Source organism: Streptomyces fulvoviolaceus, assembly GCF_000718165.1.
Classification (GTDB): Bacteria; Actinomycetota; Actinomycetes; order Streptomycetales; family Streptomycetaceae; genus Streptomyces; species Streptomyces fulvoviolaceus.
This window is the reverse complement of record NZ_JOEY01000008.1, coordinates 115,344-224,898: the sequence shown is the minus strand read 5'-3', so window position 1 is coordinate 224,898 and position 109,555 is coordinate 115,344. Positions and strand designations below refer to the sequence as shown.

Sequence of the window (109,555 nt, the reverse complement as noted above, 5' to 3'; positions counted from 1 at the left end):
ACCTCCAAGACCATCGTCGCCATCAACAAGGACGCCGAGGCCCCGATCTTCGACCTCGTCGACTACGGCGTCGTCGGCGACCTCTTCGACGTCGTCCCCCAGCTCACCGAGGACATCAATACCCGCAAGGGCTGATGAGAATCGGTGCCCAACCGAAATCGAAAATTAAACATAATCCAGCCCCGCCCCCCATCTCAAATTGGGAATGGGTTGCATGGATTCCCTACCGGTTTCGGCGAGTTATATCTCGGAAGCTGTGCGTTTCAACGGTTGTCCAAGTGTCCGGCCGAATTTCCTACACCTGACGAAGAGCGATACAGGCCGTTAGCCCTACGTTTTTCTCAACGGAGTGCACCTCACGTCGGCCCTCGCAATGACTTGCCATCCGACCCCTGCGGCGGATCGAATCAGTGATCGGAGAGACAGATGCGCAATTGCCTATGTCGCTACAGGGGGCACACGCAATGAACGCGACGGCAACTGAGCCGACGACCCCGCCTCGCGAACAGGATGAGATTCGCGTAGCACATCGTTCGCATCCGGCCTGGTGGCTGGTGGTGGCATTCGTCGCTCTCTGCGTCGCGGGGATCGTGAAGATGCTTTTCACCAATCCCAACCTGCAGTGGGACGTCGTGGGTGAGTACTTCTTCACCCAACGGATTCTCAAGGGTCTCCTGGTGACGCTCGAGCTGACAGTGCTCGCGATGGTCTCCGGGATCCTGCTCGGGGTCCTGACCGCTGTCATGCGGTTGTCGCCGATCAAGATCCTTTCCTCGACCGCCTGGGCGTACACCTGGTTCTTCCGCGGTACGCCGCTGCTGGTCCAGATCATTTTCTGGTACAACCTGGCGGCTCTGTTCCCCAAGATCGAGATCGGGATCCCTCTGCTCGGGCCCACGCTGTGGTCCGGTGACTCCAACGCCGTGATCACCCCCTTCGTGGCCGCGCTTCTGGGGCTGGCACTGAACGAAGGTGCCTACATGTCCGAGATCGTGCGCGGCGGCATCGTCTCGGTGGACCAGGGACAGCACGAGGCCGCCGTGGCGCTGGGGATGCGCAGCAGGCGCGTCATGCGTCGCATCGTCCTCCCGCAGGCGATGCGCGTGATCGTTCCGCCGACCGGCAACCAGGTCATCGGAATGCTCAAGTCGACGGCCCTGGTGAGCGTCACCTCCACATCGGAGCTGCTGTACACGTCGCAGCAGATTTACAACCAGACGTTCCAGACCATCCCGCTGTTGATCGTCGCCAGCATCTGGTACCTGATCGTCACGAGCGTGCTGAGCGTCATCCAGTACTACATCGAGCGCCACTACGCCCGCGGCGGGCGCCGGGAACTGCCCCTGACGCCATGGCAGCGAGTCAGGCGGAGCGTCGGCAGTCTGCAGGGTCGCCTCCAGGCAGTGGGCGAAGGGAGCAAGCGATGACCACGGTTGCCAAGGAAGAGAACACCCAGCAGGGCGAAGTGGTTCTCCGCGCCACCGGGATCCGCAAGCGGTTCGGAGCCCTGGAAGTGCTCTGCGGTGTCGATCTCACCGTCCTGCGAGGTGAGGTGATGTGCATCATCGGCCCCTCGGGCTCCGGCAAGAGCACCCTGCTGCGCAGCCTCAATCACCTTGAGGAGATCGACGGCGGGAGGGTGGAGCTGGACGGCGAGCTGGTCGGCTACCGGCAGCGCGGCCACAAGTACGTCACCCTGCCCGAGAAGGACCTCGCCAAGCAGCGCGCACGGATCGGCATGGTGTTCCAGTCCTTCAACCTGTTCCCGCACATGACCGTCCTGCAGAACATCGTGGAGTCCCCCGTGGGAGTCCTGAAAGTGCCGGCCTCCGAGGCCAGGGCCACCGCGATGCAGCTGCTGGAGCGGGTGGGTCTGGACAGCAAGGCCGACTGCTACCCGCGGCAGCTTTCGGGTGGTCAGCAGCAGCGCGTCGCGATCGCTCGTGCTCTGGCGATGAAGCCGCGTCTGATGTTGTTCGACGAGCCCACCTCCGCCCTGGACCCCGAACTCGTCGGTGAAGTGCTCGACGTGATGAAGGACCTCGCCCGTGACGGCCTCACGATGGTCGTGGTCACCCATGAGATGGGCTTCGCCAAGGAAGTCGCCGACTCGGTCCTGTTCATGGACGGCGGGGTCGTGGTCGAACGGGGACACCCGCAGGACGTCCTGGTCAATCCACAGATGCCGCGTACTCAGGACTTCCTGTCCAAGGTCCTGTGATGCTGCCGTCCGCCTTCGTCTCCCCATGCCCGCCGCGCAAGCCCGCGAGGCGCTCGAGAACCCCTCAGTCATCCGCAAGATCGTAGGAGAACCACTCATGGCTCGCATCAACAGCCGCCGCCGGCCGATCGCCCTGCTCGTGTTCAGCACCCTCGGTGCCCTGGTCGTCTCGGGTTGTGCCGACCCGACGCCCAGCACCGGAGACAAGGCGAGCGCGTCGGCGGGCGCGAAGGCCGAGTCGGCGATCACCACCTCCTGGGGCAACAAGCCCGTCGACTCCGTGGTCGCCCTGGTGCCGGCCCAGTTCAAGAACAAGCCGATCAAGAACGCCATCTACAACAACTTCCCGCCCCAGGAGTTCCTGGAGGGCAACACGCTCGTCGGCATCCAGCCGGACATCGCCCTCGCTGTCAGCGAGGTGATGGGCGTCAAGCTCCAGAACCTGTCGGTCGGTTCCTTCGACTCGTTGATCCCGGGAACCGTGAGTGGCCGGTACGACATGTCCAGCGCCGACTTCGGTGTGACGGCGGACCGTCTCAAGCAGGTCGACTTCGTGACCGAGTTCAAGATCGGTACGGCCTTCGCGGTGAAGAAGGGCAGCAGCATCAAGATCGACAAGGCCACCGACCTGTGCGGCCACTCGGTCGGTGTGCAGTCCGGCTCGTACTTCATCGACCAGATCAAGGGCGCGAACAAGGACTGCGCCAAGGCCGGTCTCAAGTCGATCGACCTGAAGACGTACCCGGACGACGGTGCCCGGATCCTGGCCATCACCAATGGACGCATCGAGATCACCGCGACGACCGAGGACGCGCTGGGCTACACCATCAAGAGCCAGAACGTCCCGCTCGAGCTCCAGAAGTTCGTCTACGCGCCGCTCGAGCAGGCCATCGTCATCCCGAACGACAGCAAGCTGGGCCCGGCCGTGGAGGCCGGGATGAAGGAGATCGTCGAGAACGGCACCTACGCGAAGATCTTGAAGAAGTGGGGCGCCGACAGCCTGGCCTACGACTCCGCGGATGACGTCCAGTACCTGACGGACCCGTCCCAGACGCCGAAGTCGTAGCGGATCGCGAGGAAGAATCGGGAGTGCCGGTCCTGTGGCGGCACTCCCGAAGCGTGGACGCTTCCTCTCGGGCCCCGGTCGGGGCGTCGGCGACGGACCTCCGCTGCGGGGGGCCTACGTGTCGTTGCGCTTGTTCCAGAAGGAGCCTGCCCGGGCGATGTGGCGCTCCATCAGTTCCTTCGCGGCTGCGGCATCACGGCGGCGCAGCAGATCCAGCAGGGTGAGGTGCTCGCGCGCGCTCTCGATCATCGCGTCATGGTTGTCGACCGACCACAGCCCGGCGAGCCGTGAGCGGGAGCGCAGTGTGCGGACCGACTCGGTGATCTCGTCGTTGCCCCACAGATCGAGCACCGCGAGGTGGAATCGCAGGTCGGCCGCGACATGGCCGACGATGTCGAGCTTCTCGGCGGTGCGCAACGTCTCCTCCGCGAGGGGGAGGAGGGCGGCGAGTTCCGCTTCGCGTACGCCCCGCTCGGCGAGGCGGCAGACGGTCGGGACCTCGAGAAGCAGCCGGACCTCGAGGATGTCGTGGAACGCCACGGGCGACGGTGCCAGTACCTCGAAGCCCTTGTTGCGTACGGTCCGAACGAGGCCCTCCTTGACGAGGTCGAGCATCGCCTCTCGCACAGGAGTGGCCGAGACACCGAACTGGGAGCCCAGACGGGGGGCCGAGTAGACCTGGCCCGGCTGGAGTTCGCCGGTGACGATCGCGGCCCGCAGCGCCTCGGTGACGCGAGCACGCTGGCTGGGAAGGCCCTGCAGCGCGTCCTTTGTCGAGCTCATTCACTGACCTGACTGTTCATGGGCAATCCCCCGTTGAGATCACTGCCGGCCGTCACTCTGCGTCGTGCCAGTGCAATGACACAGGGTGAGTCGACTGCTCGTCGACCACCGGGAAGCGCCACGCCGTGCCTGCACTGACATTGCAGTGTAGTGCGGTCCCGGTGGTGGCCAGGAGGGGAGGCGGCCTTGATCTCTCGGCGTGGGTTTCCTTGGTCGCGCCCGTCTCCGATGCCGGGGGAGGGCTCGCTCTCACCTCAGTGCCATTGCACTGCCAAATGATTAAGTGCAGGTATTGACCCGCATTCTTCTTGCTTCATAGACTCACGAAGCACAGTGCAATTGCACTGAGTGGAATCTCGCGAAGGGGAGAGCCGGTGCGCAGTTCCCGGTTGATCCAGGCCATCGACACTCACACCGAGGGCATGCCTACGCGGGTGGTGACCGGCGGAGTCCAGGTGGTCCCCGGTGCCACGATGGCCGAACGCCGGATCTGGGCGAAGGAGCATCTCGACGACCTCCGCGGTCTGCTCATGCGGGAGCCCCACGGCCACGCCTCGATGTCCGGGGCGATCCTCCAGCCACCCACCACGACCGAGGCGGACTGGGGTGTCCTCTACATCGAGACCACCGGTTTCCTGCCCATGTGCGGCCACGGAACCATCGGTGTGGCGACCGCCCTCGTGGAAGCCGGGCTGGTCGCGGTGAACGAGCCCGTGACCGAGATCCATCTGGACACCCCGGCCGGTCCGGTCACGGCGACGGTCGACGTCGAGGACGGCCGGGCGAAGTCCGTGTCGATCACGAACGTGCCGGCCTTCGTGCTGGAAGACGGTGCCGTGGTCGAGGTCGACGGGATCGGGAAGGTGGAGTACGCGATGGTCTACGGCGGGAACTTCTACCCCGTCATCGACGCCGCGCGGCTCGGCCTGGAACTCGACCTGCGGCACAAGGACGAACTGATCGCCGTCGGCCTGCGGATCATCGACGCCGTCAACGAGCAGCGTCCGCCGGTCCACCCCGAGGATCCCGGCATCCGGGGCATCCACCACGCCGAGTTCGTCCAACCCGGCACGGACGGCGCGGACACGCGCAACGCGGTCCTCAACGTGCCCGGCTACTTCGACCGTTCTCCCTGTGGCACCGGTACCTCCGCGATCATGGCGCTGAGGCACCACCGAGGTGAGCTCGCCGTCGGCGACCGCCACGTCAACGAGTCGATGCTCGGCACCCGGTTCACCGGCACGGTGCTCGACGAGGCCGAGGTCGCCGGCCGGCGCGGCATCGTCCCGCGGATCACCGGCCGGGCCTGGGTGACCGGTTTCAGCCAGCACCTCCTCGATCCCACCGACCCGTTCCCCGCCGGCTTCACCGTCTGAGCTCGCCGTTCCGCCGCTCCGCCGTTCCGCCGCTCACGCCCGGACGCCGGGCAGGCACCACTCGTACCGAAGGAAGGCCCAGCATGGACCGCAACTCCGTCAACTGGCGCGGCTACATCCCCGCCGCGCCCACCCCGTTCACCGCTGACGGGGCGATCGACGAGGACACACTCGTCGCGCTCATGGACCACTACGTCGCCGCGGGCGTCCACGGAGTGATGCTCAACGGAAGCGCCGGCGAATGGTGGACCGAGTCCGACGAAGAGCGTCGCCGCGTGGCCAAGGTGGCCATCGAGGCGGTGGCCGGACGCATCCCCGTGATCATCGGATGCACCTCGTTCACCGCGGCCGCCGCCATCGACCTGGCCCAGGACGCACAGGCCTCCGGGGCCGACGGCGTCATGTTCACCCCGCCGCCCTACGCCCACCCCACGCAGGAGGAGATCCTCAACCACTACCGGCTCATCGACGCCGAGGTCGAGCTGCCGATCCTGGCCTACAACTGGCCGCGCGGCACCGGCGTCGAGATCGAGATCGACACCGCCGAGGCGATCGCCGACCTGGAGCACGTGGTGGCTCTCAAGTGCAGCACCGCCAGCACCGACGTGGTCCTCGACTACATCGACCGGCTCTCCTCCCGGGTGCGCATCTTCGCCGCCCTGATCAGCCCGCGCGGCCTCGCGGTGCTCAACGGGCTGGGCGGCGACGGCTACATCGACGGCGGGGGCATCGGCGCCCCGTACGCGGTCCCGTTCTTCGAGAACTTCTGGGCTGGCGACCTCGACGCGGCCCGCGAGTACGGCCGACGCTGGTCCGAGCTGACCCGCGCCTGGGTCGAGCCCGACTTCGGCGGCCGCTTCGCGTCCCCGGCCTCGCAGCTCAAGGCCGCGATGCGCATCCTCGGCCACCCCGGCGGCGAGGTCCGCCAGCCGCAGCTGCCGCTCACCGACCCGGCCGAGCTGGCCGAGCTGGAGTCGGTGCTGCGGTCCGCCGGACTGCTGGTATGAGCACAGCACTGCCACCCGGCAGCAGCGTCCTGGTCGTCGGGGGCGGTGTGGTCGGAACCAGCGCGGCGTACGCCCTGGCGAGCGCCGGGTACGAGGTCGCCCTGGCGACGGCCGGACAGATCGGTGACGGGGCGAGCGCCGGCAACGCCGGACTGCTGGTTCCGGCCGACTCCGTGGTCTGGCCCGGCCCGGCCAACGCCCGCGCGGTGCCGGCGACGCTGCTCGGCCGCAGCGCCGGCATCCGCGTCGCGTGGGGCAACCCGAGCACCGTTCCCTGGGGGCTCCGCTTCCTCGCGAACTCGACGGCACGCAAGTACGCCGCGGCCTGCCGAGCCACGCACTCGCTGAGCACCCACAGCCTCCGGGTCGCCGAGAAGTGGGCCGCCGCCGGCGACGTCGGTACGGATCTCAAGCGCACCGGCATGCTGTTCCTGGTCGACTCCCCGGAGGCGGTCACGGAGGCCTGGCACGCACGTGCGGCCCTGAGCGCCGCGGGCGAGACCTACACGGAGCTGACGCGCGCCGAGCTCACGGAGCTGGACAAGGCCTATGCTGCCCTCCCCGCCGGACTGCGTGCCCTGTACGCCCCCGGCGCGGCCCGCGGCGACAGCCAGGCGTTCGCCCTGGCCCTCGCGGACCGGTTGCGAGGCCTTGGCGCGACCGTTCTGGAGCGACGACCGGTCACGCGGCTGGTCTTCGAGGACGGCAGGGTCACCGCGGCCGAGACCGCGGACGGCCGCCTCTTCGCGGACGCGGTCGTCCTCGCCGCGGGCGTCGCTACCCGCGGGCTCGCCCGCACCGCCGGGGTGCGCGCACCGGTGCTCCCGGTGAAGGGGTACGCCGCGACCGTGCCCCTCCTCGAACCCGACCGCGCTCCGCAGGTCGGCGGTGTTCTGGAGAGCCTGCATGTGGCGTTCTCCCGCATGGGCGACCAGCTGCGCCTGTCGACCGGCGCCGAGATCGGCCGCGGCGACCACGACGTCGCCGAGCCGGCCCGACACCTGCTGCAGCGCGCGGGCGAGCAGCTGTTTCCCGGTGCCCTCGACTGGACGTCCGCCGAGTATCGGGCCGAGCACCGCCCCATGACTCCCAACGGACTGCCGATGATCGGCCCGACCAGTGTTCCCGGTCTCTACCTCGACGCGGCGCACGGGTCGCTCGGCTGGACCCAGGCAGCCGGCTCCGCCGACCTTCTCACCCAGCTCGTCAAGGGCGCACGGCCGCCCATCGACCCCACGCCGTTCCTCCCATCCAGCCCACTGCCCTCCGCAGACACCGTAGGTCTGCGCCCGCCGATCTGAGGAAGACCCTGATCATGAGCAATTTCGTGCTGATGCTGACCCGTGACGACGTCACGGTCGCCGACGCCCACGCCGTCCTCGAACTCGCCCTCGCCGCCGGCACCGAGCACATCGGCTTCAAGGACGTCGGCCTGCCCCGCGAGGAGATGGCCGCACTCGTCGACACCATCCACGCGGCCGGCCGCCACGCCCACCTCGAGGTCGTCTCCCTCACCGAGGAGGATGAGCGCACCTCGCTGGAACTCGGCCGTGAACTCGGCTTCGACTACGTGCTCGGCGGCACCCGCTGGCAGCTCGGGGCGCAGATCCTGCGCGGCAGCGACATCCGGTACTTCCCCTACGCCGGCACCGTCATCGGCCACCCGGGCACGCTGGACGGGACCGCGGACGAGATCCTGGCCGAGATCGAGGCCATGCGGAACGATGTGACCGGCGTCAACCTGCTGGCCTACCGCCACATCAAACTGGACGGCGACGACCTGGTCCGTCAGGTGTGCGCCGCCTCCCCGATCCCGGTCCTCGTGGCGGGCTCGGTCGCGAGCGTGGAGCGGATCCGGTTCGTCAGTGACGCGGGCGCCTGGGGCTTCACCATCGGCGCGGCCGTCCTGGACCGCAAGGTCGTACCGGGCGCGAACGTCACCGCCCAGCTGACCACCGTCCTCGGCACCGCCCGTTCGGTGGTGGCCTGACATGAGCGACCAACAGACAACTCCGCAGGCCCAGGAGCAGCCGAGTGTCGTCCGCCGTCTGGACGCACTGTCCTTCATGGAGGGACCCGAGCACTGCCGCGAGTACCTGCGCAACGAACACCTCTGGTTCGGCACCTCGACGGTGCCGGTGGGTGCCACCGGCGCGGTCGACCCCGGGCACGACATGTCCTGGGAGGTCTTCTACTGCGCGGCCGGGTCGGCCGTGGTGACGACCGGTCAGACCGCCTTCGAACTCGAGGCCGGTGACGCCCTGCGGATCCCGCCGACCGTCCCCCACCAGATCAGCAACGTGGGCGAGGTCCCGGTCGTGATCGTCTGGGCCGGCGGCCCGGGGGAGGAGCCGCAGACATGACCCACCGCACCGTCCTCGCCATCGACCTGGGCACCACGTCCGTCAAATGCGCGCTCTACGCCACCACCGGAGTCGAAGTCGCCTCGGCGACCCTGGAGTACGAGCTGCAGACGCCGGCGCCCGGCTGCGTGGAGGTCGACGTCGAGGTCTACTGGACCTCGATCCGAGACTGCCTCGCCGAGGTCTGGCGCAAGGCCGGCGACCGTCGCGGCGAGGTCGCCGGCCTTGCGCTCTCCGCGCAGGGCGAGACCCTCGTACCGGTGGACGCCGCCGGAACCGCGCTGCGGCCGGCGATCGTCTGGCTCGACAACCGAGCCGCAGCCGAGTCCGCCGAACTCGCCGACCGTTTCCCGGCCGCGGAACTCTACGAACGGACCGGGCAGCCGGAGATGCTGGCCACCTGGCCGGCCGCGAAACTGCTGTGGCTCGGTCGCCATGAACCGGAGATCGCGGAGCGCACCGCCCGGTACCTGCTGATCGAGGACTACCTGCTCGCCCGTATGACCGGCGAGTACGTCACCGAGGGATCGCTGGCCACCTCGACCTGCTACTGGGACCTGGGCACCAAGACCTGGTGGCCGGCGATGCTCGACGCGCTGGGCGTCGACGCCGACCGGCTGCCCGCCGTCGTCGAGCCCGGCGCACCGGTCGGCCGGGTCCGGCCGGCGGTCGCGAAGGAACTCGGCCTGGACCCGACCACCATGGTCTGCGCCGGCGCCCTCGACCAGGCATGCGGTGCGATCGGCGGCGGGAGCATCGCCGCCGGCGGCTTCAGCGAGAACACCGGTGCCGCGGTCGCCATCTGCTCGACGCTGCCGGGGCCGGGACGCGACCCGGCGGGCGTCGTGCCCGTCCACTACCACGGCATCCCGGACACCTACATGTTCCACACCTTCAGCGGCGGCGGAATCGTGCTGAAGTGGCTGCGGGACGAGTTCTGCGAGCCGCAGATCCAGGCCGCGGCGCAGGCCGGCCGGAACGCGTACGACGTGCTCGGCGATCTCGCCGCGGGCGTCCCGGCGGGTGCGGACGGGCTCCTGATGCTGCCGCACTTCCAGGGTGCGATGGCACCGGAGAACAACGAGGACGCCCGCGGCGTGCTGATGGGTCTCACACTGCAGCACACCCGGGCACACCTGGTCCGCGCCCTCATGGAGGGCATCGGCTTCGTCGTACGCCGCAACGTCGAGGCGTTCGCGAAGGCCGGCGTGCAGAGCCAGGAGATCCGCGCGCTCGGCGGCGGATCCCGCAGCGCCGTCTGGAAGCAGATCGAGGCCGATATCACCGGGCTCCCGGTCGTGACCACGAAGCAGCCTGACGCCGGAGCACTTGGCGCGGCCATCTTGGCAGGCGTCGGCGTCGGCGAGTTCGGCTCGATCCACGAGGGCATCGAGGCCACGGTCGCCGTCGACCGGATCTACGAGCCGAACCCGGCGAACACCGGTCTCTACGACGAGCGTTTCGGCCGGTACGTAGCCCTGTACGAAGCGCTCGTCCCGAACTTCGCGGCAGAGGCCGCACGCCCATGAGAACCCGGTCCGTCGAGGCGATTCCGCCGCCGCGTCGGTGAGGACACCCTTCCGGCTCGGCAGCGACACTCAGAAATTCGTCACCGATCTGGTGGAGGAGCGGGTGACCCGGTCCTGGTCGGCCATGCCCCGGGCACTGCCTGCCCTCCTGCGGGTTCCGTCCCGCGTCTTGAAGTACGCACCCTTCACCACCGCCGACGAGGAGACGGCCCTGACCCTCAACCGAGCCTGCGCAGCGCGGCGTCCGCGACGACGGCGTCCTGCCAGGCCATGCCGGAGGCCTTGAACAGCACGGGCCGTGTGGCGTCGAGTTCGATCTCACCCCGCACGACGCGCGCCATGGGCAGCAGACGGGCGGCCGACAACACGCCCTCCGCGACGGGCAGGACGACGTCCCCGCACTCCCGCAACGCGGTGGCCGGATCCTCCACGACGACCTGGGCACGGACGGCCAGCGCCGAGTCCACCTCGCGGGCGCCCGGCTCGTGCGAACCCACTGCCAACACCACGACCTCGGGACCGAGCCGAGCCGAGTCGAAGAGCGGCACGGCCGAGGAGGTCGCGCAGACGACGAGGTCGACCCGTTGCAGCAACGCCTCACTGTCCGCGGCCGCGACCACCTTGTCGTCGCGCACCAGTGCGGGATCCGCCCGCGACGGGTCGCGTACGACGTAGGTCACCTCCGCGAGGTCGACGCCGACGTCCCGCAGCGTCCGTACGTGCCCCGCCCCCTGGGGCCCGGCGCCGAAGACCACGGCGTTCCAGCGCCGTCCGGGCCGGGTCAGCACAGGCAGCACGGCCGCGACCGACACCGCCGGAGTGCGCAGCGCGGTGAGTGCGGCGCCGTCGATGACGGCGACGGGCGCGTACGAGGGAGGGCGGAAGACGAGATGCACGCCCTGGATCCGGGGCAGACCGCGCTCGGCGTTGCCGGGAACGGAGGAGATCGCCTTCACCCCGACGCCGAACTCGGACGCGGATGGCATGGCCAGCAACTGGCCCCGGTTCCCGGGGAGTTCGAGGACAGTGCGCGGCCGGTCGGCCGCCGGGTCGAGCCCGCCGGCCAGTGCCTCCCGGATCGCGGCGACCGCGTCGCGGGGCGGCAGCAGCCCGGCCAGCTCCTCTGCGCCGATGTAGTCGATCTTCATGGCCTGTGCCACAGTGCGCACCCCGTTCCTGTGCTGATACATGTCAGCATCGCCGAATACCGCCCGACATCGTGCACGTGTGAGAGGCCGGTCCAGGGGGCCGCACCCTGGACCGGCCTCGGTCTCGACCCGGTCGCGCCGACCGGCTACCGGGCCGCCCACGCGTCGTTGCCCGGCGCGCGCGGCGGGCGCTCGTTGCGCTTGACGCTGCGCGGGCTGGCGAAGCGGATCAGGTTCCAGACCGTGCCGGCCTTGTCGTTGGTGCCGGAGGCGCGCGCGCCGCCGAACGGCTGCTGGCCGACGACGGCGCCGCTCGGCTTGTCGTTGACGTAGAAGTTGCCGGCCGTGTACCGAAGGGCGTCGGACGCCTGGGCGAGGGCGGCCTCGTCCTCGGCGAACACGGCCCCGGTCAGCCCGTACGCGGTGGACTCGTCGACCAGCCGCAGGGTCTGCTCCCAGTCGGCGTCCTCGTACACGTACGCGGCGAGGACGGGAGCGAAGAGCTCCTCGGTCATGAACGGCGAGTGGGGATCGGTCACTTCGAGCAGCGTCGGCTCGACGAACCAGCCGATCGCATCGTCCGTACCGCCGCCTGTCAGGACGATGCCCTCGGCGCGTGCCTTCGCCAGCGTCTCGGTGTGCTTGGCGTGCTGGCGGGCGTTGATGACGGCGCCGATGTGCGTGCCGGGCAGCGTCGGGTCGCCCATGACGACGGAGCGGGTCAGTTCGATCAACCGGTCCTTGAGCCTCGGCCACAGGCTGCGCGGCACGTAGAGCCGGGAGGGCGCGGCGCACTTCTGGCCCTGGTACTCGTACGCGCCCCGCACGCACGCCACCGCCAGCGCCTCCACGTCGGCCGACGAGTGGGCGACCACGAAGTCCTTGCCGCCGGTCTCGCCCACGACCCGCGGGAAGTCGCGGTAGCCGTCGATGTTGGCGCCCACGGTGCGCCAGATGTGCCGGAACGTCCCGGTGGAACCGGTGAAGTGGACGGCCGCCAACTCCCGGTGGGCCAGGGCGGCTTGACCGATCTCCGCACCGTCGCCGTGCACCAGGTTGACCACACCGTCGGGCAGCCCGGCCTCCCGCAGCAGCTGCATGGACAGGTGGGCCACCAGCGAGGAGCTCTCGTGCGGCTTCCACAGCACCGTGTTGCCGAGCAGGGCCGGGGCGAAGGCGAGGTTGTTGGTCGAGACGAAATTGAACGGCGAGACCGCGAAGACGAACCCCTCCAGCGGGCGGTACTCGACGTGGTTGCGCACCCCCTCGGGCGAGTACGGCTGGACATCGGCCATGGCCGCCATGTTGGCCACGTTGGCTCGGATGAGCTCGACCGTCTCGTCCGACGCGTCGCCCTCGGCCTGGTCCCGGGTCTTGGACAGCTCCAGCATGGCGGCCGCGTTCAGCCGCTCGCGCCAAGGACCGGACTCCAGCAGTTCGGCGGCGCGCAGGAACGGCTTCGCCCGTGCGGCCGCGTCGAGTCGCCCCCAGTCGTGGGCGGCTCCGCGGGCCGCGGCGATCGCCTGCTCCACCTCGGCCGCCCCGGCATGATGGGCGCGGCCGAGGCCAACCTCGTGGGCGTGTGGGGTGACGACCGGGACGGTGCGTCCCGTGCGGATCTCCCGGCCGCCGATCACGCTCGGGATGTCGTAGCCGGCGGCGCGGACCTCGGCGAGCCCGGCCGCGAGGGCCTGTGGGTGAGGCGCGGATGGTGAGGTCATGCGGGGCTCCGAGACGTTCGAGGGACGATACGGTGCGGTCGTCCCGACGTTAGGCGGTCGCGTGTCGGCGGCGCTTCGGAGCCCGCGTGGAAAGTTCGCCGGGCGTTCAGACACTTGTCGAATCCGCCCGGTCAGGGCAGTGTCAGGAGCGTGCGCGGATGCGTTCCGGGCAGTCGTCCGGGACGGCGCGCGACGTCAGGCACGAAGTACGGAGGCACGCATCCCGTGGTGGAACCGGTGGACATGCAGATGGTGATCGATCGCCTCGCCCAGGAGGTCGGTCTGTCCGTCCTGGTGGAGGACCGGGAGCAGCACCCGGTGTGGTGGAGCACCCGCGGCGCGGTGGACGGTACCCGGGCCAAGACCATCCTCGACCGGCATGTCGATCCGGTCGCGGCGGCCGTCGTCCAGCGGTTCCGACTCTCCCAGGCGACCGCCCCCGTCCGCGTTCCCGCCGTCCCCGAGGCCGACATGTGGGCGCGCTGGTGCATGCCGGTGCGCTGCGACGGCCGCATGCTCGGCCTGCTGTGGGTGCTCGACCCGGACGGGGTCCTCGACGAGGCCGCGCTGCCGAGTCTGGTGGAGTGCGCGGGACTCGCCGGCGAGGCCATGGCGGGCAGCGCGGAGTCCGCGGAGCGGCAGCGCCGTCGGCGCGACGCGCTCCTGGGCCGGCTCCTGTCCGGCCGGGACGAGGAGGCCGCACGTGAACTGGCCCGTCTGGAGAACCTGCCGCCTGACGCGCGGGTACAGGTCGAGGCGCCGCCCCGGCCCGGCGGCTGGGAACTGGCCGGAGGCATGAGCGTGCACGTGGTCCGCACCGGCGTGCGCGCGGCGGCCAGCGGCGCTCCGCTTCCCCTGCTCGAGTTGGCCGAGGCGGTGCGCCGCGCGACGGCCGTGCGCAGAGTGGCGGCCGCCGGAGCGCGCCCGACGCCGGCCACATGGGACGAACTCGGCGCCTGGCGTCTGATCGTCGAGGCCCCCGCATCCGTGACGCCCGCCGATCTGCATCCCGGCGCCGAGATCCTGGCTCAGGGGCAGCGCAACGAGCTGACGACGACGGCGCGGGTCGTCCTGGACCACGGCGGTGAAGTGGCCGCGGCGGCACGGGAGTTGCACGTCCACCGCACCACGCTCTACTACCGGCTGGACCGCATCACCGAACTCACCGGCGTGGACCTGCGTTCCGGGCTCACCCGCACCAACCTGCAACTGGCCCTGTGGCTGGCCGCCTATCGCAGCGCCGGCGAACCCGAAGCGACCCCCCTTCGACACCTGTCGAACGACAGTCCCGTCTCTCCTTCGCGGCGCTGATGTCCACTGCGGGTGGCCGCCCCTACGTTCGAGTCACCTGCGCACGTGGAACCGGCTGAAGGAGTAATCCGATGACCCAGAAATTCGACTACATCGTCGTCGGAGCCGGCTCGTCCGGATGCATCGTCGCCGCCCGGCTCACCGAGGACCCGAACGTGCGGGTCCTTCTAGTCGAGGCCGGTGGCACGGACCGCACCAACATGTTCATCGCCATGCCCGGTGGCTTGCCGTTCGTCTATCAGAACAAGAAGATCGGCTGGGGCATCCAGTCGGGCCCGGAACCGCACCTGCAGGGCAAGACCATCGACGAGAAGGCCGGCAAGATCCTCGGCGGCGGCTCGTCCATCAACGCGATGATCTACAACCGCGGCAACCCGATGGACTACGACGGCTGGGCCGCGGACGGCCTCAAGGACTGGGACTACGCCCACTGTCTGCCGTACTTCCGCAAGATGGAGACGTTCGAGGACGGTCCGGACGACTGGCGTGGCGGCGGCGGCCCACTGCGCATCAGCCGCGCCCGCGCCCAGCACAAGATGTACGAGACATTCCTGCGCGCCGGTGAGCAGGCGGGGTTCGAGACGACTCCGGACCACAACGGCCGGCGGCAGGAAGGCCTGCACATCGCGCAGTCCTTCATCCACGACGGAGTCCGTATGAGCGCCACCAGGGCGTATCTGCGCCCCGCTCTCGACCGGCCCAATCTGAAGGTGCTGCCCAAGACGCTCGTGACGCGCGTACTCGTCGAGGACGGGGCCGCGGTCGGCATCGAGGTGGCCGGTCCCGACGGTCCGCGCCGAGCGCTGTGCGAGCGCGAGGTGATCCTCGCCGCCGGCGCCATGAACACCCCCAAGCTGCTGATGCTGTCCGGCATCGGCCCGGGTGACGAGCTGCGCCGCCATGGCATCGATGTCGTCGCCGAGGCCCGCGAGGTGGGGCGCAACCTGCAGAACCACCCCGGTGTGGACCTGCAGTTCGGCACCCGCGCCGAGGACTCGCTCACGTCCGAGCTCGGCCTGATCGGGCGGGCGAAGCTCGGCGCGGACTGGATGCTGCGCCGCAAGGGCCTGGGCACCACCAACTTCTTCGAGGCCGGCGCCTTCCTGCGTACCCGCGACGACGTCGACTTCCCGAACATGCAGTGGGAGTTCCTGCCGCTCACCCGGCAGCTGAGGGGCGGCAGGCTGGTGCCGGTGCCCGGCTTCCAGTTCTGGATGGACCTCTCGCGCCCGCTGAGCCGCGGCGAGGTGACCCTGCGCTCGGCGAATCCGGCAGATGCGCCGTCCGTCGTCTTCAACACGTACGCCGAGCGCCAGGACCTCCAGGACATGATCGACGGCGTCCGGATGACGAGGGAGACGCTGGTGGGGCAGCCCGCCTGGCAGCGCTATCGCCCCCAGCTCCTGACCCCGGGCCCGGACGTCACCTCCGACGACGAGATCGAGGCGTTCGTCCGCCGGGCCACCGGCACCTCGTACCACCCGTCGGGCACCTGCCGGATGGGCGTGGACGCGGAGGCCGTCGTGGACGGTGAGGGCCGAGTGAACGCCGTGCGCGATCTGCGCATCGTCGACGCGTCGATCATGCCGAAGGTGATCACCGGCAACCTCAATGCGCCGGTGATGATGATGGCGGAGAAGATCGCCGACGGGATCCGCGGTTGTGAACCGCTGGCGCCGTCCGACGCGGTGTACTACCGCCGTGCCAGGGCAGGGAGGGAGCCCGAGGGTCCGGAGGCGGTCCGGGCGTGAGGCTCCCGGAAAGGGGCGGCATGCGGTACTTCGCCGTCGCGGAGGACGCGATCGCACGGGTCGCGAAGGAGGCCGTCGAGATCGCCGGCGCGTGACCATACGCGCGGGCGAGGGTGTGCCGGCGTTGTCGAACACCGCCAACCGCGACCCCGCGGCCTTCGACGCCCCGGACGAGTTCGACATCGCCGGCGGCCGCGGTGCCCGCAACCACCTGGGCTCTGGATGCGGCGCCCACCAGTGCCTGGGTCAGAATCTGGCTCGGCTCGAGTTGCGCATCGTGTTCGACACGCTGTTCCGCCGGGTGCCGCGCCTGCGTCCGGCCGAGCTCGTCGAGGAGCTGCCGTTCAAGTCCGACGGGCAGGTCTACGGCCTCTACGAGATGCCGGTGACCTGGTAGCCCCGAACCCGCGTCCGGACGAACTGTGGGGCGTGGAGTGGTCGGACGGAGTTCCCCCAGGGGTATCTGCGGGAGCTCGCGCGGCGCTGGCGACACGAGTACGACTGGCCGTGCGGCCGAGGCCCGCCTGAACGCATGGCCGCAGTTCACGACCACGATCGACGGGGCGACCGTACACTCCGCCCACGTCCGCTCCCCGGAGCCGGACGCCACCCCGCTGGTCATCACCCAAGGGCGGCCCGGCCTGATCGCCGGATCCACCGACGTGGTGAACATGACGCCACGAGCGAAGACGAATCCCGACACGGCGTTCACGGCGAGCGATCCGGCGAGGCTCGCGTTGGTCTGTTCCGCCTCGCCGCGCGTCAGATACGCCCGCACTCCGCACCGCTTCTGATGGAGATCTGGAACGTCGCGAGACCGTTGGTCATCGCGGTGAGGCCGTCGGCCTCCGCGATCCGTCGCTTGGCCTGCAGCAGACGCCCCTGGCGCTGAGCGAAATCGGCGCTCTCGACCAGGACGGCACCGCCGCGCACTGCAGACCAGGCTCTACACGCCTGCTGACTGGGGGGGAGGAGATGCCCTCAGCCACCAATCCGCCGCAGCGCCGGAAGTTCGGCGGCGACGGCGTCCAGCAGTGCCTCGTCCCCGCGGAAGGGCTGGTCCTTGCGCGGCCAGGCGATGGTGACGTCGGTGAAGCCCAACTCGGCGGCCCGGCCGAGCCGGTCGCGCAGGTGGTCGACCGAGGACAGGGAGGCGGTGCCGGACTCCATGTTCAGCATCCGTACGTGCGGCCAGGCGCCCTCCAGCGCCGCGTCCATCCGGCCGGCCGTACGGGCCACGTCCTTCCACCAGGCGGCCTCGTCGAGCCCGCGCTCTCTGGTCCCCATGGTCACCCAACCGTCACCGGGCCGACGGGCTGTGGACGCGGCGAGCCGCATGCCACGCGGACCGTCGGCGGCGATGAGGAACGGCGGGCGGGGCCGCTGCGCGGGGCCGGGGATCATGCGCGCGTCCACCGCGGAGTACCAGTCCCCGGACCAGTTCGTCACCGGCTCGGAGAGCAGCCGGTCGAGCAGGTCACGGAACTCGACGAACCGTGCGTGGCGGCCCGCGGGTGACAGTTCCTCGCCCCCGAGCACGGCCGCGTCGTACCCCGGGGCACCCGCACCGAGCGCAATGTTGACCCGCCCGTGGGACATCACGTCCAGGGTCATCAGGTCCTTGGCCAGCGGAACCGGGTGCCGGAAGTTCGGCGTGGTGACCAGGGTGCCCAGGCGGATCCGGCTGGTGGCGAGTGCGGCCGCGACCAGCGTGGGTACGGTCGCGTGCCACGGCCCGTCGGCCAGGGTCCGCCAGGCCAGGTGGTCGTAGGTCCACGCATGATCGAATCCGTAGGACTCGGCGCGTTCCCATCGTTTCCGGTCGGTGTCCCAGTCCTGCTCGGGGAGGATGATGACGCCAATACGGATCATCGAGTCTTCAGCTCCTTGTCGGGGTGCCCACCGACACCCGGCCGGTCGGTGGCCGGCACCACCTGCTGAACCGGCTCAGGGGTTGCTCCCCTGCATCAGCAACGTAGGCGTGGGCGGTCGACACGAGGTACGGCTGACTGTAGGACGTTGCGGTTCCTTCTTCGATAGATGTTGAAGAGAGGCGCTACTCGCTCCTGACCTGCACTCTTCAGCCGGTCGATTCCCCTTCGGCTCCGATCACGGTGGCCCGAACGGCCTCCGCCGCGGCAAACTGACTGCACACCACCTGACCGGTACGGCGGGTTCGTCGCGAGATCATCGACTGCCATCCTTGGCTCCGGTTCTTGAGGGCTTCCCGGGGCCGGAAGGTGCCCGGCCCCGGGAAAGGCGTGGCGTGGGTCAGGCGGTCGGTACGCGCAGGAGGAGTTCGGCGACGGCCTTGGGTTCGCTGAGCATCAGGTCATGGCCGGTGTCGATGTCCCAGACGCGGTCGGCCGCGAGTGCCTTCTCCCACCGGGCCGGGTCGCGGTGGGGCCTGGTGCTGGTGCAGGGAATGTGGGTCTGGGGGATCTCCCACAGAGCCGCCTCGTTGTGGAGCTGCAGGGGCTGGGTGAAGCACTTGACCGGGTGCGGGGTCACCTTGCCGTCCATCCAGGCGATGGTGTCCGGGTCGGTCACCCCGTAGTGCGGCATCGGCTCGTCCCCGGGGAAGAGCGTCAGCTCGATGCCGTCGACGACGCGGGACCCGTCGCGGGCGGCGGCCGCCAGCGTGGCGGAGATGTCGGCGAGGGACTCGCCGTTGACGGGGGTGGCGGCGTCGAGATAGACGATGTGGCCGATGCGGTCGGTGGCGCGGTCGGCGACGCCGGTGATGACCATGCCGCCGTAGCTGTGGCCCGCGATGATCACGTCGCGCAGGTCTTCGTAGTGGAGGAGCTGGACGACGTCGTTGATGTGGAAGCCGAGGTCGATGTCGGGGCGCAGCAGGTGGGCCCGCTCGCCGACGCCGGTGAGGGTCGGGGTGTAGACGTCGTGTCCGGCCTGCCGCAGGATCCGTGCGACGGGCTGGTAGCACCAGCCGCCGTGGGCGCCGCCGGGTACGAGGACGTAGGTGGCCATGTTCGTTCTCCTTGCTGATGGTGGGGGGTTCACTGGTACGGGGACGGTTGACTGCCTGCGTCGGTGAACGGAGCCGGCAGGACGAGGGATGCCTACGCCTTCTGGGCGGCGGGATCGGCGGCCAGTTCGGCGGGAGCCTCGTGCGCCGTGGCGCCCGCGCGGTGCCGGGGGAGGAACGAGGCCAGGAGCAGGGCCACGAGGGCGGCGCTGCAGCCGATGGCCATGATCACCTTGAAGGAGTTCTCCGAGGGCAGGGCGTGGCCGGCGAAGTCAGTGGTCATCTGGGCGAGGATGACGCCGGAGGCGGCGCTGGCGAAGGAGGTGCCGATCGACCGCATCAGGGTGTTGAAGGCGTTGGCGGCAGCCGTTTCGGAGGTCGGTACGGCGCCCATGATGAGCATGGGCAGGGCGCCGTAGGCGAGGCCGATGCCGGCGCCGATGACGCAGGAGACCAGGACCAGTTCCCAGATCTCGCTCATCATGACGATGTTCAGGGCGTAGCCGGCGGCGGTGACGACGGCGCCGATCATGAGTGCGACCCTGGGGCCCTTGGCCTTGGAGATGACGGCGGACAGCGGGGCCGCGATCATGACCACGATGCCCTGGGGCGCCAGGACCAGGCCCACGGTGAGGAGATCCTTGCCCAGGCCGTAGCCGGTCTGCTCGGGCAGCTGCAGGATCTGCGGGATGATCAGCTGGACCGCGAACAGGGAGAAGCCGAACGCCAGGCCGGCGAGGTTGGTGAACAGGACCTGGGGCTTGGCGGTGACGCGCAGGTCGACCAGCGGCTGGGTGGTGCGCAGTTCGAAGAATCCCCAGGCGACGAGGATCACGACGGAGGCGGCGAACAGACCGAGGGTGGTGCCGCTGCCCCAGCCCCAGTCGCCGCCCTTCGAGATTCCCAGCAGCAGGCAGACCAGGCCGGCCGCCAGGCCGATACCGCCGAGCAGGTCGAAGCGACCGCCGGTGCGCACTTTGGATTCGGGCACGAGCATCAGGACGAGCACGAGGGCGGCGGCGCCGAGGGCGGCCGAGGCCCAGAACAGGCTGTGCCAGTCGAAGTTGTCGGCGACGAAGGCGGCGATGGGCAGGCCGAGGGCGGCGCCGATGCCGAGGGAGGCGCTCATCAGGGCGGTGGAGGTGCCGAGCTTTTCGGCGGGCAGCTCGTCGCGCATGATGCTGATGCCGAGGGGGATGACGCCGGCCGACAGGCCCTGCAGGACGCGTCCGATGATCACCGGGGTGAGGGAGTCGCTGAGTGCGACGGTGGCCGAGCCGATCGCCAGTGTGCCCAGGCCGAGCAGGAGCATGCGGCGCTTGCCATACATGTCGCCGAGACGGCCTGCGATGGGGGTGGCGACGGCGGCGGCGAGCAGGGTCGCGGTGACGGCCCAGGCGGTGTCCGCCGCTGAGGCGTTCAGGTACTCGGGGAGTTTCGGCACGATCGGGATGACGAGGGTCTGCATCAGCGAGACCACGATCCCGGCGAAGGCCAGCACCGCCACGATGGCGTTCGGGTTCGGCGGGGCGGAGCCGGTGGTGTCGCCGGGTGAGGTGTGTACGTCGGACATGGTTGGTCTCCGTCTGAGCAGGCAGATGGGGTGCCCCGGTAGAATTAAAGCAACGGGTTGATTTAAAATGTACTCGGACGGATGGATGCGTTCAAGTCGGGCTGTCTGAATCCAGCGGGAACGCCGCGTGGAGAGGGTGGCCTGAACCGGCCGGGCTGTTGCGTACGCTTTCGTCGTTTGGCCTCACCGACCTGGTCGAGGGGCTGCGGTGGCCTGGGGGACGGGCCTCGTGGACCGGTGTGATGTCCCGAAGTGGTGGTGATGATGACCGGCAGGGCGAGGCGGGACGCGCAGGTCAGCGCGACGCGGGAGGCGCTCCTGGACGCGGCGGAACGGCTCTTCGCCGAACACGGGGTGCATGCGATCGCCAACCGTCAGATCAGCGAGGCCGCCGGACAGGGCAACAACGCCGCGGTCAGCTATCACTTCGGCACCAAGATCGACCTGGTGCGCGCGATCGTGCGCAAGCACGCCGAGGGAATAGAGGTCGTCCGTCTGCGCATGTTGGCCGACATCGGTGACTCCACCGACCTGCGCGACTGGGTGGCCTGCGCGGTTCGCCCGGTCACCGATCATCTGGAGGCTCTGGGTACCCCCAGCTGGTACGCCCGGTTCATCGCCCAGGTCACTGGAGACCCGGCGCTGCGCGCGGTCGCGACCGAGGAGTTCGCGGCCGCCTCATCGTCGATGCGAGAGTTGCAGGCCGGTATGGACCGTTGCCTGCCCGACCTGTCGGCCGAGGTGCACGCCGAACGCGCCGCCATGACTCGTCACTTGATCACGCAGATGACCGCCGAGCGTGAGCGCGCCCTCGTGGACAACATGCCGACTTCCCGGGCCAGTTGGCGGGATGCGGCGAACGGCCTCATCGACGCCATTGTCGCCCTGTGGCAGGCGCCGGTCACGCGCGATGGCTGATCGCCGGTCGACTTCGGTGGAGTTCGCGGGTCGTTGCATGGACGTGACGGGCTAGGTCAGCGGGTCGCCTTGATTTGTTGATCGCGGCGCGGCATGGCATTCAGGAGCCCGGTTTCAGCCGCGCGCGACCCGGCTGCCGATGGGCTGTGGCCAGTACATCCCCTCTCCGGACCCGTCCTGGCGGTGTCGGCGGAAGCTCGCTGTATGTCTTCAGATCGAGCACGCGCACCAAGCGGGGAGGTGGATGGAATCGCTTGGTGGCTGCGCTTACCCCCGCCGGGGTGTGTCCCCGCCTTTTCATGCAGCCACCACGGCGTCTCGCTCTCCTCCGTCACGGTGGATCGGTGTCTCTGCGCCGGTCAGTGGGACACCCGTACCGCCCCGCCGGGCTGCGACGATCTCTCTCGCGATGGACAGGGCGATTTCCTCGGGCGTACGGGCACCGCGGTCGAGGCCGATCGGCGACCTCAGCCGGGCCAACTCGCCGTGCGTCAGGCCGGCTTCCCGTAGCCTCCGGTCGCGGTCGGCGTGGGTGCGGCGCGATCCCATCGCGTCGACGTAAGCGACCGACAAGCACAACGCCTCGGTCAGCAGGGGGATGTCGAACTTGGCGTCGTGGGTGAGCACGCACAGGACCGTGCGCACGTCGGTCGCGGTGCGCCGTAGATAACGGTGTGGCCAGTCGGCCACGATGTCGTCGGCCTCGGGGAAGCGGGCAGGGGTGGCGAAGACGGGGCGGGCGTTGCACACGGTCACAGGCAATCGGGATGGTGGCCTGTCGAGCCATCCGGGTATCCACCAGTCGGCCCAGCCTCACTGCCGCCCCCTGCCCACTCAGTCGGCTTGGGGCCGGGCGAGTCCGAGGTCGTAGGAGAGGATCACGGCCTGGATGCGGTCGCGGGCTCCGATCTTGGCGAGCACCCGGCCGACGTGGGTCTTGACCGTGGACTCGGACAGGACGAGGCGGGCGGCGATCTCGCCGTTGGTCCAGCCCTTGCCGATGGCGACGAGGATCTCGCGCTCGCGGTTGGTGAGGGAGGTCAGCCGCGGGTCCTCGGCGGGGTCCTTGGGGCGACCGGGCAAGTGATGGGCGTATTCGTCCAGGAGGCGGCGGGTGAGAGCGGGGGCGACGACGGCGTCGCCGGCGGCTACGGCACGGATGCCGGCGAGCAGTTCCTCGGGGCGGGCGTCCTTGAGGAGGAAGCCGCTGGCGCCTGCGCGGAGGGCGGCGTGGGCGTATTCGTCCAGGTCGAAGGTGGTCAGGACGAGGACACGGGAGCGGCCGCCGGCGGCGACGATGCGGCGGGTGGCTTCGATGCCGTCCATGCCCGGCATGCGGATGTCCATGAGAACGACGTCAGGCCGCAGCTCGGCGGCCTTGCGCACGGCCTCGGCCCCGTGCGCGGCCTCGCCGACCACCTCGGTCTCGGGCACGGACTCCAGCAGGACGCGAAAGCCGAAGCGCTGGAGGTCCTGGTCGTCGACGATGAGCACCGTGGTCATGACGCGCCGCCTCGGGGGGTGAGGTCGAGAGTGGCCTCCACCGCCCATCCTCCGCCAGGGGCGGGTCCTGCGCTCAGGCTCCCACCGTAGAGAGCCACGCGTTCACGCATGCCCACCAGACCGTGTCCTTCCTCGTTCGAGGGCTGTGCCGTACGGCGGCCCGTGCCGGTGTCCTGGATGCTGACGTTCAGCCGCGTGCCCTCCACGATGATGGTGAGGTGGACCCGGGCGTCGGCACCGGCGTGCTTGAGGGTGTTGGTCAGGGCCTCCTGCACGATGCGGTGGACCGTCAGCTGCACGCCGTCGTCCAGGGCGCTCAGGTTCCCGCCGGTCCGGTAGACGACTTCCAGTCCGGCGGCGCGCACGCCGGCACACAGTGCGTCGATGTCCGTGATGCCGGGCTGCGGGCTGAGCTCGGGCTCGTGCGCGTGCCCCTCGGTGGCATCGCGCAGCAGGCCGAGCACACGCCGTAGCTCGCCCAGTGCCTGACGCCCGGTGCTGCCGATGAGCAGAAGCGCTTCCTTGCTCCGGTGGGGGGTGACGTCGGTGGCGTATGCTCCGGCGTCGGCCAGCGTGATCATGACGGACAGGTTGTGGCCGACGATGTCGTGCATCTCGCGGGCCACCCTGGCCCGCTCGGTGGCGACCGCCAGCCTGCTGCGCTGATCGCGTTCGATCTCCAGTCGCGCCGCACGCTCCCGCAACCCGGCGACCTGGGCCCGGCGGATCCGTACCGCCAGACCGAGCGCCAGGGCGGCGGTAGCGGCGCTGAGGAGGAAGAACAGTGCGACCCAGGCCGAGACGGCTGCCGACACCCGCACCGCGACCAGCACCATCGCACCCAGCACGGCCCCGCCGGCCCAGGGCAGCTGCCGAAGCCGCCCGTGCAGGGCCAGGCTGAACAGGGCCACGAGCAGGGCGACGTCCGCGCGGAGCGCCACTCCCAGGGCCCACTGGAGTACGAAGACCGTCACGACGGCGCCGAAGGCCGGCAAGGGCTTCCGGCGCCGCCACAGCAGCGGCAGCACGAGCCCCACCTGCAGCGCGAGCATCCCCGCCACGGGCAGCTGGGTGAGGGAGTCACGCAGCTCGCGGGGGACGTCCTCGTCGAAGGCCCCACCGTCCATCAGGTCCGGCAGGCAGAACAGCGCGAAGACCAGCACGACCACCGCGACATCCATCACCCATGGGTGCGCCCTGTCGGTCTGCCTCACCCGCTGGGCGTATTGGCCCAGGCGGGTGAGGAACGGGCCCATCCCGTGAATGTCGTCGGTGGTCATGGGTGTCACCTGTCCATGGTGCGGGCCATCAGACGTCCCTGCGTACCAGTCGATACGCCGCACCGGCCAGCGCGAGCAGCGTCCAGCCGAGGAAGACCAGCAACCCGGCCGTCGGCGACAAGGTCGTGGAGTCGTGCGTCATGGAGAACATCGCCTCGCCCGCGCTGCCGGGCAGGTACGGGCTGATGTTCTCCTCCCAGGAATTCGGCAGCAGCGACATCAGACCCGGAATCAGCATCAGGGCGGCCACCAGCACGGAGATTCCGCCCGCCACGGATCGCAGCAGTGCCCCCAGCGCCGCGCCGATCACCCCGACGAGGCCGAGGTAGAGCCCGGCGCCCAGCAGGCTGCGTACGACACCTGCGTCCGTGAGGCCCACGGCCGCGTCCGTACCGTCCACGATGCCGCTGGCGAACAGGAAGGTGCCGAACGCGCCGAGCATCCCGACTGCCAGCGCGACCAGCCCGAACACGGCCGCCTTGGACCACAGCACGGGCAGTCGGCGCGGCACCGCGGCCAGCGTGGAGCGGATCATGCCGGTCGAGTACTCCCCGGCCGTGCCCAGCACGCCCAGCACACCGAGCGCCAGCTGCGCGAAGGTCGTACCGAACAGGGCCAGGCTCACGGCCGTCGAGCTGGTGAAGTCGCCGTCCACGGGCTTTCCGGAGTCGAACTGCGATGCGTACTGCGTCGCGGCGATCACGCCGACCGCCACCAGGAACAGCAGGCCCAGGCCCAGCGTGATCCACGTCGAGCGCAGCGACCACAGCTTGGCCCACTCCGAGCGCAGCACGCGGAGACCGGTCACCCGGTAGGCGGGCCTCGGTGCGGGGGCGGTTTCGGGGGTCTCGGTCGTCAGGGTGAGGGTGCTCATGCCGCGCTCCCGGGGGTCTCGATGCCGGTGGTGGAACCGTGGTACTCCACGGCATCCCTGGTGAGATCCATGAACGCCTGCTCCAGCGACACCGTGTTCTGGCTCAGCTCGAACAGCGCGATCCCGTGCTCCGCCGCCTTGAGCCCGATCTCACGGGCGCTCACTCCACGCACCTGCAGTTCCTCGGAGCCGGGCCGACCTGTGATGTCGACGTCCGGTCCCGCCAGCACCTCGCGCAACCGCGCCGGCTCCTGCGTCGCCACGTTCACCGAGTCGCCGCCCGCCTCGCGGGTCAGATCCTGCACGGTGGTGTCCGCCAGCAGCCGCCCGCGGCCCACGATGATCAGGTGGTCCGCCACCAGCGCCATCTCGCTCATCAGGTGCGACGACACGAACACCGTGCGCCCCTCCGCCGCGAGCCCCGTCAGCAGGTTTCGGATCCAGAGCACGCCCTCGGGGTCCAGCCCGTTCACCGGCTCGTCCAGCATCACCGTCTGCGGATCGCCCAGCAGCGCCGCTGCGATGCCGAGCCGCTGGCCCATCCCGAGCGAGAACGCCCCGGCCCGCTTCTTCGCCACGCTGGTCAGGCCCGCGAGGTCGATGACCTCGTCCACCCGGCTGCGCGGTATCCCGTGGGTGAGCGCGAGCGCGTTGAGGTGCTGGAACGCCGAGCGTCCCGGGTGGATGGACCTGGCCTCCAGCAGCGCGCCCACTTCCTGCAGAGGCGCCCGGTGCCGGGCATAGGCGCGGCCGCCCACCGTCACGGAGCCGCTCGTCGGGGCGTCCAGCCCGACGATCATGCGCATGGTCGTGGACTTGCCGGCGCCGTTGGGCCCCAGAAAGCCGGTCACGGTGCCCGGCTGTACGACGAAGTCCAGCCCGTCGACGGCCGTCTTCTCTCCGTACCGCTTGGTCAGCTGCTGTGCCTCGATCATGGTGTTGCGTCCTCGGCTTCCGGCACCGGACGGTCCTGGTGCCCTCACCGCAAAGCTAGGCTCCGGGCCCTGCCGATCTTGTGGTACCGCGGGCTGAACCGGCGCGTGGGGGTGGTACCGCGGTACTACGGCCGAGCCGATCGAGATACACGGCGTGACCGTCACCCTGTGACCCGGGCGATGGTCTGCGGGCTGCGTCAGGACTGCGCTGGAGCCTTCGACCACTCCGCGGCCGCCTGGTCGAGCAGCGGCTGCCGGTCGGAGTCGAGGAGCAACCGTTGTGTCACCAGCCTGGCGGCCAGGGTGTCGTAGGCGGCGAGGTAGTGGTCGAGTGAGCCGTAGCGTTCGAGTAGTTCGTCGGCCGTGAAGGGATGCCATCCGCCGGAGTTGCCGCAGGTGGCCGTGATGCTCGCGGTGGACACCGGCGTCAGCGCCGGCGGCACCGGTGAGCCGAGCGGCAGGGCGGCCGCGGGGAAGCGCACTCCGCCGAGAGGGAAGCCATCCGTGTCGACCTGAGGGACCGAAACCTCGCGGCCGGGCAGGCCGTTGAGGAGCGCCGGGTCGGCGGGCTTCGCCCCGGCGGTGAACAGTCGCTCGCGCGGCATCGGCGCCGGCGGCCCGCCGATTCCGAGCCCGCGCTCCAGCGCGACGAGCAGAGCCCGCGCGTAGGGCCGGTTGTCGATCGCGTTGAGCGGGATGACCTCGCCGTCGTTGCACCCTTGGGCGAACGCGGAATCCGCCTGGGCCTTCGTCAGCGTCGGCCTGTGTGCGGCGGGCCAGTCGTAGCGGTGGTAGCCGTTCGTCGCGTCCTCCTGCCGGGAGACGCTCGCCCGAAGCCGGTAGTAGTCGGTGTACGCGGCCACATCCACGAACACGGGGTCGCTCTTCGGCCGCCGCAGTACCTGCCGCGGGGTGAGGGGGATCCCGTCGGGCCTGACATAGGCCGTCTGCGGTTCGCCGTCGGCGGCGGCGACGGCGTTGACGGCCAGTTGGTTGCCCACGCCGTCCTGGGCGTATGCGCCCTGAAAGACTTGGCCGCGCGCCTCGTTGAACCCTTCGGCGACGAAGCTGGTGACGAACCAGGCGGCCTGGCTCAGCCCGACGAGCAGCCGGTGCCGGTAGGAGCCGAGTGGCGAGTCCGCATCGCCGAGGCGGCCGTCGCGCAGGAGCCGGCCGAAGTCACGGACGATGACCTGGCCGACGCCCTGAGCGGCTTCCGGGACGCCCGGCGAGAAGCCGGTCTGCCACTGCACGCGCGCATAGGAACGCCCTCCCTCGAACAGGAAGCCGTTGCCAAGACCGGGTGAGTACGACACATCCTGCGGCGCGCCCCCTGGCACGTCGAAACCGTTGAAGTCGCGGAGCATCAGCGGATTTCCACGGTTTTCCGCCTCCACCACGACCTCGCCGCGGGCGTCTTGCCCGATCGGGCGGATCAGCTCGAAGCCGGAGGTGTAGGCGAAGACTCCGTCGTCACCGGTCACGATGTCGATGCCCGCCACGGGCTCGTCCTTTGCCACCGTCCCGGAAAGGGTCCCGGCCAGCCGTTCGTACGGAGTGCCGCCGAACATGCCCAGCGAATCCCTGCGGGTCACCTTGACAGCAGTGATGCCCGAGCGGCCGTCGTCGACCGACGCCACGGCTGGAGCGGTCGTCGGCAGGGCCACGGTCGTACCGAGCCCGAGCAGCAGAAGTGTGCGGCGTCGTATCACTGGGGGCTCCCAAAGACGTCCCGTCCGGCGTGGGCCGTGGCGGCGATGGTGAGGCTGGGCAGGGCGACCTTCCCTCGATCCAGGTGAAGGCAGGTTGCTCCTGGCTCGGGTGCAGTGGAGATCACAGGGCGCGGGTCGTGCCCGTGTCCAGAATCTCCACCCGCGTCTCGGGCGGGGCGAGGTTGGTCAGCAGCTGGTGGTGCAGATTGCGGTGCACGTCGGCGAGGCCGGCCTGGTGGATGGGCACGGCGACGCGTGGCGCCACCTGGCGGAGGTAGTCGACACCTTCGCTGATCTTCATCCAGGGCCCGGCCGCGGGGACGAGCAGGACGTCGATCGCCTGGCCGGGGGCGGTGAAGGCGTCGCCGGGGTGGAACAGCGCGTCGCCGACCAAGTAGGCGTTGTTGGGAGGGTGCGGCAATTGGGGATGAATGACGGCGTGCTCCCCGCCCAGGACCCGGACGGGGATTTCGTTGACGGTCAGGGTGTCACCGGGGCGGACTACCTCGTGCTCGACTCCGCAGTCCCGCAGTCGGTCGGCGGTGCCCGGGTCCGCGATGACCGTGGCTGCGGGGTTGGCCTTGACCAGTGGTCCGAGCCGGTCGGTGTCGAGGTGATCGGGGTGCTCGTGGGTGAACAGGATTGCGTCGAGGTCCCGCAGGCCCTCGAAGCCTGCTGAATAGGCGCCGGGATCGAAGAGCATGCGTACGGTACGGCCGTCCGTGTCCAACTCGGCGAGTACGCAGGCGTGTCCGAAGTGGGTGAGGTTCATGTCGCGCTCCCAGAAGGAGAGGTGTCACAGCCAGGCGGGAAGGTCGGGCAGGCTGCAGTTGTCGGTGAGGAGTTGTCCGTAGCCGCGGCCGGTGATCCAGACCAGCAGATCGGCCGGCCGGCCATACACCTCGATTGCTCTCTGTCCTCTTCCGTCGCTGGTGAGAGGCGTGCCGTGCGGTTGCGGGCGCAGAACGAGTGCGGGGCAGCCGGGACGGGTTGCCAGCGTCGCGAAAGCGTCGGGCAGAAGGGCGTCGACGAGGTTGTCGGGGAAGTCGTCGACGGTGACGCCCACACCCAGATCGATCAGGTGCAGCCACACTTCCCGGACACGCAGCCAGGGGATGAGGGCGGCTGTCACTGTGCGTCCCTGCGCGGTGCGCACCTGAACGGTCCACGCTTCCGGGGTCAGGGCGTCGAGTCGGCTCTGGAGCCGGTCGGCGCCGGCCAGGACGTCGTCGATGATCTGGGTCGGAGGGCGTGCCGCCCCGGTTTCGATGTCTGCGAGGCGCTGGTCGGGGCCGCCGGGATACATGGGTGTCTCGATGCCGGTGGCCGCCCAGTGGGCCAGGTTGCTCAGGGCGTCGGCATTGCGGGCCAGGTGAGTGAGGAGGTGGCCGACAGTCCATCCGTCCAGAACCGTGGGCGCGGTGATCCGCTCGTCGGTGAGTTTGGCGAGGTGGATCCGCAGCAGGTCGGTTCCCTGGGTGAGCCACGACAACAGTTGGGTGCGCGGAAGCGCCTCAGGCTTCACGGGGCTTCTCCGTGACGCAGTGGTTGCGGCACTCTCCGATGCCTTCGATGCGGGTGGTCAGTACGTTGCCGTCGGCGAGGTAACGGGCAGGGGTGCGCGCGTGTCCGACGCCCCCGGGGGTTCCTGTGGCGATGACATCGCCGGGTTCCATGGTGATGAACGTGGAGACGTAGGCCACCAGCGCCGCGGGGTCGAAGACGAGGTCGTCGATGCCGGCCTGCTGGACGGTCTCCGCGTCGACGAGCGTCGTCAGGGTGCGGGCGGTGATGTCGGCTTCGTCGCTGGTGACCAGGTGCGGGCCGAAGGGTGTGGTGGCTTCGAAGTTCTTGCCCTGCAACCACTCCCGGGTGCGGTTCTGCCAGTCGCGGGCGGTGACGTCGTTGAGGACGGAGTAGCCGGCGATGTGGGCGGCTGCTTCCTCAGGGGTCACGTTGCGGGCGCGGGCCCCGATGACCACGGCCAGTTCGCCTTCCCAGTCGACCTTGTCGGAGGCGTCGGGGAGGACCAGGTCGTCGTGGGCGCCGATGAGGACGGCGGGGAACTTGGCGAAGAGGGTGGGGTGCTGTGGAAGGTCCCGCCCCATCTCGGTGATGTGGGAACGGTAGTTGAGTCCGACGCAGAAGATCTTCTGCGGGCGGGGGACGACCGGCGCGTACTCCAGGTCGGCCGTGCGGTGCCGAGGACCTATGGCGTGTGCGGCGCGCTCGCGCCAGTTGCGGCGCGCGAGCAGGGCGCCGACGTCCGGATCTCCGGTTTCGATGGCCTCGTCGGCATCGACGCGGACGGCGGCAGTGGTGCCCCGCGTGCGGATGGTGGCGAGCCTCATGAGTACTCCTTACGGGCGAGGTTGAGCTGTTCGAAGACCGGAGCGTCGGAGAACCGGAACAGGTCGAGGCCGGTTTCGGCCTCCACGCTGACCTCGCACCAGGAGGGCACGGCGATCAGGTTGCCGCGGCGCAACGGCGTACGTACTCCGTCGAGATGGATGGTGCCGGTGCCGTCGAAGACCTCCCGGACGCTGGAGCCTGTCTCGCAGACGGCCGCCGTTCGGTGGCCGGCGGTGACGCGGTGCATCTCGGTGCGCAGCGTGGTCAGTACGTCCGCGCCGGTGGTCGGATTGGAGAAGCGGATCGCGGCGTGACCGGGGGCGACGGCGCCGGTGTGCCCCTCGGGCGTCGGCGTGCTCCCAACGGTAGGCGCTCAGAGGTGAGTTGGGGGCGTCCTGGTCGACGGTGGACACGGGCCGCGGCCCCGGGTGTGCCCACAGCCGTTCGGAGCGGGAGCGGCTGGGCGTGGAGCGGTCGGTGACACCGTCGTCGGCGAACTCGAAGAAGCCCGTGTCGGTGCCGGCGACGAAGGGAATGTCGAGGCCGTCGAGCCAGGCCATCGGCCGAGGGTGCGGGTTGTGGTGGCCGTGGAATCGCCGGCCGGGAGTCGACAGCAGGTCACCCCGGCGCATGGCCACCGGGTCGCCGTCGACCACGGTCCACATGCCCTTACCCTCCAGGACGAAGCGGAAGACGTTCCGGCGGTGGCGGTGGGCGGGGACGGTCTCTCCCGGGCCCAGGTACTGGATCGCGGCCCACAAGGTGGGTGTGGCGTAGGGGAGTCCCGGCAGGCCGGGATCGGATATGGCGATGGCGCGGCGCTCTCCGCCGCGGCCGACGGGTATCAGCTCCCCGGCGCGGGCGGCCGGCGAGTACAGGTCGTCCCACTGCCACACGTGCGGCCGTGCTTCCGGGGCCGGCCGCATCGGCATCAGGTTTTCGCGAGCTGTCCACAGCGGGATGAGGCCGTGTGCGTCGAAGTCCTTGTACAGCTGCTCTTCGGCGGTCGTGCGCTCGGTGGGGGGTGAGGCGGTCACGGTGTGATCCCTTCGGCGACGCGCCGCAGGTAGTGCCATCCGGCGTCGCGCTGGGCGGGGTTCCAGACCTGGTTGCGCTTGAACTCCGTCTCCTCCGGGCTCGACCACACGTGGGGGCCGCCGGCGGCCGCGGCCATCAGCTGGGTGCGGCAGGCGCGTTCAAGGAGTACGGCGTACATGACGGCGGTGGCCGCGTCCGGACCGACGGTGACCGCACCGTGCTGGGGCATGAGGCAGCCGTTGGCGTCGCCGAGGGTACGGGCGAGCGCCTGGCCCAGCTCCTGCGTGGCGATCAGGGCGCCGGTGTCGGTGAAGCGGGGGAGTTGGGGATCGGTGAAGGGCGTGGCGTCGTGGGAGATGGCCCTCAGCGGGGCATCCAGGGAGGCGAAGGCGGCCAGAGCCGGGGCATGCGTGTGCACGACGCAGCCCACGTCGGGGCGCAGTTCCATGATCTCGGTGTGGATCGGGTACTCGATATGACGTTTGCCCTGACCGTGAGCGACGTTGCCGCCGCGGTCGACGAGCACGACACGGTCGGCGTCGATCTCCTCGAAGCCCCAACCCGCGGCCTTCATCCAGACGCCGCAGCCGTCGCTGTCGCGGAGGGACGCGTGGCCCCAGACCATGTCGCTGAGCCCCGCCGCGGCAAGCGCCCGGCTGGCAGCGACGGTCTCTTCGATCTCCTCTTTCACAGAGTCTCCAGGTCAGCTCGCGACCGGCTGGTACAGCCAGTCCAGGTCCGTGTAGTCGTCGGAGGGGCGGCGGCTGAAGACCCGGTCCCGCAGCGCGGGCACCACGGCGTCGTCGGCATGCCAGACCTGCCCCCAGCCGCGGGCCACCCGCTGGATGCGTGACGTGCGCGGGATGCGCTCGGCCTGGTAGGCGGCGAACGCGCGGGGGATGTCGCCCGGGTGTGCGGTCAGTTGGCGGGCCAGACACTCCGCGTCCTCAATGGCCTGGCAGGCGCCTTGGGCCAGGTACTGCACCATCGGGTGCGCGGCGTCGCCGAGGAGGGTGATCCGTCCGCAGGTCCAGTTGTCGAGCGGCTCGCGGTCGTACATCACCCAGCGGCGTTCCCGGTTCACGAGCTCGACCGAGGCGCGCACCTGGTCGCAGGACGACGCGAACCGCTCGTCGAGCTCCGTGGGGCTGCCCCACTGGTCGCCGAACTCCACCTCCGGGCTGTAGGCCCGACTGCGGAAGACGGCGACCTGGTTGTAGAGCTCGCCCCCACGAATCGGGTACTGCACCAGGTGCTTGCCCGGTCCGATCCAGATGATCTCGTCCTCGGGTCCGGCCGAGACAGTGATCTCGTTCGTCGGCAGGACGCCGCGGTAGGCGACGTAGTGGTCGGCGACCGGCTGGTCGTCGGAGACGAGCAGCCGGGTGCGCGACCACAGACCGTCGGCGCCGATCAGCGCGTCCGTGCGGTAGACCTCGCCGTCGGCGAAGGTGACCTCGGCCGTCTCGACCCGATCGTGTACGTCCACCACTTGGCGGCTGGTCTCCAAGGTGACGCGGTCGTCGGCGAGGCATGCCTGAAGAAGCACGTCCAGCAGGTCGCCGCGGTGCATGACGGTGTAGGCGTGGCCGTACCGGGCCCTGAACGGGGCACCGAGATCGACCGTGGTCAGGTGCTGCCCGGTGTCGGCATGCATGAAGATCAGGTTGCGGGGCCGGACGGCGTGCTTGTCCAGCTGCGGGAGGACGCCGAGCTCGTTCAGGACACGCAGGGCGTTGGGGGCCAGTTGGAGGCCGGCGCCGATTTCCGCGAAGCGCGGGGCCTGCTCGACGATGTGAGCGTGGAGGCCGGCGCGGGCCAGGGCGAGACCTGCGGCCATTCCGCCGATTCCGCCTCCGATGACCAGAATCGGTACGTGCTGCATGATGGTTCTACACCTCCTTGTTCCCGCCTGCGACGAGCGGCGTGTCCGCTCCGACGGGCCCGGTCCCCATGGCTCCGCCCGGGCTGCCGAGGGCTTCGTCGCGCCCGGGCAACGGCAGTGCGAAGAAGGCCTTGTTGTCCTCGGCCCAGGTGGGGTCGGTGATGTCCTCCGGAGCCTGGATGGCACTGACCGGGCACTCGGCGAGACACGCTCCGCACCGGATGCATTCGGTGGGGTGGATGTAGCGCTTGGTCGCCCCCTCGTAGATGCAGTCCACAGGGCACACCTCGACACACGAGCCGTCCAGTTCGTCGATGCACTTCTCGTTGATCACGTACGCCATGTCGCGACCTCCTGATGGTCAAGGGGGGTGAGGGCCCGGTCGGAGGAGTGGCCGGGGAAGAGGTCCTCACCCGGGCGAAGCCGGACCGCGATGTTGTTGACCGCGGTGGCGGCCTCACCGAACCCGACCGCCATGAGCCGGACCTTGCCGGGGTAGGCGGTGATGTCACCGGCGGCCCAGACGCGGTCCAGACCGGTGGCCATGTCGGTGCTCACCTCGATCTGCTGGCCGGACAGGCGAAGGCCCCAGGTCTTCAACGGGCCGAGCGAGGCGATGTGCCCGAGTGCGGGGATGAGGACATCGGCCTCGACACGGGTCAGCGTCTGGCGCGTGCAGTCCCGTACAGTCACGGCCTCGATACCGCCGGTGCCGTGGACCTGAGCGATCTCACTGTCCGTCAGGACGTTGACGCCGGACGCCGTCAGCTGCGCCACGGAGTGCTCGTGAGCCCGCAGCCGCGTACGGCGGTGGACCAGGGTGACCCTGCGGGCGTGCGGGTGCAGGGTGTTGGCCCAGTCGACGGCGCTGTCCCCGCCCCCGACGATGATCACGTCGCGGTCCGTGTACTCCTCGGGAGCACCGACGAGGTGGTGCACTCCCGAGCCGCTGAAGTCGGTCAGTGCGGGCAGCGGCCGCGGTGTGAACCGACCGATCCCCGCCGTGACCAGCACGGCGCCCGCTTCGATGCGCCGTCCCTTGTCGGTGCGGACGGTGACGCCCTCGTCATGGTGTTCCAGGGGGCCGGCCGCCTCGTCCAGCAGGATGGTGGGTTCGGCCAGCCGCGCCTGTTCGATCAGTCGGTCCACGAGTTCACGGCCGGTCACCGCGGGGAAGCCCGCGACGTCGTAGATCTCCTTGTACGGGTAGAGGGCGGCGACCTGCCCGCCGAGGTGGGGCAGGCTGTCGAGCAGGGTGACGCGGAGCCCCCGCATGCCCGCGTAGAAGCAGGCGAAGAGCCCCGCGGGCCCGGCGCCGACGACGAGGAGTTCGGTCCGCAGGGCCTTCGGGATGGTGGAAGCGGGGGTGGACATGGATCAGCGCTTCCAGATCACCGTGTCGTCGTCTTCCGGGAGAGCGAGGTCGCCCACGTCCGCGTAGGCGCGCTCCGCTGCGGGATGCAGCGGCAGCGGGGTGCGGGCCATGGCGGCCGGGACGAGCGGGTAGGTGACGGGTGAGCGGTCGGCGGGGATGTGCGCGTACTGTCCCTCCAGCGCCTGCCGGGTGCGGATCATGCACCAGGTGGTCAGATAGGCGATGTCGTCGGCCAGATCCTCGCGGCACAGCAGCGCGAAGTCGGAGAACTCCAGTGTGGTGAGGTCGTTCTCCAGGCCCGGAAGGTAACCGGCGGGCACCACGCCCCGGCCCCATCCCTCGGCCTCGAACGCGTCCAGCACGGTGTCGCCCCAGGGCAGGTACTTCACCGGCCGGGTCCGGTCGATGCTCTGCCAGTGGGGGGTCATGATCGCCTCGTGGATGAGCACGTCGGCCTTGCCGGCCGCGAACCGGGCGATCGGGGGGAACGGCCGTTCGTGGTAGAAGAACGAGAACCGGTCCACGTCGAGTCCGGCCAGGCGCAGCCCTTTGTGAGCGGCGAAGCCGATCGTGTTGACCCCGTCGTCCGGAGAGGTGGCGATCGTCAAGGGGCGGTCCACGGAGGCCAGGTCGGCCACTGTGGACACCGGCAGCGCGGCGTCCACGGCGACCACCAGCTTGTCCCGCTGGGGTATGACGCCCAGCGCGGCGAGGCCCTTCAGCTCGCCGGCCTGGTGCAGCATGCTCAGCGCCGCCGTCGGCGTGACCACAGTGATGTCGCACTCCTCGGCGCGCAGCGCGGCGATCTGGTCGAACCCGCCCCGGCCGTTCCAGGTGGCGAAACGGGAGCCCTCCGGTGCCCGGTCGCCGATCTCCTGCGCCAGCCAGCCGCAGATCCGGTGGAAGTTCGCCTGCCCCCAGTCCGCGCGGAAGTGAAGGGTGACCGGGCGGCTCAGCCGGGGGGTGTCGCCCATGGCCGTCCCAGTGCTCAGGTTCTGGGGCATCGTGTTACTCCCTCGTACCAGCGATGTGTCGTCATGCGGAACACTGTCCCGCAGTTTGGTACCGAAAGGGACGCCCCGCAAGACTGGACTTTGCTGCGCTACGGTGCTCCTTGTGGATGAGACCAGCGGGCTCGATGAGGAAGTTTCGGCCGGTTCGCGGCGTCCGCCGGGGCTGATCGGTGCGGTGGACAACGTGCTGCGGCTGCTGAGCCTGTTCCAGAAGCACGAGATCCTGCGGGTCAACCAGGTGGCACGGGAGATGGAACTGTCCCGGTCGACGGTTCATCGCATGCTGGCGACGCTGGCTCACCACGGTTACGTCGAACAGGACGAGCTTTCCCGCGGCTATCGCCCCGGGCCGGCGCTCGTCGACCTGGGTCTGGCCGTGTTCCGGAGCATCGACATCCGCTCGGCTGCGCAGATCACGCTGATGCGCCTGCGCGACCTCACCAACGAGTCTGTCCACCTGGCCGTCCTGCGCGGCTCGCAGGCGCTGTTCCTGGACAGCGTCGAAAGTCGCCAGATGCTGCGTACAGGCAGCCGTATCGGCTGGACCCTGCCCGCGCATGCCACCGCGTCCGGCAAGGTGCTGCTCGCCGCCCTTCCCGAGGACGAACTCGCCGGCCTCTATCCCGCCGGCCGGCTGGAGGCCGTGACGGCGCACACCGTCACGACCCTGGAGGAGCTGCGCGCGCAACTGGCCGAGGTCCGCAAGGTGGGTTACGCGGTCAACAATGCCGAGAGCGAGGTCGACGTGAGTGCGGTGGCCCTGGCCGTGCGGCCGAGGACAGGCTCGCCCCGCGTGGCCATCGCGATCACCGCTCCGCTGTCGCGAGCGGGCGGCTCGTGGGCCGCGAGGACGGCGGAGGTCGCCAGACCGGTGATCGATGACCTCGAAAAGCAGATCGGCTGAGGATTTCCCCAGCTCAACGGCATCGGCCGCCCATGTGGGCGGCCGATGCCGTTTTTTTGGTTCAGTGATCGTCGCTTGTCAACGGCTTCGTTTGGTATCACAATGACGGCCACTGTTCCCCATCGTGCGACATCCTCGTCAGGAGGAGATGTGGTGAGCCAGCTCAACGACGAGTCGGTAAGGCTCCACGAAACCCATGAGATCCCGCCCCCGGATCCCGACTTCGAACCCCTCAAGGTCAACCTGTTCGAGCGGATGGCGCAGGGCGGAGCCCAGCTCATCCCCTTGTTCCCCTACGACCATCCCGGTGCCATCGTGCCCTGCGCCGCCGCTCTGATCGGCGGCCCCGGAAAGGCGTACGGACACTTCTTCCACTGGAACGAGGCGGACGAGGTCACCGTTTCCTACGGTGCGCGGGGGTCCGTGATCGGCGCAGGGACGATCATGGCCAATCAGAACCTGCACGGCGTCAACTCGTTTCTCCACGACGAGACGGACCCCGATGCCTTCACCGTGCTGACGATCACTCAGCATCAGGGGGAGGAGGGCGAGCAGAACGAGGCGATGATCGCCCGGTGCAAGAAGTGCAAGGCGGAGATCGTCCGGCACGAGTACGGCGCCACCCCGTACGGACTCGAAGGTTACGACGCCGAGCGTCACGGGGCGGCCGATGCCCGGGTGCGGCAGTTCGCCACCATCCTGGGATCGGCCGAGTTCGCCGAGATCCGCAACACCGAGGCCGGTCGCACCTGTGCGGCGTGCGGTCACGTCAACGACCTGTTCCCCACTGAGCCGTGGGGCTGGGAGCGGGTGGTCACGCAGACAACGGCAGTCAACGCCGCGCGCCTGGCGATGTTGGAGGCGGCGCAGGGCGAGAAGAAGCAGGAGATGGTGTCATGACGCGCCGCCGCATGATCAACGCACTTGCTTCCGCCGGCGAGTTCGGCGACTACGAGGACGCCGCCGTGCTGCCCGCCGACACCGACCCGCAGGTCTACCTGTCGCGCAATCGGCTGCCGCAGCCGTTCCATCTGCTGTGCGAGAAGGACACCGTGCTCAGCGCCCTGTCGGGATCGGCGTACGTGCACCTGCGCGACAGCTCCGTTCTGCGGTTCAGGATGGAGATCGGCGATCACGTCTACGTCCCCGCCGGCACCCCCCATCGGATCGTCCCCGTCGAGGAAGGCGTCACCCTCCGCTACCTCAGCCGCAATCCCGGCAGGCACGGAGCGGCCTGGTACTGCGCGGCCTGCGATGCCGAAGTGCACCGCTACGAGTGGCAGCACGACAACGACACTCCGCCCGTGCAGCAGTACGTGGCCGCCTGCGCCCGCTTCACCTCGGACGAAGCCGCCCGCACCTGCCCGAAGTGCGCCACCGTCCACCCCGGCATCGACCTGGCCGCGTACAACTGGCCCGCGCCTGCCACCGTGTGAACGGCCCTCAACCCACGCTGCCAGGCGCTGTACGAACGGTCACCTGGTGCCGGAAAACAACCATCGAGCCGCAAGGAAAAGAAACATGGGCCAGTTGCACATGGTGCGTCATGTCGAAATGAACCTGCCGAGGGATCAGGTATGGGAGCACATGACTGACATTCGAAGGGCGATGACCCTCGATCAGTTCCATGTCTCGATCGACTGTACCGAGACGGAGGCGACCAACCCGAAGACCGGAATGGTTGTGCCGATCCTGCATCGGATCCTGGGCTGGGACCACACCCGACTGGCCCGCATCACCAAGTACGGTGACTACGAAATCGCCTGGGGCGAAAGCACCCCTCCCGGGGAGTTCGACACCTTCCCGCACAGCGAAGGGTGGAAGATCGAGGAGATCGACTCGAAGACCTCTTCGGTGACCCTCTGGATGAAGGGGAACTGGCGGACCCCGGTTGGCGAGAAGCTCCAGCCGTTCATTTGGGACTCGGTCATCGCTCCGAATCTGGACCGCGATATGAGCGATTTGGCTCAGGCAGTCGGTGCGGACATGTCCCGGTCGCCGGACCCCGTTCCGGATATCGCGGGCGACCTGCTGTCGATGGCATTCATCGAGACGATCAACGGCATGCCGGCGAAAGAGTTCTTCGACCAGATCCCCCCGCTGTACCCCGACGACGCGAAGGAGACGGGGGCGAACTGACGCGGGGGCCGCCCCGGTTGCGCGGGTCCCGAACTCGCAGGGTAGGCAATATGCGCTCTCATACCTCGTCGTCCGCGGCCGACGCAGTCCGGCTCGACCGGGTGGTGATCCGGTTCACCTATGACGACGCCACCCGCGCGCAGGTGCGCCAGGCGCAGGAGGCGGAGCCCGCCGATCTCGAACGTCTGCTGACCGGCGCCGACGCGTGGACGGTGGACTGAAGGGCACCGGCCGCCGCATCACCGATGCCCCGGGGCCCGGCGGTCACCCGCCGGGCCCCGGGGCACGCGCTGGGCGTGGTCACGGCCATGCCTGGCGTCGACCTCGGCTTTCCGTTTGGTACCCGCACGAACCACCTTCCGGGAATCAACGGACCTGCATCACAAGGAGAAAGGAGAGCGTCATGCCGACACGACGTTTCAACGCACCCGGTGACGCCGCCCTGGACACTCTGTACGAGGACATCGCGCACAAGGATCTCCAGCCGCTGTGGGAGCTGAGCGGGCTGCTGACTCCGACCCCGTCCGTGAAGGCCGTGCCGTATCGCTGGAGCGGCAAGGAACTGCGTGACCTGGGCGAGAGGGCGGGGGAACTCGTTCCGATCGACCGGGGCGGGGACCGCAGGGTGTTGTCCCTGAGCAATCCCGGACTTGACGGAGCCCCCTACGCCACCGCCACCCTGTGGGGCGCCGTGCAGTACCTCGGCGCCGGGGAGACCGCCCCCGCCCACCGGCACACGCCCGCCGCGCTGCGGTTCGTCCTCGAGGGTGAGGGAGTGTGGACGCTGGTGGACGGCGACCCGCTGCACATGGCCGCCGGGGATCTGATCCTGACCCCGAGCTGGACCTGGCACGAGCACCACAACCCCGGCGACACTCCGGTGACGTGGTTCGACGCGCTGGACCTGCCGCTGGTCGAGGCACTGGACGCGGTGTTCTTCGAGCCGGGCGACGGCCGTACCGCACAGGGGGCGACCGCCGAACGCTCCGCCTCCGAGCGGCAGTTCGGCGGCGGGCCGGGACTGCTGCCCGGCGGAGCGTCCGCTCCCGCCCCCGCGCACTCTCCGTTGCTGCGCTACCGCTGGGCGGACACCGACCGGACCCTGGCCGGCCAGCTGACCGAGCCGAGCTCCGAGGCCGCCCGCACCGGGCATGCGCACATCCGGTTCGCGGATCCCACCAACGGTCGGGACGTCCTGCCCACCCTGCGCTGCGAGATGCACCGGTACCTGCCCGGCCACACTGCCCCGGAACAGCGGCACACGGGCTCCGTCCTCATCGCGGTGTTCCACGGCACGGGTGTGGTCGTCCTGGACGGCGTCCGGCACGACGTCGCCCCCGGCGACCTGATCGCAGTCCCGTCGTGGACCTCCCAGCGCGTGCTCGCGGACGGGCCGCTGGACCTGTTCACGGTCAGCGACACCCCGGTACTGGAGGCGTTGGGCCTCTACCGGACCGAGCAGGTCAGCGACCCCATACCGGCCCAGAACGCCTGACCGAACGCTCAGCAGGAGAACGCATGCGCGTCGCACGCTTCGACGACGACCGTATCGGCGTCGTTCTCAACGGCCGCGTCCTCGATGTCACCGATCAGCTCACCCGGCGCCTCGCCGCCGCCCCCTACAGCCTCGCCCGCCGCCTGATCGGCGAGTTCGCCGCGGTCCGCCCGCTGTTGGACGACATCGTCGCCGCCGCCGGGCCCTCCGCCGGGTTGCCGGTGGAGGAGGTGCGGCTGCTGGCGCCCGTACCCGACCCGACGAAGATCGTCGCGGCGCCGGTCAACTACCGCGACCACCAGTCCGAGATGAACGAAGCCTTCCACATCAGCGCGCTCGGCTTCTTCCTCAAGTCCCCCTCCTCGCTCCTCGACCCCGGCGGCACGATCCGGCTGCCCTACACCGACCGGCGCTTCGACCACGAGGCCGAGTTCGCGTTGATCGTGGGCCGCCGCGCCAGCCACATCACGCCCGAGCAGGCCCTGGAGCACGTCTTCGGCTACACGGGGCTGATGGACATCACCATGCGCGGCGGCGAGGACCGCTCCACCCGCAAGTCCTTCGACACCTTCACCCCGCTGGGCCCGTGGATCGTCACCCCGGACGAGCTCGGCTCGCCCGAGGACGTCGACCTGGAACTGACCGTCAACGGTGAGCCGCGGCAGAAGGCCAACACCCGGGACCTGATCTGGTCGGTGGCCCGCTTCCTTGCCTACGCCTCCACCGTCACCGTGCTGGAACCCGGTGACGTGGTCACTACCGGCACGCCCGCCGGTGTCGCCCCGGTCGAACACGGCGACACCGTCGAGCTGCGCGTGGACCGCATCGGCAGCCTGCGGGCCACCGTGACCGCCGACGGCGCCGTGCCCTGCCCGACCGGCGGAGCACGCCGAGGGCCCGTGCCGCCGCCCGCGCCCGAGCGCCCCAAGTGACCAGAATGCGAGGAGACATCAGGGCCACCACGCCGAGCGCACCGGGTTGCTCGTCATCGGCGGCATGGCCACCGCGCTGTCCGCCCCTCGCACCGGACAGCCGGCCGGTCTGCGCGCTGGATCAGCGGGCCACCATGCCGGCGGAGAGGTCGATGTCGGCGCCGCAGAGCCCCGGCATGTTGAGCATCGCGGTCACCGCGAGTGCGACCTCGTGCTCGGTCACCATGCGTTGCAGGGCGGCGCGGGAGACATACTCCCTCTCCGCGGCCTCGACGGTGGTGCCGGTGCGCTCGGCCTCCAGGGCGAAGTTACGTGTCATCCGTGGTCCGCCGACCGGCCCCGGTGACAGCGTGTTGACGGAGACGCCCAGCGGGCCGACCTCATGGGCCAGCGTCGTGGTGAGGCCGATGACGGCGAGCTTCGAGGCGGTGTAGGGCGTACGCCGGGCCAGTGGCCGCTTTCCGCTCACCGAGGCGAGGTTGATGACGTCCCCGCTGCCGCGCTCGATCATGGGAGGCAGGAACGCCCGGCACATGAGGAAGACCCCCCGGACGTTCACCGCGAAGACCTCGTCCCACTCCGCCACGGCGATGTCGGTCAGTGATGCCACCGGGCCCGCGATACCGGCGTTGTTGACCAGGATGGAGATCTCCTCGTCCGCCAGCTCATCGGCGAGTGCGGCAACGGACTCCTCGCCGGCGGTGTCGACGGTCGCGACGCGCACGTCCTTGCCGGCCTCCCGCCCCACGACGTCGAGCTTGTGGCGGTTGCGGCCGGTCAGGACGACCCGCGCGCCCTGGGCCGCGAGTTCGAGCGCGATCGCCCGGCCGAGGCCGTTTCCCGCTCCGGTGACCAGGGCGGTACGGCCGGCTATGACGCCGGCCGTACCCCCGACCTGACTGGTCACAGGCCCGCCGGTGCCCACGGGAGCACCGCCCCACCGAACTTGTGCGCCCGGACGTCCCCGGATCGGGCGTGACCCTCGAAGAACTCGAGGCGGGCGGCGCGACCGCACAACTCACCCAAGAGCGCGCTGGAGACCGGGTTGGTGACCTCCTGGTAGGTGACGGTCTTGAGGTACTTCCCGACCCAGAGCCCGCCCGTGTAGTTCGCCGCCCCGCGGGTCGGCAGCGTGTGGTTGGTGCCGATCACCTTGTCGCCGTAGGAGACGCAGGTGCCTTCGCCGAGGAACAGCGCGCCATAGTTGCGCATCTTCTCCATGGCCTGGCGCGGATGGTCGGTGAGGATCTGCACATGCTCGAAGGCGTACTGATCGGCGAGCGCGTAAGCCGCATCGAGGTCTTCGACCACCGCGACCTCGCCGTGGTCCCTCCATGCCGGACCCGCGAAGTCGGCGGTCGGCATATCGACCAGGAGTTCCTCGACCAGTTCGATGACACGGCGCGCCAGGGGCTCGGACGTCGTGATCAGCACCGCGGGGGAGTCGGGGCCGTGTTCGGCCTGGCTGAGCAGGTCGACCGCGACGACGAACGGGTCGGCGTGTTCATCGGCGATGACCAGGATCTCGGTCGGGCCGGCGAACAGATCGATTCCGACCTCACCGAACAGTTGCCGCTTGGCTTCGGCGACGTAGGCGTTTCCGGGCCCGGCGAGCATGTCGACCTTGGTGATGGTCTCGGTGCCGACCGCCATGGCCGCGACGGCCTGCACACCGCCGAGCAGGAAGATCTCGTCCGCGCCGGCCAGATGCATGGCTGCGACGGTCGCGGCGGGGATTTCACCGTGGATGGGCGGAGTGCACGCGGTGACTCGATCGATACCTGCGACCTTCGCGGTCACCACGGTCATGTGCGCCGACGCGACGAGCGGGTAACGCCCGCCTGGAATATAGGCACCGGCCGAGCCGACCGGGATGTTCCGCTGCCCGAGGAAGACACCCGGCTCGGTCTCGACCTCGAAATCGGCCAGCGAGTCCTTCTGGTGCTGGGCAAAGGTCCGGACGCGGCGCTGGACGGTCTTGATGTCGTCAAGTGCCTGCTCGGGGACGGTCGCGACGATCTTCTGGATCTGCTCCTGGTCCAGCCGGAAATTCGACGGCGACCATTTGTCGAACTTCTCGGAGTACTCGCGGACCGCGGCGTCGCCACGCTCCCGGATATCGGCGATGACGCCGACGACGGTCTCTCGGACTGCCCGCAGCCGCTCGGTGTCCTGCGCCATGGGCGGTGCTGACTTCAGATACTTCGCCATCTGGCGCTCCCTTGTCCGACTGTCCGGCGAGGGGAGCCACACTCGATTGCATACGTATACTTGTCAACGCACTCACGGTGGTCCGCAGTGAAGTGGGAAAGGGATGGCCGCGAAGTGAAGAAGGTGACCGGCTTCGACGTGGCCCGCCGTGCGGGTGTATCCCAGCCGACGGTTTCACGAGCCCTGCGCAATCTCCCCGGCACCTCACCCGAAACGCGAGAGAGAGTGCTCCGGGCTGCGGCCGAGCTCTCCTACATCGCCAGCGACTCAGCAAGATCGCTGTCCACGCAGAGCACGCGGCGCATCGCGGTGGTGTCCGAGGAACTCACCAACCCCTATTACCCCGAGCTCGTCGAGCCGCTGCGGCGCCGACTGGCCGAGCACGACCTGCGCACCGTGGTCATCACCGATTCCGAGCACCGAGCCGTGGGTATCGACGTCCTCGCGGACGGTTCGTATGACGGCGTGATCCTCACGACGTGTGAGCGGCGGTCGTCGCTGCCCAGGGACCTCACCGAGCGCGGCATCCCACACGTGCTCGTCAACCGCGTCCTGGACGTGGCCGAGTCACCCAGCTGCTCCGTCGACAACGTCGGTGGCACCGCGGCGATCGTCGAGCTGGTGGCCGATCTGGGCCATCGAACGGTGGGAGCCGTGCTGGGGCCGGTGACGACCTCGACCGGTCGCGAGCGGGCCGAGGCGCTGCGGGCCGGCCTGCGAGCACGCGGTATCCGCCTACGCCGTGACATGGTCCGGCGCACATCGTTCGGTCACGACCCGGGGCGGAACGCCGCTCATGACCTGCTCCGCCGCAGTGACCGGCCCACCGCGATCGTCTGCGGCAACGACGTCATCGCGCTCGGTGTGCTGTCCGCGGCCAGGGAGCGAGGGATCTCCGTGCCTGAACAGCTCACGGTCGTGGGCTTCGACGACATTCCGATGGCTTCCTGGCCCATCATCGATCTGACCACGGTGCGCTGCGACCTCGATGCCCTCGCGCGGACGGCCGTGGAACTCCTGCACGCGGAGCCGGCGAGGCCGGGGCTCGCTCCCGTGGAACGGCGGATCCCCGTTTCACTCGTGTTGCGCCGCACGCACGGTCCGGCCCCCGCCTGACTGCGGCTGCCGCTCCTGCGGTACGCCCTGGCGGCGCAGGGCCGTATACAGGAAGCCTGGACAAGATTCCGCATTTGACAACGCCGCCGGATTTATGTTCTCCGTGAGTTTCGCCTTCTCGTCACTTCGAGCATAAAACGGCGAGCGCCGTCAAGCGCGAAATCAATCACATCATGGAACGTGTCCGGCCAGTGACAGCCGAGTGTTACGGTCTTTTTCGCCGGGGCGGACTGGGTAACGGATCCTCCGCTCCCAGAACTTGATTTGACATTTCAGGTTCCTTTCCTGTCCGCATGGAATTCTCTTTCGCGTCTCCACGTCATCCCCTGGAGTTCTCCCTTGTCTGTCGACAGCACGACCACCGCTCCCGCGCAGCCGGGCACCGATGCGTCCGGGGCTCCCCCCGGCGGTGGGCGGCACCTCGGCGTCGCGCTCTTCGTGATCGCCGCTGCCCAGCTGATGGTGGTCCTCGACAACACCATCACCAACATCGCCCTGCCCGCCATCCAGACCGACCTCGGCGTCTCCGACGCGAACTTGGCCTGGATCGTCAACTCCTACGCGCTCGCCTTCGGCGGACTGATGCTGCTCGGCGGCAAGGCGGGCGATCTCTTCGGCCGTCGGCGTATGTTCCAGGCCGGGATCATCGTCTTCACCCTGGCCTCGCTGCTGGGCGGACTCGCCCCGAACGAAGGGCTGTTGATCGGTGCCCGCATTCTGCAGGGCGTCGGCGCGGCCTTCGCCGCGCCCAGTGCGCTGGCTCTGATCACCACCACCTTCCCGGCGGGCAAGCCGCGCAACACGGCGATGGGCGTGTACGCCGCCATGGCCGGCGTCGGCGCCACGGTCGGCCTGCTGCTGGGCGGCGTGTTGACCGACGCTCTCGACTGGCGCTGGGTGTTCTTCGTCAATATCCCCATCGGCCTGGCCGTTCTCGTCGGCACCAGGACCCTCGTCGAGGCCGAGCGTCACACCGGCCGCCTGGACGTCCCTGGTGCGATCACCGGCACCGGCGGCCTGATCGCCCTCGTCTACGGCATCACCCGCGGGGGTGAGCACGGCTGGACCAACGGTCTGACGCTCGCCTCCTTCGCGACGGCCGCCGTACTGCTGTCGGTGTTCCTGGTCCTCCAGGCGCGCGTCGCGGAGCCGATGATGCCGCTGCGCGTGTTCAAGGACCGCAGCCGCTCCGGAAGTTACGTCACGATGCTGTTCATCGGCGCGGGACTGTTCGCCACGTTCTACTTCCTGACGCTGTACCTGCAGTTGATCCTCGGCTACAGCGCAGTCAAGACCGGCTTCGCCTATCTGCCCTTCAGCGTCGGCATGGCGGCCGCTGCGGCCGTCAGCTCCAAGCTGGTCGCCTACCTGGCGCCCCGGCTGATTGCCGGACCGGGTCTGCTTGTCGGGGCCTGCGGCATGTTCTTGTTCGCCACGGTGGACACGGACTCCTCGTACGCCACGCACCTCGTGCCGGCGATGTTCGTCACCGCTCTCGGGCTGGGCATGAGCTTTGTCCCGCTGACGCTCGGTGCGGTGAACGGCGTCGCCCATCAGGACACGGGCATCGCCTCAGCGCTCTTGAACACGGCCCAGCAGATCGGCGGCGCGCTCGGTCTCGCCATCCTGACGACGGTCTCCACGTCGGCGGCCGACGACAAGCTGCCCCAGGCGGCCTCCGCTCTCTACCGGGGCCTTGCGACCAAGGACTTCCCCCTGGTGGCCAAGGCACAAGATGCAGTGACACACGGCTACACGATGGCCTTCGCCGCCGCGGGTGTCATGTTCCTGGCCGGCCTGGCCGTCACGTTCCTGGCCATCAACGCGGGTAAGCAGCAGCACTCCGAAGGCGCGGTGCACGTCCACATGGGCTGACCTCAGGCAGGGGGAGACGCCCTGCATGTGGGTCGTTCCCCCGGGGCGCAGCCCGACAGGCCGAGCCGACTCCGAGCATGGCCACCACGACGTACGGCGCGGGGCATCGCACCGCCACGCCCCGCGCCGTACGGAGAGCCCCATTGAGAAGGGAACAAGACCATGACCACCCCACGGCGCGCTCAGCTGGCTCACCGGCCCGAGTCCCCGCGACTGCCCGAGCCCCTCGTGGCCGCCACCCGAGCCTTCGCCCTGCTGGGCAAACGCTGGAACGGCCTGATCCTCGCGGCCCTGGCCAAGGGGCCGGCCGACTTCGTCCAGCTCCGCGAGCGCGTCCCCGGCATCAGCGACCGCATACTCGCCGACCGCGTCCAGGAACTGACCACGGTGGACCTCGTCACCCGAACCGTCCAGCCGGGCCCAACGCCCCGAACCCGCTACGCACTCTCCCCCCACGGCAATGCCTTCCTCATCCCCCTGGCCTCGCTGATCGTGTGGGCGGAGGACCACCTGCCGGCGAACGGTTCACCGGCATCGGACCGATCGTCCACGCCACACCGTTGACCCTGCGCCTGCGCGCCTGTCCCGGCTTTTGCCTCAACGAGATTCCACAGGAAACCGGCAGACCGCGAATTCACCGCAGAAAAGGGAAGTACTGCCATGCGTATCTCGACCTTCCTGCCCGCCGCCCTCGTTGCCCTGACACTCTCGATGACAGTCGGCTGCACTGCTGATGAGTCGGATCCGACGCCGGCCAAGAACGAACAGGCGGTCACCCAGAGCCCCGAAGCGGCGCAGGCCGATGGTGACACTGGTTCGCCCGCCGCTGCCGACTCGGCGGGTACCCCCGACGCACCCGCAGCCAATTCCGCCGACGTCGGCACCGCGTCACTCAAGATCAGCAGCAGCTACAGCATGCGGACCGCCGACTGCACCGGGCGCGACGTCTCCATCGAAGGCCAGGCGAACACCATCGAGCTCACGGGAACATGCGGAACGGTCGCCATCGGCGGCAAGTTCAACACGGTAGCCGTGGAAGCGGCCGACACCATCAAGATCACGGGCAACTCCAGCACGGTGAACGCGGAGACCGTGGGCGCCATCCGGTTGGACGGCGCCTATTTCGTCACGGTGAACTGGGTCAACGGCGCTGGTGGCAAAGAGCCCAGCGTCTCAGGCGATGGCAAGGGCTACACCGTGAACAGGGTCAGCCGACAGGCGTACGACAACCACGTCAGGCTCTGACACGGGGCGGGGCGCAGCGGGTGTTCCGCGGTCGTGGCGCATGCCTCGGCCCGAACCGGGCGAGGGGCTGACAGTCGAGAGACGGGCCGCGCCGCACTCGGCGAACGGGTGTCGACCGTTGCTCGCGGCAGCGTTGGCCGCGCCCGCCATGGGATGGCCCCTCGAATGCTGAGCCATCCCTGGTCGGCCCGTCTCCGGACGACGCCGTCGCTGGGCGGGACACCGAGTCTTCGCCGTGGGCGCTACTTCATTCCGCGCCAGCCGCCGTGGAAGCCGTAGGGCACCCTGGTCGGGAGTTCCACGCGGGCGACGGGGCCTGCGGAGATGTCGTCGGTGTCCAGGACCACGAAGTCGCTGAGGTTGCGCGCGGAGTCGTAGACGATCGTGAGCAGCCAGCCGTCGCCCTCCGGTGCGTCGGTGCCGCGCTCGACGAACACCGGTTCCATGACGAACCGGCCCGGCCCCGGCAGGTACTCGCGGCGGTCGCCGGTCACCATGTCGGCGTGCACGACCGAGTTGAAGGAGTCACCCGCGGCGACCGTCCCGTGGTGGGCGGCGTAGAAGGCGTGACGGTGGCGGCGCCCCATGACCCGGTCGTCAAGGCGGGGGAACTCGCCCGGCAGGTCGTTCAGGACTTCCTCGGTGTAGGTGTTGCTCGTGCCGTCCAGGTCGAAGGTCCAGCGCACCAGTTGGCCGCCGTCGACGAAGTTGGGCGGCGTGGAGCCGTCCAGGCTCGGGAAGAGCGGGATACGGGGGAACTTCATGGTCTCGGCGACGACCTTGGTGCGCCCGTTCTCGTGCACCGTGTAGGCGTTGACGTGGTGGTAGGCGTAGCAGGCCTCGCCGGTGAACCAGCGGACGGTGTCCGCCGAGGCGTCACGGCGCATGATCCCGATGTGTGTGCCCTGTGCCGGGTCAAAGGCGAGGGCGAGGCCACCCTTCTGGGCACGGAGGGGATCGATGGTGGCCGGGAAGAAGGGGAAGATCACGTGCTCGTCGGTGGTGATGAAGTCGTGCATCAGGGAGATGTAGGGGCCCTCGAAGTGGTCGTGCCGGGTGAGCTTGCCGGCCGCGTCGACCACGCTGTACGAGATCCGGGTGCTCCCCGGGCCCTCCGACTGGCAGCCGAAGGCCAGCATCTCACCGGTGTTGGGATCGAACCTCGGATGTGCGGTCATCGGACCCTGGTAGTCGTCGCCGATGTCCCACGCCCCGATGGTCTCCAGGGTGTCGGGGGTGAGCTCGACCGGCAGACTGATCTCGTCCAGCGACAGGAGCCTGTCGCCGTGCCAGATGACGTGGGTGTTGGAGGTGCCGACCGGGATGTTCTCGCCCGGCAGTTCCTCGGCCGGATCGTCGAAATTCAGAGGTACGACCCGACGCCCGAGCCTGCGCTGGGCCTGGTAGCGGGGGGTGTTCACCCAGCGGTTGCGGTATGACGCCCGGCCGTCCTCCACGTGCACGGCGTGGACCATGCCCTCACCCGCGAACCAGTGGAACTTCTGAGTGTCCCCCGAGAGCATGGCGTTGGGTCCGTTGCGATAGAGAGTCCCGGTCAGCCCCTCCGGGAGTTCCCCTTCGACGACCACCAGATCCGGCGCGTGGCTCTCCGCCGTGATGGGTGCGTAATTGCCGGTGAGCATGGGGTCTTTGAGGAACGGCTTCATGACCGCGTCTCCTTCGTGTCCGTGCTTGTGTGTGCCGTGTGTTCTTGTGCGGCGGGGTGGAAGACGGTCTTGGCGTAGCGATAGGCATCCATCGCCTCGAGGCCGTAGTCCCGGCCGAATCCGCTGGCCTTCACCCCTCCGAACGGGGCGCCGAAATCGGGGAGGTAGCCGTTGATGCCGAAGGTCCCGGTGTGCACCCGCTCGGCGATCCGTGCGCCCCGGCCCGGGTCCCGGGTCCACACCGAACCCGCCAGCCCGTACGCCGAGTCATTGGCGAGCGCGACCGCCTCGGCCTCCCCCGCACAGGGGATCAGGGCCACCACGGGGCCGAAGACCTCCTGCTGGGCGATCTCCCAGGAGTTGTCGATGTCCGCGAGGACGGTGGGTGCCACGAAGTAGCCGCGGTGCTGCGTACCGGGACGACCGCCGCCGGCCACCACCCGGGCGCCGTCGGTGACGGCCCGGCTCAGCATGCCCTCGATGCTGTCCCGCTGCCGGGCGCTGACCACCGGCCCGACGGTGGTCGCCTCGTCCAGCGGATCACCGAGCGTCTGTCCGTCCGCGAGCGCCGCCATCCGGTCCACCAGCTCGGCGTACCGCGAACGGTGCACCAGGATCCGGGACATCCCGAAGCAGGTCTGCCCGGCGTTGCCGAAGGAGAGGAAGGCGAGGGCCGCGACGACCTCGTCGAGATCTGCGTCGGGGAGCACGATCGCGGCAGACTTGCCCCCCAGTTCCAGACTGCAGGGGGTGAGCGACTCTCCGCAGATGGCCCCGATCCTGCGGCCGGTGGCCGTCGAACCGGTGAAGGCCACCGTGTCGACGTCCTGATGCCTGACCAGCAGTTCGCCGGTGGTGCCGCCTCCGGTCACGATGTTCACCGTCCCGGGAGGCAGCCCGGCCTCGTCCGCCAGTTCGCCCAGGAGCAGCCCGGACAGGGAGGTCTCGGGCGCGGGCTTCACCACGGCGGTGCATCCTGAGGCCAGTGCCGGGGCCAGCTTGTTGGCCGTGAGGACCAACGGGTAGTTCCACGGCGCGAGGAGCGCGGCGACCCCGTACGGACGGTGGTGCACCGCTACGGAGCCCGGGCCGAAGAGGCGCTCGCGGTGCTCCGGATCCCGGCTGTCGCGGGCCAGCCCGGCGTAGTAGCGGATCATGCTCGTCGCGTACTGGACGTTGGCCTGTCGGCACAGCGAGACGGGCATCCCCATCTCGCTGCTGATCAGCCGGGTGATCTCGTCGGTCCGGCGGTCGAGGACGTCCGCGAATCGGTCCAGACAGTCGGCGCGCTCATCCGGGGAGTCGGCCCAGCCGGTGTCGTCGAACGCCTCCCTGGCCGCCGCCACCGCCGCGTCGACGTCTTTCGCATCTGCCTCCGGCGCCGTCCCGAGCACCTGCTCCGTGTACGGATTCACCACTTCCACGGTGGTGCCGCTCTGGCTGGGTTGCCAGGAACCTGCCGCATAGAAATCAGTGTGGTCCTGCACTGGGTTGTCCCTTCACCTCGCGCAGTGGGCGGCGCAGGTCACGGCGCCCATTCGCACCGTAGAAGGCGAAGGGGACCGAATCGCTTCTCAATCTGAGACGGCGGGGAACGCCGGGGCCGAGCAGGTGTCCGCACGGCCGTTGTCATCTGATGGAAATTCGCATTACATGGGGATGTGGTTTCCCGCTGTTGACCGGCGGCATCTTGAAACAATCGCGCGGTGAGTGAGGTGTGCGGTGGTACGACAACTGCCACGCCGGGCAGAGCCCCCGATCTTCGGCCCCGAGGGGTGGCAGCGAACACGCGAGGCCAAGCGCCGCTTCCTGCGGAACGCCAGCGTCGACGGCTCCGGCGGGCAGGCGCTTCAGGTCCGGCCGGAGATCCTCCTGTCCTGGAAACGCAGCGTTCTCAGCGGCGTCGACATGACGACCAGCCAGGTGTCACGGCTTGATCCCGTCGACGGCGAGGGCGTGTTGCTGCGGGCTGCCCGGCCGGTACTGGACCGGCTCTCCGACCAACTGGACGGGGCCGGTTCCTGGGCCATGCTGTTCGACCGGGAGTGCCGCCTGCTGAGCGCGATCGGTGACCGGGACTACGTCCGCAGGAGCCAGGCACGTGGCGCCGTCCCGGGCGCCGTCTTCGGTGAGGCGGAGATGGGGACCAACGGGGCGGGCACGGCGTACGAGGTTCAGGACTCGTTCGTCGTGTCGGGAACCGAACACTTCAGGGAGGCCGAACGCGACATCACCTCCACCGGCGTTCTGCTCCGCGACCCCATGACCCGGCGGGAGTCGGGTCTGCTCTGTCTGATCAGCCGTTATGAGTTCGCCAGTCCGCTCCTGCTGTCCTTCACCGAGGAGTTGGGGCGGTCCATCGAGGAACGGATGGGTCTGGGCCGATCCCTCGCCGAACGCGCCCTGTTCGACGCGTTCCTCAGGGTGTCGCGGCGTGCCACCGGCCCGGTCCTCGCCCTGGGCGGCACGGTGTTCGTCGCGAACGCGGCCGCCCGCCGGATGTTCGCTCGGACCGACCAGGACCTGTTGCGGCACCGGCTCCTGGACGCGGTCGCCGATGGCCGGCAGTGGACGATCGAGCTGAGTCCCGGGCCGGGGGACGAAGAACTGCGTGCCGTATGCCACCCCGTGGCTTCGCCCGGCGGCGCGGCCGGGGGAGTCGTCGTGGAGGTGGTGACACGTCGTCCCGACCGTCCGCGGCGGAAACCCGCGCACCGGGAAACGAGTTCCACCACGGAGGACCGCCTGCATGCCCGTATCGAGCAGGCCGAGCGGAGCGGGCTGCCGGTCCTGCTCCGCGGCGAGCAGGGTTCCGGCAAGACCCGACTTGCCACCGGGCCGGAACGGTCGTCACCGGCCCGGAACTTCACGGTTCTCGATGCCGAACGCTCCGCGGCGGAGCCGTCACAGTGGGCGGGACGGCTGACGGCCGCGCTGGTGGACCCTGCCGCGACCGTGGTGGTTCGCCATCTCGACTCACTCGCACCCGAACTGGTGGCGACGTTCCGCCGAGCGCTGGACACGGCCGCCGCACACTGCCGGGTGACCGCCGGTGAAGGGATTCTCTCGCGCGAGGATCTCGCCCCGGTCGTCGGAATGCTGCCTGTGATCATCGACGTTCCACCGTTGCGCGACCGTGTCGAGGACATCCCCCGCCTGGTCGCGGACCTGATCGCCGAACTGACGTCGGAACCCGGGCTGCCGAGCTGTACGCCCGACGCCATGGCCGTGCTTCTGCGCAGCAGCTGGCCGGGCAATGTCCGCCAACTGCGGCAGGTGCTCGCGTCGGCCCTCGCCAACCGCGTGGATCCATACGCCGGGTCCGGCAAGGGCGCCGTACCCGCCCGCGCCGGGGACATCACCTTGGACGACCTGCCCGCGGAGCTGCTGGACGGCGACCCGCGCAGGCACCTGGGGCGCCTGGAGCGACTCGAGCGTCATGCCATCGTGACGGCGATACGGGAAGCCGCCGGGGACAAGGAAGCGGCCGCCGCCGTGCTCGGTCTGTCCCGGGCGACCATTTACCGCCGCATCAAACAGTTCGGCATCCACGAATAGCGGCCTTTCCGAAGCTTCGAATTCCCCGGCGTCCGGCGCGATCTCAGATTGAGACCCGAACACCCTTCTCCTGCGCCCTACTGTCCGAATCAGCGCAGCTCGCCGAGCGACAGCGCCAGGGCCGGAGAAGGGAAGCCGCAATGCAAATAGGCATCAGCCTGGGATTCGGGAACCTCCACGAGAACCTTTCGGACGCGGACATGTTCCGCGCCGAGGCGGATCTGGCGGTGCGGGCCGAGGAACTCGACTTCGACGCGGTCTGGTCGGTCGAGCACCACTTCGACAGCTACAGCATGTGCCCCGACAACACGCAGTTCCTGAGCTGGGTCGCCGCCAGGACCGAGCGGGTCCGGCTGGGCACGGGGGCGGTGATCCTGCCCTGGCATGACCCGCTGCGGGTCGCGGAGAAGATGATCGTGCTCGACATCCTGTCGAACGGCCGCGCGATGTTCGGCATGGGGCGGGGCCTGGCACGGACGGAGTACGAGGCCTTCCGCGTCGACATGGGCGAATCACGCGGCCGGTTCGACGAGGCGGCCGGCATGATCGTGACGGCTCTGGAGTCGGGTGTGGTCTCCGGGGACGGGCCCTTCTACCCTCAGCCCGAAGTGGAGTTGCGGCCCAGGCCCGAGGCGTCGTTCGCCGACCGGCTCTACTGTGTCGCCGGGTCGCCGGACTCGATGGCCTCCGCGGTGGCGGTCCGCGCCCGGCTGCTGGCCTTCCAGACCCGTCCGGTCGAGGACAGCATGGCCAACTTCACCGCGTACCGGGAGCAGTACAGCGCGGCCCACGGCGTCGACGCGCCTCCCATCGCGATCAACCTCAACCTGTACTGCCACGAGGACGGGGACCTGGCCCGGCAGCGCGCCAAGGAGTACATCACCCGCTTCTTCTACTCGAACGTCAAGCACTACGACATGGCCGGCGATCACTTCAACAACGTCTCCGGCTACCAGCGGCATGCCGAGCAGGCGAAGCAGCTGCGGGAGTTCGGACTGGACAACGCGGCAGCGCGATACGCGGCCGCGGCCCTGGTGGGTACCCCCGACGAGGTGCTCGAGAAGCTGCACCACATCCACGAGGTGATGGGGAGCTTCGAGCTTCAACTCGCTCCGTCCTATGGCGCGATGCCGCTGGACCAGGCCCGGGCGAGCCTCGAACTGTTCGCCAGGGAAGTCCTGCCGGTCGCCAAGAAGCTCGACTGACGAGGCGGCGATGGCGAAGCTCGACCGACGCCCCCGCACCTTCCGGTTCGACCACGACGAGCAGATCCCGATGCGTGACGGAACCGTGCTGCGGGCCGACGTCCAACGTCCGGACGGGGACGGTCCCGTCCCGGTTCTGCTCGTCCGCACCCCCTACGGCGAACCGTTCATGCGCCAGGTTCCCGTCACACCCCTGCTCGAGGCCGGAATCGCGGTGGTCGTGCAGCAGTGCCGCGGCACAGGCACCTCTGACGGGGACTTCGTGCCGTTCGCCCACGAGGCCGACGACGGCGCCGACACCGTCGCGTGGTGCGCGGCACAGCCGTGGTGTGACGGGCGGGTCGGGATGCTGGGTGCCTCGTACTCGGGAATGGCCCAGTTCGCCGCCGCGGCGGCGGGCGCGCCCGCGCTGCGTGCGCTCGTGCCCGTCGTCACCCCGGCCGACTACCACTGGGGTCTCGCGTACCGGCAGGGCGCCGTCCAACTGGGGCAAGTACACAACTGGTTCGTCCTGAAGTCCTGGCAGCAACTCGCCCGCGCGGCGGATGCCGGCGAGGACGTCAGGGCCGAAGCGGCGCGCCTGCGCACCGCCCTGTCCGCATCCGGCGCGACGCGCGCCGGCCTGCCGCTGCGGCAGCTGCCGATGGCGGAGGAACTGCGCCCGGCATGGCAGGACTGGCTCGACCACGAGCAACGCGACGCGTACTGGACCGAACTCGGCTACGCCGGGCGGCGTGAGCGCATCCGGCTGCCCGCTCTGCACATCGGCGGCTGGTTCGACATCTTCCTCGACGGGACGCTCGACAACTTCACCACCATGGCAGCGGCGGCGGACACCGAGCAGCATCTGATCGTGGGGCCCTGGTCGCACACCGACCGGACCGGAGCCCTCGGCGAGCTGTCGTTCGGGCGTGCCGCATCGGATGTCGCGACCGGCCTGGAGCGGACGCAGATCGACTTCCTCGCACGGCACCTGCTCGACCGCCCGGAGACGACGGCACGGCCCGCGGTCACCCTCTTCGTCATGGGCGACAACGTCTGGCGGCACGAGGACGAGTGGCCTCTCGCCCGCACCACGTGGACACCGTGGTACCTGCACCCGACCGGTGATCTCTCACCGGTCCCTCCGGTCGCCGGCGCGGCCCCCTCCGGATTCGCGCACGACCCTGCCGATCCCGTCCCGACGGTCGGAGGCGCCACCTTGATGACCGGAGGCAGCGACGGCGGGACCGGCTACCTGCCGGGCCCACGCGACCAGCGCGTACTCGACCACCGCTCGGACATCCTGCGGTTCACGGGCGCGCCACTCACCGAGGACGTCGAGGTGACCGGCCCGGTGCGGGTCGTCCTCCACGCCGCGACCTCCGCGGCGGACACCGACTTCACGGCGCGCCTGGTCGACGTCTGGCCCGACGGACGCGCGATGGGAGTCACCGACGGCATCGTGCGCGCCCGTTTCCGGGAAGGACCCGAAACAGCGGTCGACACACGGTCGGGGCGGCCGTACCGCTACGTGATCGACCTGATGCCCACCAGCCAGGTCTTCAAGGCGGGCCACCGCATCCGGCTCGACGTGGCGAGCTCGAACTTCCCCTGCTACGACGTCAATCCCGGCAACGGCGCCCCTGCGGGGACCGCCACCGCCGCGGACTTCGTCGTCGCCGAACAGACCGTCTTCCACGACGCGTCCCGTCCCTCGCACGTGATCCTGCCCGTCATCCCGCGTCATCCGGAAGGCGAAGCGACATGAAGGACCTGGAAGGCAAGGTCGCCGTGGTCACCGGGGCGGCCGACGGGATCGGCCTGGCCATCGCACGCCGGTGCGCCGCGGCCGGCATGAAGGTGGTCCTCGCCGACATCACGCAGGACGACCTCGAACGCGAGAGTGCGCGCCTGCGCGACAACGGCGCCGACACCGTGGGCGTGGTCACCGACGTGACCGATCCCGCATCGGTCGAGGCACTCGCGTCCCGCACGGTGGCGGCGTACGGCGGTGTGCATCTCGTGGTCAACAACGCGGGCGTCGCAGGCGCGCGTGGCCGGTTCCAGGAGCTGCCTCTCGACTCCTGGCGGCACACCTTCGACGTCAACGTGTTCGGCGTGATCCATGGAGTGCGCGCGTTCCTGCCCCTGCTGCTGGAACAGGAGTCCGCGCACATCGTCAACACGGCGTCGATGTCCTCCCTGAACGGCCATCCCCTTGGGCTCGCCCCCTACGCCGCTTCGAAGTACGCGGTCATGGGCCTGACCCAGAACCTGTTCCACGAACTCTCGGTACTGACCGAGGGCCGGGTGGGGGTCTCGGTGCTGGTGCCGGGCTTCACACGCACCGGCATGCTGGCCAGGGCACGGACCCGGCTTCAGGAGCCCGCGCACGACACCGCGGGCGGGGCCGGCCCCTTCGCCGTCGAAGCGATGGATCCGGACGAGGTCGCGGAGGTGGTCCTCGACGGAGTACGGGAGAGCCGGTTCTTTCTGCTGCCCGTGCCCGACGAGGCGATGGACATGGCACGACAGCAGGTCCGGTGGATGTCCACCGATGAGCCCCTGGAAGCCCACCCTGCACTACGTACCGGAAGGAAGGCGTTCCCATGAGCGCATGGAGCTTCGCCGACAAGGTGGCTGTGGTGACGGGCGGGGCGTCGGGGATCGGCCTGGGGATCGCCCGATGCCTGGCCGCCGAGGGCGCGTCCGTCGTGATCGCCGACATCGAGGAGAGCGCCGCGGCCAGGGCGGCTGCCGAGGTCGGGGGGGATCGCCGTGGCCACGGACGTCACCGACCTGGCATCGGTGCGACGGCTGGCGTCCGCGACGATGGAGCGGTTCGGCCGGGTCGACGTGGTTTGCAACAACGCCGGCGTGGGCCCGATGGCTCCGGTGGCCCGGCTGACGATGGACGACTGGCGCTGGATGATCGACGTCAACCTCTACGGAGTCGTCCACGGCGTCCACGTGTTCCTGCCCCTGCTGGAGGCCAACCCGGAGGGCGGGCGGCTGATGAACACCGCCTCGATGGCCGGCCTCGCCCCAGTTGCGGGTCTGGGCGCATACGCGCTCGCCAAAGCCGGGGTGATCGCGATGACCGAGGTGCTGGCCGACGAGCTCAGGGACGCCGGCTCCGGCGTGCGCGCGACGGTGCTGTGCCCCGGCGCGGTGCGCACGCGGATTCAGGAGAGCCGGCGCAACCGCCCACGTGTCGGCGACGAGGCTCTGGTCGACGTCGACATCACCGACCGGATGGCGGAGCGCGGCCTGCACTTCATCAGTCCCGATCAGGCAGGTGCAGCCGCCGTCGCCGCCCTGCGGACCGGCTCGCTGTACGCCATCACCCACCCGGAGTGGTACCCCCAGGTGCAGGCCCGCCAGGAACGCCTCGCCGCGGCCTTCGCGTCGTCGCCGGAGGCATCCCCGCCGCCCCACCACGTCGAAAACCTTCCCGATGCGGGCGGAGCGTGACACCCGAGTCGGACCACGATCCGGCGCGAGACACGGCATTGAGCCACCGTTACGTCAAGGAGTCTTCATGAACAGCAGTACGCGTCACAGTCTGGTCGATGAGTTCCGTGAGGTCATGGCAGGCGTGTGCACCCCGGTGTCGGTGGTCACCGCACTTGCCGCGGACGGCCGTCCGCACGGCACCACCGTCAGCGCGTTCGCATCCCTGTCGATGGCGCCGCCCATGGCACTGGTGTCCCTGGACCGCGGCTCCGACCTCCTCGCCCTCGTCCGCGAGACCGGGCGGTTCGGTATCAACGTGCTCGGCAGCGAGCAGTCCGCATGGGCACTGCGCTTCGCCGGCAAGGGCGCTGACAAGTTCACCGGAGTCCCGTGGGACCCGCACGTCGGCGTACCCCGCCTTCCGGGCTGCGGAGGATTCCTGGGGTGCACCGTTGCCGACCTGGTCGACGGCGGTGATCACGTCATTGTGCTGGGAGAGGTCGTGGCGGCCGAGGCGATACTGGGCCGACCCCTGACGTACCACAGCCGGATGTTCGGCACTCACGCCGCGCTCGAGGAGATGTGCCGGTGAACGTGGCGTTGTATCGGCCGCCGGCCAGCTGTCGGCGCCCCTGGCTATGAACGAATGTCCGAGCACTTCCTCGTGGAGATGAAGCACCAAATTGCCGACTCCCGTTCCCGGATCCAGTCCATGCGCCGCCGGCGTTCCAGTACCTGAGCTGATACGGCGTGGCGGTCCGCTACCCGTCGGAGGTGAGGGCTTGCTCGGCCCAGATCGTCTTGCCGGTCAGCGTCTGTCGAGTGCCCCAGCCCTGGGTGAGCTGGGCGACCAGCAGCAGGCCGCGCCCGCCCTCGTCGTAGGTCCGGGCCCGGCGCAGATGCGGGGCAGTGTTACTGGCGTCGGAGACCTCGCAAATGAGCGAGCGGTCCAGGATCAGACGCAGTTGGATCGGCGGCTGGGCGTGCCGGATGGCATTCGTGACCAGCTCACTGACGACCAGTTCCGTGACGAACTCTGGCTCGTGCAACCCCCAGACGGCCAGTTGCGCCGAGGACCACTTCCGGGCCTCGGCGACCATGGCGGGGTCGGCGGGCACCTCCCAGGTGGCCACATGGGCGGAGTCGAGGGCATGGGTACGAGCGACGAGCAGGGCGACGTCATCGGCAGGGCGGCCGGGGAGCAGGCTCTCCAGCACGGTGTCGCAGAGCGCGTCCAGGGAGGGGCTGGGGTGGCCCAGGGCCTCTCGGAACACCTGTAGCCCGGAGCCGATGTCCCGGTCGCGGGATTCGACCAGGCCATCGGTGTACAGGACGATGACGCTGCCCTCGGCCAGTTCCACCTCGGCGGCCTCGAATGGCAGGCCACCGAGTCCCAGCGGCGGCCCGGCGGGCAGGGGCAGGAACTCGGCGGCGCCCTCGGGAGTGATCACGGCCGGCAGCGGGTGGCCGGCCCGGGCCAGCGAGCAGCGCCGGGAGACCGGGTCGTAGACCGCGTAGAGGCAGGTCGCGCCGATCTCGCCGCCGGCTCCACCGTCGGTGTCCCCGGGGCTTTCGCTGTCCGCTTCGGCGCTGAGCCGGCTGACCAGGTCGTCGAGGTGGGTGAGAAGTTCGTCGGGGGCCAGGTCGACGTCGGAGAGGGTCTGTACGGCGGTGCGCAGCCGACCCATGGTGGCGGAGGCCTGGATGCCGTGGCCCACCACGTCGCCGACGACCAGGGCGACTCGAGCGCCGGACAGCGGGATCACGTCGAACCAGTCGCCCCCGACCCCGGCCCGGGCGCCGGCGGGCAGGTAGCGGGAGGCGACCTCGACCGCCGCCTGCCCGGGCAGCCTTTTGGGGAGGAGGCTGCGCTGGAGGGTGAGGGCGGTAACGCGCTCGCGGGTGTAACGGCGGGCGTTGTCGATGCAGACGGCTGCCCTGGTGGTGATCTCCTCGGCCAGCAGCACGTCGTCCTCCTCGAACGGCGCCGGGAGCTGGTGGCGGGTGAAGAGGGCGACGCCGAGGACGATACCTCGGGCGCGCAACGGCACGGCGAGCACCGAGTGGATGCCGTACTCCCGGATCCGGGAGGCCCAGGCCGGGTCGTCGGCCGCCCAGCGAGCCAGGTCGGCGGGCGTGATCTCCTGGACGACGGGGCGGTCGGTGCGCAGGCAGACGACCGGCGGGGTGAGCTCCTGGTAGATGGCTGTGGCGCCCAGCGTGACCACGGCCTCGGGGCAACCCTCGTTGACGGACTGTTGAGCGATGCGGCGCAGCACGACCGTGTCGGGCAGCGGGCCGGGCAGGGGCTCCGCGCCCTGGTCGAAGGAGGCCAGCAGATCGACGCTGACGAAGTCGGCAAGGTAGGGGATGGCGACGTCGGCCAGTTCCTGCGCGGTGCGCATGACGTCCAGGGTGCTGCCGATGCGGGTGCTGGCATTGTTGAGCAGGAGGAGCCGTTGGCGGGCCCAGTACTGCTCGGTCATGTCGTGGGCGGAGAGGACGGCACCACAGATCCGGCCATCGTCGTCGCGCACCGGCGCGAGCCGGAGCGACCAAGCGTGCTCGTGGGGCTCACCGGGGACACGCGCGTAGCTCTCCATCCGCTGCGTCTCGCCGGTCTCCATCGCCCGGCGCATGGATTTCTCGGCCTCGGGGGCCCCTGGATCGACGAGGATCTCCGTTACCCGCAATCCGCGCATCTCGTCCTCGGTGAGGGCCAAAGCGTGGACCATGTGGGCGTTGGCCCGGCGAAGTCGCAGCCGGCTGTCGTAGAACGCCATGGGGCACGGGGACTGGTCGAAGGACCAGTGGGTCAGCGGAGCGTCGTCGCGGGGCGGGGGCGATTCGCGGCTGCGGAGCGCCGAGACGACGAACCAGTCGTGCCTGTCGTAGCTGGGGCCGTGGGCGAGGAGGGGTATGTCGAGACGGCGGCCGTCGCGGTGCAGCAGCGGGAGCGTGCCCTTCCAGCGTGACATCCCGCTCAGCGAGCTCAGCATCTCCTCGGCCGGGGCCTCGGCGAGCAAGTCGAGGGCGCGGTGTCCGATGATCTCGGCGGGCAGATAGCCGAGCAGCCGCCGGGCCCCTTCGTTCCAGCCGGTCACAACGCCCCGTTTGCTAATCGTGACGCGGGCCGAGGCCGCCTCGTCGAAGAAGTCGCTTGCGCCGGTGCCGTCTGCCGTCATTGCCATTCATCTCACCCTCGCAGTCATCCTTCCCCAATCCTGCAGCGGAAATGACAAATCCGATCAACCTCTAGAAGTACTGATCAATTATCCCATAGCGGGGCATTCTGGCGTGCGGTCCTCCGTGACGGCCCAGGCGTTCGCCCAGGGGGACCGCTCAGCAGCTTGATGTCGCGACGACTGGGTGGGGACGCCGCTCGGCACGCCCGGCCGCTGGCCGACGCGGCTGGTTGAGAAGGCGATCACCGAACTCTTCGCGCCGGACGCCGCCCACTACGGATGTGTTCGCCTTCCGCGCCGTCACCTACGCCAACGGCCACCACAACACGGTGCGTTTCAACTGCGGTCCGCGTCGACGGCCACGCGCTCGGCCACGCCGCCGGCCTCCTCCTGGACGAGTCGGCGATCGGCGGGCCCTGGTTGGGAAGCGCCGGAGCGGGCGGCCGAGGAGCCGGCCGGGGGCCTCGTGCCGCTGCTCCTCGGTGGCGGTGGTTTCGGCCCTCGCTCGGGGTCCGCGTGGTCGTCCGCTAGCCCGACGACTTCGTCGTCACAGGCTCCTTTCCGAGAGGCGCTGCAGGTAGTTCCAGCCTGCGTCCCGCTGAGCGGGGTTCCAGACCTGGTTGCGTTTGAAGGCCGCTTCGGCATCGTCGGACCACGTCTTGGGGTCTCCGGCGGCCATGGCCATGAGCTGCGTACGGCACGCGCGTTCCAACAGAACGGCGTACATGACGGCAGTCGCGGCGTCCGGACCGACGGTGACGGCTCCGTGCCGCGGCATCAGGCATGCGGGGCCGTCACCGAGCGTCTCGGCGAGCGCCGCGCCGAGCTCGCGGGTCGCGATGAGTGCACCCGTCTCGGTGAAGCGCGGCACCTGCGGATCGCAGAACACGACGCCGTCGTGGGAGATGGGCAGCAGGGGTGTGTCGAGGGAGGCGAAGGCGCTCAGGGCGGGTGCGTGTGTGTGCACGACGCAGCCGACGTCCGGGCGCCTCGCCATGATCTCGGTGTGGATCGGGTACTCGATGTGCCGCTTGCCCTCGCCGTGGAGGACCACACCCTCGCGGCTGACCAACAGCACCCGCTCGGCGAAAATCTCCTCGAATCCCCAGCCGGAGGCCTTCATCCAGACGCCGTCGCCATCCGGGTCACGGACGGCGGCGTGCCCCCACACCATGTCGGTCAGACCGGCAGCGGCCAGGGCCCGGCTGGCACGTACGGTCTCGTCGATCTCTTCCTTCATCAGGGTCCATTTCAGTCGGTCGGGTGGCGTACGGCTGGTGGAGCCAGTCCGCGCCCGTGTCGTCGTCGGTGTCGTGGTGCCCCATGGCGCGGTAGCGCGGGGCCGGGGTCAGGCGGGCGTGGAGACGGCAGCTCCCACCTGAGGGGGAGGTGGCTGTTACCGCGTCCCTGGTGCGGACGGCTGGTGGAGCGGGTCGCGGGCCGTGACGCGGATGGTGAGCGGCGGTACGTGCGACACCTCCAGCGACACCTCGTCACCTGGGGTCAGCGGTCCGACCCCGTCCGGGGTGCCGCTCGCGATGATGTCTCCCGGCTCGAGGGTCATCGCCCGGGAATACACTTCGATGAGCTGCGGGACGTCGTAGATGAGGTCGGCGACCCTCCCCTTCTGGCGAAGACGACCGTTGACGCGCAGCTCGAGCTCGAGCACCGACGGGTCGGGGATCTCGTCCGCGGTGACGATGGCCGGCCCCAGCGGCGTGAAGGTGTCGAAGCTCTTGCGATACGAGCGGTCCTCGTCGCCTCGCATCGTCACGTCGATCAGGGCGAGATAACCGAAGACGTGGCTCAGCGCGTTCTCATGGGATACGTGGCGTGCCGGGGCACCGATGACGATGCCGAGTTCGGCTTCGTAGTCGATGCGACGCGTCGGATCAGGATGCTCGATCGATGCGTCCGGCCCGACGATCGATGAAGGCGCCTTGAGGAAAGCGACATACTTCTCGATCGTTCCCGGCACGTCCTTGAAAGCTCCCGCAGCAATCATCTCTTCACGATGCGGACCGTGATTGACCGGGGCGGCGAGGATCTTCGACGGTCTTGGCTGGGGCGCCCTGAACGTGACCTGTGAGCGGGGTGTTCCGGTGCTGCGTGCGGCGTCCCGGATCTCGGACTCGACTCTCGCCCAGTCCGCTATCAGCGCGCTCATGCGATCCGATGGACGGGCTGTCTCCGGCAGCACACTTGTCACGTCGACTATCGACTCGTCCCGGGCCCAGACGCCGAGCCGAAAATCGTCGAACATGCTCAGTTTCAACGTACTTTCCTCTCCATGAATACCGTCCGGAGCGTCCCGCGCCCCGGACTCTCACCTACGCAGGTCGCTGCTTGCGAGGTTCCTGGGCAGGAACAGTCCCGCCACGAGCGTGATCAGCGCGACGCCGGAGATGTAGAAGGCGGGAGACACGGCGCTGTCCGTCACGTCGATGAGCCAGGTGCAGATGATCGCGCCGAAGCCGCCGAAGACAGTCACAGCGGTTGCGGAGGCCATGGAGACCAGCGAGCCGCGGTGCTTGGCGCTGAAGAGCTCCGTGATCGTTGCGGAGCCGGTGCCGGCGATGGCCGCCGTGAACACTGCGAAGACCAGTTGCGCGATCACCAGCGACCCGAACGACCTGTTGTCGACCATGAGCAGGAAGAGCGGATACGGCAGCACCACGTAGCCCACGGCACTGAACACGATCAGGGCTTTACGCCCGAGCTTGTCGGAGATATGCCCCGCGACAGGCAGCAGGACAACCGTCACTATCGCGCCGATGAGCGTCGCCACCAGCGAGGTCTGCAGCTCGATGTCCAGGAACTCCGAGGCGTAGCTGGGCATGTACGTGAGCGCGACCATGGCCGTCACTCCCCAGAGAGCGTTTACTCCGACTGTCAGCAGGAATCCGACACTCGGCCGCGGGTTCGTTCCGTGGTCGGTCTCCGCGCCGGACTCCGTGGATGCCTGACCGCGGGAGGCGGTGAAGACGGGGGTCTCTTCTATGCGTCGCCGCAGGAACAGGGCGACCACGGCGAGTAGAGCGCCCAGGATGAAGGGGACACGCCAACCCCAGTCGCGCATCGCCGTCGAGCCCAGGGCGCCGGTCAGCCCGGCGGTGACCAGCACACCGAGCAGCAGGCCACCGTAGGTCGCGACCTGATGGAAGCTCCCGAAGAATCCCCGGCGCCCGCGGTGGGCCCACTCGATGAGGAAGACGGCCGAGCTCCCGAATTCGCCGCCGGCCGAGAACCCCTGCGCGAGGCGTCCGATGACGATGATGACGGCACCGAGCGATCCGGCGACGGCATACCCCGGTGCGAGACCGATGAGGAGTGAGCCGGACGCCATCAGCAGCATCGACAGCAGCATGACCGACTTGCGTCCCTTGCGGTCGATGAACGGACCGAGGACAAAAGCTCCCAGGGGCCGGGCGACGAACCCCGCCGCGAAGACCGCGAAGGTCGCGAGGATCGACGTGACGCCGTCCTGTTCGGGAAAGAAGGTGGCTCCGATATGAACGGCAAGGAAGCCGTAGACGGTGAAGTCGTACCACTCGAGGACGTTGCCGAGAGTGGCGAGGACCGTCACACGCTTGAGAGTGGACGGGTCCACGTGGGTGGGATCCGCAACCGAGATTTCTTTTGCAACAGCCATGGAATCGTCCTTTGCATGACCTGTCGGAGAGAGGAACGTGCCGTATCCGGGCAGCGGCCGGCCCTGAATGCTCGACCGCTGCCCAGGAGATGTTCCGCGTGGCTCAGGTGGTGCGGGACGCCAAGGAAGGCGTCACAGAATGTGCGTGGGGATCGGCTCCCAGGTGACCTGGCCCTGCTCGTCGCGGACGACACGGCCGAAGGGCTGGTCGCCGAAGTGGAAGGCGAAGGCGTAGGTGTCGGGCTTGAGCAGCTCCGACAGCACGCGGGCACGTGCTTCCTGCACGGACTCGGTGTGGCTGTCGGGTGCCGAGCCCCAGTCGGGGTGGGTCAGCTGCGCGGGCGAGTGGAACGCGTCGCCGAAGACCACCAGCCGCCTGCCGCTCGACGAGGTCATGATGTAGGTGGCGTGCCCGGGGGTGTGGCCGGGGGTGACGAGTGCCGTCACGCCCGGCACCACCTCTCCGCCGTCGTCGACGAGGGTGAGCTTCGGATGGTGCAGCAGCGGCTCGACCACGGCGGTCGGGTCCGGCATGTCGGCCGGCGGCACCCCTTGGGAGAGCGGCTCCCACTCCTGCCGCGATATCACGTACGACGCCGACGGGAAGGTTGCCTTCCGTCCGCCGTTCCCGTCCGGGACGAACGCCCATCCCGTGTGGTCGATGTGGATATGGGTCAGGGCGAGAACATCGATGTCCTCGGGCGCGTAGCCGACCGACGCAAGTGTCTCCAGCATCGCGCCGCCCTGGATGGGCCCGTAGAGCGAGTTGACGTTCATGACACCGAGTCCGGCGTCGACGAGCATGCGGTGGCCGTCCCGCTCGACGAGCAGTCCGCCTGCCGTCATCGGCACGCCGCCGTTCTCGTCCAGCGCCTCGGGGTGCTCGCGCCAGTAGGCGTCGGGGAACGACTTGAGGAAGCGGGTGGGGATGAGCGACATGGGTCCGTCGACGATGTAGGTGAAGGTGAACTCGTCCATCGTCCACCGGCGCACCGCGGACTGGGATCCCAGTTTTCCGATATTGGCCGTCATTCCACAATTCCTTTCACAGGTGGTGCTTTATTTCCGTCAGGAAGATTCGAGGGCTCTGGACTATGCGTCCGAGCGTGCTGCCAAGCGCGGGAAGAGAGTTGTCGCAGTGGTCGAGAACTGCGCCAGCTGATGGTCACTGAGGAGGGCGGTCCGACTCAGCACTTCCATGTGGGCTTCGATCAACTCGACATCCCCCGGCGGGTAGTCGGACCCGAACACGATGTGATCGGGGGACGTGACCTCCAGGAGCGGAAGAAGCGCGTTGGGTGATGTCGCGAGCGCGGTGTCATAGAACAGGCCGGCAATCTGCTGGCGCACCTCGTCCTTGGTCACGCCGCGGGAATTGCTCACCCACGGCAGCATGCCGGTCGACCCGATGCGTTCGGCAAGGACGGGAAGGACTCCGCCGGCATGCGAGATGACGAAGTTGATGTTTGGGAAGTCCAGAAAGACCCGCGCATAGACGGCATCGACAATGGTGCGCGCCGTGTCCATGGGGAATTCGATGACCGGCCCCGGACGTCCGCACGCAAGCCCGGGGAACCCGGCAGGTATCACCGGATGCAGGAAGACCGTGGCCCTCTTCTCGTCGAGCGCGGCGAAGACATCGGTGAACCGCGGGTCCCCCAGATAGGCACCCTCGTAGTTGGTGATGAGAACGAATCCGTCGGCGCCGAGATCCTCGATCGCGCGGTCGACTTCCGATACCGCCTTGACCGGATCGATCAGCGGAAGGTTGGCGAGCAGCCCGAACCGGTCGGGGTGTTCCCGCACCACCTTCGCGCCGAAGTCGTTGTACGACTTCGCCTCGTCGGGAGTGAGCCGGTTCGGGTTCGACAGCATCTGCACCGAGATGCCGTGACCGTCCATGAACTCCAGGGCGCTCTCGACCGACCAGGGGCCGGCCGGCGGTGCGGTGAAGTGGCCGGCGCGGAAGGAGGCCAGCAGACGGGCGAGCTCGGCTTCCGTGAGTGGCGGAGTGTAGTGGGCATGGACGTCGATCAGGTCGCCGCCGCTGCGTTGGCGCAGACGGGCGACGGCACTCGCCACGTCAATCTCCGGATTCACCATCGTCATCCTCTTTCGATCGTTGTCACGGCCGGCTCTCGGTCGCTGTCACTGCCGCAGGGTTGCCGGAGCGAAGCCGGCAACGCGTTGGTATGCGGTGGCGAGCGCCTCCCGTTCCCCGGGGGCGAAGACTTCGCCCACCTCGGTGAAGCCCTCGGGTGCACGTTCCTCGGCCAGGTCGAGAATGCGTGCGGCTCCCTGGCTGCGATTGGCTTCCACGACTCCGGCCGTGGCGGCGAGGCGTTCGCTTTCGTAGCGCTCCAGGGCGATGTCGGGATCGCACTCCTCCAGGAGGGCCTGGGTCAGCGCACGCGCGTCGAGGATCGCCTGGGAAGCTCCGTTGGAGCCCACGGGGAACATGGGATGCGCCGCGTCGCCCAAGAGGGTCGTCCGTCCCGCGGTCCACGTCGGCAGCGCGTCGCGGTCGACCATGGGAAAGACGTGGACGCTCTGCGCGCCGCGCATCAGCGCCGCGACATCGAGCCACGGGAACGACCACGAGTCGAACTGGTCGATGAAGTCCTCGATCTGTCCCGGCCTGTTCCAGGATTCGACGGGCGGGAGCCGGCGAGAATTCTTGTCCAGGACGGCAATCCAGTTGATCAGGACGTTGCCCTGGTCGTCAGGGAGGGAGAGCGGATAGGCCACGACCTTGTGCCCGCGCGTGCCGATCAGCGCCATGGACTTTCCGGTGAGGAACGGCGGCGCCATGGTGGTGCCACGCCACATCAGTTCCCCGCTCCATCGGGGGCTGCCGTCGCTCGGGTGGAGCTGCTTCCGGAGTGCCGAGTGAAGACCGTCGGCGCCCACCAGCACATCCGCAGACTCCTGGGAGGTGCGGCCGGTGACGCTGTCGATCAGCTGGAACTCGGCGCTCTTGCGGTTGTCCGGGTTGGAGCCGGTGACCTTCATTCCCGTGCGCACCGCGGATTCGCCGAGGCGCCGGCGGACGATGTCCAGGAGGGCCATCTGGAAGTTGCCTCGGTGGATCGAGAGCTGCGGCACCGGGTATCCCGCCGATATCCCGCGCGGCTCCCGCCACAGGAACTGGCCGTGCCGATTCACGTAGCACAGCTCTTCGGTGGCGACGGCCAGGGGGAGCAGCTCCTCCAGGACACCGATGCGGTCGAGTTCCCGGATGGCGTGGGGCAGTACGTTGATTCCCACGCCGAGCGGTCGCGGTTCGGGGACCGCCTCGTAAACGGTCACGTCAACGCCGACGTCATGGAGCATCAACGCGGTGGCGAGTCCGCCGATCCCGCCTCCGGAAATTGCGATTCTCACGGTTCCCTCCTTCCTTGGCCGACAGCGGGTACCGCTTCGTCGGATTCCGGCGCGGATGCCGGCTCGAAGATTCCTGTCACCTGCTGCTGGGCGGGCAGCTCGGCCTCGCGGTAGAGATGCAGAGCCTCGAGGGCTGCCCGGTCACTGCCCACAAAAAGGTCGGCGGTCTCTTCCGCTTCGTGCTCGACGGGAACCCAGGAGGGGACGACGAAGACGTCGCCCGGACCCCAGGTGAATTCCTTTCCGCCGATCACGGACCTGCCGCGGCCGCGGAACACGGTGTGGATCTGGCCGCCGGTCTGCCGTCGGGGGGCCGTGGGCTTTCCCGGACGAATCCTCGTCATCTGGCAGGTGAGGGTGGGCAGAGCAGGGCCGCCGGTGACCGGATTCTTGTACTCCACCGTCACGCTGGAGTCGTCACTCTGCTTCTGCAACGCTTCCAGCGCGGCATCGACCTGGGCATAGGGATAGCGCAACAGCGGCGAGTACGGCTTCGGCCAGGCGGCGCCGTCGGAATGCTGAAGTCCCGCATGACCGAACTTCTCCTCCGAGAGGGAGAAACCCGCGACGTCCTGCATCCCGGTCGGATGGTCCTCGAAGAAAATCGACTCCAAGGTGGCGACCATCACCACGTCGATCACATCGAGCCAGATCGCGGGCTCATCGCTCTGGTTGGTGTGATCGTGCCACGCCCAGCTGGGCGTGAGGACGAAGTCGCCGGGCTCCATCCAACAGGCGTCTCCGTCGACGGTGGTGTAGACACTCGAGCCGGTCATCATGAACCGGATCGCTGCCGGAGAATGCCGATGGGCCGGCGCCTTCTCACCCGGATCCAGATACTGGTAGGCACCGAACAGGGCTTCTGTCGTTCCGATGCGCAGTCCCGGGTTGCAGAACTGCAGTGCCCGCCGCTGAGCCGCTCCTTCGTCGACCCCCAGAACACTTCCCGCCTGCCGCGCCAGCGGGGCGACGGTGTCCCAGCGCCACAGATGCGCACGCGTCTGCGGCATCGGGTGAGCCGGCATCGGCGGCCTGCTCCACAGGCCCGCCATATCGCGCGATGCGAGCGCACCACAGAATTCGTCGATCGATACTTCCGCGGTGTCGACACCGCCGGGAAGCGTTGCGTCTTGCCTATTTCCTTCTTGCATCGTCAGTCCACCTGTTGCTTTTCTCATGGCTTGCCATGCGTTTTCAATGACTCGCCAGGTGTTTTCAACGGAATCGGGAGACTAGAACAGCGCGACCGGTTTGATCGTCGCCCCATCGTGCATATCGCGGGCAGCGGTGTTCAGGTCCCTGAATTTGTAGTGCTTGATCAGCTTTTCCAGCGGGAGCTTTCCCTGCCGATGCAGCATGGCCAGCCGGGGCAGCAGGGTCTCCGGCTCGCCGTCTCCCAGCGTCACGCCCAGCACGCGCCTGCCGAGCAGCAGATCGTGCATGTCCAGCGCCACGTCGACGCCGGGAGGGGCCACGCCGACGACCGCGCACGCTCCGCCGGTGCTGAGGGCGTCGACGGCGGTGCGGAGGAGGGCGGGGATTCCGGTGGTGTCCACTGCGTTGTCGACGCCGCGGCCACCGGTGATCTCTGCCAGCGCGGTCGCCGGATCCACTTCGGTGGTGTTGATGGTGTGCTGTGCGCCGAGTTCCAGGGCGAGCTCGAGCCGGGACGGCACACGGTCGATCGCGATGATGTCGCCCGAGGGCAGAGCAGCCGCGGCCATGATCGCCGACAGGCCCACCGCGCCGGCGCCGAAGACGGCCAGGCTCTCACCGGGTCTGGGCGCCAGGACGTTCCAGACGGTGCCGACTCCGGTCTGGACGCCGCAGCCCAGCGGCGCGAGCACCGTCAGGTCGGCTTCGGGATCCACCTTCACCACGCTGCGAGCGTCGACGACGGCCGCCTCGGCGAAGGAGGACTGGCCGAAGAAATGCCCACCGACCGGGACGCCGTCGCGCGTGATCGGGGAGCTCCCGTCGCTGCGCTTGCCTCCCGTCACATTGCGGGGCAGCCAGGTGTCGCAGTAGGCCGGGTGCCCATTGCGGCAGTTGGTGCAGTGTTCACACGATGTGAAACTCAACAGGACCTTGTCGCCGGGCCGGACTTTGGTGACGGAAGACCCGACCTGCTCGACAATTCCGGCTCCTTCGTGGCCGATGACCCCGGGCAGCGGGAAGGGCATCCGGCCCGCCTGTACGTTCAGATCGCTGTGACACAGGCCGGCGGCGACCATCCGTACCAGGACCTCGTCCTTGCGAGGTTCGTCGAGCACGACATCGGTAAAGGTGAACGGGGCGCCCGGGCCTTCGATTATGGCTGCTGTAGTGGAATGCATGATGCCTTTCCCTTTCTCGGTCGATTCCTACAGGGCCACGATGACCGACTTGGTCTGCAGGTATTCGTCCAGGCCCTCGGGGCCGTTTTCCCGCCCGTATCCGGACTGCTTGTAGCCACCTATCGGCATGGAGATGTCCATGGCAGCCCACGTGTTGACCCACACCGTTCCCGCGTCGAGGCGAGCTGCGACGCGATGCGCACGGGAGACGTCGCGGGTCTGCAGGCCCGCGGCGAGGCCGTAGGGAGTCCCGTTGGCCATCCGCACGGCCTCGTCCTCGGTGTCGAAGGGCTGGACGGTCAGGACCGGCCCGAAGATCTCTTCCTGGACATAGGCCGATTGCTGGTCGACGCCGGTGAGCACCGTCGGGGCGACGTAGAAGCCCGGCCCGTCCGGGCACTCGGCGCTGGTGACACCGATCCCATCGCGGCGGGCCCGTTCGAGGAACGAGACGACCTTTGCCTGGTGAGCGGGGCCCGCCAGAGGCCCGACCATGGTCTCCTCACTCAGCGGGTCGCCGACCTTGATCTGCGCACAGGCTGCGCTCAGCCGCTCGAGCACTTCCTCGTAGACGGGCCGCTCGACGAGAAGCCGGCTGCCCGCCATGCAGAACTGTCCCGTGTTGAAGGTGAACGCCTTGACTGCCGTGGGCACGGCGGCATCCAGATCGGCGTCGGCGAAGACGAGGTTCGCGCTCTTCCCGCCCAGTTCCAGGGTCGCCCGGGTGAGGGTGTCGGCCCCCTGGACCACGATTCTCTTCCCGACGACGGTCGAGCCGGTGAACGCGACCTTGGCGATCCTCGGATCGCACACCAGCGCCTGTCCGGCTTCCGCGTCCCCGGTGACCACGTTGTAGGCGCCGTCCGGCAGACCGGCTTCCTGGAGTACTTCCGCGAGCCGGAGAGCGGTGAGCGGGGTCTCCGCGGCCGGCTTGTGTACGACGGTGTTTCCCGCGGCAAGGGCCGCGGCGATCTTCTTGCTGGACAGTACGAGCGGGAAGTTGAACGGGGTGATCGCCGCGACCACGCCGATCGGCTCCCGCCGGGTGTACGCCAGAGCGGGGGCGGCAGGCGTCCGGACCGCGCCTTCGATGCCTGCTGCGAGATTGCCGTAGTACTCGAAGGTCTCGATCGCCATCGGGATGTCGACCCGCCGGGTGAGCGTGATGGGCTTTCCGACGTTGAAGCTCTCCAGGAGGGCGAACTCCTCGGCGTGCTGCCGCAGCAACTCGGCGGCGCGCAGCAGGATGCGCCCCCGCTCGCGCGGGCTCATCCGCGGCCAGGGACCTTCTTCGAAGGCCTTGAGCGCCACGGCGGCCGCACGTCGCGCGTCGCCGGCACCGGCTTCGGCGACGGTCGTCGCTCGCTGCCCGGTCGCAGGATCGACCAGTTCCCTGACGGCCTCTGCCTCTGCCGGCTCCCATCGACCGCCGATGAACAGCCTGCCTGGGGCGACCGCGGGCCGGGCTCCCACGTGCATCGTTGTCACGTTGGGTCCTCCTCACTTCGAACCGAGGGCCAATCTCAGCCCCGGCGAGGTTCAGGGGATACGGGTAGAACCACCCCTTCGCGAGGTCGCGCAGGTCTACCCCCGCCCTGCTCGGCCCCGACGCGGGCGGGGCGCTCGTACCGGCTCCGGCCGGCGCGCGCCGTGTCCGCATCCGCTTCGCCCGTGCCCGTGCGAGCCGCGCCGAAGCGCGCAGTATCTACGCTCCCGATGCTTGCGTGGACAGAAAACCACCTGTTAGCGTTTCAATGTTCGGGACACAAATCCGCATCATGCGGCATTGAGTCAGCTCGGCCTCACATCTCGCCTTTTACTCGGCACGGCATTAATGGAGGAAACCCGGGTGTCGGCACCCGGAGTGCGTCAGAGTCGCATGGAATTCGACGGGGTCACTCCGCCGAATTCGGGTAACGGCCGGGCTCTCAGAAGAGAATCTGGAATTCATGGTGGATGAGATACCTGACGGTGGTTCGGGAAACCTTCCCAACGCCGTCACGAGTTTTGTGGGACGCCACAGTGATCTGGCGGAGGTTCGCGGGCTGCTGGGATCGGCCCGCCTGGTGACGCTGACCGGAGCGGGTGGCGTCGGGAAGAGCCGGCTGGCGGTCGAGACGGGAATCGCGGCCCGTTCGGCGTTCCCCGACGGGGTCTGGCTGATCGACCTGGCGGCCGTCCGTGAGCCCGAACTCGTTGAGCACGCCGTGGCGACCGCTCTCGGGGTGGCGAATTCCTCGAACCGGCCGGCGGCGGACCGGCTGATCGAGTACCTGGGCCGCCGGCAGACGCTGCTGCTCTTCGACAACTGCGAGCATCTGGTCCAGGCCTGCGCCGTGCTCGTCGACCGGCTGCTGCGGGGCTGTCCACACGTCCGGATTCTCGCGACGAGCAGACAAGTCCTGGACATCATCGGCGGGGAGAACGTCTATCAGGTTCTGCCGTTGCCGGTCCCGGACCCCGACACCGAGTCCTCCGTGGAGGTGCTGTCCCGGTACGAGTCGGTGCGACTCCTCGTGGACCGCGCAAGGGCGATCACGCCCGGGTTCGTCGTGGACGACATCAACGGCCTGGCAGTGGCCCGGCTCTGCGCCCAGCTGGAGGGCATCCCCCTGGCGATAGAGCTGGCCGCCTCACGGCTGCGATCGCTGCACCTCGACGCATTGGTCGAACGGCTGGCAGACCGATTCGGGTTGCTCACCGGCGGGAGCCGTTCCGCACTGCCCCGTCAGCGCACACTCCGCGCGCTGATCGACTGGAGTTACGACCTGTGCACGCCCGAGGAACAATTGCTGTGGACTCGCCTCGCGGTGTTCTCCGGCGGATTCGACTTGCAGGCCGCTGAACACATATGCGCCGGCGACGGTCTGCCCCGCGAGCGGATTCTCGACCTCACGGATCATTTGGTTGCCCAGTCGATTATCCAGGCCGTCGAGGGAAGCGGGCTGTTGCGTTTCCGCATGCTGATGACCCTCCAGGAATATGCCGGAGAGCGCCTGAAGACGCACGAGAACGTGGAAACTGTGCGAGACCGGCACCAGGAATACTACGGAGCACTGGCCGTACAGGTGGCGGCGAATTGGAGCGGGCCAGGCCAGGAATCCGGGCTGGCCAGGCTACGCGCCGACCGCAGCAACGTGGAATCGGCCCTGGAAAGGTGCATCAGCACGCGCCGGACCCAGCACGCCCTGTCCATGGTGTCCGCGCTGCGCCATCACTGGTGTGCCGACGGAGCGCTGAGCGAGGGGCGGCGCTGGCTCGACCTGGCTCTCGCGCTCGACGCACCACGACTGCCCGAGCGGGCCACCGCACTCTGGGCGGCGGCATGGGTCTCACTGCTCCAGGGCGACGACTCCGCCGCCGAGGTACGACTGGCGGAGTGCGACGAGTTGGCCGGAGAGCTCGGCGATCAGGTCTCGCTCTGCATGACGCGCTCGCTCCGCGGCACCGTCGCCTTCTTCCGCGGGGACCTTCGTGCTGCCCTCGGTCACTTCGATGCCGCCTCCGCGCGGTTGGCGGAGGCGGGAGACGTCGACGGCGTCCTCTTCAACGGTTTCCAGACCGCCATCGCCCGGGCTCTGCTCCAGGACGACCAGGCCGAGCAGGCTGCCCGGCAGGTGATCGCGGTGAGTGAGCGCAATGGCGAGCATTGGGCCAGGGCGCGTGCACTGTACGCGCTGGGCCTGAACGCCTGGCTGAACGGCGACCCCGACCAGGCGAAGTCGGCGGCCCGCGCGGGTCTGCAGATCCAGCGTGGCTTCAACGACCATGTCGGAGCCGCGGTCATGATCGAACTCCTCGCATGGGTCGCCACGACGAACGCGGAGTACGACCACGCGGCTCGTCTGCTCGGTGCGATCCAGTCGATCTGGGGTGTGATCGGCACGTCACTCACTGCCTTCGGACCGCACCTGGCGGGCTACCACACCCAGTGCGAGGAGGAACTGCAACGCAGACTGGGTGGCGCCGAGGCCTTGCGGGCCAGGCTTGACGAGGGCGGTCGTATGGACCGACGGCAGGCCATCTCCTACGCGCTGAACGGCCCCGAAGCGGTGGCCACACCCGAACCCGCGACGACGGTCGAGGTGTTGACCCCACGACAACAACAGGTCGCCCGACTCGTCGCCGAGGGCCTCAGCAATCGCCAGATCGCCGAGCGGCTTGTGGTGTCCACCCGCACGGTGGACGGACACATCGAACGGATCCTGGCCAAGCTGGAGTTCTCCTCCCGGGCGCAGGTAGCCGCCTGGGTGGCGGGGGCGGCGTCCGGCGGGGGCGGCGTCCGGCGTGCCCGCTTCACTCTGAAGGAGCCGGCCGGCGAGTCGTCGTGGTGAAGCCGCGGGGCCACCGGCCGGTCAGGCGCCGTGCGTGTCGTCGCAGAGGACCGGTTCGGCCTCGCCGGCGTGGTGCAGCAGGTGTGCGCTCCAGCTGGTCCAGGACGGCTGGCGTCTCGGCGCTGGGCGTCACTGAGGCGCCGGCGGTGTACCCCTTCAGCCGCGCCCACAGGTCCTCGACCTGGCTGCACAGTCCTCGCGATCCTGCTGCCTGAGCCGTCGGCCGACGACGCGACCCTGCTCCGCGCGGCCGGCCGACCTCGTCCGAGAATTTCTGACCGGTGTGCTCTACCGCCCTCTCTCATGAATCTCGGCAGAGATCCTGTCCGCCGCCACGGCCAGAGCCGACACGATCTCCTTCACACGGTCGGGCGAGTACCGCACGCTCGGCATGGACACCGACACGGCGGCGATCGTGGCACCGCTCGTATCGGTGACTCCGCGCCCGATGGCGACGAGCCCTCGCTCGGATCGTTCGAGGTTGACGGCGACGCCACTGCTCCGGACGGCTCTGAGCTCGCCGCGCAGCTCTGCCAGATCCGGGCGCTCCTCGGACCCGTCGGTGGGGGTGTGCGCGTAGAGCGCGATCAGTTCGTCGTCGGCCAGAGCGGCGAGCATGACCAGACCCCCGCTCACCTGGTGTGCGGGGAAGACCATGCCCTCGCGGTTTCCGACCCGGAGGGCCTGCGTGCACTCGACCGAGGCGATGAACCTCGCGGTGCGGCCGGTGCGGATGGTGAGGTTCGCCGTCTCGTCGAGGGTGTCGACGAGGGTGCGCAGCGGGCCGAGGGCGGCGGTGCGGAGGGCTCCTACGTTCGACTGGGCCTTGGCGGCGATCTCCAGAACCGGTCCGGCCCGGTATCTGCGGTCGTCGTTCTGCACCGCGAAGTCGCGGTACACCAGTGTGGACAGCAGGCGATGGGCACTGGAACGGGCCACGCCGAGCCGCCGGGCGGCCTCGGAGACCGTGATGGGGCCCTCCACCTGCAGAATCACCGCCAGCTGCAGCGCGTGATCCACGCTCGTCACGCCGTACGCCGGCGGGTTCTTCATTGACTTGGCCACGACGACCGCCTCTCACCGTTTGTTCCGCAAGACAGAATCTACTGTTCCAGCCGAAGGTCTGCGGAGCACGGTGTGGTCATGACCGACCAGGACAACGCCGTCTCGCCCGTCTCGCTCACCGCCGAGGACCGGCCGGACCAGCCGCCCGTCACTCCTGAACTCGTAGAGCTCTACCGGGGCTTCGAGAAGGCCCTTCTCGTTCCGCTGTGGACTCAAATCGGCGATCTGATGCCCGAGCACCCCAGGTCGAAGGCGCAGCCGCACCTGTGGGAGTGGAAGACACTGCTCGACCTGGCCGGTCGCGCCGGCGACCTGGTGGCGGTCGGCCGCGGCGGCGAGCGGCGGGCCATAGCCCTGGCCAATCCCAGCCTGGGCGGCAGGCCCTACGCGACGCCGACCCTCTGGGCGGCCATTCAGTACCTGATGCCCGGCGAGAACGCGCCCGAGCACCGGCACACCCAGAACGCCTTCCGGTTCGTCGTCGAGGGCGAGGGCGTGTGGACCGTCGTGGAGCGCGATCCGGTGCCCATGCGCCGTGGTGACTTCCTGCCGCAGGCCGGTATGAACTGGCACGCCCACCACAACTCGGCCGACGAGCCCATGGCCTGGATCGACGGCCTCGACATCCCCCTCCAATACGACGTCGAGGCGCAGTTCTTCGACTTCGGCCGGGACGAGCTGTCCGGGGAGGAGCACGCGACGCCCGACCGGTCGCGCTCGGAGCGGCTGTGGGGCCACCCGGGGCTGGCGCCGGTCTCGCAACTCGGGCGCAGGGAGGGCACCCCCTTGCTGTGCTACCGCTGGGTGGACACCGACGCCGCTCTCACCGACCAGCTGGAGCTGGAACGCGCGGGCCACCCCGGCACCGTCGGGCCCGGCCACGCGCTGGTGCGCTACACCAACCCCACCACCGCCGGTGACGTGCTGCCGACCATCCGGGCCCAGTTCCACCGTCTGGTCCGCGGCGCCGAGATCGCTCCGCGCCGCGAGACGGGTTCTTCGGTCTACCAGGTCTTCGACGGCTCCGGCCGGGTGACCGTGGGCGACTTCTCCTGGTCGGTCCAGCGCGGCGACCTCTTCGTCGTCCCGTCCTGGCAGCCGCTGTCGATCCGGTCCGAGGCGTCCCCGTCCGACTCCGACTCCGGTGCGCTGGACCTGTTCCAGTTCAGCGACGCGCCCCTCTTCACCAAGCTCAACCTGTTCCGCACCCAGATCGAGGAGAACCTCGCGTGAAGCTCGCCACCATCCGTCTCGGTGACCGCACCGCCGCCGTCCGCGTCGACGGCGACACCTTCGTCGACCTCGGCCTGCCCGATGTGGGCGCTGTACTGGCCGCCCCCGGAGGTCTCGAAGCCGCGTCGGCGGCCGACGGCCGGCGATACGCGGCCGCCGACGCCGAGTTCGCCCCGCTCGTCCCCCGGCCCACCAAGGTGGTGTGCGTAGGCCTGAACTACCAGAAGCACATCAAGGAGATGGGCCGCGACCTGCCCGAATACCCCACACTCTTCTGCAAGTTCGCGGACACTCTCGTCGGCGCCCTCGACGACGTCCGACGCCCGGTCGAGACCCAGCAGTTCGACTGGGAGGCCGAACTCGCCGTGGTCGTCGGCCGCCAGGTCCGGCGGGCCGACGAGGCCGAGGCCGAGGCCGCGATCGCGGGGTTCACGGTCCTCAACGACGTCACCTGCCGCGACTGGCAGTTCCGCACCCGCGAGTGGCTGCAGGGCAAGAACTGGGACTCCACCACCCCGATCGGCCCGTTCCTCGTCACCACTGACGAGGTCGGCGGCCCGCGCCCCGCGCTCGACATCCGCTGCGAGGTCAACGGGCAGGTCATGCAGCAGGACAACACCGGCGACCTGCTCTTCGACCCGGTTCACCTGGTCCGCTACGTCTCCACGATGATCCGGCTCAACCCCGGGGACATCATCGCCACGGGCACCCCAGGCGGCGTCGGCCACGCCCGCAAGCCGCAGGTGTTCCTTCAGGAGGGCGACACCATCGTCACCGAGATCGAGGGCCTGGGCCGTCTCGAGAACCGCGTCGTCTCCGAGGGGACGCGATGAGAACCCTGCCGACGACACTGGCCTGGGTGGCCGAGGGCACCGACCTGTGCCGCAAGGCCGTCGCCGACCTCGACGAGGAATCGTACGGCGCGCCCTCGCTGCTCCCCGGCTGGACCCGCAAGCACGTCGTGGCCCACGTGGCCGCCAACGCCCGGGCCCTCAGGAACCTCATGCACTGGGCCCGCACCGGTGAACCCACTCCGATGTACAGCTCGCCGGAGCAGCGCCTGGCGGACATCGAGTCGGGCGCGCAGCTACCCGCCGCATGGCTCACCGCCTGGTTCGAGGAGTCGGCGCAGCTGCTGGCCTACGCCATGGCCGAACTGACCGAGGAGCAGTGGCGGGCGGAGGTACTGACCGCCCAGGGACGGACCGTGCCGGCGAGCGAGGTCCCGTGGATGCGCACGAGGGAGGTCATGGTGCATGCCGTCGACCTCGGCACCGGCATCCGATTCGCCGACCTGCCCGAGGAGTTCTGCGCCGAACTCCGCCACGAAATCGTCGGCAAGCGCGGCAGCGACACCGTCCCCACCGTCCAGGGCGGCAACGCCGACATCACCGCTTACCTGGCGGGCCGCCCGTACACCGGTGTGACGGCCGGGGACGGCTCCCCGGCCCAGCCCCTGACTCCGTGGCTGTGACCACGCGGGAGAGAGACATGAACAGCACAGACTCCCACCGCCCGGACGTCCTCGTCATCGGCGGCGGAATCGGCGGACTCTCGGCCGCGCTGGCCCTCACCCTCCAGGGCCTGCGGGTCCGCCTCTACGAGCAGGCCCCCGAGTTCGGCGAGGTCGGCGCGGGCCTGCAGCTCGCCCCGAACTGCACCCGGATCCTGCACGACTACGGGCTCCTGGACGAGGCCGTCCAACTCGGCGTGCTGCCCGAGCACATGATCATGAAGGACGCCCTCGACGCCAGCGAGCTGACCCGCGTGGACCTCAAGGACATGGAACGCCGTTACGGCTTCCCGTACTTGGTCATCCACCGTAGCGACCTGCACGGCGTCCTCCTGCGCGGCTGCGAGCGGGCGGGCGTGGAACTCGTGACCGGCACGCGCTGTGTGGAGTACGAGAACATCGAGGGCGGCGCGCGCGTCACCTTCGCCGACGGCAACAGCGACGAGGCCGAGGTCGTCCTCGCTGCCGACGGGCTCCACTCCATCGCGCGCACGCTGCTCGTCGACGACGAGCCCGTCAACTCGGCATACGTCGCCTACCGCGGAGCGGTCCCCTTCGAGCAGGTGCGCGCCAACGAGGTGCACGAGAAGGACGTCGTTCTGTACGTCGGACCGCACTGCCACTTCGTCCAGTACCCGCTACGCGGCGGCCAGATGTTCAACCAGGTGGCGGTGTTCCAGTCGCCGAAGGCCTTGGCCGGCGAGGACGACTGGGGTACCCCGGACGAACTCGACCGCGCCTTCGAGGGAACGTGCCAACAGGTACAGAAGGGCCTGCCGTTGATGTGGCGCGACCGCTGGTGGCGGATGTTCGACCGCGAGCCGCTGATGGAGTGGGTCACCGGACGCATCGCCCTGCTCGGCGACGCGGCCCACCCGCCGCTGCAGTACATGGCCCAGGGCGCCGTCATGGCCATCGAGGACGGCTGGGTGCTGGCCCAGCACGTGGGTGCGCAGGTCGCGAAGCGGTCCGAGGGCGGATCCGGCGTCGACTGGAAGGTGGCACTCGCCGCCTACGAGGCCGTACGCCCCGAACACTGCCGCCGAGTGGTGCTCACCGCACGGTCGTGGGGCGCGCTGTGGCACCACGTGGGGGTCCAACGGGAGCAGCGCAATGCGGTGATGCGCTCCCGCGACACCTACGACTACGCCTTCATGGACTGGGTCTACGGCCCCACGGCGCTGACGCCCGACCAGGAGCCTGAGATGTTCACGGCCGTCCCGCTGGACTCCGTCGAGGTCTGAGACGCACCTGATTCGTGCGCCGCGGGACACTTGCACGCAGTCCGCGGTCGCACGTGTTTGGAAGCGCACGTTCGACCGGGGTCGAACGGGTCTCGGCCGCTCGTTTCCGGCCTCCGGGCTGCGTCTCGTAGCGTGCTTCTCCAGCGGCGGCTCCAGCGTGCTTTTGCTCTATTCCGATCATTCGGCCAGGTGCGATGTCACGTTGGAGGCCGGGTTCATGCGTTCGCCGCGACGGCCGGCCCGGCAGACCATGCTGGCTGCCGATGCGCTGTGCGACACGCTCGAAGGCGGCCGCCGAGAGCCGGACGACGCCGGGATCGACGGTTTGATCGCAAAGCTCAGGTATCGGTTCGCACGCGACCTTCAGGGATAGGCCCTGTGTATGTCGGATTCCGTGGCCATGGCACTGAGCGAGGCCTGCCCCACAATGTCGACGACAGTGGTGAGCAGAGAGCGCTGGCAAGGCTTGCTGTCACTTTCCGAAGTCGCGTGCGCGACGGGAGCTTCCGGATGGCAGAGGGATCGGTGGCCGAGCTCGGGGTGCGGCTCGCGCCGACCCAGCTATGGGAGACCGCGGTGCGGCAGGCCGAGGTGATCGGGCGGCTCGCCGTGAAGGACACGGTGGGACTGGCTGATGCGGACGCAGCCGCGGAGCGACTACGGATCTCCCGGCGCCAGGTGTACGTGTTGCTCGGGGGTGGTGGGCCGGTGTGGGAGTGGTGTCGGACCTGCTGCCGGGTCGTTCCAGCGGGGGCGTGGCGGCGGACGGCTGCCTGACGATGTCGAGGCGATCGTCCAGGAAGTGCTGCGCACTTGGTACTTGGCGCGGCAGCGCCGGAATATGGCGGCAGTCTGCAAGGAGATCACACACCGGTGGCGGGTCGGGGCCTGCGGGTTCCGGCACGGGGGACGGTGGCCCGCCGGATCGCGCAGCTGGACCCGGTGTCCACCACCGGAGCGCGTGAAGGCAGCGAGGCGGTCCGTCCGCTGCAGTCGGTCGGCGGCGTGCCGCCGACGTGGCCAGCCGGTGCGTGGTGGGCCTGCTGGTGACGCTGGAGGCGCCGTCGGCGACCTCGGTCGGGTTGTGCCTGGCGGATGCGGCCGTGGCTGGAACGGCTGGACGTGGAGGCAGTGTGGCCGATGATCGGCAAGTCCCTCGAGCTGTACGTGGACAACGCCGCGGAGTTCAAGAGCGAGGCCCTGCGCCGCGGCTGCGACCAGCACAGCATCAAGCTGCGCTACCGGTCGCTCGGCCAGCCGCACTTCGGCGGGATCATCGAGCGGCTGATCGGAACGATGATGCAGTTGGTCCACGAGCTGCCGGGCACCACCTTCTCCAACACCGCCGAGCGCGGCGCCTACGACAGCGACGGGCAAGCCGCGCTGACCCTGCGGGAGTTGCAGCGCTGGCTGGCGTTGGCGACGGCCTGCTACCACGGCCAGGTCCACGAAGGGCTCGGCCGTACTCCGGCCGGGGTGTGGACCGAGAAGGCCGCCGGGGCCCGGCCCGTGACGGTGACCAACGAGACGGCCTTCCTGGTGGACCTCCTGCCGGTGGCCCGCAGGACCATGTCACGTTCGGGGTTCGTGATCGACCACGTGCAGTACTACAGCGACGCGCTCAAGCCGTGGATCGCGCGTCGCGAGCGGCTGGGCCGGTTCGTGTTGCGCCGTGATCCACGCGACATCAGCCGGATCTGGGCCCTGGACCCGGATGGAACCGCGTATGTGCAGGTACCCCATTCGGACAACTAGATCAGCGACGCCGCACGGTCAGGAGGTCTTGATGGTGCCGCCGTCGATCACGATGTCGGCACCGAGGATGTTGGTCGCGGCGTCGGAGACGAGGAAGGTGATGAGCGCGGCGACTTCCTCGGGCTCGGTGATCCGGGGAGAGGCCATCTGGAACTGTTGTGGGATCGCCGAGAGCAATTCGTCGTGCCCGAGTCCTTGGGCGGCGGCGACCTTGGCGCCGAGGCTGTTCGGGCCACGCCACAGTGAGCTGCCGACCACTCCGGGGGAGACGGTGTTGACACGTACCCCTTGGGGTCCGAATTCCTCGCTCAGCCGCTTGCCCAGGGTAGTGAGGGCTGCTTTGGCCTCGCTGTAGCCGACCGGGCCGGTTGCGGGCACGCGAGAGTTGATCGAGGAGATGTTCACGATGGCGCCGCGGCGCTCGACCAGGCTTGGCAGTGCTGCGCGGGTTGTCCAGACCGCGCTCAAGAGGTTGAGGTCCAACAGTCGGCGCCACTGGTCATCGTCGGCATCGAGGAAGCCGCCGAGACCGACGTGCTCGACATCACCGGCGCCGACGTTGTTCACCAGAATGTCGATGCCTCCCAGTTCCGTCATCGCCGCCGCGACGACCGCCTCGGCGCCCTCACGGGCGGACAGGTCGGCGGACACCGTCGCCGCCGCGACCTTGTCCAGCTCCGGCGTCACGGTGCGGGCCGCGCCGAGCACGCGCACGCCCTCCGCGGCGAGCGCTTCGGCGACCGCTAGGCCGATGCCGCGGCTGGCACCGGTGACGACGGCGGTTTTGTCAGCGAGGTGGAGATCCATGAGACACCTTTCTTGAACTACAGGTCTAAAACTGGGGTACAGCTTGGCCGCCCTCGGGATGCCTCTCGGGCATCCGGATCGGCGTCGATCAGGCTGAGTCGAGCACCGCCAGCGCGGTGTCGGCGATGCGGAACAGTGTCGCCGCGTCGTAGGTGCGGGCCATCACCCGCAGCCCGGCGAGCGTGTTCATCACGTACTCGGCGGTGGCACGCGGGGCGAGGTCGGGGCGCACGTCACCGTCCCGCACGCCTTGCGCGATCCGCCATTCCAGCGCGGCCATGGTCCGATCCACGCCACGGCGCACCGCGCGAGCGATCTCCGGGTCGTGGCCGGCCAGCTCGACAGCCGTGTTCACCGCCAGACAGCCGCGTCGAATCGGCTGGGCCAGGTCGGACTTCACGCTGTCGTAAAGGAATGCCCGGAGGCATTCGCGGGTGGTTCCGGGCCGCGCCAACAACTCCGCGGTGACCTCCGCACCGAGCCGGTCGTATCGCTCAAGCGCCCGCTCGAACAACTCGCGCTTGCTCCCGAACGCGTTGTACAGGCTCCCTTTTCCCACGCCAGTCGCCTCGGCCAGCGCCGCCGGCGAGGTGTTGGCGTACCCGAGCGTCCAGAACGCCTGCATCGCGCGCTCCACCACCACGTCGTCGTCGAAGTTTCGGGGGCGGGCCATGCGAGGACTGTAGCAGGTTTTTGACCTGGCAGTCTAGAACCTGCCAGGCGGCGGCTTCCGGTCTCCATGCGACCGGATTGACAGTCCGTGCACGGGGCTTCGGACAGTCACGCAGCCGCCTGCGGACATTGACAGCGCCGGTGGCAGACCGCTGCCGCGGAAACCTAAGTGCTGCTGCGCTTGTTCCAGAAGGAGCCCGCTCGAGTGATGTGGTGTTCCATCAGTTCTTTTGCGGCCGCAGCGTCACGCCGGCGCAGCAGATCCAGCAGGGTGAGGTGCTCGCGGGCACTCTCGATCATCGCGTCATGGTTGTCGGCCGACCACAGCCCGGCGAGCCGTGAGCGGGCGCGAAGCGCGCGGACGGCCTCGGTGATCTCGTCGTTGCCCCAGAGACCGAGCACGGCGAGGTGGAACCGCAGGTCGGCGGCGACGTGGCCGACGATGTCGAGCTTCTCGGCGGCGCGCACCGTCTGCTCTCCGAGGGGAAGGAGGGCAGCGAGTTCGGCTTCGCGCACGCCCCGCTCGGCGGGTTCGCGGGACTCGGCACCATCGACCGCAGGACGTCTCTGGTCTTCATGAGCGTGGCGATGCTGTGCATCGGCACCGGCATCGGCATGACCATGCAGAACTTCATCCTCGTCGTGCAGAATTCCGTCCCGCTGAAGGACATCGGCACGGCCAGCACCACGGTCACATTCTTCCGCTCCCTGGGCGGCACATTCGGCGTCAACGTTCTGGGCGCCGTTCTGGCTCGCCAGGTCACCGAGCGGATGTCGCAGCATTCGGCACCGCTGTCGCCGCCCTCGGCATCATCGCGGCGGTCTTGCTGAAGCCGGTGACGCTGCGGACCAGCCTCGACTCGTCCGAACCGGCTTCAGCAACCGCCGCCGAAGCGGCCGATCCGAAGCAGCGAGGCTCAGGCTTTGCCCAGCAGCCGCCAGATCTGGTTCTTCTTGGTGCCGAGGGCGCTCGCGGGGTCGCAGGTCCATTGGTGGATCAGGGCTTTGGCCGAGGTGGAGACGTTGGAGACGTCGACGCACTTGCCGCTGTGCACGGCGACGAGTTGGTAGTCGTGGCCGTTGCCGAGTGCGGTGACGGGGGTGAGGGTGAACATCTGGTTGGTGGCGCCGTTGCAGGTGTACTGGGTGACGGCGGCGCCGTCGGCCGTGGAGGCGCCGGCGATGTCGAGGCATTTGCCGCTGTGCTCGTTGACGACGGTGTAGGTGTTGGTCCTGCCGGAGACCGGCTTGAGGTCGAGCATCTGCTGGTAGCCGCCCTCGCAGTAGTACTGCTGGTACTGCGTGCCGTTGGCCGTGCTGAGGTCGGTGTCGTCCAGGCACTGGCCGCTGTTCTGGCTCACGGCGACCGTGGAGACGGTGGTGTTGGACGGCGGCAGCAGGGTGACGGTGTAGCCGTCCTTGGCGCTGGACCACGGGATGGACAGCGAGGCGGCGTTGTTGCTGACCGTCAGCGTGGTGTCGGAGATCGTCTCCGGGCCGGTCACCGCGGCTCCGTTGTTGTACGGGACGCGCTGGACGACCGCACGGACCCTGCTGTTCTCAACCACCGACGTCGTGTTCAGACCGGTGAGGTTGACGGTGACCGTCCCGGCGTTGCCGTTGCTGCCGAGCAGCACCTTGGCGTTCTTCGCGGTGTTGTCCTTGGTGGCGAGGCCGTCGGTGCCGGTGCCCGGGACCAGGTTGACGATGTTGCCGGTCTGCGAGCCGTAGTAGCGGTACATGAACCACTCACCGAGCGGCACGTACTGGCCGGCGCTGTTCTTGGTGAGCAGGTTGGCCTCGTAGTCGTGCAGGTTCGTGCCGCCGGCCCAGTTGCCGCGCAGGCCGTCCGCGCCGGCCCGCTCCAGGCGGCCCATGAACCAGGCGCCGCCGCCGGGAGACTGCATGGACAGCGTGGCGTACTCGTTGATCTGGTACGGCCGGGTGTTCGTCAACCCGGCTGCGGTGAGAGTCGAGTTGGCGCGGCCCACGTCCGTGACCGGATCACCCGGCTCGTCGTGCCAACTCCAGATGTCCGGGGCGACGTTGTTGGCCTTGACGTAGGAAAGGAACGTCGTCCACCAGGAATTGGAGGAGTTCGGCTGGCTCGCTGTGCTCGGGCCGACGATCAGCTGGTTCGGGAACGCGGTCCGGACCTTGGCGTAGAACCGTGACCACATCTGCAGGTACTGGCTCTGCGAGGCGCCCCAGAAGTTGCTGCCGTCGGGCTCGTTCCACAGGTCCCACTGGACGGTCATGTTGTTGGCCTTGACGTCGCCTATGAGCTGGGTGACGAAGTTGTCGAACAGTGTCCAGTCACCGTTGTCGCCGGGCCAGCCCTGGGTCGTGGTGGCGTCGGCGCCCCACAGGTCGTGGGGGAGCAGGACGAACGTGCCGCCCAGGGCGACCGTCCGCTTGTACTGGGCCAGCGTGGAGTTCCAGCGGGTCTGGTAGCCGGCGAGGCTGGTGCCGTAGCCGCCGTTGTTGAGCTGGGCGCCGCCGGCCCGCATGTAGTGCCACTTGATGTCCTTGAAGAAGTGGTCCTGCGGCAGCGAACCGTCCGGCGTCATCCCGTAGATCATCCCGGAAGCCCGGTAGTTGGGGGCTCCGCCGGCGGTGGCGAAGTCCACGGTGACGCTGGTGTCGGCGGCATGCGAGGCGGTGGCGGGCAGCAGGCTCGCCGCCACGGTCGCCAGCAGGACGGCAGTTCTGGTCAACAGGCGTGCTGAACGCAGGTGCATGAGCGGTTCTCCCGGGTGTCGGGGGTGTTCCCGGGCCTTCTGCGGCCCGGGCGAAAGGAGGGGCCCGGGCCGCAGCGGACCCGGGCCGTCCGCCGGGCTACTTCTCTGCGAGCGGTGTCACCGCGAGCTGGTCGATGACCGGCGCGTACGGGGATCGCTGGTCGTACTGGTTGTAGGTGTCGCCGTTGAAGTCGGGCAGCTCGTCCGCGGTGAAGGTGAGCTGGTTGGTGCCCTTCTTCAGCGTCACCGGGACGGTCAGTTCCCAGAAGTTGTTGAAGTGGAAGGTGGTCGGGAACAGCACCCTGCGAGCCGGTCCGCCATTGACCGACAGGTCGGCGTGGCGGGCGATCGGGTCGGGGTTGTAGTGGGTGGCGGGTGCCTGCTCGGCGTTGGAGTAGCGGATGGTCACCGCGTGCCGCCCGGCGTTCTTGGCGACGACATCGAGGGTGAGGGCGTTGGCCTTGCCGTCGCCGATGTCGGTGACCGCCTTGCCGCCTGAGGCGAACGTGTAGGCATCCGTCGCCTTGGCGGCGCCGGTCAGCTTGCCGTCCTCCGCCTGGTACCGCTTGGTCTGCAAGGTGCCGCTGGAGGGCGCGACCCGCAGCCGGTCGAGGGCCAGTTCGCCCGACGCACCGGTGACGGTGATCTTGTTGATGCCACCCGACAGGAACACCCGGGTACGGTCGGTGCCCTCCTTGCCGCCCCCGACCTTGAGTACGTCGAGCTTCTCGCCGTTCAGGGAAAGGCTCGCCCGGCCGCCGCCCAAGTGGTCGACGGACACGGTCGATTCACCGTCGGTGGGGGAGTAGACCCAGAAGGTCGCGGAGTCGCCCTTGCCCAGCGGGACCGCACCGGGACCCGAGGCACCGGCGTACGTGTAGCCGGGCCGGGCTCCGGAGAGGGTGGCGTACTCGGCCTCGTAGATCGCCGGCGCGGTCACCTGCGCGTCACGCAGGGACAGGTCGACCTTGTCGATGATGGCGTCGCCCTTCGTGACGCCCAGGTCCGGGTCCTGCGCGGCGAGCGTGACCCGGTGCTTGCCGGCGGTCAGCTTCACCGTGGTGTCGGTGTGTCCCCAGACCACCCACTTGTAGCCGAGCGGCAGTCGCAGTTCCTGGGGGTCCTTGCCGTCGACGCGCAGGAAGACGTTGGTGGGGCCCTGTTCCTTCACCCGGTCGTACAGGTTGTAGGAGTTGGCGAAGACGCTCAGGTCGTAGGTGCCGTCCTGCGGGACCTCGACGTCGAAGCCCAGCACCCCGTCGGAGCCGGTGCGCAGGCCGCCCACGTTGTAGCTGCCGGAGGTCGCGAAACCGCCGACGTTGGAGGGCGTGCCCTCGGGGCCGTTCTTCGAGTAACCGCCGCCGGTGTAGGTGGCGTTCTCCGCCTCGTACGTCTTGCGCCAGCTGACCGAGGGGTCGGCCGGAACTCCGCCGTGGCCGCCGGGGGAGAGGATGACCTGGTACGCCGACATCTCGTTCATGCCGGTCATGGGGAGGGTCACGGTGCCGTCCGCCCCGACCTGGAGCTCCTGGTCGGCCAGTCGCAGCGGCTGGGCCGAGTCGCCGACCTGCCCGGTCCAGGGGATCTCCTGCACGGTGGCGTGCACGGTCTTGCCGAACAGTTCGGGGTCGATGTTCTTGAAGACGACGTCCGCGTCACCGCTCTTGCCGCCGAAGATCGCCCGCGACTGCTTCTTGCTCTCGTCGAGCGTGGCGACGCCCTGGAGGGTGTACTGCTGGTTGGGGTGCGGGGCGGTCACCTCGACGGTGTGGCCGGACATCTGGCCGTAGGCGTTGAACAGCCACCACTGGCCGTTGCCCTTGTTGGCCTCGACGGCCGAGTCGTTGAGGTTGCCGTCGATGTTCCAGTACGCCAGGTCGGCGTCGATCTTGGACTCCTCGATGGCGGAGACCCACTGCACGACCTGGCCGGGTACGGACAGATGGAAGTTGTGGCCGTACTCGTTGACGTTGATCGGCAGCGGGCCGACGCCGACGTCCTTCTCCATCTGGCGGTACTTGGCCACGTTCGTGCGGACCGCGGCGGGACTGGACAGCTCGTGCCAGGTCATCACGTCCGGGACCACGTCGTTGGCCTTGGCGTACTGCAGGAAGCCCTTGACCTGGCTGTAGAGCACGCTGGTGTTGGGGCCGGCGATGCGGGCGTCCGGGTCGAGGCCCTTGATGAGCTGGTAGACCTCCTTCCAGGCTGCGAAGTAGTACTGCGGGTCGCTGAGCCAGGAGGTCTTGTTGTAGCTCCACTCGCCGGTGCCGAACATGTTCCCTTCGGGTTCGTTGAAGGGGACGTAGACGACGTGGTCCTGGTACGCGTCGTCCATGGTCAGGACCTGCTGGACCTGCTTCTTGATCTTCTCCTTGAAGTCGGCGAGCCGCGCCGGACCGTCCGCGCCCGGCCACTGGTAGGGGAAGCCGCGGTAGATGTCGGTCATGTAGACGTAGACGTCCTTGCCGCCGGAGTCCACGAACGGCGGCAGCATCTCAAGGGCGTCCGCGCCCGGGTGCTGCGGGCCGTCCTGTGCCTTGGTCGACACCGTGCGGACGTGCATGCCTTCGAGGACGTTGCGGCTGGGCACGCCGTCGCCGTAGACGCCGTACAGCGAGCCGGAGGCGCCGCCGTGGAAGGCGCCCGTGTCGGTGGCGAGGTCGATGGTGAGCTGCTCCGGCTCCGCCGCGCCGGCCGTGCCGGCGGCGGTTCCGGTGAGCAGGGCGGCGAGGCTTGCCACGGCTGTGGCCGCTGCGCCGGCTGTTCTTCTGAGGGGTCTGCGTCGCACTGAGGTCTCCGTGGGGTGATCCGTCCCGTGACGTGAAGCGAACCGGTTCGACCGATGTCCAGCTGGGCGGGCCTGGAACGGCACGGCCTGATTCGGGAGGACATGGCGGGTGCATACGGCTCTGTCGAACCGGTTCGCCGGAAGCTAGCACCGCAGGAAACGTGCCAGCAATACCTCCGACACGGATCGGACCCCGATTCTCAGAAGTGTGCGCAAGGCATTGACACGCGCCTCAGCCCCTCTTAACTTCCACTCATCGAACCGGTTCGACTGCTGGTTCGCCGTCGAACTGGTTCGATGTATTCGATGAAGGAGTGCCCGTGAACATCGGGGAGATCGCCAAGCGGGCCGGTGTCTCGCGGAGCACCGTGTCCTATGCCCTGAGCGGCAAGCGCTCGGTGTCGGAGGAGACCCGCCGCAAGATCCAGCAGGTCATCGACGAACTGGGCTACCGGCCCAACGCGAGTGCGCGGGCCTTGGCCAACGGCCGGACCAGCACCATCGGTCTGGTCTTCCCGCCGGCCGGCAACCACTACACCGGTATGCAGCTGGACTTCATCGGCAGTGTGGTGGAAGCCGCGGCGACCTATGACTACGACGTGCTGCTCTCCCCGAGCGGCGTCGACAGCGACCGTTCGTTCCAGCGGCTGCTGGCCGAGCGGCGGGTCGACGGCGCGATCCTCATGGAGATCAGGCTCCAGGACGATCGTGTCGACCACCTGGGCGAGGCGGGCTTCCCCGCCGTCTGCATCGGCCGCACCGCACACTCGGACGGTGACTGGTGGGTGGGCCTGGACCACACCGCGCTGGTGGAGGCGTGCGTCCACCACCTCGCCGACCTGGGCCACCGCAGGATCGCCTTCGTCAACCGGCCCGAGCGCCTGCTGCATGCCGGGTACGAGTCCGCGCACCGCGGGCTGGACGGCTTCACGAAGGCCGCGGCGGAACGCGGGCTCACCGTCCGGACGTACTGCTGCGGCGACGACGCTCCCTCGGGTCAGGTGTGCCTGGAGCAGATCCTCCACGACGACCCGGCCACCACGGCGCTGGTCACCCTGAACGAGGCCGCGCTCGGCGGCCTCTACCGGGGCCTGGCCGTGGCGGGCCGCCATGTGCCGCGCGACTTCTCCGTCACCGGAGTGGTGGCCGGCCGGTGGGCGGAGACGGTGACCCCGCAGCTCACCGCAGCGGACGTGCCGGCGGAGCAGATGGGGCGCCTCGCCGTCGACCTGCTGGTGGAACGGCTCGACCACCCCGACGCGGCACCGCGCCACCACCTGCTCGCGCCGCCCATCTCCCTGCGCACCAGCACCGGGCCCGCCCACACGGGTTCCGGCTCCACCGCCTGACCCTCACCCCCTCTCCTTTCGGCGGCCGTCGCTCTCGCAGAGCACCGTCGCTCCTTCACCGGTCGCCTCGGCCGGTCATCTCCCGACTGCTTCTTCGGCATGCCTTCCTTCGGCATGCCCTTGCCGACATCACAAAGGAACGCACCATGAACGGATCCACCGGACGACGGCTCACCGCCGTGGCCCTGACCGTCGCCGCCCTCGCCACCGGCACCACCGCCTGCTCGTCCGACGGCAGTTCGTCCGCGAAAGGGGACGACAGCGGCACCTACACCATCTGGGACCCCTACCCGCAGTTCGCCAAGAACTCGGACTGGGCGAAGCTGCTCGACGACTGCGGCAGCAAGGCGGGCGTCAAGATCAAGCGGACCGCGTTCGACACCAGCGACCTGACCAACAAGGCGCTCCTGGCAGCCCAGCAGGACAACGCGCCGGACGTCCTCATCGTCGACAACCCCGTGGTGTCGACCCTGGCGGAGGCCGGCGTCCTCACCACCACCGACGACACCAAGCTGGACACCTCCAAGGCCGACCCGAACCTGCTCGCGGCCGGCCAGTCGGACGGGAAGACGTACGGCACGCCGATCGGCGCCAACACCCTCGCGCTCTACTACAACAAGGACGTCCTCAAGGCCGCGGGCGTCGACGTCGCCTCGATCAAGGACTGGCCCTCGCTGACGACGGCACTGGAGAAGGTGAACAAGGCCGGCAAGAAGGGCATCACCTTCTCCGCGATCGGCACCGAGGAAGGCAGCTTCCAGTTCCTGCCGTGGTTCTGGGGCTCGGGCGCGAAGCTCACCGAACTCGACTCCACGCAGGGCGTCTCGGCGCTGTCCTTGTGGACCGACTGGCTGAAGAAGGGCTACGCCCCCAACTCGGTCATCAACAACACCCAGACCACCAGCTGGCAGGAGTTCGCGAGCGGCGACTACGCCTTCGCCGAGAACGGCACCTGGCAGCTCGCGAACGCCGAGAAGGCAGGCTTCGACTACGGCGTCCTGCCCATACCGGCCTCCGACGGGGGCAACGCCGCGGCCCCGACCGGCGGCGAGTTCGTCACCGTCCCGGTCCAGGGCGACACCGGCCGCTACACCACCGCGCAGAAGCTGGTGACCTGCCTGACCAGCACCGACAACCTCTACGCCACCGACACCACCCTGTCCTACGTGGCTCCCACCACCGAGGTCCAGGACAAGCAGATCGCGTCCAACGCCGAGTTGAAGCCCTGGGTCGAGGCGGTCAAGGCGGCCAAGGGTCGCACCAGCGATGACCTCGGCACCCAGTACCCCAAGATCTCCGAGCAGATGTGGAAGGCGGTCCAGTCCGCCCTGAGCGGGGCCAAGTCACCGAAGGACGCGCTCACTTCGGCGCAGAGCGCGGTCAAGTGACGTCGGCCCGATGAAGCAGACGACACACCCGCCCGAGCGCCGCCCTGTGCCCGACCGGAAGGGGGCGGCCGCCACCGCCCCGCTCCCGGCCCGCCCCGCACCAAGGCGCCGCCGCCCGACCTCCCAGCAGTGGGCCGCCTGGGCCTTCCTCGCCCCGGTCACCCTCTACCTCGTCCTCTTCTACGCCTATCCGCTCTACCGCAACCTCGACCTGAGCCTGCGCAACTACACCGTCCGCTCGTTCGTCCAGGGCAACGCGCCGTTCACGGGCCTCGCCAACTACCGGACGGTCTTCGACGACCCGACCTTCGGCCCGGCACTCACCCACACCGTGGTGTTCACCGCCGTCTGCCTGTTCTTCCAGTACGCCATCGGCCTGGCCCTCGCGGTCTTCTTCAACCAGAACTTCCGGCTGTCGGCAACCCTGCGCGCCTTGTTCCTCGTACCGTGGCTGCTGCCGCTGATCGTGTCGGCCTCCACCTGGTCGTGGATGCTCAACAGCGACTCCGGCATCGTCAACGCGGCCTTGAACGCCGTCGGTATCGGCCCGGTGAACTGGCTGACCTCACCGTCGTGGTCACTCACCTCGGTGATCATCGCCAACGTCTGGATCGGCGTCCCGTTCAACTTGGTCGTGCTCTACAGCGGTCTGCAGTCGATCCCCACGAGCCTGTACGAGGCGGCCGCCCTCGACGGCGCCGGTGCCTGGCGGCGCTTCTGGCACATCACCTTTCCCCTGCTGCGACCGGTCTCCGCCATCACCCTGCTGCTGGGCCTGGTCTACACGCTCAAGGTCTTCGACATCATCTGGATCATGACCAAGGGCGGCCCGGCCGACTCGTCCACCACCTTCGCCACCTGGTCCTACCGCCTCGGCTTCGGCAACCTCCTGCCCGCCTTCGGCCCAGGAGCGGCCGTCGGCAACCTGCTCGTCGTCGCCGCGCTCGTATTCGGCCTGGTGTATCTCAGGGTCCAGCGAAAGCAGTACGCCTCATGACGACCCTCACGACCGCACTCCGTCCGCGCCGGGCCCGCCGGATCACCTGGTGGAAGACGGCCACGGGCCTCGTACTCACCGCCGTCATGCTCTTCCCGGTCTACTGGATGCTCAACGTGTCCTTCACCCGCGACCAGGACATGCGCAAGAGCCCGCCGGACCTGTTCCCCGTCAACGGCACACTGGAGGGCTACCGGGCCGTTCTGGACCAGCAGTTGCCCTACCTCGGCACCAGCCTCGTCATCGGCCTGGGCACCGTCGTCCTCACCGTGACACTGGCCGCACCCGCCGGCTACGCACTCGCCAAACTCCGCCCGCGCGGAGGCGGCGTGCTCAGCTTCCTCTTCCTGGTCGCCCAGATGATCCCCGGCATCATCATGGCGATGGGCTTCTACGCCATCTACCTCAGCCTCGGTCTCCTCCAGTCGGTGCCCGGGCTGATCGTCGCGGACTCCACGCTGGCCGTCCCGTTCGCGGTACTCATCTTCACCGCGTTCATGTCCGGGATCCCGGAAGAACTGCTTCAGGCCGCGAAGACCGACGGAGCCGGGCCCCTGCGCACCTTCTGCTCGATCGTGCTCCCCATGAGCCGCAATGCCGTCGTCACGGTGTCGCTGTTCGCGTTCCTGTGGTCCTGGTCCGACTTCGTCTTCGCCAGCACCCTCGCGAACGGCGGCGCACACGAGCCGATAACCCTCGGCATCTACCAGTACATCGGCAACAACAACCAGGAGTGGAACGCCATCATGGCCACCGCCGTCGTGGCCTCGCTGCCCGCCACGGTGATCCTCGTCCTCGCCCAGCGCTACGTCGCCGCCGGCGTGACCGCCGGAGCCGTGAAGGACTGAGCCCCGCCCGGCAGACCGCCGGTTGGTCCCCCTGCTGAAGAAACGAGTAACACTGCATGACCGCCGCCCGGCCCGGCCCGGCCTTCTCCCTCCACGACATTCCGTTCAGCTCACACGGATCCTGGTTCGGCATCTCCCCAGTGCTGGCGGAGAAGACCTACGCCGAAGACCTCCACCTGGTCTCCCACCAGAACGGAATGCACGGCGTCCTGCGCTTCATACCTGTCGACCCCACGACGGGCGATCGGATCGAGACCTGCGTCGAGGCGACACCGAGCCTGCTCACCTGGATCCACGAGGACGGGCGGATCGACCTCGCCTACGAGACACCGGACACCGTACGAGTACGCGGGAAGGGACGAGGCCTGCGCATCACCGCGGCGGCACAGACCCTGACGCCCTTCACGGGCACGTACTTCTTCCGCGACCCGGCGGACGGGGCGTACGTGTTCACCTCGTACGAGACCGGGCGCCGCTATCGGGTCACCGTCCTGTCGGGCGTAGTGGGCGACACCTCGGGCACCCAGGCCTTGAGCAGTGCCGACCGCGGTCTCACGATCAGTGCGGAGGGCGGCGGAACCTGGGAGGCCGCCATCGAGGAGCTCGACAGCGCACGCCACCCCTATACGGCCCGGACGTCGTTCGGAGAAGTCGTGGATGTGGCGGAGCAGGCCTTCGCCGACTTCGCCGACGCGGTGGCCCCCTGGCGCTCGTCCGACACTCCGGCCGCCGAACTCGCCGCGTACGTCCTGTGGTCGGCGACGGTCGCCCCGGCGGGCCTCGTCACCCGGCCCGCGGTGTTGATGTCCAAGCACTGGATGGACAAGGTCTGGAGCTGGGACCACTGCTTCAACGCTCTCGCCCTGGCGCCCGGAGTACCCGCGCTGGCCTGGGACCAGTTCTCGCTGCCGTTCGACCACCAGGACGAGAGCGGTGCCCTGCCCGACTCGGTGACCCACTCGGAAGTCCTCCACAACTTCGTCAAGCCACCCATCCACGGTTGGTCTCTGGGTCACCTGCGCAAGCGCCTCCCCCATCCCGTCGATCGTGCCGAACTCGCCGAGATCTACGACAGGTTGCGGCACTGGACGGACTTCTGGCTCACCGCACGCCGCGCACCGGGTGCCGCCCTGCCCCACTACCAGCACGGCAACGACAGCGGCTGGGACAACGCCACGACCTTCGACCCCGAGCGCGTGGTCGTGACCGCCGACCTGGCCGCGTTCCTCGTCCTCCAACTGCACGAACTCGCCGCCCTGGCAACGGAACTCGGTCTCGCCCACGACGCGCGTGAATGGAGACGCAGCGGGGAGGAGATCCAGGCGGCCATGCTCGACGAACTGTGGACAGGGGAGCGGTTCGTCGCACGGGGCGCCGAAAGCGGCGACACCTGGCACAGCTCCAGCCTGCTCGACCTGATGCCGATCGCCCTGGGCGAGCACCTGCCCGAGAACGTCGCGAAAACCCTGGCCACCCGGATCGAGGCCCACCTCACCCCGTACGGACTGGCCACCGAACTGCCCACCTCACCGCACTACCGTCCCGACGGCTACTGGCGCGGCCCGATCTGGGCGCCCGCCACCGTCCTCGTCGAGGACGGCCTGCGTCGCAGCGGGCACCACCGGCTCGCCGACGAGATCAGCGCCCGCTTCCGGCGCCTGTGCGAAAGCCACGGCTTCGCGGAGAACTTCGACGCCCTTGCCGGCACCGGCCTGCGCGACCGCGCCTACACCTGGACAGCCGGCAGCTATCTCCTCCTCGCCGAAGCCCACGAACTCCGGCGCGTCCCTCGAGGGTGACTCACGACCATGTGAGCGTGTCCCGGCAGGCCTAGGCACATTTGTCGAGCTCGACTCGGACTGCGGTCGGGTCCCGGCCGCGGTCCGAGTCGTCAGCATCGACGCTCAGCCAGATCACACGTGCCGCTCCGGGCCGGCCATCGACCGCCCGATGCACCCCTGTGAACCGGATTCCGCACCGCCGGCGCCGAGGATGCATGCGTGGAGGGCGTTCCCGTGTCTCTCGTCGTGGCGGAGCAGGAGGTCTTCGCGATCCACGACGTGTGCTCGCACAGCGCCGTCTCACTGTCCGAGGGGGAGGTGGACGGTTGCACCGTCATGTGCTGGCTGCATGACTCCCGCTTCGACCTGTGCACCGGCGAGCCGCTCGACCGGACCACGTCACTGCTGAGCGGGCCGACGCTGCCCGCAACCGCGTCCGTTTGCTGGATACGGCCGCACAGCTGGTTGCCGAACGGGGCGCCGAGCAGGTGATGATGCAAGCCGTCGCGCAGCGCACACCTTCGGTCCTCCTCCGTTGGGACCGGGAGCACCGGCCTTGGATCGTCTGGTGGCGTTGGGTCGCGCCCTGTTCGAGCGCGTCGCCGCCGACGCGGACCTCGGAGCCGCGCTCCGACGCCAAGTGGTCTACGAACGCCGCCACACGTCCGACACCGGGCGAGCCTTCCATCGTCATGCCTTCACGAGAGACGAGCGCGAACGCGCTTCGTGGGACGTACGGGCTGCTGTGTGCCCTACGCCGGCCCGCGTAGGGCGTACGTCCTTTTCGTGATGGGCCCGCTCGTCAGTTCGGGCGCGGATCGACATGAATCTTGGGACCCGGACCGCTGCCGGCCGGGCGTTCGCCGGCGAGGACGGCTCCGACCTGCTCCAGGCCTACGGTCGCGGCGACGAGCGGCCTCGGGTCGACGGATCCGTCGGCGTACGCCCGGATGGTGGCGTCCAGACCGGGTGAGGCGGACAGGACGCCGACAACGGTCACGTCCTTGAGGGCGAGCGTGCGAGTATCGATCCTGCTGGGCTCGCCGGCCAGCCCGACAGAGACGACCCGGCCGGCCGGTTCGACCAGATCGAGGGCCAGAGCGGGCAGGTGGGCCGCGTTCGACGCGTCGATGACCGCGTCGAAGGGGAGTCCCGGGAGCGCGTTCTCCCGCCATACGTGGTCGAACCCCAGACTGTGGGCGAACGTGAGCGAGTTGTCGGTCTGGCCCATCAGGTGGACCTCCGCACCTTCCGCCCGGGCGAACATCGCGACCAGCAGGCCGATGGTCCCCGGACCGAGCACCAGGGCCCGGTCTCCGGGTCGCAAGTCGGCGGCCTGCGCGGCGCGCAGGGCATTGCCGCCAGGCTCCACCAGCGCACCCAGTTCGGCACCGACCGAGTCCGGTAGGACGTGCAACGAGGAGACCGGCACCGCGAGTTGCTCGGCGAGGGCTCCGGGACGGCCATCACGTACGCCGACCTCTTGCCGCTTCTCACATACGTGTTGATGGCCCCGCGAACAGCGGCGGCAGGCGCCGCAGCCGAGCATCGTGTCGCCCATGACTCGTCGGCCGATCCACGCGGGATCCACATCGTCGCCGACCGCTGCCACACGCCCGGCCCACTCATGGCCCAGACGCATGGGATAGGCGGAATGCCCTTGGTGGAGGTAGGCCATTTCACCGGTGAAGAACTCCACGTCGGTGCCGCATACGCCGGCCCGCTCGACATCGATGACGGCCTCGCCGGGCGCCGCCATCGGCGCCGGGATCTCCTGAACCGCGTACTCCCCGGGGGCTGTCAGCACGAACGCTCGCATGAGACGGCGGGTGTTCACCGTGGTCCGAGCACGTGCTGGCGCTGGGTGCCGAGGTGCGTGATGCCCAGTTCCATCACGTCACCGGGCTGGAGCCACACCGGCGGAGTGAAGCCCATGCCTACGCCGGGCGGTGTGCCGGTGTTGATCAGGTCGCCGGGCTCCAGGACGAGGAACTGGCTGAGGTAGTGCACGATGAAGTACGGGTCGAAGATCATCGTTTTCGTGGTGCCGGTCTGCCGGCGGACCCCGTTGACGTCCAGCCACATGTCCAGGGCGAGGACGTCGTCGATTTCGTCGGTGGTGGCCAGCCACGGGCCGGCTGGGTTGAACGTCTCGGCGGACTTGCCCTTGGCCCACTGCCCGCCCCGTTCGAGCTGGAAGGCGCGCTCGCTGACGTCGTTGACGACCACATACCCGGCGATGGCGTCGCGAGCCTCCTCGATCGAGTCCAGGTAGCTGGTGCGTCGGCCGATCACGATGCCGAGCTCCACCTCCCAGTCGGGCTTGGTGGAGCCACGCGGGATGCGTACCTCGTCGTTCGGGCCGATGAGCGTGTTGGGTGACTTGGTGAACAGGATCGGTTCGTCGGGAACGGGCATCCCGCTTTCGGCCGCGTGATCACGGTAGTTGAGCCCTATGCACAGGATCTGGTGCGGACGCGCGATCGGGGCACCGATCCGCTCCCCGGCGAAGCCGGACACCCTGCCGACTGCGGCGCGGTCGGCCACGACGGGACGAATGCGGTCGAGGCCGCCCGTGCCGAAGAAGGCCTCATCGAAGTCGGTGACGACGTCGGAGAGGTCGACGTACGTCTCTTCGTCGATGCGAGCGACGGGCTTCTCGGCGCCGGGAGCGCCGATGCGCATGAGGTACACGAGGGGGGTCTCCTCTGTTCTGTTCTGCTTCAGCTCTCATCGATGAGGCTTGCCCAGGGCGCCGAGGGCGGCGCGGATCTCGTCGACGGCGTCGACCAGCGTGTGCAGCGGTGTCCGGTACGTCAGGGCGCTGACGCTCAGCGCGCCGGAAGGAACCGCCGGTGAAGTGGCGTAGACCGGCACGGCGACGCAGTTGACGCCGGTCTCGTTCTCCTGGTCGTCGAGGGCATAGCCCCGTTCCAGAGTGGCCCGTAGGTCGCGATACAGGTCTTCGGTCGTGCACAGGGTCTGCGGCGTCCGGCGCTCGAGCGGGGTCTCGCCGATCCATGCCTCGACCATGTCGAGGGTGTCCAACTGGTGTGCGAGCAGGAGCTTTCCGACGCCGGTGGCGTGGGCGGGGTTGCGGCCGCCGATCGTGGAGGTCAGCCGGACGGCACCAGTGGGCGGATCGACCTTGGAGCGGTAGACGACTTCACGTCCATCCAGGACCGCGTAGTGCGCGGTCTCGCCGAACCGGTGTGCCAACGCTTCGAGCACCGGGCGGACACGGACATGTTCGGGGCGGGCCTCGTGATGGGCGAAGGCCATCCGCAGCAACTCGTCGCCGAGCATGTAGCGGCCGTGGGCGTCCTGATCGGCCAGGCCCGCCCGGCGGAGCGCGCCGAGCGCTCGGTGCACCGTCGACTTCGGGCTGCCGATCACCCGGGTCAGCTCGTCGAGCCCTACCCCGCCGGGATGCCGGGCGAGCTCCTTGAGGACCGCCAGGACCCGGTCCGACCCGACAAGCCGGTCGGCATCGGGGCTTGTCGCCTCGACTTCGCTCCGAGGGGCTGTTGATCCGTGGGACGTCTGCGTATGCTCCATGACGTTCCAGAGATTAGACCATCGTACCGATTATTGGAAAGCCCCGTTTGGGCGTGAAGGAGTCCGGCGTGAAGCTCCGCAGCGTGCAGTGGTACGGAGGTCAGGACCGCAACGCCTGCAACTACCGGGCGTGGATGCGACGGGGCGTGCCGGACGACGCCTTCACCAGCCGGCCGCAGATCGCCATCGCCAACACCGCCTCGGACGTGCCCCGCCTGCAACGCCCACCTGACCGAGGTAGCTGCCGCTGTGTGCAACGGCGCGTAGGAGGCAGGCGGCACGTTCCACTCAAACTGCCCGTGGTGTCGCTGGGGGAGACACAGCTGCGGACGACCCTCATGTTCTGGCGCAACATGGCTGACCGGGACCTTCCGCGGCACGCTGCTGGGCTGCGGCACCGACGTGTGGCGGCTGTCGGAGGGGGTCCGGGCCGGCACGCTCTGCCAGGAGCAGTTCACCCGCTCCGAGCCGGCGATGATCCGCAGCTGCGGACACTGCACCACCATGGGCACCGCCTCGACGATGGCGTTGGTGCTGATCGACAGCCGCCGTGGCTTGCGCCGGCATCTGCTCGAAGTCCTCGGCGACGTGACCCGACCGTCGACTGCCTGACCCTCACATCGACGTTCCTCACACCGACGTTCCTCACACCGACATTGAACAACCAACAGGAGACCGGATGACCACCAGGACAGCCCTTGTCACAGGCGGCGCCAGCGGACTGGGTGCAGCCGGCGCCGAGCGGCTGAGGGCCGACGGGCTGAAGGTGACGACACTGGACCTCAGCGGTGCCGATGTCTGTGCGGACGTCACCGACGAGGAGGCGCTGCGGCAGGTTGCCGACGCGATCGGGCATGTGGACGTGCTGGTGAACTCGGCCGGCATCGTCGGGCCGAACAAGCCGCTGCTGGAGACCACGCCAGAGGAATGGCGCCGCGTCCTCGACGTCAACGTCCTCGGGACCGCCAACACGATTCGCGTCTTCGCCCCGGGCATGCGGGCCCGCGGCTGGGGCCGGGTCGTCAACTTCGCCAGCATGGCCGGCAAGGACGGCAACCCCAACCTGTCGATCTACTCCGCCTCGAAGGCCGCCGTGATCGCTCTGACCAAGTCCGTGGGCAAGGAACTGGCCACCAGCGGCGTTCTGGTCAACGTCATCACCCCCGCAGTCATCGCCACCCCCATGAACGAGACCACGGCACCCGACGTGCTCGCCCGCCTCGCGGACCTCATCCCCATGCAGCGCATCGGCCGCCCCGAAGAGGTTGCCGAACTCGTCGCGTTCCTTGCCTCCGACCGTGTCAGCTTCTCCACCGGTGCGGTCTACGACATCAGCGGCGGACGCGCGACGTACTGAACCCAGGGTCATCAGGAACCGGCACTCGCGCCAGAGCTGCGGCCGGCGGTGCCGCTGGACGGGATCACATTCCGGAACGGCATGGGCGCCTACGGCGTCCACGAACTACCGGTCGCCTGGTAGCAGCACAAGGCTTCTCGGGCGGCTCGACCTGCTGTCGATGCTGCTGGAAGGCGAGGACAGCGGCCGCACAGGTGTTGGGTGCCCCGGACACTGCCCCGGGCCCATCCGTCGGAGCCTGCCGAGCCCACCCGAGCAGCAAGGTGTCTTCTAGCTGTGGGATCGACTGTCGGCAAGGGCGTCGGGGTTCAGTTCCTCGACCAAGCGGTACAGCAGACGGTGAATGGTGCTCTTGTCGTCCGGGGAGAGCGGTGAGGACATCTCGGATTCGATGCGCGTGCCGATCGACGCGGCGCGAGAGGCCGCGGAGTGTCCCTCGTCGGTGGCGAACAGGCGCATGCTGCGGCGGCTGGTCGGGTGGGGCTCGCGTCGTAGCAGTCCTCGTTCGACGAGTTGGTTCACCGCGGCTCCCATCGACTGGGCCGTAATTCCGGAGCGGCGCGCGATCTCCGCCGCGGACACCCCCGGAGTACGCACGGCGTGCTGCAGAGCGTTGTGCTGAGCCAACGTGAGATCCTCCGCGCGCAGTGCCCGCTCCAGTCGTCCGGCCATGATCTGCGAGAACTGCCAGGCGAGATATCCGGTGGTGGGGAACGGTGCGTCGGTCACAGACGCAGTCTACGAGAAGGCACCTTGCTGTTTGCGAGGGCGTTACCTGGCCGCTGGTACTGCGCCTTTGCCCCGTCGAGCCGCCAGAGCCTGGGCAGTTGCAGATGGGGAAGCGGGTGGCCCGGGACCACGGGGGGAGTGTGGTCCCGGGCCTTGCGTCGGCGCCGCTTCCCGTCCCCACGGACGGCGCCGCCACCGGTCAGGCCTGCCCCAGGCCGCGACCGGCAGATTTCCGTGCCTGTTCCTGGCCGGGGCTCGGCCAGGAACAGGGCGTCAGCCGGCGGCTCGGCGGCGTGCGTCGCGGGCGTCGCGCCAGTAGAGCGTCGCGGCGGAGGCCAGAGTCCATGCCGTCAGGACGACGATGCCCGAGGTGAGGCCGTCGTTGTTGAAGTGCGACAGGCCCCGGACGGCTCGTACGCCCACTCCCACCGGGAGGATCTCGGAGAGCGGATGCAGCCAGTCCGGCAGATAGGCGGTGGGCAGTGTGCCGCCGCTGGTGCTGTTGCCGAGTGTCAGCAGGACCACGGAGGCCAGCGACATGCCGGCCTTGCCGAACAGGCGCATGAACACCATGGTCGCGCTGCCGACGGCCGCGGCCATCAGCGCGATGACCCCCGCGATGCCCAGGAAGGAGCCGGGCAGTGCCGCGAAGCCGAGGCTGCCGGTGATCACTGCCACGACGACGCCGGCGAGGATGCTGAAGAGGGCCAGGCTGGCCATCCGCCACCGGTACTGCAGGCGGGGTGCCATCTGGTAGGTCATCATGCCGAAGAGGAAGCCGGCCAGAACGACGCCGAAGCCGGCGTAGAACACCGACATGCCCCGCGTGTCGCCCGCAGAGGCCGGAACGACATCCTGCTGGGTGAGCCGGTCACCGCTCGCCTTGGCGACACCTGAGAATGCGCCGCTGACGGTGGACGTCACAGAAGGGCCGTTGGCTCCGGCATACAGCAGTTCGGAAGAGTCCCCTCGGCCGACGAGATAGGCGGCGTAGGCCTTCCGGTCCTGCACCGCGCGCCGGGCCGAGTCCTCGTCCGGGTAGCGCTTCACCTCGAACCCGCCGGGCTGCCCGCGATCGAGGCCTTCAGTGACCTGCTTCAGCTGCGTGGTCGTGCCGACGACGGCGACGGGCAGGTCATGCGGCTTCGGGGCGTGAAAGGCCGCCAGGAACACGCTGACGAAGATGGAGCCGATGACCAGCACGATCGCGACCGGCAGCAGAACGCCCTTCAACCCGGTGGCACCCTGCGGCGCAGGCGAGGCGTCCACCACGGGGGGATGGTGCGCGTGGCGTGGCTCGGCGGTGACGGTGGGCGTGGGCATGAGAGGGAAGCCTCCGCGTTCTCTCGCTGTAAGGTACCTTCTAGTTGTATCATAAAAATATAAGGCACCTTATTGTGAGGGGTGTGACATGAGTCGCGCACACGCCGATCCGTCGGCACGCATGGGCTACCTGGCCTGGCAGGTGGCGCACGTGATGGGTGCGCGCCTTGAGAGAGCGCTGCGGCCGCTCGGCCTCACGGTCACCCAGCACAACGCTTTGCAGCAGGTCGTCCTGACGCCGGGGATCTCCGCGGCGGAGATCGCACGCCGGACCGGCATCACTCCTCAGTCCATGGGCGCTGCCGTCAACGCGTTGGTCGACCGAGGTCTGCTGGCTCGCCGCGAACGGCCTTCGAACCGCCGAACCGTTCAGCTGACCATCACCGAAAGCGGCGCGATCCTCGCCGGGCGGGCTCGGGAAGTGGTGACGCACATCGACAGGGAAGCGCTTTCGGTTCTCGCCCCCGACGAACGGGCATCCGTACGCGCCCTGCTACTGCGCCTGCTCACGGAGCTGAATCCCGATGCGTTGTCGTCGTCGGCCCTGCGCCGTGCGCCCGCGCGCTGTGACGATCAGCTGGTCCGACACGGTAGCCGGAAGGCGGGCTTCAGGACTGGACAGCCTGGGTGAGCTTCGCGCGGTGACGGCCGTGTCCCAAGCGGTTGCGCACCGAGTGCGTCTTGCGGTGGCCTCGCGCAGGCCCTTGGTGCGGAGGAAGCCCGTCGCGCGGGGGATTGGTGTGCGCCGGGCTGGAGGGCTTGTACGCCAGAGTTCCTGTCAGCCGGGGCCCGGCTGCCGCGGGAGCACCTTCCGGCCCGCCTCGGCGGTGGTCTCACTCGGCCCGACCCCGGCAGTGGACTGCGTACGGCACCGCCCGCGATCTACTGGCGTCGCAGGGGGCGATGGCCTGACCGGCCGGGATCAGCCTGCCTGGCAGATACGCAAGCATGGCGGAGCTGCCAGGCGGCGGCCCGTTCACTGGCGGCCGGGGAAAGCGTTCCCTCGACACCGTCGGCGTCCGACGCAGGTGTGACCCCGTGCGCGTCGTACGTCAGGTGGACTGCCGGTGTGTCACCTGCGCAGGCGGGAGCGCACTGCGCAACCTGGCGGCGGCATCGACCTGTTCCCCGGCCACGACCGCGTCGAGCCACTGTGCGGCGTGGTCGGCGTTGTCGGTGTCGGGGATCCAGGCCGTGGACAACTGGGGCGTGGCGAAGAGGGATTCGGGGCTGTTGTCGGCTCCGATGACCGCGAGGTCGACCGGAGCGGACCAGCCCAGATCCGTCATCGCCGCGAGGATCGCGAGTCCCATGCGGTCCTCGTGGGCGCAGACAGCGGTGACGCCCGAGTCCCGTATCGCGGGCAGTTCCCGGGCGATGGCGTCACGCCGCAGCGGAAGGTTCAGCACGACGGGCGTTTCGAGGCCCCGGCGCGCGCATTCGGCTACGGCCCCGGCCAGTCGGCTGCGGGCTACGGGCAGGCGGGGTGAGGGGCCTTCGAGCAGGACGTAGCCGATGCGCCTGTGCCCGCGCTCCTCGAGGTGGCGCACCTGGGCGGCTCCGATGCCCTGTTCCCAGAAGCGGTCGCCCTCGGCCTCGGTGTCGGGGAGCGGGTCGAGGCCGAGGATGTGCCGGGCGCCGAGGGGTTTCAGCCTGGCATGGGCGTCGGCGGACACGAAGGCGAGCAGGAAGACGGCGAACGGTTGCACCACCCGTACGACGTCGCAGAGTTGGGCCTCCGAGGTTTTGCTGTGGACCAGGACGGTGTAGCCGAGGTTGGTGACACCGTTGGTGATGTACTCGATCGTGCGGGCGCTCACCTCGCCTGTGTAGGTGGGATCGACCACGACGAGTACGACCTTGCTGTGCCCGCGGCGCAGCGCGACCGCCGCCGCATTGGGTACGTACCCGAGATCCGCGGCGGAGGCCAGGACGCGGGCCCGGGTGGCCGGGGAGGTGGACTTGTCCTGCCGGTCGTTGAGGACGTAACTGACCGTGGCGATCGATACTCCGCTGTGCCGGGCGACATCGCTGATGGTGATCCGCTTTCCTGCCCGCGCTGCCATGGCCTCCCTCTCCGACCACCCTTGGGCAGCCTCCTTGTCGCGCAGCTCCCATTGTGCCTATCCTCGGCCCGCGAGTGAAACGTTTAACTGGCTCAATCGCCATAAATGAGCACGATCCCGTGTTGGAGTCCCACATGCTGCGTGCCCCTGTCGACCTGCGGACCAACGCCCGGAAGACCCCCCTGAGCATCGACGACCGAAGGCCCGAGTTCGCCTGGCGGCCGTCGTCCGAGAGCGCTGCCCAGGCCGCATATCAGGTGCAGGTGTCCGCCGACGAGGGATTCGAGGTGGGTCAACTTGTGTGGGACAGCGGTCAGGTGGCCCTGGCGGAACCCTTCGGTGTCCGCTACGACGGGATGCCGCTGGTCGCCTGTCGCCGTTATCGCTGGCGGGTGCGTATCCGGGCGGAGGGCGAGGCCGAGCCCGGTGCGTGGAGCGAGCCGTCGTGGTTCGAGACCGGTGTTCTGGACCCGGCGCGCTTGCGGGCCCGCTGGGTCAGTGGCCCGGCCCCGGCGGAGAAGGCCGACTACCGCGTGCTGTACCTGCGCGGCACAGTCGATCTGCCTGCTGAAGTGGTGCGCGGTCGGGCCTACGTCTCGGCGCTCGGCTGGTACCGGTTTTTCGTCAACGGCTGCGATCTGACCGGCCCGGCGTTGGTACCGCGGTGGACGCCGTTCGACGAGTACGTCGAGTACCAGACCTACGACGTCACCGAGGCCTTCCGCACCGGAGACAACGTGCTGGGGCTGGCCGTCGGGGACGGCCGGTTCCGTGGCGCCGGCGGGCTCACCGGCCGTCGGGCGGTCTACGGCGACCGGACGGCCGGGTTCGTTCAGGTGGAGCTGGACCTGGCGGACGGGAGCAACGTCACGTTCGTGACCGATGGCTCCTGGCAGGCCGGGACCGGGCGCATCCTGACCGCCGACCCGAAGCTCGGCGAGCGCGTCGACCTGCGCGTACCGGACGATGACTGGCTGACCGGTGCGGCCGTACCGGCGCGGTTCCGCCATGCCGAGGTCCTGGACGAGCGGCGCACGCTGATCGCCGAGGAGGTCGCGCCGGTCCGCGAGATCGAGCGGCTGCCGGCCCGATCGGTCACCCGGGCGCCGTCGGGCAGGCAGATCGTCGACTTCGGGCAGAACTTCGCCGGGGTCGTGCGGATCCGCCTCTCCGGTCCGTCCGGGACCACCGTGCGGCTGACGCACAGCGAGGTGCTGCGCGAGGACGGCGAGCTGGACACCGACTACATCCACGCGCTCCCTGTGAAGCGCTGGTACCAGCGCGACGAGGTGATCCTCGACGGGGAAGAGGGCTGGTGGTCCCCGTGGTTCACCATCCACGGCTTCCGCTACGCGGAGGTCGACGGACTGCCCGGCGACCTGGACACCGGTGACGTCGAGGGGGTAGTCCTCTCCTCCGATCTGCCGGACACCGGCACGTTCGACTGCTCCGACGAGCGGCTCGTCCGCCTGCACCGCAATGTGTCCTGGTCGCTGCGCTCGAACTTCACCGACACCCCCACCGACTGCCCCACCCGGGAACGCTCCGGGTGGACCGGGGACATCCAGGTCTTCGGCCCGACCGCCACCACGTTCGTCGACGCCCAGGCGTACCTGCGCCGCTACCTGCGCAACGTCGCCGCCGAACAGCTGCCAGACGGCAAGGTACCGGTCTTCATCCCCGCCGAGGCCTCGCGCTTCTCCGGAGGGATGGGCAGGCCTCTGCGCCTGGTCTCGGGCTCGGTCGGCTGGGGAGACGTCACCGTGCTGCTGCCCTGGACGCTGTACCGGTACTACGGCGACCGGGCCGTCCTGGAGCAGCAGTACTCCAGCATGACGGCTTGGGTCGACCAACTTGCCCGCCGAGCCCGCGTGAAGCGCCGTGTGACCCGGCGGCTGGGCGGCAACGGCCGTTCCGACGTCGACCCCTACGTGCTGGACACCGGTTTCCACTTCGGTGAGTGGCTGCGCCCGGGCGAGAACTTCGTGGGCTCGATCCTCGACAGCATGCGACACAGCCCCGTGACGGCCACCGCCTACTTCGAGCATTCCGCGCGCACCCTGTCGGCGGTCGCCGCCGTGCTCGGCCGTGACGCCGACGCCGCCCGCTACCGCGAACTGGCGGACCGCACGCGTAGCGCATGGCGGGCGGTCTTCCTGCACGCCGACGGGCGCGTCGGCACCGACCGCCAGGAGGACTATGTCCGCGCGCTTGCCTTCGACCTGCTGGAACCCGAGGAGCGGAGTGCCGCTGTCGATCGGCTGGTCGCGCTCATAGAAGAAGCGGACGACCACTTGGCCACCGGATTCCTCTCCACGCCGCTGCTGCTGCCCGTCCTCGTCGACGGAGGCCGCGCGGACGTCGCCTGGCGTGTGCTGCTGCGGACCACAAGCCCGTCCTGGCTGTACCAGGTCGAGCGCGGTGCGACCACCGTGTGGGAGACCTGGGACGGCCACAACGACAAGGGGGAGGCCAAGGAGAGCCACAACCACTACGCCCTCGGGTCGGTCGCACGCTTCCTCACCGAGTACATCGCCGGACTGTCCCCGGCCGAACCCGGCTACCGCGTCATCGACGTCCGCCCTCTGGTGGGCGGCGGGCTGACCCGTGCCCGGGCGAGCGTGCAGACGCCCTACGGCACCGCCTCCAGCAGTTGGGCCGTCAAGGATGGTCAGGTGACCCTGGAGGTGACGGTTCCCGCAGGTGCCACCGCGCGCGTACACACCGGCACCGGTGAGCCAGAGGAGTTCGGTGTGGGCACGCACACCGTGGTCTGGCCGTGCGTCGACATGAAGTTGGACCGGGACCCCAGCCGTCCAGCGACCACCGCGGGCGGTGGACTGGTTCCCATGGGCAAGTCGCTGGCCGACAACCCGTTCGTCCGGCTCGGCGGCCACTTCTTCAAGCTTCTCCCGCGACTGCCCCGGCCGGTCCGCGACCGGGTGCTCGCGGCGGGACAGCGCGGCGTCCTCCCGCCGAAGAAGCTCGCCGCGACCGTCAACGTGACTACCGGCGAGCCCGGTGGTGTCCCCACCACGTGGCTGGCCCGGCAGAGCCGTGCTCATGGAACCGTTGTCTACCTGCACGGCGGCTCATACAACGTAGGACCGCTGGCCACCCAGTGGCGGTGGCTGGGCGAGATCCAGCAGCGGACCGGGGTGGCCGCCGCCACCGTGCTGTACCGCATGGCACCAGACCATCCGCACCCCACCCCGCTGAACGACGCCGTCGCCGCGATCACCGCCCTGCACGAGGCCGGTGACCTCTCGGACGGGCGTTGGGTGCTGGCCGGCGACAGCGCCGGCGGCGGCCTGGCCCTTGCCACCGCGCAGGCCCTGTGCGCCGCCGGCGGCCCGATGCCGGCCGGCATGATGCTCACCGCGCCCTGGGTCGACCTGGAGATGGCCAACCCCGAACTGAACGAGTCCGAGGCGACCGACACGTTGCTGAGCCGGTACTACCTCGGCTGGGCAGCCCGTCTCCACGCGGGCGGCTCCCCGCTGGACGATCCGGCTCTGTCCCCGATCAACGGCACCTTCGACGGCCTGCCGCCCGTCCACCTCGACGCCGGCACCCGCGACCTCTTCCTTCCCGATGTGCGGCGGCTGCGCGACGCCCTGGAGGCGGCCGGCGTATCCGTCACCTGGATCGAGCAGGAAGGTGGCATGCACACCTACCCTCTGCAGACCACTACGCGCGAGGCGCAGTGGACCATCCGCTCCCAGGCCGAATGGCTGACCAAGCTCATCGGTGGGTGACTGCACTCTGCGATTCCGCCTGGCCGCTGTCGAGAACAGCTCCAGGCGGGCAATCGAGGCAAGCGATGCCCAGGGCAAGCCGTGCGGCATCCGCTACTGGAAGAACCGTGCGGCCCGGCCCACAGGTCCGCCATCGGCTCGGCCCCACCGAATAATCCCTACGGAGCCGGTGCGAGGGCGCGCGCCAGCTCCCACAGCTCGGGGAGTGCGGCGGTGATGCGCTGTTCGGCCTGGGGTGGCAGCTGCTGGAGTGCTTCGGTGATCGCTTTGCTGAGGCTGTCGTTGACTTCAGTGCCTGCCGTGATCATCTTTCCGGTGGGGTGGAGTTCCACGAATCGCCGGTCGTGTGCGCTGGGACGGCGGTCGATGAAGCCGTCGCGGGTGAGCTGGGTGACGAGCGTGCTGACATTGTTGGACTGCATGCCCAGAGCGGTGGCGACCTGGCGGACGCTGACGCCGGGCTGGCTCTCGACGAGTCGTAGCACCTCCACCTGCGCGAGCGGGCGGGCGGACTCGCCGGTTGGAGGTGTCTGGCGCTGCCGGAGTACCCGGTGGAGCGTCCATACGAGACGGACCAGATCACTGGGTAGCTGCTCGGATGGTCGCTCGCTCATGCCGTCACCATATCTCTACTTCTAGAGCTTCCACCGTCGTCCATCAGTGCCGGCTGTCGCCGGCGACAGCCGGAGAGTGGGTCTAGTATTAGAGGTATAGCTCTAGATTTATATCTCCACTCCCTCGCATCCCGCCTCTTCGCCTTCTATGATGTGTGAAACACAGGACGTATGTCCTTGTAATCAGGACAGGAGCCGCCATGAGTCCCTCCCTTACCTCGCCCGATCGCCCGACCGAGCCGAAGCTCGACCGCTCTCTCACGTTGCATCTGCGCGGTGACTGGGGCAGTGCCAACCTGCACCGGGTCTGCGGCTGGATCGCACAGGAACTCGCGGACCGCTGTGGCCCCCACACCCGGATCGCCACCTGGAACAGCCGTGGGTTCAGTGACGCGGTGCGGGCCGTGGGCCGGGGCGAGGTGCAGGTGGCCCTGGCCACACCGACCGCCTTCGTGACCGCGGCGCTCGACGGGCGCGGCGGCTACGCGGACGAGTGGTACCCCGACCTGCGCGCCCTCGGTGTGGTGCCGCAGCGGGACCGCCTGGTCGTGGCCGTGGACAAGGACCTCGGCATCACCACCTTCGCCGAACTGCGTGAGCACAAGCCCGCTCTGCGGCTCGCCACCTCCATTTATGACGGGGTCAACCATGTCGGGCTCGCCGCCCACGAGGTTCTGACCCGGTCGGGTGTCGACGTCACCGGCTGGGGCGGCGAACTGCTGGAGGACGAGCGGCCGTTCGAGTCGCTGGATCATGTGAAGGAAGGCCGTGCGAACGCCATCGTCCATGAGGCGGTCATGCTGCCCGCGTGGCAGGAGATCGGTCCGAACCTGAACTTCCTGGAGGTCGAGCCGGACGTGCTCGACGGCCTTCACGACGACTTCGGCTGGCCGGAGGCGGTCGTCGACGAGGGTTACTTCCCGGGCTGTGCCCGCTTCACCACCCTCGACTTCTCGGACTTCCTCGTGCTCACCCGCGCCGACCTCGCCGACGACGTCGCCTATGCCATCGCCTGGGTGCTGGGGGAGACCCGGCACATCCTCGAAGGGCAGTACCGCCACCTGGCTCCCGAACGCAGCCCGGTCACCTACCCTCTCGACCCCGTCACCATGGGCAAGGCGCCCATCCCGCTGCACCCGGGGGCCGCCCGCTACTACGACGCCCTGCCCGTGTCATGACCCCCGCTCAGGCCCGCGGGTTCGCCGTCGATGCCTCGCACGCCCTGGCCGCGGCGGGGCAGGGGGACATGGTCTGGGGGCACGCGGCCGTACGTGACCCCGAGGGACGCGGCATCTGGATCAAGGCACCGGGATGGGGACTCGAAGAGGTCCGCGACGACCGGCTGCAACTCGTGTCGTACGACGCCGAGGTGCTGCACGGCGACGGGACCCCGCACAAGGAGTGCCACATCCACCTGGAGATCCTTAAGGCCGCACCAGAGCTGACCTGCACGGTGCACACCCACGCCCAGTCCGCCATCGCGTTCGCGGCCCTCGACATGCCGCTGCTGCCCCTCTCGCACGAGGGCACGTTGTTCGCGGGAGACGATGTGCCGAGATTTCAGGAG

At 69.1% G+C, this 109,555-nt stretch carries 95 protein-coding genes and 8 pseudogenes (1 of these 103 running past the window's edge); 54 read left to right on the top strand and 49 right to left on the bottom strand.

Going from position 1 to position 109,555, the window contains the following annotated elements:
- From IG08_RS56955 to IG08_RS0111085, 4 genes and pseudogenes are all read left to right on the top strand, one after another.
- A pseudogene (locus IG08_RS56955) lies at positions 1–135 on the top strand (electron transfer flavoprotein subunit alpha/FixB family protein); the annotation flags it as partial.
- A 329-nt stretch (positions 136–464) separates the two neighbouring features.
- A complete protein-coding gene (locus IG08_RS0111095; protein WP_052424610.1) occupies positions 465–1,427 on the top strand; it encodes an amino acid ABC transporter permease in 963 nt (320 codons plus the stop codon).
- Positions 1,424–2,221 carry an amino acid ABC transporter ATP-binding protein gene (locus tag IG08_RS0111090; RefSeq protein ID WP_052424609.1) on the top strand — a complete coding sequence of 266 codons (798 nt, stop codon included), beginning with the start codon at positions 1,424–1,426 and terminating at the stop codon, positions 2,219–2,221. The genes IG08_RS0111095 and IG08_RS0111090 overlap by 4 nt, the downstream gene beginning before the upstream one ends.
- Positions 2,222–2,318: 97 nt before the next feature.
- Positions 2,319–3,287 carry an ABC transporter substrate-binding protein gene (locus IG08_RS0111085; protein ID WP_030599517.1) on the top strand — a complete coding sequence of 323 codons (969 nt, stop codon included), beginning with the start codon at positions 2,319–2,321 and terminating at the stop codon, positions 3,285–3,287.
- Between the two features lie 114 nt (positions 3,288–3,401).
- On the opposite strand, the gene IG08_RS0111080 is transcribed toward IG08_RS0111085, so the two are convergent.
- A complete protein-coding gene (locus IG08_RS0111080; RefSeq protein ID WP_052424608.1) occupies positions 3,402–4,070 on the bottom strand; it encodes a GntR family transcriptional regulator in 669 nt (222 codons plus the stop codon).
- Positions 4,071–4,444: 374 nt separating this feature from the next.
- On the opposite strand from IG08_RS0111080, the gene IG08_RS0111075 reads away from it, so the two are divergent.
- From IG08_RS0111075 to IG08_RS0111050, 6 genes are all read left to right on the top strand, one after another.
- The gene (locus tag IG08_RS0111075) at positions 4,445–5,446 is read left to right on the top strand and encodes a proline racemase family protein (RefSeq protein WP_030599511.1); all 1,002 of its coding nucleotides are present in this window, start codon (positions 4,445–4,447) and stop codon (positions 5,444–5,446) included.
- An 83-nt stretch (positions 5,447–5,529) separates the two neighbouring features.
- Entirely contained in the window at positions 5,530–6,453 is a 924-nt protein-coding gene (locus IG08_RS0111070) for a dihydrodipicolinate synthase family protein (RefSeq protein ID WP_030599509.1), read from the top strand.
- Complete coding sequence (locus IG08_RS0111065) at positions 6,450–7,754, top strand: FAD-dependent oxidoreductase (RefSeq protein ID WP_030599507.1); 1,305 nt, start codon at positions 6,450–6,452, stop codon at positions 7,752–7,754. Before IG08_RS0111070 ends, IG08_RS0111065 begins: the two co-directional genes overlap by 4 nt.
- Positions 7,755–7,768: 14 nt before the next feature.
- Entirely contained in the window at positions 7,769–8,443 is a 675-nt protein-coding gene (locus IG08_RS0111060; RefSeq protein WP_030599506.1) for a beta/alpha barrel domain-containing protein, read from the top strand.
- Between the two features lies 1 nt (position 8,444).
- Positions 8,445–8,816: a cupin domain-containing protein gene (locus IG08_RS0111055; RefSeq protein WP_052424607.1), complete on the top strand. Its 372-nt coding sequence runs from the start codon at positions 8,445–8,447 to the stop codon at positions 8,814–8,816.
- Entirely contained in the window at positions 8,813–10,345 is a 1,533-nt protein-coding gene (locus IG08_RS0111050) for a xylulokinase (RefSeq protein WP_030599501.1), read from the top strand. Before IG08_RS0111055 ends, IG08_RS0111050 begins: the two co-directional genes overlap by 4 nt.
- A gap of 218 nt (positions 10,346–10,563) precedes the next feature.
- Here the strand turns inward: IG08_RS0111050 and IG08_RS0111045 are convergent, their stop codons facing one another.
- Both IG08_RS0111045 and pruA read right to left on the bottom strand, forming a co-directional pair.
- Positions 10,564–11,514: an ornithine cyclodeaminase family protein gene (locus tag IG08_RS0111045; RefSeq protein WP_234342849.1), complete on the bottom strand. Its 951-nt coding sequence runs from the start codon at positions 11,512–11,514 to the stop codon at positions 10,564–10,566.
- A 125-nt stretch (positions 11,515–11,639) separates the two neighbouring features.
- On the bottom strand, positions 11,640–13,214 hold the full coding sequence (pruA, locus tag IG08_RS0111040) for an L-glutamate gamma-semialdehyde dehydrogenase (RefSeq protein ID WP_052424606.1): 1,575 nt from the start codon (positions 13,212–13,214) through the stop codon (positions 11,640–11,642).
- 225 nt (positions 13,215–13,439) lie between these two features.
- Here pruA and IG08_RS0111035 point away from each other — a divergent pair, with 225 nt between their 5' ends.
- The 4 genes and pseudogenes from IG08_RS0111035 to IG08_RS58920 all read left to right on the top strand — a co-directional run.
- Positions 13,440–14,525: a PucR family transcriptional regulator gene (locus tag IG08_RS0111035; RefSeq protein WP_030599495.1), complete on the top strand. Its 1,086-nt coding sequence runs from the start codon at positions 13,440–13,442 to the stop codon at positions 14,523–14,525.
- 71 nt (positions 14,526–14,596) lie between these two features.
- Positions 14,597–16,276: a choline dehydrogenase gene (locus tag IG08_RS0111030; protein WP_052424605.1), complete on the top strand. Its 1,680-nt coding sequence runs from the start codon at positions 14,597–14,599 to the stop codon at positions 16,274–16,276.
- A 91-nt stretch (positions 16,277–16,367) separates the two neighbouring features.
- Positions 16,368–16,673: a cytochrome P450 gene (locus tag IG08_RS62725; protein ID WP_030599491.1), complete on the top strand. Its 306-nt coding sequence runs from the start codon at positions 16,368–16,370 to the stop codon at positions 16,671–16,673.
- Positions 16,667–16,986 (top strand): annotated as a pseudogene (locus IG08_RS58920) (epoxide hydrolase N-terminal domain-containing protein); the annotation flags it as partial. The gene IG08_RS62725 and the pseudogene IG08_RS58920, both read left to right, overlap by 7 nt.
- A 52-nt stretch (positions 16,987–17,038) precedes the next feature.
- Here the strand turns inward: IG08_RS58920 and IG08_RS60045 are convergent.
- From IG08_RS60045 to IG08_RS0111000, 4 genes are all read right to left on the bottom strand, one after another.
- A complete protein-coding gene (locus IG08_RS60045; RefSeq protein ID WP_158812210.1) occupies positions 17,039–17,209 on the bottom strand; it encodes a hypothetical protein in 171 nt (56 codons plus the stop codon).
- A gap of 48 nt (positions 17,210–17,257) precedes the next feature.
- Positions 17,258–18,148, bottom strand: a complete 891-nt coding sequence (locus IG08_RS0111010; RefSeq protein ID WP_030599488.1) for an LLM class flavin-dependent oxidoreductase — start codon at positions 18,146–18,148, stop codon at positions 17,258–17,260.
- A 399-nt stretch (positions 18,149–18,547) separates the two neighbouring features.
- Positions 18,548–19,267: an alpha/beta fold hydrolase gene (locus IG08_RS0111005; RefSeq protein ID WP_030599484.1), complete on the bottom strand. Its 720-nt coding sequence runs from the start codon at positions 19,265–19,267 to the stop codon at positions 18,548–18,550.
- A 92-nt stretch (positions 19,268–19,359) separates the two neighbouring features.
- The gene (locus IG08_RS0111000) at positions 19,360–20,838 is read right to left on the bottom strand and encodes an MFS transporter (RefSeq protein WP_030599482.1); all 1,479 of its coding nucleotides are present in this window, start codon (positions 20,836–20,838) and stop codon (positions 19,360–19,362) included.
- Between the two features lie 264 nt (positions 20,839–21,102).
- On the opposite strand from IG08_RS0111000, the gene IG08_RS0110995 reads away from it, so the two are divergent.
- Positions 21,103–21,756 (top strand): TetR/AcrR family transcriptional regulator, encoded by a 654-nt coding sequence (locus tag IG08_RS0110995; RefSeq protein WP_030599480.1) that lies wholly within the window; start codon positions 21,103–21,105, stop codon positions 21,754–21,756.
- 297 nt (positions 21,757–22,053) lie between these two features.
- On the opposite strand, the pseudogene IG08_RS0110990 reads toward IG08_RS0110995, so the two are convergent.
- The 15 genes and pseudogenes from IG08_RS0110990 to IG08_RS0110920 all read right to left on the bottom strand — a co-directional run.
- A pseudogene (locus IG08_RS0110990) lies at positions 22,054–22,512 on the bottom strand (XdhC family protein); the annotation flags it as partial.
- Positions 22,513–22,590: 78 nt separating this feature from the next.
- Entirely contained in the window at positions 22,591–23,259 is a 669-nt protein-coding gene (locus IG08_RS0110985; protein ID WP_030599475.1) for a response regulator, read from the bottom strand.
- Positions 23,256–24,539 carry a sensor histidine kinase gene (locus tag IG08_RS0110980; RefSeq protein WP_030599473.1) on the bottom strand — a complete coding sequence of 428 codons (1,284 nt, stop codon included), beginning with the start codon at positions 24,537–24,539 and terminating at the stop codon, positions 23,256–23,258. Before IG08_RS0110980 ends, IG08_RS0110985 begins: the two co-directional genes overlap by 4 nt.
- 28 nt (positions 24,540–24,567) lie before the next feature.
- Positions 24,568–25,413, bottom strand: coding sequence for an ABC transporter permease (locus IG08_RS0110975; protein ID WP_030599471.1), 846 nt, complete (start codon positions 25,411–25,413; stop codon positions 24,568–24,570).
- On the bottom strand, positions 25,410–26,348 hold the full coding sequence (locus IG08_RS0110970; protein ID WP_030599468.1) for an ABC transporter ATP-binding protein: 939 nt from the start codon (positions 26,346–26,348) through the stop codon (positions 25,410–25,412). Before IG08_RS0110970 ends, IG08_RS0110975 begins: the two co-directional genes overlap by 4 nt.
- 197 nt (positions 26,349–26,545) lie before the next feature.
- A complete protein-coding gene (locus IG08_RS0110965) occupies positions 26,546–28,060 on the bottom strand; it encodes an alpha/beta hydrolase domain-containing protein (protein ID WP_030599466.1) in 1,515 nt (504 codons plus the stop codon).
- 121 nt (positions 28,061–28,181) lie between these two features.
- On the bottom strand, positions 28,182–28,832 hold the full coding sequence (locus tag IG08_RS0110960; protein ID WP_030599463.1) for an MBL fold metallo-hydrolase: 651 nt from the start codon (positions 28,830–28,832) through the stop codon (positions 28,182–28,184).
- 24 nt (positions 28,833–28,856) lie between these two features.
- Positions 28,857–29,585, bottom strand: coding sequence for a maleylpyruvate isomerase family mycothiol-dependent enzyme (locus IG08_RS0110955; RefSeq protein WP_052424604.1), 729 nt, complete (start codon positions 29,583–29,585; stop codon positions 28,857–28,859).
- A complete protein-coding gene (locus IG08_RS0110950) occupies positions 29,575–30,411 on the bottom strand; it encodes a fumarylacetoacetate hydrolase family protein (RefSeq protein WP_030599457.1) in 837 nt (278 codons plus the stop codon). The genes IG08_RS0110955 and IG08_RS0110950 overlap by 11 nt, the downstream gene beginning before the upstream one ends.
- Positions 30,408–31,488 (bottom strand): annotated as a pseudogene (locus tag IG08_RS62785) (cupin domain-containing protein). Before IG08_RS62785 ends, IG08_RS0110950 begins: the two are co-directional and overlap by 4 nt.
- Positions 31,446–32,141 (bottom strand): class II aldolase/adducin family protein, encoded by a 696-nt coding sequence (locus tag IG08_RS0110940; RefSeq protein WP_043453916.1) that lies wholly within the window; start codon positions 32,139–32,141, stop codon positions 31,446–31,448. The pseudogene IG08_RS62785 and the gene IG08_RS0110940 overlap by 43 nt, the downstream one beginning before the upstream one ends.
- Positions 32,142–32,153: 12 nt before the next feature.
- Positions 32,154–33,335: an FAD-dependent monooxygenase gene (locus tag IG08_RS0110935; RefSeq protein WP_030599453.1), complete on the bottom strand. Its 1,182-nt coding sequence runs from the start codon at positions 33,333–33,335 to the stop codon at positions 32,154–32,156.
- Positions 33,336–33,342: 7 nt separating this feature from the next.
- Positions 33,343–33,678, bottom strand: a complete 336-nt coding sequence (locus tag IG08_RS0110930) for an indolepyruvate ferredoxin oxidoreductase subunit alpha (RefSeq protein ID WP_030599452.1) — start codon at positions 33,676–33,678, stop codon at positions 33,343–33,345.
- Complete coding sequence (locus tag IG08_RS0110925) at positions 33,666–34,709, bottom strand: NAD(P)/FAD-dependent oxidoreductase (RefSeq protein WP_106980909.1); 1,044 nt, start codon at positions 34,707–34,709, stop codon at positions 33,666–33,668. Before IG08_RS0110925 ends, IG08_RS0110930 begins: the two co-directional genes overlap by 13 nt.
- Positions 34,710–34,712: 3 nt before the next feature.
- Complete coding sequence (locus IG08_RS0110920) at positions 34,713–35,714, bottom strand: TAXI family TRAP transporter solute-binding subunit (RefSeq protein ID WP_078655541.1); 1,002 nt, start codon at positions 35,712–35,714, stop codon at positions 34,713–34,715.
- Positions 35,715–35,826: 112 nt separating this feature from the next.
- On the opposite strand from IG08_RS0110920, the gene IG08_RS0110915 reads away from it, so the two are divergent.
- From IG08_RS0110915 to IG08_RS0110885, 7 genes are all read left to right on the top strand, one after another.
- A complete protein-coding gene (locus IG08_RS0110915) occupies positions 35,827–36,627 on the top strand; it encodes an IclR family transcriptional regulator (protein WP_052424602.1) in 801 nt (266 codons plus the stop codon).
- A 153-nt stretch (positions 36,628–36,780) separates the two neighbouring features.
- Positions 36,781–37,527: a hypothetical protein gene (locus tag IG08_RS0110910; protein ID WP_030599443.1), complete on the top strand. Its 747-nt coding sequence runs from the start codon at positions 36,781–36,783 to the stop codon at positions 37,525–37,527.
- A complete protein-coding gene (locus IG08_RS0110905) occupies positions 37,524–38,063 on the top strand; it encodes a cupin domain-containing protein (RefSeq protein ID WP_030599441.1) in 540 nt (179 codons plus the stop codon). Before IG08_RS0110910 ends, IG08_RS0110905 begins: the two co-directional genes overlap by 4 nt.
- Before the next feature lie 85 nt (positions 38,064–38,148).
- On the top strand, positions 38,149–38,766 hold the full coding sequence (locus IG08_RS0110900) for an SRPBCC family protein (protein ID WP_030599439.1): 618 nt from the start codon (positions 38,149–38,151) through the stop codon (positions 38,764–38,766).
- Between the two features lie 50 nt (positions 38,767–38,816).
- Complete coding sequence (locus IG08_RS60040; protein ID WP_158812209.1) at positions 38,817–38,987, top strand: hypothetical protein; 171 nt, start codon at positions 38,817–38,819, stop codon at positions 38,985–38,987.
- A 182-nt stretch (positions 38,988–39,169) separates the two neighbouring features.
- Positions 39,170–40,261: a cupin domain-containing protein gene (locus IG08_RS0110890; RefSeq protein WP_043453913.1), complete on the top strand. Its 1,092-nt coding sequence runs from the start codon at positions 39,170–39,172 to the stop codon at positions 40,259–40,261.
- A gap of 23 nt (positions 40,262–40,284) precedes the next feature.
- Positions 40,285–41,193 carry a fumarylacetoacetate hydrolase family protein gene (locus IG08_RS0110885; RefSeq protein ID WP_030599435.1) on the top strand — a complete coding sequence of 303 codons (909 nt, stop codon included), beginning with the start codon at positions 40,285–40,287 and terminating at the stop codon, positions 41,191–41,193.
- A 121-nt stretch (positions 41,194–41,314) separates the two neighbouring features.
- On the opposite strand, the gene IG08_RS0110880 is transcribed toward IG08_RS0110885, so the two are convergent.
- Positions 41,315–42,100, bottom strand: coding sequence for an SDR family NAD(P)-dependent oxidoreductase (locus IG08_RS0110880; RefSeq protein ID WP_030599434.1), 786 nt, complete (start codon positions 42,098–42,100; stop codon positions 41,315–41,317).
- Complete coding sequence (hisD, locus tag IG08_RS0110875; protein ID WP_030599432.1) at positions 42,097–43,404, bottom strand: histidinol dehydrogenase; 1,308 nt, start codon at positions 43,402–43,404, stop codon at positions 42,097–42,099. The genes IG08_RS0110880 and hisD overlap by 4 nt, the downstream gene beginning before the upstream one ends.
- 114 nt (positions 43,405–43,518) lie before the next feature.
- On the opposite strand from hisD, the gene IG08_RS0110870 reads away from it, so the two are divergent.
- From IG08_RS0110870 to IG08_RS0110855, 4 genes are all read left to right on the top strand, one after another.
- On the top strand, positions 43,519–44,520 hold the full coding sequence (locus IG08_RS0110870) for a LacI family DNA-binding transcriptional regulator (protein ID WP_030599431.1): 1,002 nt from the start codon (positions 43,519–43,521) through the stop codon (positions 44,518–44,520).
- Positions 44,521–44,859: 339 nt separating this feature from the next.
- A complete protein-coding gene (locus tag IG08_RS0110865; protein WP_030599428.1) occupies positions 44,860–46,395 on the top strand; it encodes an MFS transporter in 1,536 nt (511 codons plus the stop codon).
- 162 nt (positions 46,396–46,557) lie between these two features.
- Positions 46,558–46,959 (top strand): winged helix-turn-helix transcriptional regulator, encoded by a 402-nt coding sequence (locus IG08_RS0110860; RefSeq protein WP_078655539.1) that lies wholly within the window; start codon positions 46,558–46,560, stop codon positions 46,957–46,959.
- A gap of 96 nt (positions 46,960–47,055) precedes the next feature.
- The gene (locus IG08_RS0110855) at positions 47,056–47,640 is read left to right on the top strand and encodes a DUF3060 domain-containing protein (RefSeq protein ID WP_030599423.1); all 585 of its coding nucleotides are present in this window, start codon (positions 47,056–47,058) and stop codon (positions 47,638–47,640) included.
- 242 nt (positions 47,641–47,882) lie between these two features.
- Here IG08_RS0110855 and IG08_RS0110850 read toward each other — a convergent pair whose 3' ends face one another.
- Both IG08_RS0110850 and IG08_RS0110845 read right to left on the bottom strand, forming a co-directional pair.
- Complete coding sequence (locus tag IG08_RS0110850) at positions 47,883–49,307, bottom strand: carotenoid oxygenase family protein (RefSeq protein ID WP_052424601.1); 1,425 nt, start codon at positions 49,305–49,307, stop codon at positions 47,883–47,885.
- Entirely contained in the window at positions 49,304–50,794 is a 1,491-nt protein-coding gene (locus IG08_RS0110845; RefSeq protein ID WP_078655538.1) for an aldehyde dehydrogenase, read from the bottom strand. The genes IG08_RS0110850 and IG08_RS0110845 overlap by 4 nt, the downstream gene beginning before the upstream one ends.
- 235 nt (positions 50,795–51,029) lie before the next feature.
- Between IG08_RS0110845 and IG08_RS0110840 the strand changes: the two genes are divergently transcribed.
- The 7 genes and pseudogenes from IG08_RS0110840 to IG08_RS0110815 all read left to right on the top strand — a co-directional run bounded on the left by IG08_RS0110840 (position 51,030) and on the right by IG08_RS0110815 (position 58,100).
- A complete protein-coding gene (locus IG08_RS0110840; protein WP_030599416.1) occupies positions 51,030–52,865 on the top strand; it encodes a sigma-54-dependent Fis family transcriptional regulator in 1,836 nt (611 codons plus the stop codon).
- Between the two features lie 140 nt (positions 52,866–53,005).
- The gene (locus IG08_RS0110835; protein ID WP_030599414.1) at positions 53,006–54,070 is read left to right on the top strand and encodes an LLM class flavin-dependent oxidoreductase; all 1,065 of its coding nucleotides are present in this window, start codon (positions 53,006–53,008) and stop codon (positions 54,068–54,070) included.
- Positions 54,071–54,080: 10 nt separating this feature from the next.
- Positions 54,081–55,820 carry a CocE/NonD family hydrolase gene (locus tag IG08_RS0110830; RefSeq protein ID WP_052424600.1) on the top strand — a complete coding sequence of 580 codons (1,740 nt, stop codon included), beginning with the start codon at positions 54,081–54,083 and terminating at the stop codon, positions 55,818–55,820.
- The gene (locus IG08_RS0110825) at positions 55,817–56,665 is read left to right on the top strand and encodes an SDR family NAD(P)-dependent oxidoreductase (RefSeq protein WP_052424599.1); all 849 of its coding nucleotides are present in this window, start codon (positions 55,817–55,819) and stop codon (positions 56,663–56,665) included. Before IG08_RS0110830 ends, IG08_RS0110825 begins: the two co-directional genes overlap by 4 nt.
- Positions 56,662–56,814 (top strand): annotated as a pseudogene (locus IG08_RS62440) (SDR family NAD(P)-dependent oxidoreductase); the annotation flags it as partial. The gene IG08_RS0110825 and the pseudogene IG08_RS62440, both read left to right, overlap by 4 nt.
- A gap of 16 nt (positions 56,815–56,830) precedes the next feature.
- A complete protein-coding gene (locus IG08_RS54065; RefSeq protein WP_052424598.1) occupies positions 56,831–57,526 on the top strand; it encodes an SDR family NAD(P)-dependent oxidoreductase in 696 nt (231 codons plus the stop codon).
- Between the two features lie 67 nt (positions 57,527–57,593).
- Positions 57,594–58,100, top strand: a complete 507-nt coding sequence (locus IG08_RS0110815; protein WP_030599406.1) for a flavin reductase family protein — start codon at positions 57,594–57,596, stop codon at positions 58,098–58,100.
- A 169-nt stretch (positions 58,101–58,269) separates the two neighbouring features.
- Here the strand turns inward: IG08_RS0110815 and IG08_RS0110805 are convergent, their stop codons facing one another.
- The 10 genes from IG08_RS0110805 to IG08_RS0110760 form a co-directional block, all read right to left on the bottom strand.
- Complete coding sequence (locus IG08_RS0110805) at positions 58,270–60,699, bottom strand: SpoIIE family protein phosphatase (protein WP_030599404.1); 2,430 nt, start codon at positions 60,697–60,699, stop codon at positions 58,270–58,272.
- Between the two features lie 541 nt (positions 60,700–61,240).
- Positions 61,241–61,933, bottom strand: coding sequence for a class II aldolase/adducin family protein (locus IG08_RS0110800; RefSeq protein WP_030599401.1), 693 nt, complete (start codon positions 61,931–61,933; stop codon positions 61,241–61,243).
- Between the two features lie 156 nt (positions 61,934–62,089).
- Positions 62,090–62,968, bottom strand: a complete 879-nt coding sequence (locus IG08_RS0110795) for a fumarylacetoacetate hydrolase family protein (RefSeq protein ID WP_043453909.1) — start codon at positions 62,966–62,968, stop codon at positions 62,090–62,092.
- Positions 62,969–63,019: 51 nt separating this feature from the next.
- Positions 63,020–64,345: an MFS transporter gene (locus IG08_RS0110790; protein ID WP_030599397.1), complete on the bottom strand. Its 1,326-nt coding sequence runs from the start codon at positions 64,343–64,345 to the stop codon at positions 63,020–63,022.
- A 132-nt stretch (positions 64,346–64,477) separates the two neighbouring features.
- Positions 64,478–65,377, bottom strand: coding sequence for an MBL fold metallo-hydrolase (locus IG08_RS0110785; protein ID WP_043453906.1), 900 nt, complete (start codon positions 65,375–65,377; stop codon positions 64,478–64,480).
- A 60-nt stretch (positions 65,378–65,437) separates the two neighbouring features.
- Positions 65,438–66,448, bottom strand: a complete 1,011-nt coding sequence (locus IG08_RS0110780) for an amidohydrolase family protein (protein WP_158812208.1) — start codon at positions 66,446–66,448, stop codon at positions 65,438–65,440.
- A gap of 45 nt (positions 66,449–66,493) precedes the next feature.
- Positions 66,494–67,729 (bottom strand): flavin-dependent oxidoreductase, encoded by a 1,236-nt coding sequence (locus IG08_RS0110775; protein ID WP_030599390.1) that lies wholly within the window; start codon positions 67,727–67,729, stop codon positions 66,494–66,496.
- The gene (locus IG08_RS0110770) at positions 67,726–68,907 is read right to left on the bottom strand and encodes a cupin domain-containing protein (protein WP_078655534.1); all 1,182 of its coding nucleotides are present in this window, start codon (positions 68,905–68,907) and stop codon (positions 67,726–67,728) included. The genes IG08_RS0110775 and IG08_RS0110770 overlap by 4 nt, the downstream gene beginning before the upstream one ends.
- Before the next feature lie 54 nt (positions 68,908–68,961).
- Complete coding sequence (locus IG08_RS0110765; protein WP_030599383.1) at positions 68,962–70,065, bottom strand: NAD(P)-dependent alcohol dehydrogenase; 1,104 nt, start codon at positions 70,063–70,065, stop codon at positions 68,962–68,964.
- Positions 70,066–70,092: 27 nt separating this feature from the next.
- Positions 70,093–71,544 (bottom strand): aldehyde dehydrogenase family protein, encoded by a 1,452-nt coding sequence (locus tag IG08_RS0110760; protein WP_030599380.1) that lies wholly within the window; start codon positions 71,542–71,544, stop codon positions 70,093–70,095.
- Positions 71,545–72,014: 470 nt separating this feature from the next.
- On the opposite strand from IG08_RS0110760, the gene IG08_RS0110755 reads away from it, so the two are divergent.
- Entirely contained in the window at positions 72,015–74,399 is a 2,385-nt protein-coding gene (locus tag IG08_RS0110755) for an ATP-binding protein (RefSeq protein ID WP_078655533.1), read from the top strand.
- Between the two features lie 288 nt (positions 74,400–74,687).
- Here IG08_RS0110755 and IG08_RS0110750 read toward each other — a convergent pair whose 3' ends face one another.
- Entirely contained in the window at positions 74,688–75,464 is a 777-nt protein-coding gene (locus IG08_RS0110750; RefSeq protein ID WP_030599373.1) for an IclR family transcriptional regulator, read from the bottom strand.
- A 78-nt stretch (positions 75,465–75,542) separates the two neighbouring features.
- Here IG08_RS0110750 and IG08_RS0110745 point away from each other — a divergent pair, with 78 nt between their 5' ends.
- The 7 genes from IG08_RS0110745 (at position 75,543) to IG08_RS63365 (ending at position 81,209) form a co-directional block, all read left to right on the top strand.
- Positions 75,543–76,697 (top strand): cupin domain-containing protein, encoded by a 1,155-nt coding sequence (locus IG08_RS0110745; RefSeq protein ID WP_030599371.1) that lies wholly within the window; start codon positions 75,543–75,545, stop codon positions 76,695–76,697.
- On the top strand, positions 76,694–77,530 hold the full coding sequence (locus tag IG08_RS0110740; RefSeq protein ID WP_030599368.1) for a fumarylacetoacetate hydrolase family protein: 837 nt from the start codon (positions 76,694–76,696) through the stop codon (positions 77,528–77,530). The genes IG08_RS0110745 and IG08_RS0110740 overlap by 4 nt, the downstream gene beginning before the upstream one ends.
- On the top strand, positions 77,527–78,171 hold the full coding sequence (locus tag IG08_RS0110735) for a maleylpyruvate isomerase family mycothiol-dependent enzyme (protein ID WP_030599366.1): 645 nt from the start codon (positions 77,527–77,529) through the stop codon (positions 78,169–78,171). Before IG08_RS0110740 ends, IG08_RS0110735 begins: the two co-directional genes overlap by 4 nt.
- A gap of 17 nt (positions 78,172–78,188) precedes the next feature.
- Positions 78,189–79,454: an FAD-dependent oxidoreductase gene (locus IG08_RS0110730; protein WP_030599363.1), complete on the top strand. Its 1,266-nt coding sequence runs from the start codon at positions 78,189–78,191 to the stop codon at positions 79,452–79,454.
- 510 nt (positions 79,455–79,964) lie between these two features.
- Positions 79,965–80,231, top strand: coding sequence for a hypothetical protein (locus IG08_RS63375; protein ID WP_158812207.1), 267 nt, complete (start codon positions 79,965–79,967; stop codon positions 80,229–80,231).
- Between the two features lie 96 nt (positions 80,232–80,327).
- Entirely contained in the window at positions 80,328–80,504 is a 177-nt protein-coding gene (locus IG08_RS63370; RefSeq protein WP_199820844.1) for a hypothetical protein, read from the top strand.
- 45 nt (positions 80,505–80,549) lie between these two features.
- On the top strand, positions 80,550–81,209 hold the full coding sequence (locus IG08_RS63365; RefSeq protein ID WP_052424594.1) for a Mu transposase C-terminal domain-containing protein: 660 nt from the start codon (positions 80,550–80,552) through the stop codon (positions 81,207–81,209).
- 18 nt (positions 81,210–81,227) lie between these two features.
- Here IG08_RS63365 and IG08_RS0110715 read toward each other — a convergent pair whose 3' ends face one another.
- The 3 genes from IG08_RS0110715 to IG08_RS60625 form a co-directional block, all read right to left on the bottom strand.
- Positions 81,228–82,016, bottom strand: coding sequence for an SDR family oxidoreductase (locus IG08_RS0110715; RefSeq protein ID WP_030599360.1), 789 nt, complete (start codon positions 82,014–82,016; stop codon positions 81,228–81,230).
- Positions 82,017–82,104: 88 nt separating this feature from the next.
- A complete protein-coding gene (locus IG08_RS0110710; RefSeq protein WP_030599359.1) occupies positions 82,105–82,689 on the bottom strand; it encodes a TetR/AcrR family transcriptional regulator in 585 nt (194 codons plus the stop codon).
- A 164-nt stretch (positions 82,690–82,853) separates the two neighbouring features.
- Entirely contained in the window at positions 82,854–83,156 is a 303-nt protein-coding gene (locus tag IG08_RS60625) for an FCD domain-containing protein (RefSeq protein WP_234342848.1), read from the bottom strand.
- 60 nt (positions 83,157–83,216) lie between these two features.
- Between IG08_RS60625 and IG08_RS63360 the strand changes: the two are divergent.
- A pseudogene (locus IG08_RS63360) lies at positions 83,217–83,465 on the top strand (EmrB/QacA family drug resistance transporter); the annotation flags it as partial.
- Positions 83,466–83,605: 140 nt separating this feature from the next.
- Here IG08_RS63360 and IG08_RS0110695 read toward each other — a convergent pair.
- A complete protein-coding gene (locus IG08_RS0110695; RefSeq protein WP_030599352.1) occupies positions 83,606–85,429 on the bottom strand; it encodes an RICIN domain-containing protein in 1,824 nt (607 codons plus the stop codon).
- Positions 85,430–85,526: 97 nt separating this feature from the next.
- The gene (locus IG08_RS0110690) at positions 85,527–88,172 is read right to left on the bottom strand and encodes a carbohydrate-binding protein (protein ID WP_052424591.1); all 2,646 of its coding nucleotides are present in this window, start codon (positions 88,170–88,172) and stop codon (positions 85,527–85,529) included.
- 368 nt (positions 88,173–88,540) lie between these two features.
- Between IG08_RS0110690 and IG08_RS0110685 the strand changes: the two genes are divergently transcribed.
- From IG08_RS0110685 to IG08_RS62995, 6 genes and pseudogenes are all read left to right on the top strand, one after another.
- A complete protein-coding gene (locus IG08_RS0110685; protein ID WP_030599348.1) occupies positions 88,541–89,569 on the top strand; it encodes a LacI family DNA-binding transcriptional regulator in 1,029 nt (342 codons plus the stop codon).
- A 146-nt stretch (positions 89,570–89,715) separates the two neighbouring features.
- Positions 89,716–90,957 (top strand): sugar ABC transporter substrate-binding protein, encoded by a 1,242-nt coding sequence (locus tag IG08_RS0110680; protein ID WP_030599346.1) that lies wholly within the window; start codon positions 89,716–89,718, stop codon positions 90,955–90,957.
- A 10-nt stretch (positions 90,958–90,967) separates the two neighbouring features.
- Positions 90,968–91,954, top strand: coding sequence for a carbohydrate ABC transporter permease (locus IG08_RS0110675; protein ID WP_030599344.1), 987 nt, complete (start codon positions 90,968–90,970; stop codon positions 91,952–91,954).
- A complete protein-coding gene (locus IG08_RS0110670) occupies positions 91,951–92,802 on the top strand; it encodes a carbohydrate ABC transporter permease (protein ID WP_030599340.1) in 852 nt (283 codons plus the stop codon). The genes IG08_RS0110675 and IG08_RS0110670 overlap by 4 nt, the downstream gene beginning before the upstream one ends.
- Positions 92,803–92,858: 56 nt before the next feature.
- Complete coding sequence (locus IG08_RS0110665; RefSeq protein ID WP_030599337.1) at positions 92,859–94,601, top strand: MGH1-like glycoside hydrolase domain-containing protein; 1,743 nt, start codon at positions 92,859–92,861, stop codon at positions 94,599–94,601.
- A gap of 201 nt (positions 94,602–94,802) precedes the next feature.
- Positions 94,803–95,075, top strand: a pseudogene (locus tag IG08_RS62995) (Rieske 2Fe-2S domain-containing protein); the annotation flags it as partial.
- A 310-nt stretch (positions 95,076–95,385) separates the two neighbouring features.
- Here IG08_RS62995 and IG08_RS0110655 read toward each other — a convergent pair.
- From IG08_RS0110655 to IG08_RS0110645, 3 genes are read right to left on the bottom strand one after another with little or no spacing between them, the layout of a single operon-like run.
- The gene (locus IG08_RS0110655) at positions 95,386–96,402 is read right to left on the bottom strand and encodes a zinc-dependent alcohol dehydrogenase (protein ID WP_030599332.1); all 1,017 of its coding nucleotides are present in this window, start codon (positions 96,400–96,402) and stop codon (positions 95,386–95,388) included.
- Positions 96,403–96,416: 14 nt separating this feature from the next.
- Positions 96,417–97,277 carry a fumarylacetoacetate hydrolase family protein gene (locus IG08_RS0110650; RefSeq protein ID WP_030599330.1) on the bottom strand — a complete coding sequence of 287 codons (861 nt, stop codon included), beginning with the start codon at positions 97,275–97,277 and terminating at the stop codon, positions 96,417–96,419.
- 36 nt (positions 97,278–97,313) lie between these two features.
- The gene (locus IG08_RS0110645; protein ID WP_030599328.1) at positions 97,314–98,141 is read right to left on the bottom strand and encodes an IclR family transcriptional regulator; all 828 of its coding nucleotides are present in this window, start codon (positions 98,139–98,141) and stop codon (positions 97,314–97,316) included.
- 68 nt (positions 98,142–98,209) lie between these two features.
- Here IG08_RS0110645 and IG08_RS56920 point away from each other — a divergent pair.
- Both IG08_RS56920 and IG08_RS0110635 read left to right on the top strand, forming a co-directional pair.
- A pseudogene (locus IG08_RS56920) lies at positions 98,210–98,675 on the top strand (dihydroxy-acid dehydratase domain-containing protein); the annotation flags it as partial.
- Positions 98,676–98,820: 145 nt separating this feature from the next.
- Entirely contained in the window at positions 98,821–99,498 is a 678-nt protein-coding gene (locus tag IG08_RS0110635) for an SDR family NAD(P)-dependent oxidoreductase (RefSeq protein WP_030599322.1), read from the top strand.
- 270 nt (positions 99,499–99,768) lie between these two features.
- Here IG08_RS0110635 and IG08_RS0110630 read toward each other — a convergent pair whose 3' ends face one another.
- Together IG08_RS0110630 and IG08_RS0110625 are read right to left on the bottom strand one after the other, a co-directional pair.
- Positions 99,769–100,227, bottom strand: coding sequence for a MarR family winged helix-turn-helix transcriptional regulator (locus IG08_RS0110630; protein WP_030599320.1), 459 nt, complete (start codon positions 100,225–100,227; stop codon positions 99,769–99,771).
- Positions 100,228–100,500: 273 nt separating this feature from the next.
- Positions 100,501–101,550, bottom strand: a complete 1,050-nt coding sequence (locus IG08_RS0110625; protein ID WP_078655530.1) for an ABC transporter permease — start codon at positions 101,548–101,550, stop codon at positions 100,501–100,503.
- A gap of 88 nt (positions 101,551–101,638) precedes the next feature.
- On the opposite strand from IG08_RS0110625, the gene IG08_RS0110620 reads away from it, so the two are divergent.
- Positions 101,639–102,181, top strand: coding sequence for a MarR family winged helix-turn-helix transcriptional regulator (locus tag IG08_RS0110620; RefSeq protein ID WP_078655529.1), 543 nt, complete (start codon positions 101,639–101,641; stop codon positions 102,179–102,181).
- A gap of 421 nt (positions 102,182–102,602) precedes the next feature.
- Here the strand turns inward: IG08_RS0110620 and IG08_RS0110615 are convergent, their stop codons facing one another.
- On the bottom strand, positions 102,603–103,616 hold the full coding sequence (locus tag IG08_RS0110615) for a LacI family DNA-binding transcriptional regulator (protein ID WP_052424590.1): 1,014 nt from the start codon (positions 103,614–103,616) through the stop codon (positions 102,603–102,605).
- A gap of 134 nt (positions 103,617–103,750) precedes the next feature.
- On the opposite strand from IG08_RS0110615, the gene IG08_RS0110610 reads away from it, so the two are divergent.
- Positions 103,751–107,374, top strand: coding sequence for a family 78 glycoside hydrolase catalytic domain (locus tag IG08_RS0110610; protein ID WP_052424589.1), 3,624 nt, complete (start codon positions 103,751–103,753; stop codon positions 107,372–107,374).
- Positions 107,375–107,532: 158 nt separating this feature from the next.
- On the opposite strand, the gene IG08_RS54055 is transcribed toward IG08_RS0110610, so the two are convergent.
- Entirely contained in the window at positions 107,533–107,988 is a 456-nt protein-coding gene (locus tag IG08_RS54055) for a MarR family winged helix-turn-helix transcriptional regulator (RefSeq protein WP_078655528.1), read from the bottom strand.
- A gap of 200 nt (positions 107,989–108,188) precedes the next feature.
- On the opposite strand from IG08_RS54055, the gene IG08_RS0110600 reads away from it, so the two are divergent.
- Both IG08_RS0110600 and IG08_RS0110595 read left to right on the top strand, forming a co-directional pair.
- On the top strand, positions 108,189–109,166 hold the full coding sequence (locus IG08_RS0110600; RefSeq protein ID WP_030599306.1) for a TAXI family TRAP transporter solute-binding subunit: 978 nt from the start codon (positions 108,189–108,191) through the stop codon (positions 109,164–109,166).
- Positions 109,163–109,555 carry the 5' portion of a class II aldolase/adducin family protein gene (locus IG08_RS0110595; RefSeq protein WP_030599304.1) on the top strand. 309 nt of this gene lie beyond the right edge of the window, so the window shows 393 of its 702 coding nt (coding positions 1–393); it begins with the start codon at positions 109,163–109,165; its stop codon lies off the right edge, out of view. Before IG08_RS0110600 ends, IG08_RS0110595 begins: the two co-directional genes overlap by 4 nt.

What these genes read in the sequence shown, in the direction of transcription:
- IG08_RS0111095 (WP_052424610.1), top strand. Translation starts at nt 465, where the DNA reads ATGAACGCGACGGCAACTGAGCCGACGACCCCGCCTCGCGAACAGGAT.
- IG08_RS0111090 (WP_052424609.1), top strand. Translation starts at nt 1,424, where the DNA reads ATGACCACGGTTGCCAAGGAAGAGAACACCCAGCAGGGCGAAGTGGTT.
- IG08_RS0111085 (WP_030599517.1), top strand. Translation starts at nt 2,319, where the DNA reads ATGGCTCGCATCAACAGCCGCCGCCGGCCGATCGCCCTGCTCGTGTTC.
- IG08_RS0111080 (WP_052424608.1), bottom strand. Translation starts at nt 4,070, where the DNA reads ATGAGCTCGACAAAGGACGCGCTGCAGGGCCTTCCCAGCCAGCGTGCT.
- IG08_RS0111070 (WP_030599509.1), top strand. Translation starts at nt 5,530, where the DNA reads ATGGACCGCAACTCCGTCAACTGGCGCGGCTACATCCCCGCCGCGCCC.
- IG08_RS0111065 (WP_030599507.1), top strand. Translation starts at nt 6,450, where the DNA reads ATGAGCACAGCACTGCCACCCGGCAGCAGCGTCCTGGTCGTCGGGGGC.
- IG08_RS0111060 (WP_030599506.1), top strand. Translation starts at nt 7,769, where the DNA reads ATGAGCAATTTCGTGCTGATGCTGACCCGTGACGACGTCACGGTCGCC.
- IG08_RS0111055 (WP_052424607.1), top strand. Translation starts at nt 8,445, where the DNA reads ATGAGCGACCAACAGACAACTCCGCAGGCCCAGGAGCAGCCGAGTGTC.
- IG08_RS0111050 (WP_030599501.1), top strand. Translation starts at nt 8,813, where the DNA reads ATGACCCACCGCACCGTCCTCGCCATCGACCTGGGCACCACGTCCGTC.
- pruA (WP_052424606.1), bottom strand. Translation starts at nt 13,214, where the DNA reads ATGACCTCACCATCCGCGCCTCACCCACAGGCCCTCGCGGCCGGGCTC.
- IG08_RS0111030 (WP_052424605.1), top strand. Translation starts at nt 14,597, where the DNA reads ATGACCCAGAAATTCGACTACATCGTCGTCGGAGCCGGCTCGTCCGGA.
- IG08_RS0111010 (WP_030599488.1), bottom strand. Translation starts at nt 18,148, where the DNA reads ATGATCCGTATTGGCGTCATCATCCTCCCCGAGCAGGACTGGGACACC.
- IG08_RS0111005 (WP_030599484.1), bottom strand. Translation starts at nt 19,267, where the DNA reads ATGGCCACCTACGTCCTCGTACCCGGCGGCGCCCACGGCGGCTGGTGC.
- IG08_RS0111000 (WP_030599482.1), bottom strand. Translation starts at nt 20,838, where the DNA reads ATGTCCGACGTACACACCTCACCCGGCGACACCACCGGCTCCGCCCCG.
- IG08_RS0110995 (WP_030599480.1), top strand. Translation starts at nt 21,103, where the DNA reads ATGACCGGCAGGGCGAGGCGGGACGCGCAGGTCAGCGCGACGCGGGAG.
- IG08_RS0110985 (WP_030599475.1), bottom strand. Translation starts at nt 23,259, where the DNA reads ATGACCACGGTGCTCATCGTCGACGACCAGGACCTCCAGCGCTTCGGC.
- IG08_RS0110980 (WP_030599473.1), bottom strand. Translation starts at nt 24,539, where the DNA reads ATGACCACCGACGACATTCACGGGATGGGCCCGTTCCTCACCCGCCTG.
- IG08_RS0110975 (WP_030599471.1), bottom strand. Translation starts at nt 25,413, where the DNA reads ATGAGCACCCTCACCCTGACGACCGAGACCCCCGAAACCGCCCCCGCA.
- IG08_RS0110970 (WP_030599468.1), bottom strand. Translation starts at nt 26,348, where the DNA reads ATGATCGAGGCACAGCAGCTGACCAAGCGGTACGGAGAGAAGACGGCC.
- IG08_RS0110960 (WP_030599463.1), bottom strand. Translation starts at nt 28,832, where the DNA reads ATGAACCTCACCCACTTCGGACACGCCTGCGTACTCGCCGAGTTGGAC.
- IG08_RS0110950 (WP_030599457.1), bottom strand. Translation starts at nt 30,411, where the DNA reads ATGAGGCTCGCCACCATCCGCACGCGGGGCACCACTGCCGCCGTCCGC.
- IG08_RS0110935 (WP_030599453.1), bottom strand. Translation starts at nt 33,335, where the DNA reads ATGCAGCACGTACCGATTCTGGTCATCGGAGGCGGAATCGGCGGAATG.
- IG08_RS0110930 (WP_030599452.1), bottom strand. Translation starts at nt 33,678, where the DNA reads ATGGCGTACGTGATCAACGAGAAGTGCATCGACGAACTGGACGGCTCG.
- IG08_RS0110925 (WP_106980909.1), bottom strand. Translation starts at nt 34,709, where the DNA reads ATGTCCACCCCCGCTTCCACCATCCCGAAGGCCCTGCGGACCGAACTC.
- IG08_RS0110920 (WP_078655541.1), bottom strand. Translation starts at nt 35,714, where the DNA reads ATGCCCCAGAACCTGAGCACTGGGACGGCCATGGGCGACACCCCCCGG.
- IG08_RS0110905 (WP_030599441.1), top strand. Translation starts at nt 37,524, where the DNA reads ATGACGCGCCGCCGCATGATCAACGCACTTGCTTCCGCCGGCGAGTTC.
- IG08_RS0110900 (WP_030599439.1), top strand. Translation starts at nt 38,149, where the DNA reads ATGGGCCAGTTGCACATGGTGCGTCATGTCGAAATGAACCTGCCGAGG.
- IG08_RS60040 (WP_158812209.1), top strand. Translation starts at nt 38,817, where the DNA reads ATGCGCTCTCATACCTCGTCGTCCGCGGCCGACGCAGTCCGGCTCGAC.
- IG08_RS0110890 (WP_043453913.1), top strand. Translation starts at nt 39,170, where the DNA reads ATGCCGACACGACGTTTCAACGCACCCGGTGACGCCGCCCTGGACACT.
- IG08_RS0110885 (WP_030599435.1), top strand. Translation starts at nt 40,285, where the DNA reads ATGCGCGTCGCACGCTTCGACGACGACCGTATCGGCGTCGTTCTCAAC.
- hisD (WP_030599432.1), bottom strand. Translation starts at nt 43,404, where the DNA reads ATGGCGAAGTATCTGAAGTCAGCACCGCCCATGGCGCAGGACACCGAG.
- IG08_RS0110860 (WP_078655539.1), top strand. Translation starts at nt 46,558, where the DNA reads ATGACCACCCCACGGCGCGCTCAGCTGGCTCACCGGCCCGAGTCCCCG.
- IG08_RS0110855 (WP_030599423.1), top strand. Translation starts at nt 47,056, where the DNA reads ATGCGTATCTCGACCTTCCTGCCCGCCGCCCTCGTTGCCCTGACACTC.
- IG08_RS0110850 (WP_052424601.1), bottom strand. Translation starts at nt 49,307, where the DNA reads ATGAAGCCGTTCCTCAAAGACCCCATGCTCACCGGCAATTACGCACCC.
- IG08_RS0110835 (WP_030599414.1), top strand. Translation starts at nt 53,006, where the DNA reads ATGCAAATAGGCATCAGCCTGGGATTCGGGAACCTCCACGAGAACCTT.
- IG08_RS0110830 (WP_052424600.1), top strand. Translation starts at nt 54,081, where the DNA reads ATGGCGAAGCTCGACCGACGCCCCCGCACCTTCCGGTTCGACCACGAC.
- IG08_RS0110825 (WP_052424599.1), top strand. Translation starts at nt 55,817, where the DNA reads ATGAAGGACCTGGAAGGCAAGGTCGCCGTGGTCACCGGGGCGGCCGAC.
- IG08_RS0110815 (WP_030599406.1), top strand. Translation starts at nt 57,594, where the DNA reads ATGAACAGCAGTACGCGTCACAGTCTGGTCGATGAGTTCCGTGAGGTC.
- IG08_RS0110805 (WP_030599404.1), bottom strand. Translation starts at nt 60,699, where the DNA reads ATGGCAATGACGGCAGACGGCACCGGCGCAAGCGACTTCTTCGACGAG.
- IG08_RS0110800 (WP_030599401.1), bottom strand. Translation starts at nt 61,933, where the DNA reads ATGAAGGAAGAGATCGACGAGACCGTACGTGCCAGCCGGGCCCTGGCC.
- IG08_RS0110790 (WP_030599397.1), bottom strand. Translation starts at nt 64,345, where the DNA reads ATGGCTGTTGCAAAAGAAATCTCGGTTGCGGATCCCACCCACGTGGAC.
- IG08_RS0110785 (WP_043453906.1), bottom strand. Translation starts at nt 65,377, where the DNA reads ATGACGGCCAATATCGGAAAACTGGGATCCCAGTCCGCGGTGCGCCGG.
- IG08_RS0110780 (WP_158812208.1), bottom strand. Translation starts at nt 66,448, where the DNA reads ATGGTGAATCCGGAGATTGACGTGGCGAGTGCCGTCGCCCGTCTGCGC.
- IG08_RS0110770 (WP_078655534.1), bottom strand. Translation starts at nt 68,907, where the DNA reads ATGAGAAAAGCAACAGGTGGACTGACGATGCAAGAAGGAAATAGGCAA.
- IG08_RS0110765 (WP_030599383.1), bottom strand. Translation starts at nt 70,065, where the DNA reads ATGCATTCCACTACAGCAGCCATAATCGAAGGCCCGGGCGCCCCGTTC.
- IG08_RS0110760 (WP_030599380.1), bottom strand. Translation starts at nt 71,544, where the DNA reads ATGCACGTGGGAGCCCGGCCCGCGGTCGCCCCAGGCAGGCTGTTCATC.
- IG08_RS0110755 (WP_078655533.1), top strand. Translation starts at nt 72,015, where the DNA reads ATGGTGGATGAGATACCTGACGGTGGTTCGGGAAACCTTCCCAACGCC.
- IG08_RS0110745 (WP_030599371.1), top strand. Translation starts at nt 75,543, where the DNA reads ATGACCGACCAGGACAACGCCGTCTCGCCCGTCTCGCTCACCGCCGAG.
- IG08_RS0110735 (WP_030599366.1), top strand. Translation starts at nt 77,527, where the DNA reads ATGAGAACCCTGCCGACGACACTGGCCTGGGTGGCCGAGGGCACCGAC.
- IG08_RS0110730 (WP_030599363.1), top strand. Translation starts at nt 78,189, where the DNA reads ATGAACAGCACAGACTCCCACCGCCCGGACGTCCTCGTCATCGGCGGC.
- IG08_RS63375 (WP_158812207.1), top strand. Translation starts at nt 79,965, where the DNA reads ATGGCAGAGGGATCGGTGGCCGAGCTCGGGGTGCGGCTCGCGCCGACC.
- IG08_RS63365 (WP_052424594.1), top strand. Translation starts at nt 80,550, where the DNA reads ATGCGGCCGTGGCTGGAACGGCTGGACGTGGAGGCAGTGTGGCCGATG.
- IG08_RS0110715 (WP_030599360.1), bottom strand. Translation starts at nt 82,016, where the DNA reads ATGGATCTCCACCTCGCTGACAAAACCGCCGTCGTCACCGGTGCCAGC.
- IG08_RS0110710 (WP_030599359.1), bottom strand. Translation starts at nt 82,689, where the DNA reads ATGGCCCGCCCCCGAAACTTCGACGACGACGTGGTGGTGGAGCGCGCG.
- IG08_RS0110695 (WP_030599352.1), bottom strand. Translation starts at nt 85,429, where the DNA reads ATGCACCTGCGTTCAGCACGCCTGTTGACCAGAACTGCCGTCCTGCTG.
- IG08_RS0110680 (WP_030599346.1), top strand. Translation starts at nt 89,716, where the DNA reads ATGAACGGATCCACCGGACGACGGCTCACCGCCGTGGCCCTGACCGTC.
- IG08_RS0110675 (WP_030599344.1), top strand. Translation starts at nt 90,968, where the DNA reads ATGAAGCAGACGACACACCCGCCCGAGCGCCGCCCTGTGCCCGACCGG.
- IG08_RS0110670 (WP_030599340.1), top strand. Translation starts at nt 91,951, where the DNA reads ATGACGACCCTCACGACCGCACTCCGTCCGCGCCGGGCCCGCCGGATC.
- IG08_RS0110665 (WP_030599337.1), top strand. Translation starts at nt 92,859, where the DNA reads ATGACCGCCGCCCGGCCCGGCCCGGCCTTCTCCCTCCACGACATTCCG.
- IG08_RS0110655 (WP_030599332.1), bottom strand. Translation starts at nt 96,402, where the DNA reads ATGCGAGCGTTCGTGCTGACAGCCCCCGGGGAGTACGCGGTTCAGGAG.
- IG08_RS0110645 (WP_030599328.1), bottom strand. Translation starts at nt 98,141, where the DNA reads ATGGAGCATACGCAGACGTCCCACGGATCAACAGCCCCTCGGAGCGAA.
- IG08_RS0110635 (WP_030599322.1), top strand. Translation starts at nt 98,821, where the DNA reads ATGACCACCAGGACAGCCCTTGTCACAGGCGGCGCCAGCGGACTGGGT.
- IG08_RS0110625 (WP_078655530.1), bottom strand. Translation starts at nt 101,550, where the DNA reads ATGCCCACGCCCACCGTCACCGCCGAGCCACGCCACGCGCACCATCCC.
- IG08_RS0110620 (WP_078655529.1), top strand. Translation starts at nt 101,639, where the DNA reads ATGAGTCGCGCACACGCCGATCCGTCGGCACGCATGGGCTACCTGGCC.
- IG08_RS0110615 (WP_052424590.1), bottom strand. Translation starts at nt 103,616, where the DNA reads ATGGCAGCGCGGGCAGGAAAGCGGATCACCATCAGCGATGTCGCCCGG.
- IG08_RS0110610 (WP_052424589.1), top strand. Translation starts at nt 103,751, where the DNA reads ATGCTGCGTGCCCCTGTCGACCTGCGGACCAACGCCCGGAAGACCCCC.
- IG08_RS54055 (WP_078655528.1), bottom strand. Translation starts at nt 107,988, where the DNA reads ATGAGCGAGCGACCATCCGAGCAGCTACCCAGTGATCTGGTCCGTCTC.
- IG08_RS0110600 (WP_030599306.1), top strand. Translation starts at nt 108,189, where the DNA reads ATGAGTCCCTCCCTTACCTCGCCCGATCGCCCGACCGAGCCGAAGCTC.